Source organism: Cohnella thailandensis (genome assembly GCF_014212135.1).
Lineage (GTDB): Bacteria > Bacillota > Bacilli > Paenibacillales > Paenibacillaceae > Cohnella > Cohnella thailandensis.
Map to the genome: position 1 here is coordinate 57,672 of NZ_JACJVQ010000020.1, position 107,993 is coordinate 165,664.

At 55.6% G+C, this 107,993-nt stretch carries 90 protein-coding genes (1 of these 90 only partly in view); 68 read left to right on the forward strand and 22 right to left on the reverse strand.

Going from position 1 to position 107,993, the window contains the following annotated elements; translation table 11 throughout:
• The 13 genes from H7B67_RS23745 to H7B67_RS23805 all read left to right on the forward strand — a co-directional run.
• Positions 1 to 1,259, forward strand: partial view of a glycoside hydrolase family 1 protein gene (locus H7B67_RS23745; protein ID WP_185122364.1) — the 3' portion only. It extends 16 nt beyond the left edge of the window; 1,259 of the gene's 1,275 nt are visible here — the last part of the coding sequence; the start codon falls outside the window, past its left edge; its stop codon occupies positions 1,257 to 1,259.
• A gap of 173 nt (positions 1,260 to 1,432) precedes the next feature.
• Complete coding sequence (locus H7B67_RS23750) at positions 1,433 to 2,395, forward strand: ABC transporter permease (RefSeq protein WP_185122365.1); 963 nt, start codon at positions 1,433 to 1,435, stop codon at positions 2,393 to 2,395.
• Between the two features lie 15 nt (positions 2,396 to 2,410).
• Positions 2,411 to 3,295, forward strand: a complete 885-nt coding sequence (locus H7B67_RS23755) for a carbohydrate ABC transporter permease (protein WP_185122366.1) — start codon at positions 2,411 to 2,413, stop codon at positions 3,293 to 3,295.
• A 107-nt stretch (positions 3,296 to 3,402) separates the two neighbouring features.
• Positions 3,403 to 5,166, forward strand: a complete 1,764-nt coding sequence (locus H7B67_RS23760) for a sensor histidine kinase (RefSeq protein WP_185122367.1) — start codon at positions 3,403 to 3,405, stop codon at positions 5,164 to 5,166.
• Positions 5,163 to 6,776 carry a response regulator transcription factor gene (locus H7B67_RS23765; protein WP_185122368.1) on the forward strand — a complete coding sequence of 538 codons (1,614 nt, stop codon included), beginning with the start codon at positions 5,163 to 5,165 and terminating at the stop codon, positions 6,774 to 6,776. The genes H7B67_RS23760 and H7B67_RS23765 overlap by 4 nt, the downstream gene beginning before the upstream one ends.
• Positions 6,777 to 6,950: 174 nt before the next feature.
• Entirely contained in the window at positions 6,951 to 9,263 is a 2,313-nt protein-coding gene (locus H7B67_RS23770; RefSeq protein ID WP_185122369.1) for a glycoside hydrolase family 2 protein, read from the forward strand.
• 174 nt (positions 9,264 to 9,437) lie between these two features.
• Positions 9,438 to 9,653, forward strand: a complete 216-nt coding sequence (locus H7B67_RS23775) for a hypothetical protein (RefSeq protein WP_185122370.1) — start codon at positions 9,438 to 9,440, stop codon at positions 9,651 to 9,653.
• Positions 9,654 to 9,879: 226 nt separating this feature from the next.
• A complete protein-coding gene (locus H7B67_RS23780; RefSeq protein ID WP_185122371.1) occupies positions 9,880 to 11,718 on the forward strand; it encodes a cache domain-containing sensor histidine kinase in 1,839 nt (612 codons plus the stop codon).
• Positions 11,715 to 12,956: a helix-turn-helix domain-containing protein gene (locus tag H7B67_RS23785; RefSeq protein ID WP_185122372.1), complete on the forward strand. Its 1,242-nt coding sequence runs from the start codon at positions 11,715 to 11,717 to the stop codon at positions 12,954 to 12,956. Before H7B67_RS23780 ends, H7B67_RS23785 begins: the two co-directional genes overlap by 4 nt.
• 142 nt (positions 12,957 to 13,098) lie before the next feature.
• Positions 13,099 to 14,004, forward strand: coding sequence for an ABC transporter permease subunit (locus H7B67_RS23790; RefSeq protein WP_185122373.1), 906 nt, complete (start codon positions 13,099 to 13,101; stop codon positions 14,002 to 14,004).
• Between the two features lie 2 nt (positions 14,005 to 14,006).
• Positions 14,007 to 14,882 carry a carbohydrate ABC transporter permease gene (locus H7B67_RS23795; RefSeq protein WP_245364069.1) on the forward strand — a complete coding sequence of 292 codons (876 nt, stop codon included), beginning with the start codon at positions 14,007 to 14,009 and terminating at the stop codon, positions 14,880 to 14,882.
• A 78-nt stretch (positions 14,883 to 14,960) separates the two neighbouring features.
• Positions 14,961 to 16,550: a type 2 periplasmic-binding domain-containing protein gene (locus H7B67_RS23800; protein WP_185122375.1), complete on the forward strand. Its 1,590-nt coding sequence runs from the start codon at positions 14,961 to 14,963 to the stop codon at positions 16,548 to 16,550.
• A gap of 75 nt (positions 16,551 to 16,625) precedes the next feature.
• Complete coding sequence (locus H7B67_RS23805) at positions 16,626 to 19,325, forward strand: glycosylhydrolase-like jelly roll fold domain-containing protein (protein WP_185122376.1); 2,700 nt, start codon at positions 16,626 to 16,628, stop codon at positions 19,323 to 19,325.
• Here H7B67_RS23805 and H7B67_RS23810 read toward each other — a convergent pair.
• Positions 19,310 to 19,945, reverse strand: coding sequence for a TetR/AcrR family transcriptional regulator (locus tag H7B67_RS23810; RefSeq protein WP_185122377.1), 636 nt, complete (start codon positions 19,943 to 19,945; stop codon positions 19,310 to 19,312). The genes H7B67_RS23805 and H7B67_RS23810 overlap by 16 nt on opposite strands.
• Positions 19,946 to 20,132: 187 nt before the next feature.
• Between H7B67_RS23810 and H7B67_RS23815 the strand changes: the two genes are divergently transcribed.
• From H7B67_RS23815 to H7B67_RS23840, 7 genes are all read left to right on the forward strand, one after another.
• Positions 20,133 to 21,725 carry a GH35 family beta-galactosidase gene (locus tag H7B67_RS23815; protein ID WP_209649229.1) on the forward strand — a complete coding sequence of 531 codons (1,593 nt, stop codon included), beginning with the start codon at positions 20,133 to 20,135 and terminating at the stop codon, positions 21,723 to 21,725.
• A 32-nt stretch (positions 21,726 to 21,757) separates the two neighbouring features.
• The gene (locus H7B67_RS23820) at positions 21,758 to 23,527 is read left to right on the forward strand and encodes a family 43 glycosylhydrolase (protein ID WP_185122378.1); all 1,770 of its coding nucleotides are present in this window, start codon (positions 21,758 to 21,760) and stop codon (positions 23,525 to 23,527) included.
• Positions 23,528 to 23,549: 22 nt separating this feature from the next.
• Positions 23,550 to 24,458, forward strand: coding sequence for a nucleoside hydrolase (locus H7B67_RS23825; RefSeq protein ID WP_185122379.1), 909 nt, complete (start codon positions 23,550 to 23,552; stop codon positions 24,456 to 24,458).
• A gap of 158 nt (positions 24,459 to 24,616) precedes the next feature.
• A complete protein-coding gene (locus tag H7B67_RS30685) occupies positions 24,617 to 25,096 on the forward strand; it encodes a hypothetical protein (RefSeq protein ID WP_209649228.1) in 480 nt (159 codons plus the stop codon).
• A 47-nt stretch (positions 25,097 to 25,143) separates the two neighbouring features.
• Positions 25,144 to 26,199: a hypothetical protein gene (locus H7B67_RS23830; protein WP_209649227.1), complete on the forward strand. Its 1,056-nt coding sequence runs from the start codon at positions 25,144 to 25,146 to the stop codon at positions 26,197 to 26,199.
• 114 nt (positions 26,200 to 26,313) lie between these two features.
• Positions 26,314 to 27,045, forward strand: a complete 732-nt coding sequence (locus H7B67_RS23835) for an AzlC family ABC transporter permease (RefSeq protein WP_185122380.1) — start codon at positions 26,314 to 26,316, stop codon at positions 27,043 to 27,045.
• On the forward strand, positions 27,036 to 27,362 hold the full coding sequence (locus H7B67_RS23840; protein ID WP_185122381.1) for an AzlD domain-containing protein: 327 nt from the start codon (positions 27,036 to 27,038) through the stop codon (positions 27,360 to 27,362). Before H7B67_RS23835 ends, H7B67_RS23840 begins: the two co-directional genes overlap by 10 nt.
• Before the next feature lie 6 nt (positions 27,363 to 27,368).
• Here H7B67_RS23840 and H7B67_RS31350 read toward each other — a convergent pair whose 3' ends face one another.
• Together H7B67_RS31350 and H7B67_RS23850 are read right to left on the reverse strand one after the other, a co-directional pair.
• Positions 27,369 to 28,931: a response regulator gene (locus H7B67_RS31350; RefSeq protein ID WP_185122382.1), complete on the reverse strand. Its 1,563-nt coding sequence runs from the start codon at positions 28,929 to 28,931 to the stop codon at positions 27,369 to 27,371.
• Positions 28,931 to 30,718, reverse strand: a complete 1,788-nt coding sequence (locus H7B67_RS23850; RefSeq protein WP_185122383.1) for a sensor histidine kinase — start codon at positions 30,716 to 30,718, stop codon at positions 28,931 to 28,933. The genes H7B67_RS31350 and H7B67_RS23850 overlap by 1 nt, the downstream gene beginning before the upstream one ends.
• A gap of 164 nt (positions 30,719 to 30,882) precedes the next feature.
• Between H7B67_RS23850 and H7B67_RS23855 the strand changes: the two genes are divergently transcribed.
• The 4 genes from H7B67_RS23855 to H7B67_RS23870 all read left to right on the forward strand — a co-directional run bounded on the left by H7B67_RS23855 (position 30,883) and on the right by H7B67_RS23870 (position 36,092).
• Positions 30,883 to 32,199, forward strand: coding sequence for an ABC transporter substrate-binding protein (locus tag H7B67_RS23855; RefSeq protein ID WP_185122384.1), 1,317 nt, complete (start codon positions 30,883 to 30,885; stop codon positions 32,197 to 32,199).
• Positions 32,200 to 32,259: 60 nt separating this feature from the next.
• Entirely contained in the window at positions 32,260 to 33,129 is an 870-nt protein-coding gene (locus H7B67_RS23860) for a carbohydrate ABC transporter permease (RefSeq protein ID WP_185122385.1), read from the forward strand.
• Positions 33,126 to 33,944 (forward strand): carbohydrate ABC transporter permease, encoded by an 819-nt coding sequence (locus tag H7B67_RS23865; protein WP_185122386.1) that lies wholly within the window; start codon positions 33,126 to 33,128, stop codon positions 33,942 to 33,944. Before H7B67_RS23860 ends, H7B67_RS23865 begins: the two co-directional genes overlap by 4 nt.
• A gap of 108 nt (positions 33,945 to 34,052) precedes the next feature.
• Positions 34,053 to 36,092 (forward strand): alpha-L-rhamnosidase-related protein, encoded by a 2,040-nt coding sequence (locus tag H7B67_RS23870; protein WP_185122387.1) that lies wholly within the window; start codon positions 34,053 to 34,055, stop codon positions 36,090 to 36,092.
• Positions 36,093 to 36,152: 60 nt separating this feature from the next.
• Here the strand turns inward: H7B67_RS23870 and H7B67_RS23875 are convergent, their stop codons facing one another.
• Entirely contained in the window at positions 36,153 to 37,580 is a 1,428-nt protein-coding gene (locus H7B67_RS23875) for a DHA2 family efflux MFS transporter permease subunit (protein ID WP_185122444.1), read from the reverse strand.
• Positions 37,581 to 37,868: 288 nt separating this feature from the next.
• Here H7B67_RS23875 and H7B67_RS23880 point away from each other — a divergent pair, with 288 nt between their 5' ends.
• Positions 37,869 to 38,519, forward strand: a complete 651-nt coding sequence (locus H7B67_RS23880) for a TetR/AcrR family transcriptional regulator (RefSeq protein ID WP_342592628.1) — start codon at positions 37,869 to 37,871, stop codon at positions 38,517 to 38,519.
• Positions 38,516 to 38,710 carry a DNA-directed RNA polymerase subunit alpha C-terminal domain-containing protein gene (locus H7B67_RS23885; RefSeq protein ID WP_185122388.1) on the forward strand — a complete coding sequence of 65 codons (195 nt, stop codon included), beginning with the start codon at positions 38,516 to 38,518 and terminating at the stop codon, positions 38,708 to 38,710. Before H7B67_RS23880 ends, H7B67_RS23885 begins: the two co-directional genes overlap by 4 nt.
• 46 nt (positions 38,711 to 38,756) lie before the next feature.
• Here the strand turns inward: H7B67_RS23885 and H7B67_RS23890 are convergent, their stop codons facing one another.
• From H7B67_RS23890 to H7B67_RS31515, 3 genes are all read right to left on the reverse strand, one after another.
• Entirely contained in the window at positions 38,757 to 39,776 is a 1,020-nt protein-coding gene (locus H7B67_RS23890; RefSeq protein WP_185122389.1) for a bifunctional glycosyltransferase family 2/GtrA family protein, read from the reverse strand.
• A gap of 13 nt (positions 39,777 to 39,789) precedes the next feature.
• On the reverse strand, positions 39,790 to 40,755 hold the full coding sequence (locus H7B67_RS23895; protein WP_185122390.1) for a phosphodiester glycosidase family protein: 966 nt from the start codon (positions 40,753 to 40,755) through the stop codon (positions 39,790 to 39,792).
• Between the two features lie 295 nt (positions 40,756 to 41,050).
• Positions 41,051 to 41,515 (reverse strand): CBO0543 family protein, encoded by a 465-nt coding sequence (locus H7B67_RS31515; protein ID WP_425489472.1) that lies wholly within the window; start codon positions 41,513 to 41,515, stop codon positions 41,051 to 41,053.
• 328 nt (positions 41,516 to 41,843) lie between these two features.
• On the opposite strand from H7B67_RS31515, the gene H7B67_RS23900 reads away from it, so the two are divergent.
• From H7B67_RS23900 to H7B67_RS23930, 7 genes are all read left to right on the forward strand, one after another.
• Positions 41,844 to 43,118, forward strand: coding sequence for a prolyl oligopeptidase family serine peptidase (locus H7B67_RS23900; RefSeq protein ID WP_185122391.1), 1,275 nt, complete (start codon positions 41,844 to 41,846; stop codon positions 43,116 to 43,118).
• A 232-nt stretch (positions 43,119 to 43,350) separates the two neighbouring features.
• Positions 43,351 to 44,520, forward strand: a complete 1,170-nt coding sequence (locus H7B67_RS23905) for a serine hydrolase domain-containing protein (protein ID WP_185122392.1) — start codon at positions 43,351 to 43,353, stop codon at positions 44,518 to 44,520.
• A 19-nt stretch (positions 44,521 to 44,539) separates the two neighbouring features.
• Positions 44,540 to 47,098: a glycoside hydrolase family 3 protein gene (locus H7B67_RS23910; RefSeq protein WP_209649226.1), complete on the forward strand. Its 2,559-nt coding sequence runs from the start codon at positions 44,540 to 44,542 to the stop codon at positions 47,096 to 47,098.
• 117 nt (positions 47,099 to 47,215) lie between these two features.
• Entirely contained in the window at positions 47,216 to 48,961 is a 1,746-nt protein-coding gene (locus tag H7B67_RS23915) for a sensor histidine kinase (protein ID WP_185122393.1), read from the forward strand.
• Between the two features lie 4 nt (positions 48,962 to 48,965).
• Positions 48,966 to 50,603 carry a response regulator gene (locus H7B67_RS23920; protein ID WP_185122394.1) on the forward strand — a complete coding sequence of 546 codons (1,638 nt, stop codon included), beginning with the start codon at positions 48,966 to 48,968 and terminating at the stop codon, positions 50,601 to 50,603.
• A gap of 113 nt (positions 50,604 to 50,716) precedes the next feature.
• Entirely contained in the window at positions 50,717 to 52,450 is a 1,734-nt protein-coding gene (locus tag H7B67_RS23925; protein WP_185122395.1) for an extracellular solute-binding protein, read from the forward strand.
• Positions 52,451 to 52,546: 96 nt separating this feature from the next.
• Entirely contained in the window at positions 52,547 to 53,437 is an 891-nt protein-coding gene (locus tag H7B67_RS23930; RefSeq protein ID WP_185122396.1) for an ABC transporter permease, read from the forward strand.
• Here the strand turns inward: H7B67_RS23930 and H7B67_RS31355 are convergent.
• Positions 53,434 to 53,664, reverse strand: coding sequence for a hypothetical protein (locus H7B67_RS31355; protein WP_342592627.1), 231 nt, complete (start codon positions 53,662 to 53,664; stop codon positions 53,434 to 53,436). The genes H7B67_RS23930 and H7B67_RS31355 overlap by 4 nt on opposite strands.
• Positions 53,665 to 53,712: 48 nt before the next feature.
• On the opposite strand from H7B67_RS31355, the gene H7B67_RS23935 reads away from it, so the two are divergent.
• The 9 genes from H7B67_RS23935 to H7B67_RS23975 all read left to right on the forward strand — a co-directional run bounded on the left by H7B67_RS23935 (position 53,713) and on the right by H7B67_RS23975 (position 66,433).
• Positions 53,713 to 54,327 carry a carbohydrate ABC transporter permease gene (locus tag H7B67_RS23935; RefSeq protein WP_342592626.1) on the forward strand — a complete coding sequence of 205 codons (615 nt, stop codon included), beginning with the start codon at positions 53,713 to 53,715 and terminating at the stop codon, positions 54,325 to 54,327.
• A gap of 30 nt (positions 54,328 to 54,357) precedes the next feature.
• Positions 54,358 to 57,057, forward strand: coding sequence for a family 78 glycoside hydrolase catalytic domain (locus tag H7B67_RS23940; RefSeq protein WP_185122398.1), 2,700 nt, complete (start codon positions 54,358 to 54,360; stop codon positions 57,055 to 57,057).
• A gap of 15 nt (positions 57,058 to 57,072) precedes the next feature.
• Complete coding sequence (locus H7B67_RS23945; protein WP_185122399.1) at positions 57,073 to 58,428, forward strand: alpha/beta hydrolase family protein; 1,356 nt, start codon at positions 57,073 to 57,075, stop codon at positions 58,426 to 58,428.
• Between the two features lies 1 nt (position 58,429).
• On the forward strand, positions 58,430 to 59,425 hold the full coding sequence (locus tag H7B67_RS23950; RefSeq protein ID WP_185122400.1) for an alpha/beta hydrolase: 996 nt from the start codon (positions 58,430 to 58,432) through the stop codon (positions 59,423 to 59,425).
• A 76-nt stretch (positions 59,426 to 59,501) separates the two neighbouring features.
• Positions 59,502 to 60,326 (forward strand): MBL fold metallo-hydrolase, encoded by an 825-nt coding sequence (locus H7B67_RS23955; protein ID WP_185122401.1) that lies wholly within the window; start codon positions 59,502 to 59,504, stop codon positions 60,324 to 60,326.
• Positions 60,327 to 60,356: 30 nt separating this feature from the next.
• Entirely contained in the window at positions 60,357 to 61,409 is a 1,053-nt protein-coding gene (locus tag H7B67_RS23960) for an alpha/beta hydrolase (protein WP_185122402.1), read from the forward strand.
• A 145-nt stretch (positions 61,410 to 61,554) separates the two neighbouring features.
• Complete coding sequence (locus H7B67_RS23965) at positions 61,555 to 63,285, forward strand: extracellular solute-binding protein (RefSeq protein ID WP_185122403.1); 1,731 nt, start codon at positions 61,555 to 61,557, stop codon at positions 63,283 to 63,285.
• Positions 63,286 to 63,364: 79 nt separating this feature from the next.
• The gene (locus H7B67_RS23970) at positions 63,365 to 66,010 is read left to right on the forward strand and encodes a glycosylhydrolase-like jelly roll fold domain-containing protein (protein ID WP_185122404.1); all 2,646 of its coding nucleotides are present in this window, start codon (positions 63,365 to 63,367) and stop codon (positions 66,008 to 66,010) included.
• Between the two features lie 132 nt (positions 66,011 to 66,142).
• Entirely contained in the window at positions 66,143 to 66,433 is a 291-nt protein-coding gene (locus tag H7B67_RS23975; RefSeq protein ID WP_185122405.1) for a hypothetical protein, read from the forward strand.
• Positions 66,434 to 66,500: 67 nt separating this feature from the next.
• On the opposite strand, the gene H7B67_RS23980 is transcribed toward H7B67_RS23975, so the two are convergent.
• Both H7B67_RS23980 and H7B67_RS23985 read right to left on the reverse strand, forming a co-directional pair.
• The gene (locus tag H7B67_RS23980) at positions 66,501 to 66,899 is read right to left on the reverse strand and encodes an SRPBCC family protein (RefSeq protein ID WP_185122406.1); all 399 of its coding nucleotides are present in this window, start codon (positions 66,897 to 66,899) and stop codon (positions 66,501 to 66,503) included.
• Positions 66,896 to 67,225 carry a metalloregulator ArsR/SmtB family transcription factor gene (locus tag H7B67_RS23985; RefSeq protein ID WP_185122407.1) on the reverse strand — a complete coding sequence of 110 codons (330 nt, stop codon included), beginning with the start codon at positions 67,223 to 67,225 and terminating at the stop codon, positions 66,896 to 66,898. The genes H7B67_RS23980 and H7B67_RS23985 overlap by 4 nt, the downstream gene beginning before the upstream one ends.
• Before the next feature lie 271 nt (positions 67,226 to 67,496).
• Between H7B67_RS23985 and H7B67_RS23990 the strand changes: the two genes are divergently transcribed.
• The 5 genes from H7B67_RS23990 (at position 67,497) to H7B67_RS24010 (ending at position 74,097) form a co-directional block, all read left to right on the forward strand.
• Positions 67,497 to 70,574, forward strand: a complete 3,078-nt coding sequence (locus tag H7B67_RS23990; protein ID WP_185122408.1) for a CBM35 domain-containing protein — start codon at positions 67,497 to 67,499, stop codon at positions 70,572 to 70,574.
• Between the two features lie 185 nt (positions 70,575 to 70,759).
• Complete coding sequence (locus H7B67_RS23995) at positions 70,760 to 71,449, forward strand: response regulator transcription factor (RefSeq protein ID WP_185122409.1); 690 nt, start codon at positions 70,760 to 70,762, stop codon at positions 71,447 to 71,449.
• Positions 71,442 to 72,542: a sensor histidine kinase gene (locus H7B67_RS24000; RefSeq protein WP_185122410.1), complete on the forward strand. Its 1,101-nt coding sequence runs from the start codon at positions 71,442 to 71,444 to the stop codon at positions 72,540 to 72,542. The genes H7B67_RS23995 and H7B67_RS24000 overlap by 8 nt, the downstream gene beginning before the upstream one ends.
• A gap of 83 nt (positions 72,543 to 72,625) precedes the next feature.
• Positions 72,626 to 73,558 carry a M15 family metallopeptidase gene (locus tag H7B67_RS24005; RefSeq protein ID WP_245364068.1) on the forward strand — a complete coding sequence of 311 codons (933 nt, stop codon included), beginning with the start codon at positions 72,626 to 72,628 and terminating at the stop codon, positions 73,556 to 73,558.
• A gap of 2 nt (positions 73,559 to 73,560) precedes the next feature.
• Positions 73,561 to 74,097 (forward strand): VanZ family protein, encoded by a 537-nt coding sequence (locus H7B67_RS24010; protein ID WP_185122411.1) that lies wholly within the window; start codon positions 73,561 to 73,563, stop codon positions 74,095 to 74,097.
• 47 nt (positions 74,098 to 74,144) lie between these two features.
• Here the strand turns inward: H7B67_RS24010 and H7B67_RS24015 are convergent, their stop codons facing one another.
• Complete coding sequence (locus H7B67_RS24015) at positions 74,145 to 76,139, reverse strand: glycoside hydrolase family 127 protein (protein ID WP_185122412.1); 1,995 nt, start codon at positions 76,137 to 76,139, stop codon at positions 74,145 to 74,147.
• 153 nt (positions 76,140 to 76,292) lie between these two features.
• Here H7B67_RS24015 and H7B67_RS24020 point away from each other — a divergent pair, with 153 nt between their 5' ends.
• From H7B67_RS24020 to H7B67_RS24030, 3 genes are all read left to right on the forward strand, one after another.
• Positions 76,293 to 77,111: a helix-turn-helix transcriptional regulator gene (locus H7B67_RS24020; RefSeq protein ID WP_185122413.1), complete on the forward strand. Its 819-nt coding sequence runs from the start codon at positions 76,293 to 76,295 to the stop codon at positions 77,109 to 77,111.
• 35 nt (positions 77,112 to 77,146) lie between these two features.
• Entirely contained in the window at positions 77,147 to 78,235 is a 1,089-nt protein-coding gene (locus H7B67_RS24025; protein WP_185122414.1) for a threonine aldolase family protein, read from the forward strand.
• Between the two features lie 253 nt (positions 78,236 to 78,488).
• The gene (locus tag H7B67_RS24030; protein ID WP_185122415.1) at positions 78,489 to 79,520 is read left to right on the forward strand and encodes an EamA family transporter; all 1,032 of its coding nucleotides are present in this window, start codon (positions 78,489 to 78,491) and stop codon (positions 79,518 to 79,520) included.
• Positions 79,521 to 79,541: 21 nt separating this feature from the next.
• Here the strand turns inward: H7B67_RS24030 and H7B67_RS24035 are convergent, their stop codons facing one another.
• Entirely contained in the window at positions 79,542 to 80,474 is a 933-nt protein-coding gene (locus H7B67_RS24035) for a VanW family protein (protein WP_245364066.1), read from the reverse strand.
• 91 nt (positions 80,475 to 80,565) lie between these two features.
• On the opposite strand from H7B67_RS24035, the gene H7B67_RS24040 reads away from it, so the two are divergent.
• On the forward strand, positions 80,566 to 81,696 hold the full coding sequence (locus H7B67_RS24040; RefSeq protein WP_185122416.1) for a hypothetical protein: 1,131 nt from the start codon (positions 80,566 to 80,568) through the stop codon (positions 81,694 to 81,696).
• Positions 81,697 to 81,775: 79 nt separating this feature from the next.
• Here the strand turns inward: H7B67_RS24040 and H7B67_RS24045 are convergent, their stop codons facing one another.
• Positions 81,776 to 82,252: a hypothetical protein gene (locus H7B67_RS24045; protein ID WP_185122417.1), complete on the reverse strand. Its 477-nt coding sequence runs from the start codon at positions 82,250 to 82,252 to the stop codon at positions 81,776 to 81,778.
• A 191-nt stretch (positions 82,253 to 82,443) separates the two neighbouring features.
• On the opposite strand from H7B67_RS24045, the gene H7B67_RS24050 reads away from it, so the two are divergent.
• On the forward strand, positions 82,444 to 83,343 hold the full coding sequence (locus tag H7B67_RS24050) for a stalk domain-containing protein (RefSeq protein ID WP_185122418.1): 900 nt from the start codon (positions 82,444 to 82,446) through the stop codon (positions 83,341 to 83,343).
• A gap of 82 nt (positions 83,344 to 83,425) precedes the next feature.
• Here the strand turns inward: H7B67_RS24050 and H7B67_RS24055 are convergent, their stop codons facing one another.
• Positions 83,426 to 84,499, reverse strand: coding sequence for a CapA family protein (locus H7B67_RS24055; protein ID WP_342592625.1), 1,074 nt, complete (start codon positions 84,497 to 84,499; stop codon positions 83,426 to 83,428).
• Positions 84,500 to 84,503: 4 nt separating this feature from the next.
• On the reverse strand, positions 84,504 to 85,070 hold the full coding sequence (gene yyaC / locus H7B67_RS24060; RefSeq protein ID WP_185122420.1) for a spore protease YyaC: 567 nt from the start codon (positions 85,068 to 85,070) through the stop codon (positions 84,504 to 84,506).
• A gap of 236 nt (positions 85,071 to 85,306) precedes the next feature.
• Here yyaC and H7B67_RS24065 point away from each other — a divergent pair, with 236 nt between their 5' ends.
• Together H7B67_RS24065 and H7B67_RS24070 are read left to right on the forward strand one after the other, a co-directional pair.
• Positions 85,307 to 86,251 (forward strand): acetylxylan esterase, encoded by a 945-nt coding sequence (locus H7B67_RS24065; RefSeq protein ID WP_185122421.1) that lies wholly within the window; start codon positions 85,307 to 85,309, stop codon positions 86,249 to 86,251.
• 169 nt (positions 86,252 to 86,420) lie between these two features.
• On the forward strand, positions 86,421 to 86,882 hold the full coding sequence (locus H7B67_RS24070; RefSeq protein ID WP_185122422.1) for a GNAT family N-acetyltransferase: 462 nt from the start codon (positions 86,421 to 86,423) through the stop codon (positions 86,880 to 86,882).
• Positions 86,883 to 86,959: 77 nt separating this feature from the next.
• On the opposite strand, the gene H7B67_RS24075 is transcribed toward H7B67_RS24070, so the two are convergent.
• Genes H7B67_RS24075 through H7B67_RS24090 form a run of 4 tightly spaced genes read right to left on the reverse strand, consistent with a single transcriptional unit; the run spans position 86,960 to position 91,235 of the window.
• Entirely contained in the window at positions 86,960 to 87,718 is a 759-nt protein-coding gene (locus tag H7B67_RS24075) for a PHP-associated domain-containing protein (protein ID WP_245364064.1), read from the reverse strand.
• A gap of 24 nt (positions 87,719 to 87,742) precedes the next feature.
• On the reverse strand, positions 87,743 to 88,570 hold the full coding sequence (locus H7B67_RS24080) for an energy-coupling factor transporter transmembrane component T family protein (RefSeq protein WP_245364062.1): 828 nt from the start codon (positions 88,568 to 88,570) through the stop codon (positions 87,743 to 87,745).
• Positions 88,534 to 90,363 carry an ABC transporter ATP-binding protein gene (locus tag H7B67_RS24085; RefSeq protein WP_342592624.1) on the reverse strand — a complete coding sequence of 610 codons (1,830 nt, stop codon included), beginning with the start codon at positions 90,361 to 90,363 and terminating at the stop codon, positions 88,534 to 88,536. The genes H7B67_RS24080 and H7B67_RS24085 overlap by 37 nt, the downstream gene beginning before the upstream one ends.
• The gene (locus H7B67_RS24090) at positions 90,360 to 91,235 is read right to left on the reverse strand and encodes a DUF8171 family membrane protein (RefSeq protein ID WP_185122423.1); all 876 of its coding nucleotides are present in this window, start codon (positions 91,233 to 91,235) and stop codon (positions 90,360 to 90,362) included. Before H7B67_RS24090 ends, H7B67_RS24085 begins: the two co-directional genes overlap by 4 nt.
• Before the next feature lie 195 nt (positions 91,236 to 91,430).
• On the opposite strand from H7B67_RS24090, the gene H7B67_RS24095 reads away from it, so the two are divergent.
• The 3 genes from H7B67_RS24095 (at position 91,431) to H7B67_RS24105 (ending at position 93,718) form a co-directional block, all read left to right on the forward strand.
• Positions 91,431 to 92,276 (forward strand): SIS domain-containing protein, encoded by an 846-nt coding sequence (locus H7B67_RS24095; protein ID WP_185122424.1) that lies wholly within the window; start codon positions 91,431 to 91,433, stop codon positions 92,274 to 92,276.
• Positions 92,277 to 92,365: 89 nt separating this feature from the next.
• Entirely contained in the window at positions 92,366 to 93,160 is a 795-nt protein-coding gene (locus tag H7B67_RS24100) for an alpha/beta hydrolase (RefSeq protein ID WP_185122425.1), read from the forward strand.
• A gap of 189 nt (positions 93,161 to 93,349) precedes the next feature.
• Positions 93,350 to 93,718 carry an IDEAL domain-containing protein gene (locus H7B67_RS24105; RefSeq protein ID WP_185122426.1) on the forward strand — a complete coding sequence of 123 codons (369 nt, stop codon included), beginning with the start codon at positions 93,350 to 93,352 and terminating at the stop codon, positions 93,716 to 93,718.
• 61 nt (positions 93,719 to 93,779) lie between these two features.
• Here the strand turns inward: H7B67_RS24105 and H7B67_RS24110 are convergent, their stop codons facing one another.
• Positions 93,780 to 94,667, reverse strand: a complete 888-nt coding sequence (locus H7B67_RS24110) for a metallophosphoesterase (protein WP_245364061.1) — start codon at positions 94,665 to 94,667, stop codon at positions 93,780 to 93,782.
• Between the two features lie 207 nt (positions 94,668 to 94,874).
• Between H7B67_RS24110 and H7B67_RS24115 the strand changes: the two genes are divergently transcribed.
• Positions 94,875 to 95,099 (forward strand): DUF1450 domain-containing protein, encoded by a 225-nt coding sequence (locus H7B67_RS24115; protein ID WP_185122428.1) that lies wholly within the window; start codon positions 94,875 to 94,877, stop codon positions 95,097 to 95,099.
• Between the two features lie 159 nt (positions 95,100 to 95,258).
• Complete coding sequence (locus H7B67_RS24120) at positions 95,259 to 96,053, forward strand: hypothetical protein (RefSeq protein WP_245364071.1); 795 nt, start codon at positions 95,259 to 95,261, stop codon at positions 96,051 to 96,053.
• A gap of 202 nt (positions 96,054 to 96,255) precedes the next feature.
• Here H7B67_RS24120 and H7B67_RS24125 read toward each other — a convergent pair whose 3' ends face one another.
• Positions 96,256 to 97,185: an AEC family transporter gene (locus tag H7B67_RS24125; RefSeq protein ID WP_185122430.1), complete on the reverse strand. Its 930-nt coding sequence runs from the start codon at positions 97,183 to 97,185 to the stop codon at positions 96,256 to 96,258.
• 197 nt (positions 97,186 to 97,382) lie between these two features.
• Here H7B67_RS24125 and rnhA point away from each other — a divergent pair, with 197 nt between their 5' ends.
• The 3 genes from rnhA to H7B67_RS24140 all read left to right on the forward strand — a co-directional run bounded on the left by rnhA (position 97,383) and on the right by H7B67_RS24140 (position 100,124).
• Positions 97,383 to 98,054 carry a ribonuclease H gene (gene rnhA / locus H7B67_RS24130; RefSeq protein ID WP_185122431.1) on the forward strand — a complete coding sequence of 224 codons (672 nt, stop codon included), beginning with the start codon at positions 97,383 to 97,385 and terminating at the stop codon, positions 98,052 to 98,054.
• Positions 98,055 to 98,118: 64 nt separating this feature from the next.
• Complete coding sequence (locus H7B67_RS24135) at positions 98,119 to 99,396, forward strand: M48 family metallopeptidase (protein WP_185122432.1); 1,278 nt, start codon at positions 98,119 to 98,121, stop codon at positions 99,394 to 99,396.
• Entirely contained in the window at positions 99,393 to 100,124 is a 732-nt protein-coding gene (locus H7B67_RS24140; protein WP_185122433.1) for a hypothetical protein, read from the forward strand. Before H7B67_RS24135 ends, H7B67_RS24140 begins: the two co-directional genes overlap by 4 nt.
• Here H7B67_RS24140 and H7B67_RS24145 read toward each other — a convergent pair.
• Positions 100,121 to 100,393 (reverse strand): YkgJ family cysteine cluster protein, encoded by a 273-nt coding sequence (locus H7B67_RS24145; RefSeq protein ID WP_185122434.1) that lies wholly within the window; start codon positions 100,391 to 100,393, stop codon positions 100,121 to 100,123. The two genes, H7B67_RS24140 and H7B67_RS24145, sit on opposite strands and share 4 nt — an antisense overlap.
• A gap of 432 nt (positions 100,394 to 100,825) precedes the next feature.
• Here H7B67_RS24145 and H7B67_RS24150 point away from each other — a divergent pair, with 432 nt between their 5' ends.
• The 6 genes from H7B67_RS24150 to H7B67_RS24175 all read left to right on the forward strand — a co-directional run bounded on the left by H7B67_RS24150 (position 100,826) and on the right by H7B67_RS24175 (position 107,188).
• Positions 100,826 to 101,191 (forward strand): hypothetical protein, encoded by a 366-nt coding sequence (locus tag H7B67_RS24150; protein WP_185122435.1) that lies wholly within the window; start codon positions 100,826 to 100,828, stop codon positions 101,189 to 101,191.
• 162 nt (positions 101,192 to 101,353) lie between these two features.
• Positions 101,354 to 102,130 carry an enoyl-ACP reductase FabI gene (gene fabI, locus H7B67_RS24155; RefSeq protein ID WP_185122436.1) on the forward strand — a complete coding sequence of 259 codons (777 nt, stop codon included), beginning with the start codon at positions 101,354 to 101,356 and terminating at the stop codon, positions 102,128 to 102,130.
• A gap of 181 nt (positions 102,131 to 102,311) precedes the next feature.
• Positions 102,312 to 103,325, forward strand: coding sequence for a substrate-binding domain-containing protein (locus H7B67_RS24160; protein ID WP_185122437.1), 1,014 nt, complete (start codon positions 102,312 to 102,314; stop codon positions 103,323 to 103,325).
• Between the two features lie 189 nt (positions 103,326 to 103,514).
• Entirely contained in the window at positions 103,515 to 104,960 is a 1,446-nt protein-coding gene (locus H7B67_RS24165) for an ABC transporter substrate-binding protein (RefSeq protein WP_245364060.1), read from the forward strand.
• Positions 104,961 to 106,073, forward strand: coding sequence for a carbohydrate ABC transporter permease (locus H7B67_RS24170; protein WP_185122438.1), 1,113 nt, complete (start codon positions 104,961 to 104,963; stop codon positions 106,071 to 106,073).
• Positions 106,073 to 107,188: a carbohydrate ABC transporter permease gene (locus H7B67_RS24175; protein ID WP_185122453.1), complete on the forward strand. Its 1,116-nt coding sequence runs from the start codon at positions 106,073 to 106,075 to the stop codon at positions 107,186 to 107,188. Before H7B67_RS24170 ends, H7B67_RS24175 begins: the two co-directional genes overlap by 1 nt.
• The last annotated feature ends 805 nt before the right edge of the window (positions 107,189 to 107,993 follow it).

Consider the following 107,993-nt stretch of genomic DNA (forward strand, 5'->3'; position numbering starts at 1 on the left):
CCGACGGATTCTACTGGGGGGCTTCTACGGCCGCCCATCAGGTGGAAGGAAACAATGTCCATTCGGATTTCTGGCTGATGGAGAATCTGGAGGGGTCTATTTACCGAGAACCATCGGGCATCGCCGTCGACCATTATCGGCTCTTTAAGGAAGATATCGGGCTGCTCGCCTCGTTCGGGCTGAACTCCTATCGGTTCTCTATCGAATGGGCAAGAATCGAGCCGGAGGAAGGGAAGTTCGATCAAGCGGCTATCGACCACTACCGGGAAGTCTTGCTTGCGTGCCTGAGCATGAACGTAACCCCGATCGTCACCCTGCACCACTTCTCTTCCCCGCAATGGCTGATCCGCGCCGGCGGATGGGAGTCGGAAGACACGCCCGAGCGTTTCGCCAGATACTGTGCTTATGTCATGAGGGAGCTGGGCGAGCTCATTCCTTATGTTTGCACGATCAATGAGGCGAATATCTCCATCGGAATCGCCAAGATCATCAAGAGGCATCAAGCGGGAGGGGACGGCCAGGCGCAAGTCGGGATCAATACGACGGACAAGAGCCGGATGGTTGCTTATTTCATGGAAGTAGGCAAAGCCTTCGGACTTCCTCCCCAAGAGGTTCATTCCTTCCATGGCGCGCGCACGGAGAAGGGCCTGGAGGTTATTTTCCGTTCGCATACGCGCGCGAGGGAAGCCATTCGCGTGATTAGTCCGAATACCCGGATCGGTCTGTCGTTGTCTCTCTATGACATCCAGTCCATCCCGGGCGGAGAAGAGCATGCTTCGCACGCCTGGAACGAGGAATTCCTTCAATTCCTTCCCTACTTGGAGGCGGACGATTATTTAGGCGTTCAGAATTATACGCGCATGGTTTACGGACCGGACGGCGCGCTGCCCGTTCCCAAGGATGCGGAGACAACGCAGATGGGGAACGAGTACTATCCGGAGGCATTGGGGGCCGTCGTCCGCTTCGTCTCCAAGCATCTGGCCAAGCCGCTCTTCATCACCGAGAACGGGATCGCGACCGATGACGATACCCGTCGCATCGAATTCATCGACCGTGCCCTTAGAGGGGTGCACGCCTGCATCGCGGACGGTATTCCGGTTATCGGGTACATGCACTGGTCGCTGCTCGACAACTTCGAATGGCAGCTAGGCTTCTCGAAGACGTTCGGGCTGATCGCGGTGGATCGGGCTACGCAGGAGCGCAAGCCGAAGCCGAGCGCCTATCATCTCGGCCGGATCGCAAGCTCCGATTCCTTATAACTATGTTGAAGCAGCCAGGTCCGATTAGGGGCTTGGCTGCTTCTTTTTTTGCCGTTGGAAAAGGTCGTCAAAGCGATATCCAAAAAGTCGTCATTCCGTTAGTTGGCGCAGAAACCATCGCTTATGATAAGGCTAGTTAAACCAGCTAAACGACAAGAGGAAGGGGAAAGACTATGGCACAAGCCGCCGCAACAGACGCCCAGCAGGCCGTAGGCAAAGAACCAAGGACGAACCGTTATCGGAAATACGCTCCGCTTCTGATCATGATGATTCCGGGCCTTCTTTACCTGCTGATCAACAATTATCTCCCGATGCTCGGGCTCATCATCGCGTTCAAGGACGTGAATTTCTCCAAAGGCATCCTGGACAGCGATTGGGTAGGGTTCGCGAACTTCGAATACTTGTTCAAGACGTCCGATGCTTACATCATTACTCGGAACACGATTCTCTACAATCTGGTGTTCATCCTTCTCGGAACCGTTCTGTCGCTCGCCTGCGCGATCCTGCTCAACGAGATCAAGAACAGAACCTTGCTCAAAGCTTATCAGAGCATTATCACGCTGCCGCACCTGATCTCCATGGTCATCGTCAGCTATCTTGTCTTCGCTTTATTGAGTCCGGAGACGGGGTTTCTTAATAAAACGGTCCTTCCTTGGTTCGGCATCGACGAAGGCATCATGTGGTACAGCGAGACGAAGTATTGGCCTTGGATCCTGACGATCGTCAACTTCTGGAAGACGGTCGGGTATTCCAGCATCGTGTACTTCGCGGCGCTGCTCGGAATCGACGAGGAGTATTACGAAGCTGCCCGATTGGACGGAGCCAGCCGCCTGCAGCAGATATTGCGGATTACGATCCCGATCCTGACGCCGGTCATCATCATGCTGACGCTGCTCAACGTAGGACGGATCTTCTATTCCGACTTCGGCTTGTTCTACCAGGTTCCGCTCAATTCCGGCGCACTGTTCGAGACGACGGCAACGATCGATACCTACGTGTTCCGCGGGCTGATGGGAACCAGCGATATCGGAATGTCCACCGCGGCCGGCTTCTATCAGTCGATCGTCGGCTTCATTCTCGTCATGCTGGCGAACTACATCGTAAGACTAAAAAATAAAGACAATGCACTGTTCTAAGGGGGGGCGACCGATATGAAAAGCGAAAGCAGAGGATTAACCTGGTTCAGCCATATCTCCTTGTTCCTGTTCGCCGCGTTCTGCCTGATTCCGTTCGTGCTGCTCATCTCGGCATCGTTGACCGACCAGAATGCGATCGTCGCTCAAGGCTATTCGTTTATTCCGCATAAGTTCAGCACGGACGCCTATGACTATTTGATCAATCGAGGTTCCGACATCGCTCGGGCTTACGGAGTGACGATATTCGTAACGGTATTCGGTACGGTGGCCGGACTTGCCTTGACGACGCTGCTCGCCTACCCGCTCTCCAGAAAAGAAACGCCCCATCGGTTCCTGATCATGTTCATCGTGTTCTTCACGATGCTCTTTCACGGGGGCTTGATCCCTTCCTATCTGGTTTATACGCAGCTATTCGAGATCAAAAACACGATCTGGGCTCTTATCATCCCGGGATTGCTGACGAACGGCTTCTACGTGATGATGATGCGAACGTTCTTCCAGACGACCGTGCCCCCGGCGTTGATCGAATCGGCGCATCTGGACGGGGCGAGCGAATACCGGACGCTGTGGTCCGTCGTGCTGCCCTTGTCGACGCCCGTCCTAGCTACCGTCGGCTTGTTTACGTGCATCATGTACTGGAACGACTGGCAGAACGGGATGATCTATATCACGAACCCCGATTATTTCAGCGTACAAAATCTGCTAAACCGGATTATGCAGGATATCCAGTATATCAACTCGAATATGGCAGGCAACGCAGGCGAAGCGTTGTCGCAGATGCCGACCGACTCCGTCAAGATGGCCATCGCGGTCATCGGAGTATTGCCTATTCTGGTCGCCTATCCGTTCTTCCAGAAATACTTCATTAAAGGGATCATGATCGGCGCCGTCAAAGGCTGACGATTCCGGCAAGAGACTAGCGCCTCAGCCAACACATATTGGTTGTGGCGCTTGATCTTTATATGCGTTTATTATGGTAGAAACGAATCGATGAAGGAGCCGACAGCATGCATAACCTAAAGTCGAGATGGTGGCGAGGTTCCTTAAGATTCAAATTGATCTTGAGCGTGCTGCTGATGACGGGGCCGCTGGTCGCCATGCTCTTGTACAACAATCTTTATGCCATCGATGTCGTGCGGGGGCAGGTCGCAGATTCTTATAAAAAAATGCTTACCCTATACATGAATCAAATCGACGGCGGCTTGAACGATATCGATGCGTATATGAACTCCATGTCGGGAATAGCCGGCTTTGACCTGGTCGCTCTGGAAAGCGCCGAATCGGATTCGGAGTATTACAGCTCCAAGACCTATTTATACAATAAGCTTAACCGGGATATCACTTTATACGGCTCTCTAAGCTCGTTCTTCGTCTACCAGGAGCGCAGGCAAGACTATATGGAGGTCTATAAGTCGCAGAACCTAACGATCGAGGAGAGGGACCGTATCCAGCTTTATCTTATCGATCTGATCGAATCCGGCTCTATTCCCAAAGACGGCTCCATGCAGAGATGGCATTATGCCCGAATCGGAAACAATCATTACTTGTTCGATATTATTCAGACAGGCGGCGTTTATTTAGGCGCGCTGGTGAGCACGGATCAGCTATTGGAGCCGCTGAATTCCCTTCAGATCGGCGAGGGAGGGGCTGTCCTGCTGGCGGACGACCAAGGGGAAACGATTACCGAAAGCAAGCTCGTCAGCGCGAGCGGCATCCGATTGCACCGGAGCGAAGAGAGCTATTACTTGTCCGGTTCGGACCGGAAATACTTGATCGTCGAGTCCCCTTCCGTCCGGGGGAGCTTCAGGCTCGTGGCTGCCATCGAGGACCATCATATCCTCGACAGGCTTCCGTACCTTCAAGGACTGATCTGGTTCATAACCGCGGGCTGCGTGCTTTTTATTCCGGTCGGTCTTTATTACATGAGGCAGGCGATCCTAGCTCCTCTGTACCGGGTCCTCGTCTCGATGAAGAAGGTTCGCAGCGGGGATTGGAGCATTCGCGTGAACATGCGCAAGGGCGCTTCGGACGAATTCCGAATTCTCGGGGATTCGTTCAACTCCATGATGACGGAGATCGAGACGCTTCGGGTCAATGTCTACGAGGAGCAAATCAACAAGCAAAGGGAAGAGCTGCAGCGGCTGCAGCTTCAGGTAAACCCCCATTTCTTCCTGAACTCGTTAAACATCGTCTATAATTTGGCCAAAGTCAAAAACTTCGATTTGACGATGGAGCTGACGCGGTCCTTGATCCATTACTTCCGCTACATGTTCAGAAGCAACACCGCATTCGTTCGCATGAAGGACGAGCTGGAGCACACCCGCAACTACTTGCGCATTCAGACGCTGCGTTTTCCGGGCAAGCTGACTTGGAGCCTGGAGGTTCCGGATTATTTGGAGAGCATGCCGATACCGCCGCTGGTCATTCAATCGTTCGTCGAGAATTCGATCAAACACGCGGTCACGATGGATAAGCCCGTCCATCTCTCCGTGGGGATGGATTTCTTGGACGAGAACAGCGGCTCCAGGGTGAAGATCGCCATACAGGATACCGGCGTCGGGTTTGACGAGATTATTCTTCGCGAATTGCAAGCGGGCCGAAGCGTAGAGAACGATAAGGGGGAACATATCGGGATCTGGAACGTCCAGCGTCGCTTAAAGCTTCTATACGGAGAAGAGATGTCCATCGAGTTCGACAACGATCCGAGCACCGGCGGCGCGGTCGTCACGATCGTCCTTCCGGTGAATCCCGAGACGGAGGAAGCGCCATGAACTACCGCTTGTTGATCGTCGACGACGAGATTCATGCCATCGAAGGCCTTAAAGCGGATCTCGATCCGCAGAAGCTCGGAATATCGGAGCTTTACACCGCCAATAACATTAGACAGGCCAAAGAGTGGTTCGAGAGCGAGAGAATCGATATCATGCTGTGCGATATCGAGATGCCCCAGGGGAGCGGCCTGGAGCTGCTGGACTGGGTTCGGGAGCATTCTCCGGATACGGCAACGATCTTCATTACGAGCCATGCCGACTTCAAATACGCCAAACAAGCGCTTCAGCTCGGAAGCCTTGACTACCTGCTTAAGCCGGTCCTCTCGGAAGAATTGGAGAGCGCCATCCGTAAAGCCCGGAGCGTCATCGAACAGAACAGCGAGAATAACCGGAACAGCAAGATCCATCAACTGTGGCAGAAGCATCAATTATTCCTCATCGAACGCTTCTGGCTGGACCTGATCAACCATTCGACGCCCAGTTCTCCGGCCGCGGTCCGGGAGCAGGTAGAACGGAACCATCTTCCGATCGCGGAGGGCTCGGCGTTCTATCCGATCCTGATCTCCGTCAACAGGTGGAATAAAGAGTTGAAGCGCAGGGACGAGAAGATATTGGAATACGCGATCAAGAACAGCGCCGAGGAAATGATTGTCGGGAGCCGCGCGAGCGGAATATGCTTCTCGTTGGACCGCGGGCTGCTGCTCGTTATTTTGATGGCGGAACGGAATACGGATTGGGACGAAGAGAGCCTGAGGCTGGCTTGCCAAGGCTTCGTGGAGTCTTGCCATCGTTACTTCTACTGCCATTTGTCCTGTTACTTGGGCCAATCGGCCGAAGCGCACGAGGTGGCCGGATTGGTCGCTTCCCTGCGGGAGCGGGACCGCAACAACGTCGCTTTCTTTAATCGGGTCTTCCTTATGGATGATTCGGGCGATTCCGATCTTCCTGCTCGCCTGCCGGAATTGGACTCGCTCCCGTCCTTGCTCAAGACCGGGACGAAGGAGGCCGTCAAGCAAGAAGTCGAGAGATATCTGGAGGATCTCGTCCGCAATCTGGGGATGGATGCCGAGACTCTTCATCGATTCGGCCAAGATTTTATGCAGGCGTTGTATTCGTTCCTGAACGCCAAGGGAATTCAAGCGCATCGGCTGTTCGGGGACGAGCAATCCAGAAGCCTCTCGGAAGCGTCGGGGCGCTCCGTCCCGCATATGCTGACCTGGGTTCATCATGCGCTGGGCAAAGCCATGTTTCAAGCCGAGGCCGCCAAAGAGAACGACACCGTCGTCGACACGGTTAAACGCTATATTGCCCAGAATATGGATCAGGACTTGTCGCGCGAATTCATCGCCGAGCAGGTGTTTCTGAATCCGGATTACTTGTCCCGAATATTCAAGAAAGAAACGGGGTATTCGATCTCGGACTACGTTCTGTTGGCGCGAATAAACAAAGCGAAGGAGCTGCTGCTCCAAACGAATATCCCCATAAGCGCCATCGCGCTGTCCGTCGGCTACTCCAACTTCTCCCACTTCGCCAAGATGTTCAAGAAGTATGCCGGGATCGGGCCGACGGAGCTTCGCAACCAGGCTCATTCGGGGATTTCGCAATCTTAAGGCTCCGCCGTACGTCGGCGAGCCTTTTTTTACGTCGGTCCTTTGCTCCATTAGTCGTCAAACCGTTAGTCGAGAAGTCGTCAGAGTGTTAGCGAGGGATATCGTTGCGCCCTATCATAGAGGATAGGGATCTTGAATAGAGAGAAGCTTGCAGACCGGGGAGCGTGAAGATGAATGAGAAAACGAATTCTAATCAACGAGGGATGGAGATTTATCCGTCAAGACGTCGATAAAGCCGAACTCGAGACGTGCCAAGACGAGCATTGGAACGAGGTGAATCTTCCCCATACCTGGAACGCGGCGGACGGAGCGAACGGGTACGAATATTATCAAGGCGCCTGTTGGTATCGAAGGACGGTCGCCTTGGACTCTTCCGATCAGGGGAAAAAAGTGTACATCGAATTCGCCGGCGCGAATAGCATTGCCGATGTTTACGTGAACGGTCGGCATGCGGGCCGGCACAAAGGAGGTTATTCCGCCTTCCGATTCGACATAACCGAGGACGTCGTATTCGGAGCCAAGAACGCGATCGCCGTCAAAGTCGATAATACCGTCGTGGACGATGTCTATCCTCAGAAGGCGGACTTTACGTTCTACGGTGGCATCTATCGGGAGGTTAGCCTGCTGATCGCGAATCCCGTCCACTTCGACGCGATGGACGACGGTTCGAACGGCATTTATATCGTTCAGCAAGAGGTTTCGCGGGAGAAGGCTTCGCTGTCGATAAAGGCCAGACTCGTCAATGATAGCGATGAAGCCCGAAAGGTTCGGCTCTGGGCGGAGATTGCCGATGCCGACCGGAATCCCGTTACGTATGCCGCCAAGGAGGTCGTTCTGGCCGCGGGCGAGCTAAGAACCGAAACGCTGTCTTGCGTGATCGACCGTCCGAATTTGTGGCACGGCAGACGGAATCCTTATCTGTACCAGGCAAACGTTAGCCTGACGAGCTTCAACGATACGGTCGACGAACTCGCGATTCCGTTCGGCGTCCGATACTTCCATGTCGACCCCGAGAAGGGGTTCTTCCTGAACGGCGAGCATCTGCCGCTTCGCGGCGTGTCGAGGCACCAGGACAGGAAGGACAAGGGCTGGGCCATCTCGGAGCAAGACCAGGTCGAAGACATGGAGCTGATCAAGGAGATCGGCGCGACCTCCATTCGCCTCGCCCATTACCAGCACAGCCAATTTTTCTACGATTTATGCGACCGAGAGGGCATGGTGGTATGGGCGGAGATTCCCTTTATCTCCATCATGTCTCAGAACGAACTGGAAGGGGTAAACGCCAAGCAGCAGATGCTCGAGCTTATCAAACAGAATTTCAATCATCCTTCGATTATCTTCTGGGGGATTCAGAACGAGATCCAAATCGGCGGGGAGCGGCCCGAGGTCAGAAGGCTCGTCAAGGAGCTTAACGAGTTAACGAAGCAAGAAGATCCGACTCGGCTCACGACGATGGCCAACGTCCTGTTCGTCGACGAGAAGGACGAATTCAACCGGATGACGGACGCGGTCGCGTACAACAAGTATTACGGCTGGTACCACGGCAAGACGGAGGACTTCGATCCTTGGCTGGACAAGTTCCACGCGATCAATCCGGACCGGCCGCTGTGCATCTCCGAATACGGAGTGGAAGGAATCGTGCAATACCACAGCTCCGCGCCGAAGGTGAAGGATTACTCGGAAGAATACCATGCGCTGTACCATGAAGTCGCTTGGCGGATTTTCGAGAAGAAGCCGTTCCTCTGGGCCACGTACGTGTGGAACATGTTCGACTTCGGAGCCAATATCCGCGATGAAGGCGGAGTGAAGGGAAGGAACAACAAAGGGCTCGTCACCTACGACCGGAGAATCAAGAAGGACGCTTTCTATATGTATAAGGCGCATTGGTCCGAAGAGAAGTTCGTCCACCTGACAAGCAAACGCTTCGTGGACCGGGCGGAAGAGAGCATTCGGGTAAAGGCTTATTCGAATTGCGAAGAAGTGACGCTTTACGTTAACGGCGAGAGGCTTCAAACGATCTCCGGCGGGGAGAGGATATTCGTCTTCGAGGATGTCATGCTCGCGGAAGGGCTGAATGAGATCCGTGCCGAGGCTCGCGATAACGGTGCCATATACCAGGATATCGCCAGATTTAATAAAGCGGAAGAACCGAATCCAAGCTATGAAGCTCCTGTAGTCGACAAAGGAGAAGAAGCGAGCAACTGGTTCGAGCTTCCCGACATGGGCGCGGAAGAGCCGGAAGAGCTGGTAATAACGGACGAAGTTTTTTCCACCCGGTGTACGTTTAAGGAGCTCTATGAAAATAAAGAGGCGGAGGCTATCCTGACCACTTACTTCGGAGCGGACTTCAGGGACAGGCCGACTTACGCCATGACGCAAGGCTTCACGATCGATATGCTGGCGACGATGGCTCCCGAGCACTTCACCGATAAACTGATCTACGCCCTCAACAGAGAGCTCACCCGAATCCATAGAAACCGGCTTTAACGGGAAGGGGCTTCCGGACGAAGGAGGATCGGCAAGAAGTGAAGACAACCAACTTCTTCCGGGACGTTCTGTACCAGATGGAAGCGATCTTCCTGTCCTTCTTGACTACTTGGATAGCGCTGCATTGCTGGATGTGGAACCGGCTCGTCAAGATGAAGAGAGGAGGTGACGGACATGGGCTTCGACCAACATTCCAAGCTGGGAGACCTGCTGGCGAGCGAGGGCGCGAAGGAGGTACTCGAGAAGCATCTCCCGGGGTTCGCGACGAATCCGATGACGGGGATGGCGAGCGGATTCACGCTTAGCCAATTGGCCGCGTTCCCCCAGGCGAATATCTCTTCCGACGTTCTGGAGGCGATCGTATCGGATCTCGCCTCTCTTACGGAATAATAATGACGGTCTTCTTCCGGTTTACCAGGAGGAAGACCGTTTCGTTGTCTAAGCCCCCAAGCTTCTCCACAAGAAGAACCTATAAAATAACCTGGTAAAAACGATAAAATGTTCCTTTGACGAACCTAAGGTTCCTCTAGTATAGTGCGGGTAATCGTGTAACCGCATACATGGCGGAAGCTTAACAACAACGGGGACAAGCAATTCATAGAGGGATGGGCTAAGCATGAAAAGCGGCACAGAGTGGATGCGAAGAGCGGTCTTAAGAATACGCAATTTAAAGTTTCAGAACAAGCTAATGGCCAGCTACCTGCTGGCGTGCGTCATTCCGCTCGCCTTGGTCAGCGCCATCCTCTTCCGACAATCGGCGGCGGGACTGGAGGAGTCCTCCCAGGAATTCGCCGCATTATATACCTCTCAGATCAAATCTTCCTTGAACGAATTTCTCAAGGAATACGACAAGGTCACCAAGTCGGTTCTGGTCGACAATGAGCTGATCTACCGTCTCGGCGACAGCTCAAGCCTGCCCATCGACGAGCAGATCAACCGGCAGGTGGCCGTACAGCGCATGCTGATGCGCGTGGCCCTGCTCAAGCCGGAGATCGGCACCGTCATGCTGATCAGCCGGAATAACGGCGTCTATCAATATACGAATACGACTAGCAAGGTCAACGAGAATCTCCTGCTCTCGCGGGACTGGTACGAGCCGCTAAGCCGATCGGAGGATACCTTTGTTATCACCGGGCTGCACGACCGTTCCTATTACGAAGATAAAGGAGCGGGAGCCATGGTGACGGTAGGAAGGCTTCTGTACAGCTCGGACGGGGCCTACGCGGGCCTCCTTCTGATCGATTTGGATCCCTTCTCGTTGCTGCCGCTGGATAACGACTTCGTCCAAGCCCGTAATAAATACGGGATGAACGTCATCATCCGGAATAAGCACGATCAAGTCGTCTATGATTCCGACGCGGCCAGCGGCCGGCTCGCTTGGGAGCAAGTGCTCGAATTTTCCGGAACGAGAGAGGGCGGTCCGGGCGACCGGGCTCAAGACCGGATACGGCTGACGGGAAGCACTTCGCAAGGGGAACTGACCATTCAGACCGAGATCCCGCGCGCGAAGCTGCTTCAGAAAATCAACCGAATCAAAGGGACGACGCTGATCCTGATCCTGACGAGCTGCGTGATCGTCGCCCTTCTCTCGCTGGGGTTAAGCTATACGATCACGAAGCCCATCAAGGCGCTCCGGAGAAGCATGAAGCAGGCGGAGGTCGGCCAATACCTCCCGATCGAGAAGAAGCAGGCGAACGACGAGATCGGAAGCTTGGTGAACAGCTATAACAAGATGATCGTCACGATTCGCACGTTGATCAACGACGTCTACTTGGGGGAGATCAAGCAGCGTCAAGCCAAGCTCGTCGCACTACAGAATCAGATCAACCCCCACATGCTGTACAACACGCTGGAATCCATCCGCATGAACGCTCTCGTCAAGGACGACGACGAGACCGCCGATATGATCAAGATTCTGGCCCGGATGTTCCGGATCGCGCTCGGCAAGGACGGCAGGCGGCATTCGATCAGGTCCGAGCTGGAGTACACGGCCTATTACCTGAAGCTTCAGAACATCCGGTTCGACAACATGTTCAACCTGGAGGCGGCGGTTCCCGACGAGATGATGGATAACGGCATCGTTCCTCTCATCTTCCAGCCTATCGTCGAGAACACCGTCAATCACGGCTTCGAAGGCTACGACCGGATGATCGATATCGTGATCGAAGGCGCCTGGACGGAGGAGGGGGATATCCGGATCCGGATATCCGATAACGGGGCCGGCATTCCCCCGGACAAGCTGGCGAAGCTGCGAACGCGCTTGGACGGCGCGGGGACGGACAAGTCGAAGCTGGAGCAGGCGGAGGAGGACGCGAGCAAGGGCCTGGGGCTGACCAATATCGCGGAACGGATCAAGCTCCATTACGGCGATCTCTATTATTTGACGATCCTTCACTCGGACAAGGACGGCACGACAATCGAGATGTTGATTCCAAAGGGAGGAATTTCCGAATGAGACTGGTATTGGTGGACGACGAGAAGGGCATCGTGGCGGGGTTAAGGAAGCTGATCCATCGCCATCTTCCCGAATGCGAAGTGGTCGACTCGGCTTACAACGGCGTCGATGGATTTCGGCTCATCGAGCGGCACCGCCCCGACATGGTCATTACCGATATCCGGATGCCTCAAGCCGACGGGCTGGAGATGATCGGCAAGGCGATGGAAGCGGGAATTCCGTCCCAATTCATCCTTCTGAGCGGCTATGCGGATTTCGAGTACGCGCGCGCGGCCATGCAGATGGGGGTAAGGTTCTATCTGAACAAGCCCGTCGAGGAGGAAGAGCTGCAGGAATGCGTGAACCGGGTCATGGACACGATCCGCGAGGACCGGGCCAAGCGGCAGGAAGTGGACGAGCTGAAGCGGACGGTTCGCAGCCGCGATCAAGCGGAAACGCTGCGTATTATCCTTGCAAAGGGAGGGGAGCGGGAGGGCCTTGCGGAAGAGCTGCTCCGGCCGGACGGACTCTCCCCGGAGGACTGCCGCTTCGCTTGCGTACTGATCGAAGCGGACGGAGAAGGGGAGGTCCTAAGGGAGACAGTCCTTCAGCCGATATTCCGCCATATCGATGCGGCATTCGGAGCATTCCGCCGCGTCTACCGCTTGCGATACTCGAACGACCGAATCGCCGCGCTGGTCGCCCATGACGGTTCCATCGACGAGAAGGACCTGCTTCTCGCGGTTCGCCGTCTTCTCGAGCAAGTAAAAACGGAACTCAATCGATCTTTGTCCGCCGGTATCGGAAGGGTTCGCAGCGGGGCGGAGGGGATCGGCGAGAGCTTCGAGGAAGCCCGGGAAGCCCTTAGCCTCAAGGCTAGCGGAGAGCAGGGCGACATACGTCCGTTCTCCGGTCTCCATCCCTACCCGAAGAAGAGAGACCCGATCGCCGAGATCAAAGAGTACGTCGCCGCCCATTGCCGGGAGCCGCTCAGCCTGGCGGACCTGTCCGCCCGCTTCTTCCTCAGCCCCATCTACTTAAGCCAGCTCTTCAAGCAGAAGACGGGGGAGACCTACATGAGCTATCTGGCGCGGGTCCGTATCGATAAAGCCAAGCAGCTGCTGGAGAAGACCGATTGGAAGGTGTACGAGATCTGCCGGCAGGTCGGCTATTCGGATACGCAGTATTTCACGCGGCTGTTCGAGAAGCAAACCGGGTGGAAGCCGAGCGAATACCGCAGGAGGCATACCGAAGGGTAAGGTGCCGTGCCGCTCCGAAGGAGCGGTTTTCTCCTTGAAAATGACCTTGTTCAATCTAAATTCCGTCACATTGAGCGAATTCGCGCCCCCCGCTATGATTGATTTGTAAGCGAATTCAGACTAACGCAAATGGGGGAACAAGGTGAGAGCAGTCGCATTCCATCGATTGAAGGTATATTGGCCGCTATATGCGATGGCGATTCCGGGAATCATTTTCCTGATCGTCTTCAAGTACATTCCGCTAGCCGGGGCGGTCATCGCCTTCCAAGACTTTTCGGTGTTCAAGGGGTTCACCGACAGCCCTTGGGTCGGCTTCAAGCACTTCGAGACGCTGATCGAGCATCCCGACTTCGCCCGCGTGTTCGGCAACACGCTCATGCTCGGGTTCCTGAAGCTCGTTCTGGTCTTCCCTGTGCCGGTGCTTCTCGCGCTGATGATCAACGAGATTCGCAAATCCGCCTTGAAGAAAGGCATTCAAACCGCGCTGTACATTCCCCACTTCCTCTCCTGGGTTATCGTATCCGGCATCGTGTTCGACTTCTTCTCTTTAAGCGGATTGTTCAACATCGTCATCGGATGGTTCGGTTACGACCCAACGCTGGTGATGCAAGAAAGCGGTTACTTCCGAATCGTGTACGTGATCACCGCGATCTGGAGAGATGCCGGCTGGGGAACGGTCGTCTACATGGCCGCCATCAGCGCCATCGACCCGCAGCTGTACGAATCGGCCATGATCGACGGCGCCTCCAAGACGAGGCAGATTCGCCATATCACGTTCCCGCTGTTATTGCCGACGGTGCTGGTGCTGTTCCTGCTCGAGATCGGCAACTTCCTGGATCTGGGCTTCGACCAAGTGTTTAACCTGCTCACGCCGATGACCTACAGCGTAGGCGACATCCTGGACACGTACGTATTCCGGACGGGCATTCAGCAAGCGCAGTACAGCTTCGCGACGGCGGTCGGGCTGTTCCAATCCGTAATCGGATTCATCCTCGTGTTCATCTTCAACAAGCTGTCGAAGAAAGTATCGGATGGGGGGTTATGGTAACCATGTTCGAAACCCGCAGCGAGAAAGCGTTCGTGACGACCATAACCATTATCCTAATTCTTTTGTCGGCCGTGGCGCTGATTCCGCTCCTATCCGTTATCGCGACCTCGCTCAGCTCCAAGAGCGCCGTGGACATGAACCTGGTCACCCTGTGGCCGAAGCAGTTCACTTTGGATTCCTGGGGCTATATCGTGGACCGGCCCGACCTCTGGAGGTCCTTCGCGCTTACCCTCGTCACGACGGTGGTCGGAACCTTGCTGGCTTTGCTTCTGACGGCCCTGCTGGCTTACCCGCTGTCCAAGTCCAAGAACGAGTTCCGCTGGGGGGCGGTTCTCATGATCGGCGTCGTCATCGCGATGATCTTCAAGGCGCCTATCGTGCCTTACTTCCTGACCGTTCGCGAGATCGGCCTCTACGACAATCCGCTCGTGCTGATCGTCCCGCATCTGCTGAATCCGTTCAACCTGATCATCATGAGAACCTTCTTCAAGCAATTCTCGAAGGAACTCGAGGAAGCGGCGTTTCTCGAAGGCTGCGGATACTTCCGGATGCTGTTCCAGTTCGTGCTTCCGCTGTCCAAGGCGGTGCTCGCGACGCTCGCGCTCTTCTACGGCGTGGTGCTGTGGAACCAGTTCCAGCATCCGCTCCTGTTCCTGCAGAATCCGGACTGGTTCCCGCTGCAGATCAAGATCCGCCAGTTCATCACCGACGATAACGTCATCATGTCGGGCGCCGTCTCCACCGCCGACCTGAATTACAACGAGCGGACCTTGAGAGCGACCACCGTGCTCTTCGCCATCATCCCGATTATCGCGGTTTATCCGTTCCTTCAGAAGTACTTCGTCAAGGGAGCGATGATCGGTTCGGTCAAGGGGTAACGGGACGAATTCCATTCGGTTTAGCGGCTAACGCCTTTAAACAACATACAATACTCATTCACTAAGGGGGAGCAACGCATGGATTGGAAAAGAATAGGGCTGGTATCGGCGGCGTTGGTGCTGGCGACGACCGCGGCAACCGCATGCGGCAACAACAATAACGCTTCGGAGGAAGCTTCTTCTTCGCCGGCGCAGAGCTCGTCCGCCGGCAGCGGCGGCGACGAGATCGTCGACGTGGAAGTATGGGGGACCAACATCGGGTATAAGCCGGTCGAGAAGGGAAGCAAGCTGTACGAGTTCTACAAGGAAAAGCTGGGCGTCGGCGTCATCAATCCGTACGTGGAATGGAACGGCGGCACGAACTACCTAAACCAATTGAACCTGAAGATCGCCGCCAACGAGATGCCGGACATGTTCACTCCCCAGCAGGGCATCGAAGACAGCCTGGCCAAGAACGGCGCGATCGCCGACCTGACCGAGCTTCTTCCCAAATACGCTCCTAACGTGATGAAGGTGATTCCCGAGGAGATGTGGGATATCGTCAAGGCCAACGACCCGACCGGCCAAGGGCGGATCTATTACATCCCGGGATCGGTGGATTACGGAAGGTACGCGGGCATGATTCGCCAGGATTGGCTCGATAAGCTGAACCTGTCCATGCCGCAAACTCAGGACGAATACGTGAAGGTGCTGGAAGCGTTCCGCGATCAGGATCCTAACGGTAACGGGCAGAAGGACGAAATTCCGACGGGAGGCCGTCAAGAGGCTCGTTGGATGGATCATCTGTTCGCGATGTACGGCGTGGCCATGTTCGAAGGGTACCCGGATTGGGATCTGTATAACGGAGAATTGACGTACTCCGCTGTTACTCCCAACATGAAGGCCGCCCTGGAATTCGCCGCCAAGCTGTACAAGGAAGGCTTGCTGGATCCGGAGACGCTTCTGAACGACAAGGCGAAGTGGGACGGCAAAGTCAACTCCGACAAGGCCGGCAACTACTTCCACTGGGTGGAGCAGAATAACCTGTACCTGGAAAATCTGCAGAAGAACACCGGCGTCAAAGGTCAATTCACCGTACTGCCGGTGCAGAAGGTCGACGGCTATGAAGGCTTCTACACGTGGAAGAGAGTCGGCCCGCCGCAATGGGTCGTCAAGAACACCAAGGACGAGAAGAAGCTGCAAGCCGTCCTGAAGCTGCTGAACAACATGTACGACAAGAACAATTGGAAGGACCTCTACCTCGGCGTAGAAGGAATGCATTACGAGATGAAGGACGGCAAGGCCGTCAAGCTTCCGGACGACAAGAGCACCCAAGAGAATCAAATCCTGAATCCCTATTCGAGCTCCGCGACTCTCGACTTCACGGTCGATCTGTTCAACAGCACGGCATCGGCAGACAACAAGTGGATCTACGACCAAGTCACCGCCAACATGGAAGAAGCGCAGAAGTATGCCAAGGTTATCGCCGGAGACGGGTTGCCGGCGAGCATCTACGAAGGCTATGCCGATATCAACAACCGCACCTTGTACATCGAATACGCGAGCAAGATCATCATGGGCAAGTATCCGATCGACAAGTTCGACGAGTTCGTCGACAAGTGGAACAAGTCGGGCGGGGAAGATGTCACGAAGAGAGCTCGAGAGTGGTATAGCAAGGTGAAGAAGTAAATCTATCGAACCGAGGTATCCGTCCGTCATCGAATCGATTTCGGGCGGATATCTTCTTTATAAGAGGAGGCTATCATGGGGAATCGTCTTAGGGAAGTTCTCGAAGGCAAGGAGCGGAATTACATTCTTCCGTTTCTCTGGCAGCATGGAGAAGAGGAGAAGGTCATTCGGGAGGAGATAGCCCGCGTACACGAAGCCGGAATCGGAGCGGTGTGCGTCGAGGCAAGGCCTCACCCCGATTTTCTCGGGCCGAAGTGGTGGACGGACTTGGATATCATCATGGAGGAAGCCCGGCGCCGCGGGATGAAGGTGTGGCTGCTCGACGACGATCACTTTCCGACCGGACACGCGGCGGGCAAGGTAAAGGAAGCGCCGGAGGAGCTTCATCGCGTATTCTTGGGAGAAAGGCACATTGACACGCTGGGACCGGCTCGGGGAGCTTCGCTTTTATTGGAGCCCTTGCTGATGTCCGGGCTGCGTCCGACCTACTCGCTGAGCTCTTACGCGACAGGGGCCAACAAGCTGATCGCCGTCGTCGCGGTTCGCCGGGATTCTTCGACGGGAGCCTTGCTTGGCGATGCGATCGACTTAACGGATCGGGTCCGGGACGGGATCCTATATTGGGACATTCCCGAAGGTCATTGGCGGGTGTTTATCGTGTCGGAGAATCGGGACGGGGGCAGCAAAGCGCAGGAGGATTACTTGAACCCGCTCGACAAGGATTCCGTGAGCATTCTGATCGATACGGTCTATGAGCCCGTCTATGAACGCTACAAGGCGGATTTCGGCGCAACGTTCGCCGGATTCTTCTCCGACGAGCCCGGCTTCTACAACGACAAGACGACGTTCGACTTCGACTCCAGACCCGGCAAGCCGGGAGTGTCGCTGCCTTGGAGCCGGGAGCTGCCGTCCTTGCTCGAGCAGGCGCTCGGCAAGGATTATCGCAAGGAGCTTCACCTGTTGTGGCATGAAGAGGGCAAGCGTAGCAGCGAAGTCCGGTACGCTTATATGAATATCGTAAGCCGGCTCTACGGGGAGAACTTCTGCAATCAAATCGGAGAATGGTGCAGAGACCGAGGAGTCGAATATATCGGCCATGTCCTGGAGGACAACAACGTTCATGCAAGACTCGGCTCCGGGGCCGGACACTTCTTCCGCTCGCTCCGGGGACAGGACATGTCGGGCCTGGACGTGGTGTTGTGGCAGATCGTTCCCGGCTTCGACGAAGTTCCGTTTCGGTGGCCCGCGGGAGAGACGGACAGCGAGTTTTTCCACTATGGGCTTGCCAAGCTTGGCTCCTCTCTCGGGCATATCGACCCGAAGAAGCAAGGCCGCACGATGTGCGAGGTGTACGGGGCATACGGCTGGGCGGAAGGCTTGAAGCTCATGAAGTGGCTTACCGACCATATGCTCGTTCGCGGCGTCAATTATTTCGTCCCGCACGCCTTCACCCAGAAGGCGTTCCCGGATCCAGATTGCCCTCCGCACCTGTACGCGAACGGCAAGAATCCTCAGTATCGGCATTACAAGCACCTGAACCGCTACATGAATCGGATCAGCCATCTGCTGTCGGGGGGGAGGCACGTGGCATCGGCGGCCGTTCTTTACCATGCCGAAGCCGAGTGGTCCGGCGAATCGATGTACTTCCATAAGCCCGTGAAGAAGCTGATGCAGCATCAGATCGACTGCGATGTCGTTCCTATCGATGTTCTTATCGAGGGGGCCGTCGTCACAGAAAGCAAGCTGCTGATTCATCTTGAGAGCTACGCGTGCCTGATCGTTCCGTATGCGGAAGCTCTCCCGGCGGAGCTGCTTCGCCGTCTAACCGAGTTCGCCGACCAAGGGCTGGCCGTACGGTTCGTGGACGGGCTTCCGAAGCGTTCGAGCGAGGGAGGGGTCGTCGACGGGGAGTTGACCCGGCTAGCCTCGCACCGTCACGTCAAAGCGGTCGGGCTGGATAAGTTGGCGTCGGAGCTCATTGGCGATGGACATTACGAGATCATGGCGGACCATTACGAACCGTATCTTCGAAGCTATCATTATGTTCATGATGATTTCGACGTCTACATGTTCTTTAACGAACACCCGAACCGAAGCCTCGGCACGAAGGTGAAGCTGTCTGCCAAGGGGGATATATACGCTTATGACGCCTTCTTGAATCGATTGGAGGATGTCGCAGCCGAGAGGCGGGGCTCGGGGATGGCGGTGCCGATTAAGCTGGAACCGTATGAATCCGTCCTTCTGTTGCATGGATCCGGCTTGGAAGGCGTAGCCTCTTTAACCGATATTGACGACGTGAATGCCTTGAAGGCCTTGAACTCCGTTAAGCGTCCATCGTACGTTGCAGAGGTCGAGTTGACGGGGGAATGGAAGATAGCCATCGCCGAATCGGAAGCCTACCCGCGGTTCGAGACTTGGGGGAGCCTCACGGCTTTAACGAACATGAGCTCGCCGGACGCGCTGCCGAGGTTCTCGGGAACTTTCCGATACGAGACGGATTTCGAATGGGACGGATCCGTCGAAGCTCCTGCCTTGCTCGATTTGGGCGACGTCTTCGAGACGGCGGAAGCGTGGCTGAACGGAGTACCCGTCGGGGTGCGTCTCTGCCCGCCGTACCGGATGGAGCTCGCCGGGGCGCTGAGGAAGGGAATCAATAATCTAGTCGTCGAAGTGACGAATACGCTGGTCAAAGACCAGCGCGACTACTTGTCGGCTTTCGCGCAGCAGGAGCCGAGCGGCCTTCTCGGACCCGTTCGGATTCATTCGGACTTGTAAATAAGCGAGGTCAGATAAGTTTGCGCCTTGGCGGCATCGCCCGCTTCGTGGATCCCGATGCCGTAGAGCATGGCATGGATATAGGCTTCCATGACCGACTCGCTGATCGATGCTCCGGCGGTTGGCAGGTTATCCGTGTAATATTCCACCACGGCCGTTACCATGTTGGCGTAGATTCGGGATTCCAAATCGACATGGGGAGATTCCCGGAAGCGTTCCTTGTAGTGATCGATAAAGTACTGTTTGATCAATCGGAAGTAATCGACCGTCTCGGTGCGGATTTTTTTGATGGCTTGGATTTTGGCGTAGTGGGCTTTAGCGAATTGGATCGCCAGGTTGTCGATTAACCGATGATGGTCCTCGGGCGGCTTATCCTGGACATACAATTCGGGAATTTTCTTGCGCATGAATGTCAGAAATTCCTGATAAAGCTCCTCTTGCAACCGTTCGGCAACCTCGTACTTGTCCCGGAAGTGCGCGTAGAACGTGTACCGGCTGATCAACGCTTCATCCAAGATATGCTGAACGGTGATTTTCTCGAACGGAATCTCGGAGACGAGCTGAATCAAGGCGTTCAAGATCGCTTTGTCGACTCGGCGGTAAGGCTTGCTGGCGGTCATTGGGAATCGATCCTTCGCGTTAAGGTAGAGAGCGTTATTCGAGTTGGAGCGGCTAATTTGTAATCCACTGTTAGAATACCAAACACTGTGTATGGAAATCAAACATTGGATTCATTACTGTCAGTTGAAGACCGGTTCGAATCGGCACATGATGAGATCAGATCTAACGAACGAGGAGGGAATTCCTTTGGAGACCGTTACGCCAAGAAACCATCTTTTGCTGCAAGCGGACGGAAGTCCGTTCATTATGCTAGCGGGAGAAGTACACAACTCGAGCTCATCCTCCGCCGAATACATGGAGCCGATCTGGAAGAAGGCGGCAGAACTCGGGATGAACAGCCTGCTGCTGCCGGTGACCTGGGAGATGGTAGAGCCCGAGGAGGGGACGTTCGACTTCCGGATCGTCGACGAGCTGATCGATCAGGCGAGAAGGTACGGGATGAAGATCGGCTTCCTTTGGTTTGGCGCTTGGAAGAACGCCCAGTGTTATTACGCGCCGGCTTGGGTCAAGACGGATACCGTACGCTTCCGGAGGGCGGAAGTCGAGAAGGGCAAGAAGAAGATTCATCTGCAAGAATTCCATGGAATGCCGTACACGACGCTTTCCTATCTATGCGAAGCGACCAACGAGGCGGATGCCAACGCGTTCCGGGAATTGATGCTGCATATCAGAAGCGTGGACGAGCAAGAGCGAACGGTTATCGTAGTTCAGGTCGAGAACGAGCCGGGCTTGCAAGGAGCGGCAAGAGAGCATTCCGCGGCGGCCGACGCCGCGTTCGAGAGCGCGGTTCCGCAGCCGTTCGTCGAGTATATGAGAGGTCATACCTCAACGATGGCCGCGGACGTTCGCCAAGCCGTCGAGAGCGGCGCGGGCAGCGGGAACTGGATGGAAGCATTCGGAGAAGCGGCGGAGGAAATATTCAGCGCGTATCACGTTGCAAGCTATATCGAAAAGGTGGCCGCGGCCGGCAAAGAAGTCTATTCCCTTCCGCTGATGGTAAACTGCTGGCTGGACAAAGGAGACAAGCCCGGGATATACCCGAGCGGCGGGCCGGTATCCCGGATGATGGAGGTTTGGAAGCATTGCGCCCCAAGCATCGATGTGATCGCGCCGGATATCTATGTTCAGAATTTCTGCGAGGTATGCGACGATTACGTCAAGATGGACAATCCTCTCTTTATTCCCGAGACGGCGACGCATGGCTATGCGGGGCCGAGGCTGGTTTACGTGATAGGGCATTATCATGCGATAGGCTATTCTCCGTTCGGATTCGAGGACATGGGGAAGCCCTTCACGGCCATTGAGAGCTATCTGTTCGGCGTGGATGTCGGAGACCCTATGCTGGGAACGCCGCAGAGCATGGAAGAATACGCATGGTATAACCGCACGCTGGGCAGCATGATGCCGTTATTGACGTCAAAATACGGCACGACGGATCTGCAGGCGACGATCGTCGAGCGTCCGGAACGGGATACGATGGTATTCGGAGAATATGGATTCCAAACATGGATGAAGCTGCCCATCTTGTCTCGCAAGGATGGAGTTTGCCTCGTACTGAAGAAGGCGAAAGACGAATTTTACATCCTGGCCAACGGCTGCGCGATCACCCCGTTCTCCGCGAATCCGCAGAAGCCCCATGTCGATACCCTATCCCTGGAAGAAGGGCTTTTCCAACAAGGAGAATGGAGAATGGCCCGACGGCTAAACGGGGACGATGTCGCGCGAATGCGATTCGAGTCCCCGACGCTGCTTAAGATCAAACTATTCGGCTACCAATAAGAAGAGAATTCGGGATTCGGGAGAGTGAGAAAATGACCTATCTTTGCAATCCGATCAATATGGAATACAAATACCAATATACCCATGTGATGGGCGCTGCCGTTCGATACCGGGAAGCGGCCGATCCGACGCTGGTTCGGTTTAAAGGCAAGTACTTCTTGTTTCCTTCGATGACGGCGGGGTTTCTGGCGAGCGACGATCTGACGGACTGGACGTTCCATCCCCTCAAGGATTTGCCGATCTACGATTATGCGCCGGATGCGCGCGTCATCGGAGATTATCTTTATTTCTCCGCATCGAGTAAATCGAAGAACTGTTCCTTCTACAGAACCAAAGATCCGATAGAGGGGATCTTCGAAGAAATCGAAGGCACCTTTCCCTTCTGGGATCCGAATTTGTTCGCCGATGACGACGGACGGGTTTATCTGTATTGGGGATGCTCCAATCTAACGCCTATTTACGGAGTCGAACTCAACCCGGAGGACATGAAGCCCCTTGGAGAGCCGATTCCCCTCATCTATGGCAACAATACGGTAATCGGTTACGAGAGATCCGGAGAGAATCACGTTCCCAAGTCGCCGGAAGAAATCGAGGAGATCGTTCGCAACGTGGCAAGCGGCAATCCCCATCTTCCCGAAGAGCAATTGGCCGCGATCCGTAAAGCCCTCGGCAACGATCCCTACATCGAAGGAGCTTGGATGGACAAGCATAACGGCCAATACTACCTCCAATATGCGAGTCCCGGCACGCAGTACAACATTTACGCGGACGGGGTCTATGTCGGGGATCATCCTCTGGGACCGTTCCGGCCGGCGAAGAACAATCCGTTCTCGTATAAACCGGGAGGCTTCCTTCCCGGGGCCGGACACGGATCGAACTGCGAAGACGAGCATGGCAACCTCTGGCATGCTTCGACCATGAGAGTAAGCGTAAATCATATCTTCGAACGAAGAATAGGACTTTGGCCCGCGGGGTTCGATCAAGACGGAGAGCTATTCTGCAACCAGCGGTATGGCGATTGGCCCTTTAAGGTCGAGAGGGCAAGAATGGATCCATGGAGCGATCCGGAATGGATGCTGCTGTCGTACGGCAAGCCGGCCAAAGCTTCTTCCTTCGAAGAAGGGAGGGATCCTTCCAAAGCGACGGACGAGAACGTTCAAACCTGGTGGAGAGCGGCGTCCGACTCTCCCGGCGAATGGTTGGAAGTCGATCTGGAGCAGGAATGCGACGTATATGCCGTCCAGATTAATTTTGCGGACGATCGCGCGAACGTCGTAATTCCGGAGGGAGCCGCCTTGCAGGAAGGAAGATTCATTGACGATAGCCGGCACTACACCAGATGGATTCTGGAAGGCTCGTTGGACGGCAAGGAGTACTTCGTCATTGAAAATAAATCGGAGGCCGCCACGGATTTGCCGCATGATCTCGTTATAAGGGAGGCGGGATTAAAGGTTCGCTATTTGCGATGCGCGGTTAAGGAAGTCCCCTTCGGCGAGCCTGCCTGCCTCTCCGGACTTCGGGCGTTCGGCATTGGCGTCGGCGAACGCCCGAAGCAGGTTAGCGGGGTTCGCACGGAGCTCTTAAGCGAGCTTGATCTCGCCGTAGAATGGGACAAGGACGAAGCCGTCGGTTACAACGTGCTGTGGGGGCATGCGCCGGATAAGCTGTATCACAGCCATATGGTATTCGGAAGCCGGCGACTGACGATTAAAGCCTTGATCCAAGGTCAGCCGCTCTATGTAAGGGTAGATGCGTTTAATGAAGTCGGGATTGCGGAGGGAGAAGTCCGGCAAGCGATCTAGTCCGTTAAAGGAGGTGCGACAAATGAAACTAGGATTCGATGTGCCCGATAGCAAAAAGATCCGTTTAATCGTGAACAGCGATGCCAAGAACGAAGCGGACGACCAATACGCCATCGTTCATGCGCTGTTAACGCCCCAGTTTATCGTGAAAGGGTTGATCGGCGCGCACTTCGGCGAATTGAGAAGCCGGACCTCGATGCTGGATAGCGTAAAGGAAATCGAGCTTCTGCTGAAGCTCATGGGAATGTCGGAATGCTATTCGGTCATGCGCGGGGCGGAACGAGCCCTGCAAGACGAACTTACTCCGGCGATATCCGAAGGCGCTGAGCTCATCGTGCAAGAAGCCATGTCCGACGATCAGAGGCCATTGTTCGTGATATTCCTCGGGGCCATTACGGATCTGGCAACGGCTTATCTGATGAATCCGGCGATAGCCGATCGTTTGACGGCGGTATGGATCGGAGGGGGAGCATGGCCGGATGGCGGAGCGGAATTTAACCTGGGGAACGATGTTCACGCGGCGAACGTCGTGCTAGGCTCCCCGATTCCGCTGTGGCAGATTCCGAGAAACGTATACAGCAAGATGCGGGTCAGCCTTGCGGAATTGAAGCGAAGAGTGGAGCCCTGCGGCGCCATAGGTCGCTATTTATATCAACAATTAATAGAAACCAATCAAGAGTGGGCGGATCATCCCTATTGGCCGAGAGGCGAGATGTGGACGCTGGGAGATTCCCCGGCAGTCGGCTTGTTGATGCACGACCAACCTTTTGATTACGATTGGAAGCCGGCTCCCCGCATCGCCCCGGACCTGTCTTATGTCCATCGCCAAACGGAGAGACAAATCAGGGTTTACCGTGATATCGATGCTAGATTTATACTGGAAGACATGTATGCCAAGTTGGAGCTGTTCAGCGCGATACGGGGAATTTGACCGACATCGGCGAGTTGCTTCCCGCCATGGAACATAGAAGTCGTCAAAACATTATCGATCTAGTCGTCAATCCGTTAGTTCGACCAATCGAATCTCTTTATCATTAGTGTAGATAGACGATTTGGTCCATTATGGCTGACTTTCAAGGAGGATTGACGATGCGGACAGACAACGGAACGACTCATCCGGAGATTGGTAGAGTAGAGGTCGCCACGGTACCTACTCCGGAGAACATCATGTTGCTTAGCGGAACTTACACGTATTCGGGCAAAGTATTGATCTCTTATCGAACGGAGCAGGATATCGACATTCCCGATTTCTACAACCTGGCCGTTCAGAACGACGACGGGACCGATTTCCGGGTCATTTTCTCCGGGGTCATCCCGACCCTGCCTAAAGCCAACGGAATTCGGTATATGCCCTACCAAGACAATAAGAGAATCCTGTTAGGGGACTATGTGCTCGAATGCAGCCCGTATATCGATTCCTGCACGAACGCGACCTTGGTGCCCGTCCATTATCCTTCGCGTATCGTCGAAGATCCGAAAACCACGCACCATTGGTCCGAAATCATCATCGCCCCGGATAACGAGCATATGAACGGACGATTCTTCGTTCCGACGTCGGGGCTGCCGTAGCGATCGGCGTCCTTAAACGGAATGCTCATACCTATGTTCTCGAGAACGTGCAGTTCATTCATACGATATCTAATTTCGCCGAGGACCCGAACAACCCGGGGTATCTCCTTCCGAATCCGATCCGAGGGGGAGAGGTCAAGCAGTTCATCCGGGGAGGCAATGCGATATCCGTCGTCGGCGGAGGGGGGAACAGCACTCCCGATTCCGTCATGCAGGAATTGACTTCCGAACGTCTGACTCCGATCACTCGCACGCCGGGCTATGATGAAACGACCATTTTCTCCCCGGATGAAAGGCTCGGAATGGTCATGAGCACAAGGTTCTCGAAGCTTACCGATCCGGCCGTCTTCGGCCTCCTGCCTCGTCCTCATGCCACCCATACGACCATGGGGATGGCTTGGGCCTTGTACACCTATGCGGTAACGGGCGTGAGGGAATTCCGATCGGGCAACATCGGTCCGGTCCTGATCGACATCGAACGATCCATGAACGAAGAAGGCTACGTCGGCATCCCGCTTACGACGGACGAGAACTGGGTGTATTGCTCCCCGATGTCCTGGCATCCCGATAGCAAACGCGCCATGTGGCCGGAGATCGAGCGTGGAAGCGGCGGTTCCCGAATGCGGCTGCAGAGAGTGAGCTTGCCGGATTATGAGCCGGGGCTTACGCCTCCGATAGCAAGGACGACGGATGATATCCCTTACGGAATCAAGGATTTGACGGTGTTGGAAGCCGCAAGTCCGAACGCGCATGGGAAAATAAAAGGGAAGCACTCCGGATTCATCTCCTATTCCCGGAAGTCATCCGGTACCATAGGAGTCACGGAAGCGCAATATCGCGAGTACAGCGATGACGGAGTAAACTTCTACGATGGATTCGAGAAGACCGTCTCGAACCTATTCGGAGACAATCGTTACGAGGCCGACGTCCGTTTAACCGGTCCGAATCCGGGCGAAATGAAGCTGCGGGCGACCTTCTCGGCCGTCTTCGGTTCGGAGCCTTTGAAGCTGCTGTTCGACCCGGACTCGGACGGCAAGCCGAAGAGCCATGGGTATTCTTCTTACAATGGAGTCACATTAGATATTGCGGATTTGATTGAATAGTCAACGTCGAGGCAGTCCTTAAGTCTATTGAATGACTTATGGGAGGGCCTCTTTTTGTTATAATAAACATGCTTTAATAACATCGCTTCAAGCAAGACAGAGAGGAACCGAACCATGCAAGAGAAAATAGACTTGCGAGGACTCGAAGCGGCAAGGCAGCAAGAGAGTTTCCTCCAAGGCGTCAAGGATTGCGTCCCCACGCTGCTGGGCTACCTGAGCATCGGGTTCGCCGCGGGCGTGGTCGGAACGACGTCGGGACTCAGCGTAGCCGAGATCGGCTTGATGAGCATTCTAATCTACGCGGGATCCGCCCAATTCATCTTCGCCGGGATGGTGGCCTCGGACGGATCGGCGGCGGCCATTATTTCTACGATTTTCTTCGTCAACTTGCGTCACCTTCTGCTCAGCGCGGCGTTGTCGCCGTATTTTCGCCAATTGGCTCCTCTTAAGAACGCGCTAATCGGCTCCCTGCTTACGGACGAGACGTTCGGCGTCGCCATTAACCGTGCGACGCAGACCGGCTCGATCGGCGAGAAGTGGATGCACGGGCTTAACGCGGCCGCTTATTTGAACTGGATCGCGGCCACGATCGCCGGGGCGTTCCTTGGCCAATGGATTCCCGATCCGCAGCGATTCGGGCTGGACTTCGCCTTGCCGGCCATGTTTATCGGACTGCTGGTTCTGCTGATGGCGAGCCGGGCTAGAATAGGCGTGGATATCGTCGTGGCTGTCAGCGCCGTCGTCATCGTGATAGGAGTGACGTTGGTATCCACCGCGAGCGTAGGGGTCATTGCCGCTGCCGTATTGGCTCCGGTTATCGGAATGGCGGTGTCCAAATGGAAGTAAGAGGCTTTATTCTTTTGATCATTATCGGAGCAACCGTCGTTACGCTTATTCCAAGGGTGCTTCCGCTTATTTTCCTGAGTCGAGTCCAATTGCCGGAATGGGGACTGCGTTGGCTGAATTACGTTCCGATCGCCGTCATGGCCGCGCTGGTCGGGCAGGAATTGTTCGTAGAGGACGGTAAGCTGGCTTCCCTATCGAACAACGTCGAGCTGCTGGCCGCCTTGCCTACGTTAGGTATGGCCATATGGAAGCGCAGCCTGCTCGGGACCGTGGCGGTGGGAATCGTGTCGATCATGGCGCTCAGGTATTTGACTTGAGGAGATTCACCCATTGCTATTCTTGTAATCGCTGGGACTAAATCCCGTATGCTGCTTGAACACCTTGCTGAAGTAGAAGGGATCCGAATAGCCGACTCTCTCGGCGATCTCCTTGATCAGCACGAAAGGATGCTCCCTTATGAAACGGCTGGCTTCCTCCATGCGCAGATTCAGCAGATAGTCGGGGATCGAGGTCCCGCAGGCGCGCTTAAAAACCCGGTTCAAGTATGCCGGATGGAGCTGGAACGCATCTGCGATACTGGGCAGAGAGATGTTCTCGTGATAATGGGCATGCAGGTACTTGCGGGCTTCCTCGGCCCAATTCCGTTGGGCGGCCTGCTCCCGGTCTTGTTCCGACCGGAAGAAATAAGCGCCCCAGATTTCCTTCGCTTGTTGCTGAAGCTCAACCAGGCTTCTCGCCCTCCACACCTCGTCGACCAGCTCCGACTCCATCGCTTGCTTGCCCTCGAAGGTGCTTCCCGGGGAATCTTGCGTCGAGCCGTGCATCGACATTGACACATACAAGAGCAGCTTCTCCCAGCCCCTTCGGGTCAACGGGACACGGCGCCCCGCTTCGCCCGCGAATAGCAGCTCGAGCTCGCGCATGAACGACTGCTTCTGCTGCTTGTTCGCGAATTGGGACATTCTGGCGAGCAAAGGCTGAATCGTCTCATACAAGGATTGAATCTCCTCCGCGCCGGCTTCCGACGTCCATAGGCAGCAGGAACGGAAGCGGCTCACGGCAGGGGCCAGCTTGCGGCATTCCGCGAGCAAGGCGGGAATCGGCTGCAAGCCCCTGGTCGATTGTTCGAGCAGAACCGTGACCCCTTCCGTTTCGCCTAAGCGGGCTTCCATCCTTTCTTGCCACTCGCGCTTGCGGTCCTCGGACCAGGAATGGATGCCGAACAAGACGATCTCTTCGTTCGCGGCGATGGAAGGGAGCGGGGAGATTTTCTCTCCCTCGCGCAGAAGTCCCTCCATGTCGGCCAATAGAGCTTCCGGTATATTCCCATGCGGGGACCAAGCGTAAGCCAAGACATAATTGCCATGATAGAACAGCTCATGCATGAGCTCCGTCCACTTCGCGCCGGACGCTTCCGACTCTTCCGGCGAGGAAGCGTGGGTAGAGGAGGCCGCGGAAGCTGATGCATCTACGATTCTCTTAGCCGCCTCCCTCTCGAGAAGAGCTTGGTTCACGAGCAGCTTCTCCTTGAGCCGCGCAAGCAGCTCGGCCATCTCCTCGTCGGGAGCGGGCTTCAGAATATAATCCGAGATGCCCAGCTGAATCGCTTCGCGCAGATACATATAGTCGTCGTGTCCGCTGACGATCGCGCATTGGATGTCGGGCAGCTTCTCCTTAACCCGGGAGATGAGCTCCAGCCCGTTCATGACCGGCATGCGAATATCGGTGATCAGGACGTGCGGCTGCGTCCAGTTCAATTCGATGAGCGCGTCCTCTCCGTTGTTATACAATCCGACCACCTTGAAGTCGGTGCTAAGCGACGTGATTTTATCCTTGAGGTACCGGAGAATGCGGGGCTCGTCCTCGACGATGATTATGCGGAACACTAGCTCGTCCTCCTTATCTCGATCGTGAATTCCATCCCTTTGGGCAGGTTGCTCAGCTTAAAACGAACCTTCTCGTTCCAGAACAAGCGGCATCGGGTGAGAGTGTTGACGATGCCGAGATGGCCGATTCCCTTGGCCGACAGGCTCTCGAGCTGACGGATGCGCCCGGCGTTCAGCTCTTCGATGAGCGCTTGCGTCTCGGCTAGCGCCTCTTCGCGGAAGCCCGATCCGTTATCGCGAATCCGAATGCGCCAAGCTTCCTTTTCCGCAACCTCTGCCGTCACTTCGATGAGCCACGGCGGTCTCGCCTGCTGGAAGCCGTGAGAAAACGAATTTTCCGCAAGGGGCTGCAGAAGAAACTTCGGAACCGCTTCCGCTTCAAGATCGGGATCGATCTGAACGGAATAGGCGAACTGCCCCTCGTAACGAAACTTCATCAGCTCCATGTATTGCACGGTATATTGAATCTCTTGCTTCAACGTAACGGTGTCGGAGAGAGAATTCGTCGAATAACGAAGCATTCCGCTTAGCTGTTGGGAGATTCGGGCGAATTCGGAGAACCCCGATTCCTCCGCATAGGAAGCCATAGCCGTCAGCGAGTTGAATAGAAAATGCGGATTCATCTGGGCATACATCGCTTGCAGATGAGCCAGATTCTCGCGCTTCTGGGATTGGAGCACTTCGTTAAGCGATTGGTTTAACCTCGCTCTCATCTCCTCGAAGGTTGAGTAGAGAACCGCGAGTTCTTTGGTGTTGCGCAGCTTCTGCACGGGCATCGTGCTTACGTTGTCGATATCCAGCTTCTCCAACCGTCTCTGCAGGTAACGGATCGGAGAGGAGAGAGTAGCCGACAGAACGTAAGCGATAGCTAGCGAAACCAGCTCGCCCAGAAGGGCTAAGATCCAAGTAAGTCTCTGCAGATGCGCGATAGGCTGCATGACCTCCGTTTTGGGCTGTTGAATGAGAACGGTAAGCCCGGTGTAGTCGGAACGAAGCTGGCTCCAGATATCCGCCGCGCGGCTATCGGGCCTCTCGATCTCCTTCGTGCCGCCCGTCCACTTCGGAACCGCGGGCGGCTCGGAGCCCGCCGATGCATAGGGATAGAACACTTGACCGTTATCGTCGACGACATAGACTCGCTCCCCGGAGGATTCGTCCCGGCCGACCTCCATCGTCTCCTCCAGAAGCTCGTAGGTCTGTTGGACCTCTACCACGGCAGGCGTCTGAGTCTTCGGGAACCGGAAGCTTCGCACGAGGGCAAAATGGAAGGGCCGATTGTCCTGCCATTCGCTGATATGAGGCGGCACGAGCAGCTTCTCCCCGTCCAAATCGAGGGCGTCTTGAATCCAATTAGCTTCTTGGATATGCTGTTTGAGATCGGGAGACGTATTCATATTTTGCCCGTAGGTCAGGAAGAAGCCGTTTGTCTTGATCAGGCTGATCTGCGGGGAGATAAACCAAGGGCCGTTCAAGGAAGCGAGCAGATCCTCGTATTTCTTGCGTTTGGCGAAGCCGAGATAGGAAGAAGGATCTTCTTCGCTTTGCTCCAGCAAGTAGTTCTTGATTTCGGAGCTATAGATGACCTGCGCGGAGATGCGATCAAGGTCCTCGACGACGTTGTCGAGGGCTTCCTGGTAGCGATAGAGCTGCTGCCGGTTCGTTTCTTCGCCGCGCTCGAGCAGGTCTTTGGAGGTTTGGTTGTAAAATAAGAAACCGCTGCTGGCCACGAGAATGGAACTAAGAAGCGTAAAGCCGATAAAAAGGCGCGTTTGAATGCTAAGCTGCAAGGTCGTTCCCTCCTGCGTTTCATTGTACCACGGGACGCATTCGGCTTAGCGGCCAGGTTCGTATTTTACAGGGGGCAGGTTCAGTATTTCCATTCCGCGAAACGGACGAAAGCACTAAGATGGGAAATGCAACGAAGGACAATCGATTCGATGGAGGGGTTCGAATGAACGGGACAAAGAAAACGGCAGCCTTGCTGATGGCAAGCTCCATGCTGCTGCTCGCGGCATGCGGCAATAACAATAACGCGGGCTCGGAATCCGGCGCGTCTCCGAGCGGAAGCGCGGCTTCCGGCGAGAAGAAACCGGTCACGCTGAAGGTGCTGGTCGCCAGCGACTGGCTCAAGGAGAAGAAGTGGCAGACGGTGTTCGACGATTACGAAGCGGCGACGGGCAACAAACTCGACATTCAGAGCGCCCCCGTCAACAACTACATGGATCTCGTGAACACTCGCCTCGCAACGCAAGACGCTCCGGATCTTCTGTTCTACTGGGGCCAAGAAGCCAAGATAAAGCAGCTTCAACCGGAGAAGAACTTGGTCGATCTCACGAACGAGGAATTCGCGTCCCGCATCAATCCGGCGGTCAGCAAGTACTTCCTGAAGTCGGAGGGCAAGCTGTACGGCATTCCGGTTACCGGCCTTAGCGTAGGCGGCGTCCTGTACAACAAGAAAGTGTTCGCGGACCTGGGCATCGAGATTCCTCGGACGTACGATGAGCTCTTGGCTGCCAGCGAGAAAATCAAAGCGGCAGGCATTACGCCGATTTATGAAGCGGGCAAGGAAGGATGGCCGCTGCAGATATTCACGTTCAATGCCATGGCTAACGTTCTGCAGACCCAGCCGGATCTGATGGACAAGCTCAATACGCGCCAGACGACCTACGACCAGGTGCCGGAGTACGTCGACGCGCTTCAGCGGCAAGCCGACTTGCAGAAGAGCGGTTATCTGAACAAGGACTTGTTCTCCGGTACGTACGACATGTCCCTCGAGCAATTGGCGACGGGCAAAGCCGCGATGGTCGTTCAGGCCGACTGGGCGGTTAGCCCGCTGCTCGAGAAGTTCCCGGACGCCGAGATCGGCATGTTCCCGATGCCTTGGAATGGCGACAACCTTGCGGCCATCTCCGATCCGAACGGCTTATACGTGCTTAAGAATTCCAAGAACGTCGATGCGGCGATGGACTTCGTACGGTTCTTCGGCGAGCAGGAACAGCTGACCAAGTACTTCAACTCCGTCAAGTCGATTCCGACCTGGACCGGCCTTACCGTGGATCTGAACCCGGGCACGGCGGACATGAATTCGTTCGTGGAAAGCGGCAAAGCCGTTCCGTTCTTCAACTCGCTGTCCGTCGTCGAGATCGGGGACTATCAGAGCCTGCTTCAGCAATTGTACGGCGGGCAGATGTCGGCCAAGGAAGTCGCCGCCGGCCTGCAATCCAACGTGGATAAAGGCGCGAAAGCGGCCGGAATCGCCGGATTCTAAGCCCGCAAACGGTTAAGCATTAAGAGGTTTCGCCCGTTGGAAGGAGTGTGGGGAGAAAAAATGCTGCATAGAAAAATGTACCCCGTCTGGTTGATCGTTCCCGCTCTCGCGATATATGTCATTATGTACATTTTCCCGACGGCGTCCGGTTTTTATTATTCGCTGACGGACTGGTCCCCTTACAAGGATTCGATCGGGTTCGTCGGGTTCGAGCAATTCGCCGAGCTGTTCAAGACCAAAGCGATGTACACCGCCATGAAGCACACGGTCATCTATGCCGTTATCGTAACGATCCTGCAGAACGGGCTGGGAGTTCTGCTGGCCCTTCTTCTGAATTCGAAGCTGGCCGGCCGGAATTTCTTCCGCAGCGTCTACTTTCTGCCGTGTATCCTAAGCGCGCTTGTCGTCGGCTATACGTTTACGATCGTCTTGCATCCGGACGGCATATTTAATCAATTCCTGTCGGCCATCGGCTTGTCGGAGCTCTCCAAGGATTGGCTGGGAGATCCGAAGCTGGCGTTGTATACGGTAACCCTCGTGAACGTGTGGCAATGGGCCGGTTCTTCGATGGCTCTCTATCTTGCGGGCTTGCAAGGTATCTCGAAGGATATGCTGGAGGCGGCGGTCATCGATGGGACGACCTATCTGCAGCGCTTGCGTTATGTCATGCTCCCGATCCTGGCGCCGGTCGTGACCATAAGCGTGCTGCTCAGCATGATAGGCTCGATGAAGACGTTCGAGCTCATCTACGTCACGACCGGAGGCGGTCCCGGCGGGGCGACCGAGGTCATGAACACCTTTATTGTCAAGCAATTCGGCGCTGGCTTGTATGCGTATGGAACGGCAGCGAACGTGGTCTTGTTCCTGTCCGTGGCCATCGTGTCGATCTTCCTCGTGAAGCTGATGCGGAAGGGGGAGACGGCAGAATGAAGACATCCTATGGCCAATGGCTGCGAACCGCGGTCGCGATCGTCGGAAGCTTGGTCATTCTGATTCCGTTGGCGCTCGTCTTCCTCGGTTCCTTGAAGAACTCGGCGGAAGCGTCCAAGCTGGATCTAAGCCTGCCCGGCGAATGGCTCTGGTCCAACTACAAGACCGTATTCGTCGAGGGCCGGCTCCTGAACGGCTTCAAGAACAGCGCGATCGTGACGGTCGCGACCGTCGCCCTTACGATCGCGGCGGGATCGATGAGCGCCTACTTCTTATCGCGAAGGCCGGGTAGGTGGGTGCAAGCGCTGTTCGTCTTCTTCTTCGCGGGCATGATCGCTCCGCCGTCGATGATTCCGGCGATCAAGCTGCTTCAATCGCTTCATCTCTCGGGGGAATTTATCGGTCTCATTCTGTTCCTGTCGGCGCTCTATCTGCCGCTGACGATCTTTATCATGAGCGGGTTCGTGAGATCGTTGCCGCGGGAGCTGGACGAAGCGGCGACGATCGACGGCGCCAGCAGCTTCTACACGTTCCGGAGAATTATTTTCCCGTTGCTCAAGCCTTCCATCGCGACCGTGACCGTGTTCGTGGCGCTGTATACGTGGAACGACTTCTCCAACACGCTTTACATCATCAGCGACAGCAGCAAGTGGACCCTGCCGTTCTCGGTGTACAACTTCGTCTCCATATACGGAACGCAGTGGCAGTACGTCTTCGCCGATCTCCTGTCGGTCATGCTGCCGATGCTGATCGTCTACTTGTTCCTGCAGCGTTATATCATTGAAGGAATGACGGCGGGCTCGGTCAAAGGATAAATCGCGCCGGGCGCCGAACTTCTACAATCGAATACAGGGAATCGAATCGAAGGAGTGCCATAGGAGAACCGTCTCTTGTGGCGCTTTTTCATAAAGGAGAGATCTTCATTGGGACAAAAGAAATCGTCGGAGCAAGCCTGCTGGATCTGGTATCCGGGAGACTGGGAGATCTGGCTTCACGAGCAAATCTCGGTTCGCCGCGAATCCCGCGGCGCCGTATACCCGGCTTATTGGAGGCTCGATCGGGCGTACAGCTCGGTTCTGTTCTCGCACGAATACGAGCTGGAGGAGCCGGAGGAAGTGACGATAACGGCGGACGGCAGGTTCGCCTTGTACCTGGATGGGAAGGACAACGTCCGGTTCCATCAGGAACGGCTGACGCTGCCGGCTGGAAAGCACGAGCTTCGGGTATCCGTGCATAACGGAGTCGGAGTTCCCGCTCTGCGTGTGGAAGGACCGACGATTCGAACGAACTCCTCCTGGCAGGTTACCTGCTACGACCGCCGCTGGCATCCGGCCGGAAGCTGGCCTGAAGCGTTGAGCGACGCAGCTGTTTCTCCGTCCGAATACCGGCTCGCGACCCGCCCGATGGATCCGGTAAGCCTGGAGCGGACGCAGGACGGCTGGTTTGCGGACTTCGGCAAGGAGACGTTCGGATATTTGAGAATGGCCGGGGCATCGGCCGACAGCGAGTGGACTATCTATTACGGGGAGTCGCGGGAAGAAGCCGAAGACCGGGAGCAATGCGTCCTGCTGGACCAAGTAAAGGTGCCGATGGAGGGAGAGGGCGTCCTTACACTGCCTCAAGCGCGCGCCTTCCGTTACGTTCAACTTGTGCCGACGGATCCGGGAGCTACGCTTGCGGGCGTTTCCATGCTGTACGAGTATCTTCCGGTCGAATACCGCGGCCGCTTCCGAAGCTCAAGCGAGCGTTTGAACGAAATCTGGGATACGTCCGTCTACACGTTCCATCTCAATACGCGCGAGTTCTTCTTCGATGGCATCAAGCGCGATCGCTGGGTGTGGTCGGGAGATGCGTACCAGTCGTTCCTGATGAATTATTACAGCTTCTTCGACCAAGAGGTCGCCAAGCGAACGCTCGTCGCCTTAAGAGGCAAGGACCCGGTCGTCATGCATATGAACACGATCCTTGATTACAGCCTGTACTGGTTCACCGGAATTTACGACTACTATCAGTACACCGGAGACCTTGAGTTCGTGCGATCGCAATACGACCGAATGGTGACGCTCATGGACTTCTGCCTGGGCCGCCGCAACGAGAACGGCATGATGGAAGGGATCGGGGAGGATTGGGTGTTCGTGGACTGGGCCGACCTTGACAACAAGGGCGAGGTCAGCACGATTCAGCTTCTGCTCAGCCGAAGCCTGGAGACGATGGCTCTTGTCGCGGAGCTGGTCGGCGACGGCGATAGAGGACCGGTGTATCGAGAGCTGTCCGAGGCGCTGCTCGCCAAGACCATGAACATCTTCTGGGACGAGAAGCAGGGGGGACTCGTGCACAACCGTAAGGACGGCGTCGTTGGCAAGAAGGTGACCAAATACCCGAACATGTTCGCGCTCATGTTCGGCTATCTGGACGAGAAGCGAACCGAGAGCGTCAAACGCAACGTTCTGCTGAATCCGGAAGTCCAGGGAATCAAGACGCCTTATATGCGGTTCTACGAGTTGGCGGCGCTATGCGAGATCGGCGAGCATGAATTCGTGCTGAAGGAGATGCTGGATTACTGGGGCGGCATGCTCGATCTCGGAGCGACGAGCTTCTGGGAGGAGTACGATCCGAATCAGAAGGGGAGAGAGCACCTGGCCATGTACGGCATGCCGTACGGGCGAAGTCTCTGCCACGCTTGGGGAGCCAGCCCGATCTTCCTTCTAGGCAGGTATTTCCTCGGCGTCAGACCGACAAGCCCCGGCTACGGGACGTTCGTCGTCGAGCCGCGGCGCGGAGGCTTGGAGTGGATCGAAGGAGCGGTCCCGATCGGGCCGGGCGAGGTGGAGCTCCGTTCGGACGGAGAGAAGATTCGCGTTCGCGCAACGCACGGGCGGGGTGTGCTACGATATCGCTGCGGGGAAGAAATGCGCGAGGCTTCGATTCCGGAAGACGGAAGCTGGCTGGAGGTTCGGTATTAACCAAGCAAGATAAGCAAACAAGCCCCGAGTCCGCCGGACTCGGGGCTTGCGTTTGGGGCATTAAGCCTGCTCTTGAACCTTAGCCTTCGAGAGCTCGGCCGCCTTCTCGGAAGCCGGTCTGCCCGTCTTCTTAATGAAGAACGACAGAACCAACCCGACGATCCCGATCCCCACGATTACGAAGTAAGCGTCGTTGATGCCTTGGATCGTGGCGTCCAGCTTCAGTTGATCCGTCAGGGCAGAGCCGGAAGCCATCATGTCCTTGATGTGGCTTGTCGTCTGCGTCGTCATGACCGTAACGAGCAGGGACGTTCCGATAGCGCCCGCGACCTGGCGGACGGTGTTGGAGATCGCCGTGCCGTGCGCGTTCAGCTTGGACGGAAGCTGATTGAGGCCGGCGGTTTGAATCGGCATCATGAACAGGGCCATGCCGATCCGGCGCGCGGTGGACATGAGCAGCAGATACGTGTAGCTGGTCGAATCCGACAGGTTCACGAAGCCCAAGGTCGTGCCGATCGTGATGAGCAATCCGATGACGGCCAGCCACTTGGCGCCGAAGCGGTCGAACAGCTTGCCGGTTACCGGCATCAGGAAGCCCATGATGAGCGCTCCCGGCAGCATCAGCAGCCCCGATTCGATGGCGGTATAGCCGCGGGCGTTCTGGAGGTACAGAGGCAGAAGCATCATGTCCGCGTACATGACCATCGTTACCGCAATGTTGATAACGGTCGTGAGCGAGAACATATTATACTTGAACGCCCTCAGGTCCAGCAGCGGCTCTTTGGAAGCGAGCTGTCGCCAGACGAACAGCGCAAGAGCGACGACGCCCGCGGCGATCATCCAGAGGACCTCGGCGCTATCCCATCCGAGGCTGCCCGCGCGGCTGAAGCCGTACAGAAGAGCGCCGAAGCCGATCGTGGAGACGGCGACGCTGAACACGTCCAGCTTCGCATGCTCGGGCTCCGATACATTCTTTAAGTAGATGAACGCGCAGACGATGACGATCAGAGCGAACGGAATCATTCCGTAGAACATCGTCTCCCAAGCGAAATTCTCGAGAATGTAGCCGGCAAGCGTCGGACCGATGGCCGGGGCGAAAATGATGGCGAAGCCGACCATGCCCATGGCGGCGCCGCGTTTCTCCGGCGGGAAGAGCACCAGGATCACGGTCATGAGAAGAGGCATGATAATGCCGGCGCCGGCCGCTTGGATCATGCGTCCGACGAGCAGAACGTCGAAGCTCGACGCCAGAGCCGATACGATCGTTCCGGCCAGAAAGATGAACATGGCGGATTGGAAAAGCTGACGAGTCGAGAAACGCTGCATGAGATAAGCCGTAATCGGGACGAGAACTCCGTTCACCAGCATGTAGCCGGTCGTCAGCCATTGGGCCGTCGTGGCGGAGATGTCGAAATCCCCCATCAATTCCGGCACGGCGACGGTCATGACCGTCTGATTCAGGGTGGCCAGGAAAGCGCCCAGAATCATGATAAACAGGATAGGACCTTTCTTAATCGCACCTTGCGGCGCTGCGGGTCTGGTACTCAACTTCCTTCATCCTTCCTCTTTTCCTTGAGACTAGTTTACACAGTGTTGTATAATCAACGAGAATGATATCGATTATATACCGATCCGGACGTTTTACAAGCGACGATTCCGGCGAAAGTGTCGATTAGTTTACATGTAACGGCTTGCACGTCATGCAAAGGGAACAAGTTCGACGGATTCGAGCACATTGTCGTTCACGGAACGGAACGGAAGGGATGGATAGGAATAGTGGGCAACACGACGCAGCGAATCGATCCTCGCATCCTTCGAACCCGGCAATTGATCAAGGATGCCTTTATCGATCTGCTATGGGAGATGGACATCGAGAAAATATCCGTCAACAAGATCGCGGAACGGGCGACGATCAACCGGGTAACGTTCTATCTGCATTATAAGGACATTCCCGACATGCTCGAGAAGATGGCGGACGAGATGATGGAGAACATCTACCGCATTCTGAGAACGTCCGCGCCGCAGTCAAGCGAGAAACAGGTTCTTCAAGAGCAGGAGAAATGGCCGATGCTGGTCGCCTTGCTGGAGCATATCGCGGAGAACTCGAAGTTCTATACCGTCACCTTGGCCTTTAAGCGCTCGCCTATCTTCACGGATAGGCTGCTTAAGCCGTTAGTGGGAATCATTAAGGACAAGGTCGACAATGCGGGGCAAGACTCCTTCCTGGCCAAGGCGGGCATTCCAAGAGATATCGCGGTTTGGTTCGGCTCTTCGGCCATGATCGGCATGATCAATGCGTGGCTGCGCAACGACATGCCGTATACGCCGCGCTATCTCGCTCAACAGATGCTGCTTTTGCTGCCTCATTATTTCGGCGGAGCTTCAACCGGCGAGAACCATCCAACGACAAGGGAGGAGATCAAATGAGCAAATCGGCCGATTGGCCCAAACTCTCTCAGCCCGCGCTGCGCGCATTAGCGAACGCCGGGTATACCCATCTGGAGCAGCTGGCCGGAACGACCGAGGCCGAGCTTCTCGCCTTGCACGGCATGGGGCCGAAGTCGATGGAGCCGCTTCGCCGGGCGCTGGCCGAACGCGGCCTCTCCTTTCGAACATAATGAAAGAAGACCCCTCATTGCAACGGAATGAAGGGTCTTCTTCCTATTAATAAACAAACTTCTTCTGGGCCCAGAAGCTGAACGCGAACAGGATCGCTTCCGTCATGAGCTTCGCGGCGAGAAGAGGGATGCCGATGCTCACATGGAACGTATGAAGCAGGCCGTAGTTGCATAAAAGAACGATGGCGACAAGAGCATAATAGCGAGGCATGGAACGTTTCATGGACTTGGCGGAGCGTTTGTCCTTGCCTTCGAACACGAACGTGCGGTTCATCGCGAAGTTGAACAGAGAACTCCCGATTCGGGCCCCGACGACCGATAGGAACAGATTCATGCCAATGGCTTGAAGCAGGAAGAGCAGCAGAATGTCCAGCAGCGCCGAAAGACCGGAGGAAGCGGCGAACTTGAGGAACGGAAAATAAATTCTCGCGGAATCGGCCAACGGACGGAAATGAGACGATTTGTTCTCGTCCAGATAAACGGTATCGATCGGAACCTCTATCAGATCGTAGCCCGCGTTCTTGGATTCGAGCAGCATGTTCATCTCGTACTCGAAGCGATCGCCGGGGATTCGGCACAGCCAGTCCAGCATATCGGGAGAGTAGCCTCTAAGCCCGGTCTGGGTATCGTGAATCGGGGTTCCGGTCGCATAGGAATAGACCATTCGCGTAGCGGTGTTGCCGAAGCGGCTGCGCGCCGGAACCTTGCCCGTGAACCTTCGGCTGCCGAGGACGATATGCCGCGGATGCTCGCGCACGGCATCCGCCACTGTCATGATATCCTTGGGCAGATGCTGACCGTCGCTGTCGGCGCACACGACCCCGTCCGAATGCCCGCTCCGCCGGATATAATCGAACCCGGTTTTGAGGGCGCGGCCCTTGCCGAGATTGGTCGGATGCGTCACGACCGTGCAGCCAGCGTCCCGCGCCGAGTCGAAGATCTCACGGTAGTCTTCGCCGCTGCCGTCGTCGACGACAAGGATGGAAGGATTGCCGTTCTCCTTCAGCGATCGAATGAGTCCGAGGAGCCGTTCGTCCGGCTCGTAAGAAGGAATTAGAATCGTCATATCGGCTGCCTCCTTATTCGGTCAAGTAGATAATGTCGCTGACGCCGCGCTCGTCGCCTTTGCCCAGGGGATCGTTGACGACCCGGCCCATGAAGTACATCGTGGACGAGCCTCCCCCGTCAAGGTTATAGGCTTCGGTAGCGCCCAGATTGACGAACAGTTGGGCGAATTCGTCGAGCGTCATTCCCCGGCTGTAGCCGCTGCTTCGGCCGTCGACGACGATGAATACATAATGGTTAGGGGAGATCATGCCGATGCCCGTGCGGGGATTGGCGTTCTGGATCGAGCGGTTGCCGAAGTTCGTATCGATTTTGACGCTGGAGAAGTCGCCGACGATCTCTCCGTCCTTCACGAGAGCCGGACCGAAGGAGAACGTGTTCGTCACGCCTTGAGCCAGCAGCTCGGAGGAGGAGACTTCCTCTTCGTCATACGACATCATCGTACCGTCCGACAGGGTAGCGAATCCTTCCCGAGCGGGCTCGTCCCGATAGAGCTCGCCGTTGCGGATGACGACGCCGGTATCCCGGAAGCCGTAGTAATCGCCGTTGATGGCGAAGATGGCGTCGTGATTCTCCGCGATCGTGGACGTGTTCTGGACGATGTTCGTGCCGAACGAATCCTTCGCGAAAGCGGTGAGCAGGCTCGACGCGTCCTGCAGGACGACGTCCGCCACGTAATAGGTGACCGTATCGTCCCCGGAGCCCGTCTGCACCTTCTTGATGCTGACCGACTGGGTGTCGCTCTTGTAATTCCAATCGTCGGATTCGACTTGGCCGGACGGCGTTTGATCTTGGGTTTGCGTTTGAGTTTGCGAGGAGTCGGCGTCGGCTCCCGAATCCGAGCTGTGGGTATCCTGGACGACGACCTCGACATGTTCGATTAAGTAACGGTCGGCCAGTTTATAGGCAACGCCGCCTAAGATGGCGAGTAGGATCGCGATAATAAGGATGACTTTCGTTCGTTTGCGCATTCTTTTCATGGGGAATCTCTCCTTGACTTCATCTATGGGCATCTTGCGATAGAGTCATTATGGAGAAGGTTCCTGAAACCCTTGTGAGGGAAAGCTGAACGCGGGCTGAAAAGGGAGAGGAAAGCAGAGGAAGTTTTTACCGGCTTGAAGAAATGAGCTAACGACGCCACGCCGAACAGGTGCAGGCGCTCCTGCCGTTCCCAAATAAAAAGGAGAACCTCATACTAGCATGGGTTCTCCTATCTTGCTTAAGGATATTCGACGAGTTTGCTCAGGTTAGGATAAACCTTAACCGAGAATGGCATCAATCTGCCGATAACGATTTTTTAATTACCCATCTAGTGAATTTAAGATTGTACCATAAAATCAAGAAAATAAGCGGGTATACGATGGCCGAATACCACCATCTCCAACCGTTGTAATAAAGAACGTCGGTCGCTCTCGATATGCACTCGTAAGCAACCGAGAATATAGTCCAGGCCAACAAATACACAATGATTCGAGTAATATTCTTATCTCTAGGATAAAAGTTCAGAACGAGATAACTTAAGGCGGGATACATTCCAAAGTGAGGAATTAACCCGGCCCAGTCCACGCCTTTGTTGAATACGCCGTACAGGTCGTATTTCAAATCCAAATATACGTTTACCAATGCTTCAAAATAGAGACCAAACAATGTAGTCACAAGGATTTCAATCCAGCTAAGCCGCCTGGGGACTAAGAAGCAAATCATATTTAGTACAAGGATCGAAAAAAATAAAAATAACATTTAATCTTCCTGCAGACGTCTCTTGTCATGACAAGTGTGCCCTTCGGGTTTTACTTTAAACGTAAACAGAGCCGATGAACGCTAGATGAATGGTACAGCGGCATTCCAGGGCATTTATGTCCCAGGATGCCGCCGTTTCCGGTAACGGTAAAAATAGATCATAAATGTAAAATATGGTTAGTGGAAGGGTTCGATTTCGCATTTTATATTAGTTGTGTACCAACAAGAAGCACAGAAATTTACATTTTGAAAAGGAAGGGGTTGGTAAGCCAAACCTTGTTTGTCATGAAGTCGTAGTCAAATTTATTAGAAGTGAGGTCTTGATAGGATGAAGAAGGCATTGGCCGTCATGCTATTGCTTGTACTAGCGGTAGTTCCTTTCGGACAAATTGTAAACGCTTCCGAATCAACGCCTGCAACTGCATCAACGACAGCTGTCGCTGGACCGATTACGGACTTGACCTATTTCTCGAGAAGCGAGACGGATATGACCCTCCGTTGGACTCCGGCGCAAGGAGCCTTGATGATCTATTTCGAACAGAGACAGGTCGGCAGTTCGGTTTGGGTAAGATCGACTACGAAAGACTGGTTATGGCCGAATGCTGCCTATGCAATTATCACAGGCTTAACCGCAAATACGCTATACGAGTTTAGGATGGTTGTGCTAGGCGGACCGAATGCAGGGGTATCCAACGCCGTAACGCTTAAGACAGATATGAATTTAATTCTAAAATCCATAACGGCGGGTAATTTCTATGATTGGAATCCGGGCGACGGGACAATCTATTCCGATCTGACCTACGGCCCGAAAGCAAGCAATAAGTACGATTTATACATCCCAACCAATGCGTCACAAACGGATGATATTGGCGTCATCTTAAATCTCCATGGAGGAAGCTGGACCAGCGGAGATAAAGCCGATGATGCGCCTCATATGAAGTGGTATGCGCATAATGATTATATTGCGGCAAGCATGAACTATACGTTGGTCGGCGGTACGGATGGCGGAACAGTAGCAACGATAATGGATGAGATTGAAGCTTGTATCGAGGCGCTTAAGCAAGAATTGCTTAATCGTGGTTATAACGTAACTCGGCTAGCGATAACGGGGTATTCCGCGGGTGGACACCTTGCTTCGTTATTTGGCTATTCAAGAGCGGAGGATTCAGCACTGCCAATAGAATTGGTTATCAATAGCGCAGGACCTGCCGATTTTAATATCGATTCCTGGTATCCTTTGATGCCTGATTTCGTTGTTGCCGGCTACGTAAGTTTGTTAACGGGTCAGACGGTAACGGTTGATCAGATGCTTAATGGAGAAGCCGACGAATTAATCAGATCCATATCGCCTGCTCAGCAAGTAAGCAGCGATGCGCCGGCTACCGTTCTAGCTTATGGTGCCTATGATCAATTAGTCGGACAAGGAAACAATCAAAAGCTTGTCGCAGCGCTGCAGCAAGCAGGCGTCGACTTCGAGTATATTCTTTATCCGTATTCCGACCATGTTCTTGGTAATGATCCCGATAAAGTTTTAGAACGTCAAAATACGGTTTTGTCTTACTTGAATACGTATTTAGCTCCGATACCCGTTGCTCAAACCTAAGGCGGATCGAAGCGTTTGCTCCCGAGTCTCCGTGTTGAGACTCGGGAGTTTTTATCGTCGGAATGGACGTACCTTGTACAATTGGTGTCAATATCGGCAGGTAATAAGGAAATCTAGGTAAAGAAAAAGCAGGAAAGTAAAAATCGATAAGTAGAGCCGGCACGAATTCCGACTTATGATAGAATGGCGCAGTCCGTGAACGGTCTGAAAAAAACAGAAACGGGGTACGAAGATGAGCCATGATCGAATCGACGAACAGATGCTGGAGTATTTGGCTAACAACGATATTGCCGGAGCTTCGCTTCTTGTTCGGAACGATACCGGGGTCCTTTATCGGAATAAATGGGGGTATGCCAATCTTGAAGCCGCGGCGCCCGTTGAATACGATACGATCTTCAGGCTTGCTTCCTTGACGAAACCGATTACCGCGGCAGCCGTTCTGATTCTAGTCGATCAGGGTAAGATCGGTCTCGACGATGAGATTGTCAATTTTATACCCGAATTCAACGATTTAATGGTTTGCCGAACCGAATTCGACCTGGCCAGCTTAAACGACTTGGCCAAAGTCGATTTAGAGAACATAAAGCTCGAACGCGCCAAGAGAAACGTGACGATCCGAGACCTGTTGAGCCATTCAAGCGGGTTGGGAATGGGGGTGGCCGGGCACCTGCTCGCGATGAAGCTTAGCGAACCCGGCGATACGCTGGAAACGCGGTTTCGCAAATTCCAAGCGTTGCCGGCGGATTTCGAACCGGGGGAGAGCACGGGGTATTCTGCCGTGGTCGGGTTCGATGCGCTAGGCAGAGCGATCGAGGTCGCGAGCGGCATGAGCTTGGAGCGATTTTTGCGGGAAAATCTGTTCGAGCCGCTGGAAATGAACGATACGGCTTTTCATATAAACGATCATCAACAGAAGCGCCTCGCCGTGCTATATAAGTCGGAGAACGGGGACATCTTCAAAGCGCCCGATAGCGAGGACATCGACGCCATGGTTATCGGCGGACCTCGCTATTATTCGGGAGCCGGCGGTTTATACAGTACCTTAAGCGACTACGATCGTTTCGCGCAAATGCTGCTCCATGAAGGCGAATACAAGGAGAGACGCATTCTAAAGGCGGAAACCGTTAGGCGGATCCATCGGGAAGGCGCGTATAAGCATCTCGATTTCGCTCCCGGCATGGTTTGGGGATTGGGAATGATCGTCCGGAAGGAGCCGGAACTCGCCCATTCTTCTCTTACCAAAGGCTCTTATGGCTGGAGTGGAGCCTTCGGTACCCACTTCTTCGTCGACCCCGTGAAGAAAGTGTCTGTCGTCCTCATGCTCAATCGTTCCAATATCGGCGGGGCCGGTTCTTATGTATCCAAGCGCATAGAGGAATTGGTAGCCGCAGCTTATTTATAAATAGAAGGAGATGACCTTCTTGGCTAAGTATTATGCATCCACGACAGCTGAAGTCAGCGAGAGAGAAAGAGAGCATATGGAGGCCGTTCGCGAGCTTGCCGCGGAGTGCATGGTCTTGTTGGAAAATGACGGCGCATTGCCTCTTCGGTCCAAACCGGGTAATATCGCTCTGTACGGTAACGGAGCCAGACATACGGTTAAAGGCGGCACGGGCTCCGGCGAAGTCAATTCAAGAGTGCTCGTCACCATTGAACAAGGATTGGAAGCGGCCGGCATCCAGGTAACGACGAAGAGCTGGTTGGACGAATACGAGCGGCGTTTAAGGAATGCCAAGCAAGCCTACGCGGATAAGCTGGAGGCCATAACCAAGGAACGCGGACAGTCTGCCGCCGTCCTTTATTACTTGGGCAATCCGTTCAAGGATCCGCGCGTACAAGCCATAACCCCGGAAGACGTACGGAACTCCGATGCCGATGTCGCGATCTACGTTCTTGCTCGAAATTCGGGCGAAGGCAAAGACCGGACGCTCGAGGAAGGGGACTACCGCTTAGCCGAAGAAGAGTTGGAGGCCATCCGGGTTCTTGCCCGGTCCTATGACACCTTCATCGTGCTGTTGAATATCGGAGGCATCGTAGACACGACGGAACTGAGACGGATTCAGGGCATCAATGCCGTGATGTTAATCGGACAATTGGGCAATGTAACGGGATATTCGGTAGCGGATGCCTTGCTGGGGCTGACGATTCCATCCGGCAAATTGACGGACACTTGGGCGGCGAGCTATTCGGATTATCCCTCTAGCGATACCTTCAGCCATGTGAACGGCGAGCTGGACGATGAATATTACAAGGAAGGGATTTACGTCGGATATCGCTATTTCGATACGTTCGATATCTCGCCGAACTACTGCTTCGGTTATGGGCGATCGTATACCGACTTTTCTCTTCATACGCTTGACGTGACCGCAGACGAGAAGCAGGTCGCCGTCACGGTCGAAGTAACGAATGCGGGCAAGCTATATTTCGGAAGGGAAGTCGTGCAGGTTTATTATTCCGCGCCGGCAGGAGAGGTAGAGAAGCCTTATCAAGAATTGGCCGCTTTCGCCAAGACGAAGCGGCTTGCGCCGGGAGAATCGGAGGTTCTAACGGTAAGCTTCGCTACGAATGCCATGGCTTCTTATCGGGAACGGGATGCGGCATGGGTTCTGGAATCCGGGACCTATTACGTTCGAGTGGGGAACCATTCGAGAAATACGAAAGTAGCAGCGGGAATCCATCTTCCCGCAACCGTAAAAACCGTCCAGTTAAAAAATTTATTCCACGATGAAGATGAGGTAAGAGAGATCCGTTCCGAAGGAAGGAAACCCTACTCCTATGCCTCGGAACCTATGGAGAAACAAAACGCCAAGATAATCCCGTTAGACCCGTCCGGAATCGATTGCGAGACCGCCGCCTACCAATCGGATAGGCCTGTTTACCAAGATAACCGACCGGATGTACGAATTACGATGGACGAGGTAAGAAGCGGGTCGGCGACGCCGGAAGAATTGGTCGCGCAGCTGTCCGTTCAAGAGATGGCGGAGCTTTGCGTCGGGACGGCGAGAGAGGGGTCATCGATTATCGGCGCTTCGGCGGGCTCCGTGCCGGGAGCCGGCGGGCAAACGTTCCCTTTGGCGGAGAGGGGAATAAGCAGTCTCGTCATGGCGGACGGTCCGGCCGGTCTTCGGCTGCAGCCACATTTTCGAGTAAGCAAGGACGGCGAATTGTTGCCCGGAGGAGAGATGTTCGGGGACAATATCAATCCTCTACCCGAAGAAGCGCCGGAAGGGGCCGTCGATTATTATCAATATTGCACGGCGATTCCGATCGCAACCTCGCTGGCTCAATCGTGGGATATGGACATGATCGAGAGGGTCGGACAGATCGTCGGGAGGGAAATGCGGCAGTTTCATGTGCATCTCTGGTTGGCGCCCGGCATGAACATTCACCGGAATCCGTTGTGCGGACGGAACTTCGAATATTATTCGGAGGATCCGCTGTTAACGGGGAAGTGCGCGGCGGCCGAGACTAGAGGCGTGCAGGCTTATCCGGGTCAAGGCACCACGCTGAAGCATTTTGCCGCCAATAACCAGGAAGATAACCGCATGTTCACGAATGCCCATGTCGGCGAACGAGCCTTGCGCGAAATTTACCTGAAGGGATTCGAGATCGCGGTGAAGGAATCGAATCCTCTAGCGATCATGACTTCTTATAATCTGCTGAACGGTATGCATGCCGCGAATCATTACGAACTCATTCAATCCGTTGCAAGGGACGAATGGGGCTTCGAAGGCATCGTCGTTTCGGACTGGTATACCTCGATGAAGCTGTTCGCGGGCGAGAGGAAGTACCCGATCTCGTCCAGCCCGCTCTGCATCAAGGCCGGCAATGACGTGCAAATGCCGGGTTGCCGGCAGAACATCGACGATATAATCGCCGCCGTCGACGCTAAGGAGGGCGAAGCCGAATATCCGATTACGCTCGGCGATCTCCAATTTTGCGCTTTGAATATGATAAAGGTCATTGCTCGAATTCCATGATAGTCCATTGGTAAAACCTGCATACAGGTGGTCTCCTCCGAGACCGCCTGTTTCGCTTATCAAGCGCATAGCTGCCATCACGAGCGCATGATTTCTCTAAGAGGGGTTCGATCGACCATGAAAGTCTTGTCCAAACTGAAAGCGATGAAATTATACCCCAAGCTGGTGATCTTTTTCCTGGTAGCCATCCTTCCTCTCTACGTTGTCGGTTGGTACACGAATTCCCTCGGTTCCAACACGATGGAGCAAGAAATCAGGGATTCCGCGACGACCCGAACGCATTACTATCTGGAATCGTTCAAATCGGACATGACTCGGATCCTTCAGATCATTAACAATTACGGCGAAGACGACGACATTGAGAAGCTGTCCACGATGGCCCCTTATATGACGCAGTTCGAACGGTTTCAAGCCATCAACCGGATTCAGGGCAAATTGCTGGCCCTCAAAAACTCGAGCGCCTATATCAAATCAGCAAGGGTATACGTCCCGATTCTCGAACGAACGATCGACGTGACGGGTTATTATGCCGAGACCATGGACAAAGGAGATATCGACGCTTTAGCGAGAACCTACGAGAATGGAGGGCCGTTCGTCTATCGGAACGGGCGGCTGCTGTTCGGACTTGTTTTTCCCGGCCTTACGGCCTCCGATCAGCCGCCGACGTTCGTCGTCGAGGTGGAACTGGATAGGGCCGCCATTCGGAGTTCTTTGCTGCGGATTAATAATAATTCCAGCACGACGATCGATTTGGTCCATGATAGCAAAGAATGGGCGATCAGCACGAAAGAAGGCACCCCCATGTCCGACATGGTGGATCACGAGCAATTAAGTTCATTCGGCGCGGCCGCGGGCAATACTTTTCTTACCGTAAACGGCAATCGTTATCTGATGACCTATGAAGGAGATTCCCTCATCGGCGTCTCCATCTACATGTTCATTCCGGAGAAGGAGATCTTCGGGGCGTTCCAAGCTTACCAGAAGCTTATAATCGTACTGGCCGTGCTGATGGTTACGCTGATCCTGCTGATAACCTTCGGCGTTCACCGGTTCATTCACCGCCCGCTGGTTACTTTGGTCCAGGCCTTGCGCAAAGTGGAACGGGGAGACTTCGACGTTGCTATTCGTTCGCGGCGCAGCCAGGACGAGTTCAGCTACGTTTATTGGCAATTCAACTCCATGGTCGCGAGATTGAAGCAGCTGATCCAGGAAAACTACGAACAGCAAATATGGGCCCAGCGCTCGGAATTAAAGCAGCTGCAAGCGCAAATAAACCCCCACTTCTTGTACAACAGCTTTTTTACCTTATATCAGATGATAAATGAAGGGGATCGCGAGAACAGCTTGTCCTTGATTAAGCATTTACGAATCTACTTCCAGTTCATCACCAGGAACGCGCAAGACGAGGTGCCCCTTCATGAGGAGGTAAACCATGCGTTATCCTTCTTGCATATTCAAAAAATGCGGTTCGAGGATCGAATCCTGATTGTCGTAGAGGATCTTCCGGAGAGCGTCCGCCAAGTGAAAGTCCCTCGATTGATCCTGCAGCCGTTAATCGAGAACGCTTTCCAACACGGGTTAGAGGATAAAACGGATAACGGGCTGATACGGGTCCAGTTCAGGGAAGACGATCTCTCGGTCAGCATCATCGTCGAGGATAACGGAGACTCCCTGCGGGAGGAAGACCTCGCGGAGCTGCGGCAGCGTCTGCAATCGGACGATAAGTTCGCGGAGACGACTGGACTGATCAATATTCATCGTCGTCTGCAAGCGTTCTATTCCGAAGGAGCGGGACTTCTGGTCGACCGAGGCGAAATCGGCGGATTGCGCGCGGAGATCCTAATTAAGAAGAAAGAGGGATAGCCGAATGATATCTATCTTGATTATCGATGACGAGCCTAAGATCGTGAATAGCATGGAAAAACTGATGCGCCAGCTTCCTTACGCGCCTCTGCAAGTTTATAAAGCCTACTCGGCAGCCGAAGCGATCGAATGCTTGCAAGCGGAGAAAATCCACGTGGTTTTATCCGATATCAAGATGCCCGGGATCAGCGGAATCGAGCTGCAGCGGGAGATCGTAAAGCGTTGGCCGCTGTGCAAAGTCGTCTTTCTGACCGGGTACAGCGACTTCGACTATGTTCAATCCGCCCTGCGGAACGGAGCGGTCGATTTCTTGACGAAGACGGAGGATAACGAGACGATTCTAGCCGCCGTCATGAAGGCCGTAGAATCGGTCACCTTGAACGATCGTAAAGAGGCTATCATCAAGAAAGGCCAAGACGATCTCCGGAAAGCTCAACCGATCCTGCAAAAAGAATGGTTGGGAGCTGTTCTGAACAATGAAATCCGAATATCGGATCTGAGTCAGGCTCAATTGGACGAGGTCCAAATTCCGCTTAGCTTGAGCGCGCCTGTCATTCCTTGCTTCTGCAAAGTCGACGAGTGGCAGGATTCCTACACGCTGCGGGACAAGCTGCTCATGAACTTCGCTATCACCAACATAGCGGAAGAAATTCTCGGACGCGAGGTTCATATGGTTTCTTACTCCGAGGAGCCCGGTAAACGGCTATGGATCCTGCAGCCTCGGCTTGAAGCAAGGGAGCAGTTCTTGACGGACACCATCCAGCCTGCGCTGGAAGCGATCCAAGAAGCCTGCAGGCAAATGCTTCACTTGAAAATATCTCTTGTGATCGCTCTGGAATGGGTGAACTGGGAAGACCTGTCTTCGAGAGCGGAGCGCTTGAAGATGGCTTTGTCAAGCGGGTTCCGAATCGATGAGAACCTGCTCATCCAATTGCCGTCGACTTCCGAGTTCAATATACGCGAGCAGGAAGAGCAGTTCCTCCATAGCGTTCGCAAGCTGTCGATTCTGACGACCAGTTTAGAAGAAGGCAACCGGCAGCCGTTCTTTGACCTTTATTCTACTTTACGTGCGCAGATCCTTTCGCTTCCCCCCCATCTCAGCCACTATAAAATCGAAATCTATTACTCCTTGGGGCTGTTGTTTCTCTCCTACTTAAACAAGTGGAATATGAGAGGGAAAATCGAAGGCCGCGTCGATCTCACCCGTTTATACTCGATCGGTTTCGGGGGAACCGACAAGGAAACGCTCGATTATTTCAGCGAATTGGCGCAGGTCATCTTCGATACGAACGACCAGGGCCAGCAGGAACGCAACAATATCATCGTCGAGCAGGTCAACCGGTATATCCATATACATCTCATGAACGATTTATCCTTGCATATCATCGGCGATGCGGTCGGCTACAATCCTTCCTATTTATCCAGGGTGTATAAACATTTAACAGGGGTCGGCATCGCCGAATATATCTTGACCCAGAGATTGACGTTAGCCAAGTCCCTGCTTAAGGAATCCAAGCTGAGAGTGGGCGAAATCGCCGCGAAATCGGGGTTTATGTCGGAAGCCCATTTCTTTCGGATATTCAAAAAAACAACCGGAATGACGCCGGCGGAATACAGGGACCTTCACGTGATCGAGCCTTGAAACTCGCAAGAATGAAAGAGGTAAAGATCGATCATGAAAGTAAAAAACGAGAAGTAGAAGAGCGATTTCATGCGCCTTATGATTAAGTTACGACAACACAAGGGGGATAAAACATGAACCAGAAGCTGCACTCCAAAGCCGTCTTGGCCCTGCTTGCCAGCATTATCATCGTGAGCGGCTGCAGCAATTCGGACAACAACGACAACGCGGGGAATTCAGGCAATACGGGCACCGCTACGGAGAATGCGAGCCCGGAGGCGAGCGGTAGCGTTGACGCAGAGAATGCGTCTCCCTTAGGAAAGTACGAGACGCCGATCTCGTTGACCGTGGGGCGAGACGTGGGAGCGAACGATAAATTCCCGGAAGGCGACTCGGTAGCGAGCAACGTGTGGACCCGAATCTATAAAGAAGAGTTGGGCATCGACGTCAAAGTGGCATGGTCGGCGCTTACAGGCGAGCAATACGATCAGAAAATGAAGCTCAATATCGCCTCCGGAGATCTTCCGGACCTTATGGCGGTAACGACGCAGCAATTGGCTCAACTGGTGGAGAACGATCAGATTGCCGATCTCACGGATGTCTTCAATAAATATTCGAGCGAATTGAACAAGAAAGTGTATCAGGACGATGGCGGCATCGCGCTTAAGTCCGCTACCTTTAACGGCAAGCTCATGGCGCTTCCGCAGCAAGGCTCCGCGCTCGACACGTCGAACGTCTTGTGGATTCGCCAGGATTGGCTGGATAAGCTCGGGCTGCAGCCTCCGCAGACGATGGAGGATGTCAAGAAGATCGCGGAAGCCTTTACGAAGCAGGATCCGGACGGCAACGGCAAGGCCGACACCTTCGGGTTGGGAATTACGAAAACGATGTGGAACGGCTCGCCGTCTCTGGAAGGGTTCTTTAACGGTTACCATTCCTACCCGACCATTTGGGTTAAAGACGCAACGGGCAACTTGGGTTACGGAGCGGTTCAACCGCAAAGCAAGCAGGCTCTTGCCGATTTGCAGGCGATGTACCAGGCAGGATGGATCGATGTGGAATTCGGCGTGAAGGACGCCAACCAAGTCAATCAAGACATCAACGCGAACAAGATCGGCATGTACTACGGCAAGATGTACAGCCCGTTCACGTTCATGGATACGGCCAGCAAGAATCCGGACATTCAGTGGCAATCTTACCCGCTGCCATCCGTCGATTCGACGCCGGCGTCGACGCAGCAGGATTTCCCGGTTCAGTACTACTATGTGGTCAAGAAGGGGTATGCGAATCCGGAGGCCCTTATCAAGATCTTTAATTTGCAGCTCGAAGTCAGTTACGGATCGAATGCGGATCTTATCAAGCGTATCCAGGATCAGCTATACTCGCATGCGGACGATCAACAAATCACGTCGACTCAGGTCGTCTCCGCGCCCATCGTCAAAGGCGGCCTCCCTACGCAGAATTTGAATCAATATTTGAACATTAACAAAGCGATCGCCGACAAAGACGAATCCGTCCTTTCCAATGAAGTGGAGAAGACGAATTACAAATACGTCTTGGATTACGAGCAAACGAAGAATCCGTCAAGCTACGGGACGTGGGCGGTTGTCGGACCGAAGGGACCGTTCAAAGTCCTGAACGATTATTTGAACAACAAGCAATTCGTCCTGACGGAATTCGTCGGAGCCGCGACGCCGACCATGGTGACCAAAAAATCGACGCTGGATAAGCTGGTTCTCGAGGAGTTCACCAAGATCATTACCGGCGCCAAATCGGCGGACGAGTTCGATAAGTTCGTCCAGAACTGGAACAAGCTCGGCGGCGAGCAGATCACCAAAGAAGTGAACGAGGCGAACGCCTCCAGATAATTCGCACGATTGCATTGCCAGGGATCGGGGATGGCAGGTGATGTCCATCCCCTTCGGTTTTATCCGCAAGATTTCAATCAGGAGGCTTGCTCCCGCATGAAAAGATTAAATCAACTGCCTCTACATCTTATGTTGCTGCCAGGAGTCATTCTCGTTTTTATTTTTGCCTATATCCCGATGTCGGGAGCGGTTATCGCTTTTAAGCATTTCGTGCCGTCCAAAGGAATTTGGGGTTCCGAATGGGTGGGGTTCGAGAATTTCCGTTACGTCTTTAATTTGCCGGGGACGATGCAGGTCATATGGAATACGATCTCCATCGCCGGGATGAAAATCATAGCGGGCTTGATCGTTCCGATCGTCGTCACGCTGCTCTTGAACGAAGTGCGCTTGGTATTCTTCAAGCGAACGGTCCAAACGTTGGTTTATCTGCCTCACTTCCTCTCCTGGGTCATCCTCAGTTCCATCCTGATCGATATATTGTCGCCATCGGAAGGGATCGTCAATAAATTGATCGTCGCTTTGGGCGGCGACCCGATCTACTTCCTAGGCAGCAACGCATGGTTTCCGTTCACGCTGGTCGTGTCCGATGTCTGGAAAGAGTTCGGTTATGGCACTATCGTGTATCTGGCCGCGGTTACCGCGATAAATCCGGCGCTTTACGAAGCCGCCAAGGTCGACGGCGCCAGCCGCTGGCGGCAGATCTGGCATATCACGCTGCCCGGCATGCTTCCCGTCATCGTCTTGATGGGCGTACTCAGTCTGGGCAACGTGCTGAACGCCGGGTTCGAACAAGTGTTCATCCTTTACAGCCCCAGCGTTTACGAGAGCGGGGATATTCTGGATACGTTGGTTTACCGGATCGGATTCGTCGATACGCAGTACGATGTCTCCACGGCGGTCGGTTTGTTTAAATCGGGCGTATCGTTCGTTCTGATCTGCGTCTCCTATTGGCTGGCCGCAAGATTCGCAAACTACAGGATTTTTTAGGTGGTGCTCGCATGATACGCCTGAGTATGGGCAGAAGAGTTTTCGTTGTCGCGAATTACGCATTTCTCAGCATTCTGGCAATACTGTGCATTTTCCCGGTCGTGCATGAATTGGCCATCTCCTTCAGCAGCGCGGATGCGATCTCGGCCGGAAAGGTCAATTTCTGGCCGATCGGATTCACCACTTCCGCGTATGAATTTACGTTGCAAAAGGACGAATTTATCCATGCGACTGGCATTTCCTTGCTGCGCGTATTGTTGGGATGCTCCCTTAACATGCTTCTTACCTTGCTGATCGCGTTTCCGTTAAGCAAAGAGTCCGTCTTGAAGTTCCGAACGGGCTACGTCTGGTATTTCGTGTTCACGATGCTATTCAGCGGCGGTATGATTCCCGGCTACCTGATCGTGAAGAACCTGGGACTGATCGATTCGATTTGGGCACTCGTGCTTCCGGGCGCCGTTCCGATCTTCAACGTGGTTCTGATGCTGAACTTCTTCCGCGGGCTTCCCAAGGAACTCGAAGAAGCAGCCTTTATGGACGGGGCCGGATACCTAACGTCGTTATTCCGCATCTATGCTCCCTTATCTCTGCCCGTGCTTGCCACGACAGGGTTGTTTACGATCGTTACCCATTGGAACACTTGGTTCGACGGATTGATCTTCATGAACTCGATGCAGCACTATCCGTTGTCCACCTACCTGCAGACGGTTGTCGTCAATATGAACCTGGGCTCCATGTCGCTCGAACAATTGCAGCAATTCCAGGTCGTAAATCAACAAAACGCAAAGGCCGCGCAAGTATTCCTTTCCATAGTACCGATCATGGCGATCTACCCGTTCTTGCAGAAGTATCTGGTTCAGGGCATGGTCATAGGCGGAGTGAAGGAATGACCGGCTGCGGGGCGGGAGGATGGAAATCGTATGAGCGATAGGGATTGCCAATTGAACGTCGTGGATTTGCGTTGCGACCATCTTCTAAATCCAATGGGAATCGCTTGCTCGAACCCCTATGTAAGCTGGAAGCTTCATGGCGAAACCAGAGGTTTAAAGCAAACGGCTTATGAGATTCAAGCAGCCATTCACCAACCGGATTTCGAGAAGGGGCTTGTCTCCGAACAGGGGAACCAAAGCGACGATTCCTATGCCATCGAGCTCGACATCGGCGAGCTGCGCGAGAAAACGACGTATTATTGGCGCGTAAGGGTGTGCGTGGATACGGAAGAGGAGCAAGGCTTATGGCTTCCGTGGAGCGAGACCGCAAGCTTCGAAACGGGATTGAAGGACGAACGTTCATGGTCCGCCAAGTGGATCGAAGCCGACGAAGAGTTCTATGCCATCGCGGATGAGGAATGCAAACAGTACTGGAAGCTCGATCCTTACGGGGACGCGGAGAACTTGAATCGCAGGGATCAGGGGTTAAGAAAGGTCCCCTATTTAAGTAAACGGGTCGAGTTGAAGACGGGAATCATAAAGGCGAGAGTCTATATTACCGCACGAGGGCTGTACGAGCTTCGCGTCAACGGACGCAAAGTCGGCCCATGCGTCCTGGCGCCGGATTTCACGGCATACGACAAGTGCATCTACTACCAGACGTTCGATATCGCCGCGGAGCTGCAGGAAGGAAGCAATCTCTTCGAGATCCAGCTGGGCGACGGATGGTATGCGGGGCATGCGCAGGGAATCCCCGGAAACAATCATCTCTATGGCGTACGTCCTTCCTTGCTTATGCAAGCGGAAATTCAATATGAAGACGGGATGACGGAGACCATTGCCAGCGATGATAGCTTTAAAGCTTCCATGGGGCCTCTTCAATATGCGGACCTTTTTATGGGAGAGTATTATGATCTGCAGGTTAAAGATGATCGAATATTCGGAACAGTCGAAAATGATTATAGCATGTCGGTGGTGACGCCTCAGCGGGGAGAGATGATCGTTGCGACCGAGGTGATCGACGCCAGGCGGGTATTCCGGGATGCCGAAGGAAGTCTGATCGTGGACTTCGGACAAGTCATTGCGGGGAGAGAGAGACTTGTGTTGACCGGGAGAGCCGGCAGCACGGTTACGATCGAGCATAGCGAAGAAATCGATCGGGAAGGCGTCTTTTACGACGTGATGCCTACGTTTCCGTTCCACGACCAGAAGAATACGATTCGATTCGCGGAAGAGAAGACGATCGCGTACGAGCCCCAATTCTCGTTTCAAGGATTTCGGTATCTCCGGATTAGAGGCTTAAATTACGAGATTAAGCCGGAGGATTGCAAAGCGGTCGTCATCGGAACGGGAATGCCCGTGGTCGGGAAGTTCGAGTGCTCGAATCCGGATCTGAATCAATTCATGAAGAATGTCTTATGGAGCCAGAGGGGCAACATGCTGTCTATCCCGACGGATTGCCCTCAGCGGGAACGCGCGGGGTTTACCGGGGATGCGCAGGTGTTCGGCAAGGCGGCGGCTTTGAACATGGACGTGTCCGGATTCTTCGCCCGGTGGCTGGAACAGTGCCGGTACGAGCAGCTGGAGAGAGGACAGATCCCGATCGTGGTGCCATATACCAAAGCCTATAGCGAGATAGAGCCCAATCCGGGCTGGACGTCCGCGGGCTGGGGAGACGCGATCGTGTTCCTGCCTTGGGAGATGTACCAAGCTTACGGGGATATCCGTTTCCTGAGCGAGAATTACCAAGCGATGCTGAGATGGATGGATTATGTCGAGACGTGCGCGAAAGAAACGATGCCCGAATCGTATTACATGGATTTCAAGAATCGCCACCGCCATAAGCATCTGTGGAACACGGGACATCACTGGGGCGATTGGCAGGTGCCCGGAGTAGACGCTTTTAAAGGCGTCGAGTTGACCAAAGAAGTGACCGCCTCCTTGTTCTATTACCGCCAAGCAAGCATGATGATGCGGATCTCACAGGAGCTTGGGGAATCGGAGAAGCACGAATACTTCAAGGAATTGAGCGCCAATATTCATCGCTCCTTCCATCAGGAATACGTGGCCGACGGGAAGCTGTCGGGTTACGAATGGCAAGGAGCCTATGTCATGGCTATCGCGTTCGGGATGGTCGAGGGAGAGCTGAAGGGTCGATTCGCCGCTCGCCTGAACGAATTGGTCGCCGAGCAGGGCTTCCGCTTGCAAACGGGTTTTCTCTCTACTCCGTTCCTGTTGAACGCGTTATGGGACTGCGGCTATCGGGATACGGCTCTCAAGCTGCTCTACCAGGACACCGCTCCTTCCTGGCTCTATCAAGTGAAGCAAGGCGCGACGACCGTGTGGGAAGAGTGGGAAGGCAAGGATCGGGATGGGGTTCTGAGAGGAAGCAGCTTTAACCATTATGCGTTCGGCTGCGTATGCGACTTTATTTACGAGAAGATAGGCGGAATCGGCAAGCTGGAGAAAGGGTTCAAACGAATTCGGATTCAGCCGGAGGCTACGGAAGGACTGGAGTTCGCGGAGACGACCATCGATACGATATACGGCGAACTTGGCGTGAAGTGGAACAAAGTCGATGGCGGATACCGATATCGGATCAAGATTCCTCCCAATACGACGGCGGTAGTCGTCGGCGGGAGCTCGCAACTCGAATTGGGCAGCGGAGTTCACGAATTCGAACTAGCTTAAGAGGGAGGAAGTTTCATGAAAAGAGATTTTCGCCAACTTCTGGCGATGTTAACGCAGGCGAAAGAAAGTCGGCTGGACCTGCCCTTCTACGTTGAAAAGAGGGATATTGAAATTCCCTTCATCGCTAAAGACGGCAGCGTAAGCCGGCGTTCCATCCGAATCTATCTGCCGGAAATCGCTCCGAGACCGATGCCGATCGTGTTTATCGCTCATTACGAGATGACCGAAGCCGACTCCTTGCTATCGATGTATTTAAAGAAGGGCTGGGCGGTGTCGACGCCGATCAACTATATAACGGAATATAACGGGACCTTGATCGACGACGATCTGATCTTCAACAACGCGGCGTTATCCGTCGTTAAGAAGCAGCCGGATATCGACCGGACGCGGATCGTCGTCAGCGGAGGAAGCGCCGGCGGTTATATGGCCCAGATGCTCTCCGTGCTGCATCTGGGTATCTGCTGTACCGTATCCTTCTCCGGCATCGCCAATATCCCGTTCAACATGCATTACATGATCGCCGCGAATGGATATAACCTGGCGGCGATGGCAGAGCTGACGGAGGAGGAACGGCAAGATCTCGTCCGCTGCATGGAAGCGATGCCCGTGCCTATCCTGGGTGCCGGCGCGAACCAGTTCGTCCCCATTCAGGAGAAGCTTCGAAGAGACCCGAACGGCAAGGTATGGAAGGCGCTCTCGCCTTCTTGCAGGACGGACTGCTTAACGAATCCGATTACGTACACTCACTTTACCTCCGACGTTCTGGTCCCTATCGATCAGTTGACCAAACGCTATACTTATTCCGCGCCCGGCCATTCCCTTCCCGAGGGAATTCGCCTTCGCTTATCGGAATTCCCTCTCGAGGAAGAACTGCAGCGTTCTTTGGCGGAAGCGCTGCCTGCGGATGAATTGTCGGAGAAGCTCTATCCGGCGCCGCGGGAAGCGGGAGAGAACTTCGCGATTCCGTTCGACATAACGAAGCGATTCAATATCGTCGTCTTCGACGAAGGCTGCGTCGAAGGCGATGCCGGTCATCAGAAGAACCTCGATATCGGTACGTATGACGCGACTGCCTACATGGAGGCACAGCTCGTGCGATCGTCCCGGGACACGAACTGGCTGACCGCCGGCAAGCTGGCGTTGATGGCCGAACGGTACGCGGGAATCGGCCTTCTGATTCCGGGACAGACGGGCATTGACGTTACGGCATTCGGTTCGGTAGCGATGGACCGCGCGATAGTATTGGAAGATCTGTCGGCGTTCTCCGAGGACCGGCCAGAGGAATATGAGGAGGCATTCCGCGCCGCGAGGAAGGCAAGGCCGGATTTGGCGGATGTACTCGATGAAATCAAGAGTCACGGGAGGCGTTAACATGTCGATTAATTCGATTGCCAGCGACATGACTTTCGAGGAATTGGAGCGGCTTCCGGAGTTCGAGAGGTATAAGAAGTTTTTCATCTACAGTCCCGGAGCCAAGGGGCTTACCGAATCTCATTATAAAGGCGTTAGGATCGGCGAAATCTCTTCCGTCGTCCCTACTTGGAACGGCGATTCCGTCTTGGCCGGACTGAATCATTTGCTGCGCGCTCATCAGTCTGGAAGACAGGTGCTATATGGGATCTGGAATGAGAGCGAAGAGCGGAACGAAGCGAATAAGGAGGACTCGGTGCTCTTTCATTTCTCCGGCGAAGCGGGCAAGCCGTTCGTTATCGTCTGCGCGGGCGGCGCCTATATGGCCGTCGCGTCGATGGTCGAGGCGTTCCCGGTCGCCAAGCGGTTGAATGAACTGGGGTACACCGCCTTTGTCTTGAATTATCGCGTCGGCAAGGAAGGCATTCTTCCGGAACCGATGGAGGATCTTGCCGAAGCCATTAAGTTCATCCTATCTAGAGCGGATGAATTCCAGGTAGCCAGCGATAACTACGCGGTTGCCGGATTCTCCGCAGGGGGACATTTGGCCGCGTCGCTTGGAACGACCAATTATGGCTATTCACGATATGGGGTGCCCAAGCCGTCTGCGTTATTCCTCTCTTATCCGCTCATCTCGACGGATGAATTGTTCGAGAACGACACCAAAGGGTTATTGTCTGTCATTCTGGCCGGAAGGAACTATCATCCTGATCTCCTGGATTCTTATTGCATCAATAAGAACATGAACGAGGATTACCCGCCGACTTATATCTGGATGTGTATGGACGATGAGACGATACCGTACCGGAATAGCGTCGTCATGGCGGATAAATTGAAGGAATCGGGTATCCCTCATGTCCACAGGCTCTTCGAACGCGGCGGCCATGGAATCGGCATGGGGGTTGGAACGGAAGCCGAGGGATGGCTGGACGAGGCGGTACGATTTTGGTCGCGGTGATTCGCGGCAAGCGAATAGCGGTCCTCAGTGCATACTGGGGACTTTTTAATTCCGGAACCAAGAAGGGGGAGTAACGGTGAAACCAGAAGAGCAGCCAAGGTATTTTGCGGTAGAAGTGACGACGGACACCTACTTGATCGGATGCGAAAGCGGAGATCATAGCGGCGACTGGGGGCGCAGTCTGGATTATGGCAGCCCGACTGGGAATTCTTGGTTGATCAAGGGTAGGGATAAGGCCATCCTCATCGATTCGGCCGCGCCGACGGAGGGGGTTCGCGCCTTCGCCGAGCGAGTCGCGAACCTGCCGGTTATGTTGGTGCTTTCGCATGCGCATCCCGACCATATTTATCGCTTAAAGGAATTTGACGAATTCTGGATCCATCCGGCCGATGAAGGTCTGCTCAGGGGGCAATATGGGTTTCCGGCCTATCCGGACATTCCCAAGACCGTTCATTACTTGGAAGAAGGCGACGTTCTGGACATCGGGAACGGGCACAAGCTTGAAGTTCACCACGTTCCGGGACATACCGACGGAAGCATCCTGCTCTTGGACCCGATGAAGAAGTCGTTGTTCTCCAGCGATACGATCGCAAGACGACTGTTGTACGGTCTCGGCGAATGGGTTCCGTTGGACCGGTTCATCCAAGATCTAAGGAGAATCAGGCTGTTGGATTTCGATTACCTATACTCTTGCCACGACCGACCCGCGATCTCGAAGAAATTCATCGATTATATGATCGAGAGCTTAAAAGAGCTTCCGAACGTCGACAAGACCGTGTCCATTCTCGGAATGGAATTTCTGCACCTGGTCAGGGGCAACGAGCTGGAGGAGGCTTACTTCGACTTCGTTGTCCCGCTGCGCAAAAGAGAGGAATGCATCGATTCGCTCGCAAAAGTGTAGCGGCTGAACGAGCTGGGAATGGAGGTCCGCATGAATACGTGGTTTATCATCTTAGTCGCGATCGTATCGATGATCGGGGCGTTCGCGGCGATTGCAGCAGGCGTGCTGCTCTACCTGACGCGTCGCTCCGATATCGCGTGTCTTTGGCTGCAGAAGAAGTGGTTTAAGGGCATGCCCGCCAACTCTTATCATAGCGTAGCGGAGCAGGTCGATACGGTGCTCGATAACGGCGTGCGCTATCGGAATGAAATCCAATATTCCGCTGAGTATCCCAATAGCTACCTCGACATTTATTATGCCGCCGAAGATCTATCGATCAAGAGGCCGACGATGCTGTTCCTTCATGGCGGCGGCTGGATCTTCGGCGGCCGCGCCTCCGGCGATCCTCTTGCGGGAACGAACGGCGATATCGGCTCGTTGCTCCGCGAAATCGCAAGCCATGGGTTTAACGTCGTCAGCATCGACTACTGTCTTGCCCCGGAGTGGCGTTACCCCAAGCAGTATTTCCAGCTTAACGACGCTATCGCTTTCTTGGTCGAACGCAGCAGGGAATACCATCTGGATATGGACAATGTCGTCCTGATGGGCGGCAGCGCCGGCGCGGTCATGACGGCTCAATATGGTCTGATGGTCTCCAACCCCGACTATGCGGCGATGATGGGCATTCGGCCTGCGATTCGCCGGGAGGCCGTCAAAGCGCTTCTGATAGACGGAGCGCCGATGAATACGGCGTTGATGAAGACAGCGCCTATGGATCAATTCGGCAAGCTGCTGTTAAGAACGTGGTTCGGCACGAACGACCTGACAACCAGCGAGCCGTCAAAGCAAATCCACGCCGCGAGATGGGTCGACGAACGATATCCGCCTTGCTTCCTGACGGCCGGCAATTCCTTTTGCTTCCCGAAGCACGCCGAAGAGCTGGAGAAGGTACTGGACGCGAAAGGCATAGAGCACGATTCCTACTATGTGGATAGCCGAGAGGCCAGAGCCATGCACGGGTATATCGTCCATTTCGCGACGGATTCTAATGCGGGGAAAGGGCTTGAGCGCATGCTAGCCTTTGCGCAAAGAATGACGGCTTGATTAACGCGAAGGAGAATGCGAGGGTGACCGACCTGGCGGGAATCAATCAATCAAGTAAAGAGCGATCATGAAAGTAAAAAACGATGAGTATAAGAGCGCTTTCAGGAAATATATGATGATGGTATTCCGAATAAGGGGGATACCTATGAGACGTAAGCTGCAGATCAAATTCGTAATCGCTTTGACATTAAGCATTGCCATTACAATGAGCGGGTGCAGCAATAACGGCAACGATGGAAATCCGGACCGTGCCGGCAATCATAACGCGCCTTCGGAGAGTATGAGTCCGGCGGCAAGCGAAACCAATCATTCGGCTGATCGATCGCCGTTTGGAAAGTATGAAACGCCGATCGCCATTCAAGTCGGGAAATCGGCAGGACCGACCGACAAATACCCGGAAGGCGATTCGATTGAAAATAATATATGGACCCGTTTTTATAAAGATGAATTAGGCATCGACGTAAAAATAGCGTGGACTGCTCTCATGGGCGAGCAATACGATCAAAAAACGAAGCTGGCTATCGCTTCCGGCAATATGCCGGATTTGATGACGGTCAATGCGCAACAGTTAGCGCAGTTGGTTGAAAATGATCAGATAGCCGATCTTACGGATGCCGTTGAACAATATGCCAGCGAGTTCACCAACGTACTGTTGAATGCCGATGGCGGCATGGCTATGAAAGCCGTCACGTATAACGGAAAAATCATGGCTATTCCTAGCACGGGTTCCATGATCGATTCTTCGAATGTCCTCTGGATCAGGCAGGACTGGCTGGACAAGCTTGGGCTGCAACCTCCGAAAACGATCGCAGACCTTAAAGATATAGCGGAGGCATTCACCACTCGCGATCCGAACGGCAACGACAAATCCGACACCTTCGGATTAGGCATCACCAAGGATCTATGGTCCATTACCGGAACGGCGGGACTTGAAGGATTCTTTAATAGCTATCATGCCTACCCGACCATATGGGTGAAGGACGATTCGGGCAATTTGGCCTATGGCGCGGTGCAACCAGCAAACAAACAAGCGCTCGCCGACCTCCAAGAGATGTACAAAGCAGGATGGATCGATCCGGAGTTCGGCGTGAAAGACGGAGGACGGGTAAGCGAGGACATCGGCGCGAACAAGATTGGCATGCTATTCGGCAAGATGTCTACCCCGTTCTATTTCTTGGCGACGATCATGGCGGATCCCAGCATCGATTGGAGGCCTTATCCTTTGCCGTCCATCGATGCGACTCCCGCTTCTACCCAACAGGATTTCCCGGTCCAGAACTACTATGTGGTGAGGAAGGGATACGAGCATCCCGAGGCGGCGGTAAAAATGTTGAATTTGGCCGAAGAAGTGACGAGAACCTCGGATTCCGAGATTCATAAACGGCTTAAACCGAAGTTCGATGCGGCGTTGGAAAAGACGGAAGGGTTCGCGGCGTTCCCGATAATTTACGGCGACCTGCCGACGAAAAATATTACTGCCTATCTGAATATCAAAAAAGCGATGGAAACGAAAGACGAGTCCGTGCTAACGACGAAAGAAGAAAAAACGAGTTACGAAGGATTGTTGGATTATATCAACACGAAAAACCCTGCAAACGTTACGTATTGGCTGGTTTTCGGTCCGTCTGGATCTCAGAGCGTATTGAATGAATACTATAGCAATAAAAGGTACGTCGGAACCGAATTTTACGGCGCCGCTACGCCGGCCATGACAACCAAGCAATCCACGCTCAATAAGTTGATCGTACAGGAATTTACCAAGATTATCGTAGGAAATTCATCGATCGACGAGTTTGACCGGCTCGTAAAGGACTGGAATAAAATCGGCGGAGAGCAAATCACCAAAGAAGTGAACGATTGGAAAGCCTCAAGATAAGGATACGTAGAGGAGGGGGGCCAATGTCCCCCCTTCTGCATTCCCTAAAGGTCAATTATAGAATACGAGGGTGATCGAATTGGACAAGTTGATTCAGGAAGCGGTGACGGGCAAGCACCTTCACTATCAACAACCGTTCTTCCGCGTCAGCGAGAAGGATACGGAGGAAAGCCTCCGCAGGAGGATCAAGCAGTTTAACGAGCATGGCTACTACTCGATCGTCCTGGAATATAATCGAACGGACGGCTCCATCTCCAAGACAACGAAATTCGACGACGATTGGTGGGAACGGTTAGGGTACATCTCCGAAGCATGCAAGGAGCTCGGCATGACGTTCTGGATGCAGGACGCGGCGCCGTTCCCGACAGGTTCGGCCAACGGTTCGTTCGAGGAAGAGGAGCACCGGTCCAAAAGCAAAAAGTTTATCGTCGAGAAACACTTGGATATTCACGGTCCCATTCATGAGGCCTGCATCCCCATCGACAAGTTGGCGAGTTCCATCCGCGGAAACCTGAAGGAGATCTTGCAAAATCGAAGCGACATCCCGGATAAGTTGTTGTATGTAACGGCGGTTAGGAAGTCAGTAGACGCCGCCGGTTATGACAGCGAATCCAGAATCGACCTCACCTCGCGAGTAAAAGACGGCGTATTGAGATTCGACTTCGGACCAGGCATCTGGCGCGTATTCGCGATTCTGGAAACTTATGGCGGCGGAAGAAAACATTTCATGAATCTATTGGACGAAGAATCGGTCCGAGTTCAGATCGATTCGGTTCACGCGCCGCATTATGAACGGTTAAAGGAGCAATTGGGAGTCACCTGGATGGGCTTTTTCTATGACGAGCCCGAAATCGGGAATCTTGGCGGCTACGTGTTCGATAACCTGCCCGGCAGAAGCCATAATGCCATGAGCGTCCCGCTTCCATGGAACAAGGATATGCCGCAATTACTCGAACAACGATTCGGGCCGGACTTTCCAACTTTGCTTCCAAGCCTTTGGTGCGACTTCGAGGGGACGAGTCCGTTCGTCAGACACGCTTACATGGATACCATCACGCGGTTAATCGCCAAAAACTATAACGGGCAAGTCTTCCAATGGTGCGAAGAAAGAGGCATTGCGTATATCGGGCACGTCATCGAAGACGAGAATGCGCATTCCCGGCTGGGCAGCGGACCGGGACACTTCTTCCGGGTGGAAGAAGGGCAGCATATAGCGGGAATCGACGTGGTAGGCGGGCAAATATGGCCGGGAATGGACTTCGAGGGGATGAGCTGGTACGGCGCGCTGGAAGGCGACGGAGAATTCTATCATTACGGATTAGCCAAGCTGGGGTCTTCGGCCGGTCACCTCGACCCCAAGAAGCAGGGACGCAGTCTCTGCGAATTCATCGGTCTATACGGGACGCTTGCGGGGACGCGAATCCGCAAGTTCGTGATCGACCATTTGTTGGTCAACGGGATCAATAACTTTATTCCTGCGGAGGATGGCATTGATTTGGATCCGGTATTTTCTCGTAAGCTTAATGCTTATACCGACCGGATGTGCCATGTGTTGCGGGATGGCGAGCATGTCGCTCCGGTTGCGGTGCTTTACCACGCGGAGGCGGAATGGAGCGGGGAATTCCAGTATTTCCACAAACCCGGCAAGGCGCTTGCCACGAATCAAATCGATTACGATGTCGTTCCCACAGACGTGTTCGCCCGGAGGGAAGAATTCGGAACCCGTCTCCAAGGCGGCCGATTGCTTATCCATAAGGAGTCTTACCAGGCACTTATTATCCCGTACAGCCAAAGAATTCCTAAAGAAGTCGCATCGTTCATTCAAGAGGCCGAATCCGCCGGATTCCCCGTATATTTCGTCGATCGGCATCCGGAGGGGTTTTGCGAGACCGCCAATGAAGCTATGCCTGCGCAGGTTTACTCGTGCAAGGCGGTCCCTTTGGATAGCTTGGCCGCAACGCTTCGCGAAGACGGCATCTATGAGATCAGCGTCTCGAATCCGCAGCCTTATTTAAGATATTTGCATTACAGGCGAGATGACGTCGATCTGATCTTGTTCCACAACGAGGAACCGGTTAAAGAGATCGAGACGGTGGTCACGATTCCGACGACGAAGCCCGTCAGGGTGTATGACGTCATGGAGAACCGTATCTACGCTCCGAAAGCTGCCGAAGCGGGAGGGAATACTCAGATTCCGTTAAAACTCGGGCAATATGAAGCGATTTTGTTCATGGTCGGGGAGAACATCGAAACCATAACCGCGCCCGACATGGATGATGCGAAGGAATTGTCCGGGCGATGGGAAGTTTCGTTCGAGTCGTTGGACAGTTCGCCGGCTCCGGAGATATGGATATCGGATGAGTTAGACGATATCGGCTCTTCCGATCGGTATCCGGACTTCTACGGGAAAGCGACTTACCGAACGACTTTTACCAGCGACAGCAAGCTTCCGAAATACCTGAGTCTTGGTAAAGTTTCCGAATGCGCGGAAGTTTACGTTAACGATCAATACCTAGGTGCCGCGGTAGCGGAGCCTTATCGCTTTTCCCTTGGAGATTCCGTGCAAGAAGGGACGAACCGGTTAGAAATCGTGGTAACGAACAACCGAACCCGATCCAAGGATGCCGGCAAGGGAAACCACCCTTTATTAGGTTCGTTAAGCGCCGTCACCTACAATTGGCTTGAACCTTGCGGGCTGCTGGGGCCTGTGAAGCTGATGATGTAGGATGGTGAATAAATAAAAATAAGAAAAAGATGCAGTCCGGCTGTTTCAACTTTTTCCTTCGCGGTTAATAAGAGGGTAAGCACGACCATTCTGACCCCGCTTGGCGGGGAAACCAAAGGAGGACATTCCGTTATGCTTAGAGCGGTGGATGTCAACTTGGACGCCACAGAAATGGTGCTCACGCTGGAGAAGGAGAACTCGCCGAGGAAAATCGAGTATATGAAGATCGATCGGTTGGAGAAGGTAAAGGAGCCGGTAAGGAAGTTGCTGCGGACGGTCGAAGTGGATGGAATCAAAGTGACCGTGAGAGGGATGGAGGAGCCGATCGTCATCACCAGCGATAAGCTCGGTGATTACGACCACGTAGAGAACTATCTTCTTCGCACGGTCGCCGAGAAATACGACGTAGCCGTTCTACAATAACTAGCCTAAACGATACAAGATATATAAATAGGAAGGCGGCATGCGGGAGCGTGCCGCCTTTACTTCATTATGCTTCCAACGCCTTCTCAAATTCCCCGAACCATTCCCCCCAGCCATATCTCGCGCCTTCAAGTCCTTGAGTATCGGAGAATCCGGTTTGTTCGAGATAAAGGTTCACCTTGCCGTCGCCCAATTCCTGCAGCGTCCAGGTGACCGTTTGCTCCTCTCCTCCGCTAGCCCAAATATAGGACAACCGGTTCGGTTCGTCCACGGCAAGCACCTCGCCGTCGACGATTCCGTCCCACCATTCGGACGGCTGATGGCGGAACCGGAAACGATGTCCAACGACGGGCTTAAAATCATTCTCCGCAATCCATTTGGCCAGCTTGCCGGAATCGGTTAGGGCAGACCAAGCCTTCTCGATCGATGTCGCGAACGGGAAATCCATGGATAAGGTCAAACTCATTCTTCTTCCTCCTCGAATAGTTGATTCAAACGAGACATATTCGTATCCCAGAACTTGCTGTAGAAAGCCGCCCAAGCTAGAATTTCCCGGAGCGGGGCGGCGTTTAGCCGATATCGCGTTTCTCTGCCGGCTTTGCGGTCAAGGACCAGTCCGGCCTCTTTAAGGATGTTCAAATGCTTCGATACCGCCGTACGGCCCATTGAAAACCGTTCCGTTAAGTCATGAAGCGGTATCTCTTCCGCCTCGGATAACAGACGAATCAGTCGGCGACGGGTCGGATCCGCAATCGCGTCGAACACATCTCGCAACGGGTTGTTTTCGCTCACGACACCCCCTCCAAAAATAAATAGAATCCCAAAAATAACCAAATGGTCACCATATGGTGTCGAATTGATTATACGACACCATATGGTGTCGTGTCAAACTCTCTTATGGTTCAACTTGGAAGCCATACTTTGCGCTCGCTGCCGCTTCGGTCATTCTTCTTCTACTCCAAGTCACAATCGTGGTAGTTTTCGCCGTTGGCTTGCGCTTACATTTGGAGGGCAACGACCTTCGAATGAATTCGCAGGACTATAGGGCAAAGGAGAGGATCGAATGAGGAGAAGGACTAGAGGCACTAAATTATTGGTATGGATACTCTCGGCGTTATTGGCGCTTGGATTTTGGCCGTTCGATGCGGATAAGGCCTCCGCTGCGCAGACCTACGAGGCGGAATCGGCGTCCCTGTCGGGCGGAGCCGCGGTCGCCTCGGATCATTCGGGCTATTCGGGGACCGGCTTCGTCGGCGGGTACACGGACGGCAACAAAGGGAGCGCCTCCGCCACGTTCAATGTAAGCGCTTCGCAATCGGGGAGCTACACGGCGGAACTGAGATACGCGAACGGCACCGGATCCGCCAAGACCTTGAGCTTGTACGTGAACGGAACGAAGCAGAAGCAACTCTCGCTGCCGGCGTCGGCGAACTGGGACGCTTGGGCCACCGCGACCGAAACCGTCAGCTTGAACGCGGGCGCCAACACGATCGCTTTCAAGTACGATGCCAGCGACACCGGGAACGTGAATCTCGACCGGGTCGTCCTGGATGAGATTGCTTCAGGCGGGACGGGGACGAACCTGGCGCTGAACAAGCCGATTTCCGCCAATAATTCCTATCCGGGTTATGCGGCGACTAATGCGGTTGACGGCAATGCTTCGACCTATTACGAGGGGGCGGCGAATTCCTATCCGAATGAGCTGACCGTGGATTTGGGAAGCGCGCGGAGCGTATCTTCCGTCGTCCTCAAGCTTCCTCCCTCCTGGGGGACGAGAACGCAGACCCTCTCGATATCGGGCAGCGGCGACAATTCGGCTTACTCTTCTCTCGCGGCGAGCGCCAGCTATGTCTTTAACCCTTCCTCGGGCAATTCGGTCGCGATTTCTGTCGCATCCGCATCCGTTCGTTACATCCGGGTTACGTTCACCGCGAATACCGGAGCGACGGGCGGCCAAGCGGCCGAAGTCGAGGCGTACGGTTTAGGATCGACAAATCCGAGCAACCCGACGTATCCGGCGTCTCCGCAATCCGCCTATGAAGCCGAATCAGCAGCTCTGACGGGCGGCGCGACGATTGCGACGGACCATACGGGGTATAGCGGCACCGGCTTCGTCGGCGGATTCACCGATTCGAACAAAGGCTCCGCAGCCGCAATCTTCTACGTCAACGTGGCGTCTGCGGGCAATTATCAAGTGAACCTGAGATACGCGAACGGCTCGTCGACCGCCCAGACGCTCAGCCTGTACGCGAACGGGACAAAGAGCGGTCAAACCTCGCTTATCGCGACCTCCGGTTGGGATACGTGGACGACGAGGGTCGATACGATCGAGCTGAACGCGGGCAACAACACGATCATGTACAAGTACGATACGACGGACAGCGGCAACGTGAATCTGGACCGGATCGACCTGACGGCGGCAACCGGCCCGAATCCACCGACTACTCCGCCTGCGGGAACTTATGGAGCGACGATGCCTTACGACAGCTACGAGGCGGAGAATGCGACCTATACGGGAACCTTGATCGAACCGCAGACGACGTTCGGGACGTTGGCTTCGGAGGCCTCGGGCAGAAAAGCGGTTCAACTGACGGCGGCGGGACAGTACGTGCAGATCACGCTGGCTAAAGCGGCCAAGGGATTGACGATTCGGTATTCGATTCCAGATAATGCGGCGGGAACGGGAATCGAATCGGCGATCAGCCTGTACGCGAACGGCGTCTACAAGCAAGAGGTGCCGTTAACCTCCAAGTACAGCTGGATCTACGGATCTTGGGGAACGGAAGGAGGGGAGAAGAGGTGGTCCAACAATCCGAACGCGACTCCGACGACCCCGCATCATCTCTTCGACGAGGTCGCGGTCGTCTTGGATCAGACGTACGCCGCCGGAACGGTGCTAAAGCTCCAGCGGAGCAGCTCGAACCTGAACTTCGCCCAGACGGCGAACGTGACCGTCGACTTGCTGGAAGCGGAGCCGGTACCCGCGGCCCTGACCATGCCGTCGAACTACGTCTCCATCGCGGCATACGGCGCGTTCGGGAACGACGGAGCCGACGATACCGTCGCCATCAACAATGCGATCAACGCGGTGAAGAATTCCGGCGGGGCTTACGCGGGCGTCTGGATTCCTGCCGGAACGTTCACCCTGAACAACGGAACGGCCGGCGCCGGTTATAACAACACGGGAACACGGATCTACCTCGACAGCGGCATTTCGATCAAAGGGGCCGGCGTTTGGTATTCGAAGCTGGAGGGCGATTACGCGGGCATCTATCTGCGAGGGGGCAACGTGACGCTGTCCGACTTCAAGATAAGCCCGAACGACAGGTTGCGGGACGACTACAACGGCGTATCGGGGGTCGAAGGGAACGGGACGAATTCGACGCTGACGAACCTGTGGATCGAGCACGCGAAGGTTGGCTTCTGGCTGACGAACCAGACGAATGCGGCGACGATCTCGGATTCCCGAGTACGCTCGGTATGGGCCGACGGTATCAACCTTCATTACGGCACCTCGAACACGACGGTCACGAACAACTCGATCCGCGGCAGCGGGGACGACGGGATGGCGATGTGGTCGGACACGTACCTGGATACGAACAACACGTTCAGCTACAACACCGTTCAGATCCCGACGCTCGCCAACAACGTCGCGATCTACGGGGGACAAAACAATTCGGTTGTCGGCAATCTGCTCACGGACACGGTGGTCAACGGCTCCGGCATCTCCTTCGGCACGAACTTCAATCCGCCTTCCATGACGGGAACGCTGACGATTCGGAACAACGTGCTGATCCGAACCGGCTCCGCCCACAAGGATTACGGGTACCAGATCGGCGCCATCTGGGCGTACTGGCTGAACAACGACGGCAAGGCTAACAACTTGACGATTACCGTGTCCGGCAATTCGATTCTGGATAGCGTCTACTCGGGCATCTTCATCGAGGAGCCGGCGCCGAACATCTCGGTCGCTTACTCAGCGAATACGATCGCGAATTCGGGAACCTATGGCGTCTATATTCGAGGCTCCGCGACGGGCAGCTCGGCGTTTACCGATAATACGGTGAACGGAGCGCCATCGGGCAAGTTCCTGAACGCTTCCTCGAACTTTACGGTATCCGGTTCGGGAAACAACTGGTAGTCGGCTATTCGCACGGACGCGGTGGCGGGGTATACATCTCTATAAATCGAATCATAGATAAGAAGGAGCAGGGCACATCCTTGCTCTTTCTTCGCATTTAGAGGAGAGAGCTTGCGCCCCTGCGTGCACATTCCGGCCAAACAAGCTACAATGGGAGGTAATTGGAAATAGGAGTGGACGACACGATGAAGCAGATTACCATCCTGATCGCGGACGACGACGAGGAGATCGCGGACCTGGTGGCGATGCACCTGGAGAAGGAAGGCTACCGGATCATCAAGGCGGCCGACGGGAGAGCCGCGGTTCAGGCGGTGCAATCCCATTCGATCGACCTGGCGATCCTTGACGTCATGATGCCGAAGCTCGACGGGCTGGAAGCGACCCGCCTCATTCGCGAGCAGGCTAGGATGCCGATCATTTTCTTAAGCGCGAAGACGTCCGACATGGACAAGATAACGGGCCTCGTCATCGGGGCCGACGATTACATGACCAAGCCGTTCAACCCGATGGAGCTCGTCGCCCGGGTCAAAGCTCAGCTTAGGCGCTCCATGCAGCTTAGCCAGCCGGCAGCCGAAGCCTCCTCGGTGATCGAGCTCGCGGGGCTCACCATCGATCCCGACAAGCGATCCGTCGCGCGCTACGGACAACCGATCGAGCTCACCCCGAAGGAATTCGACATACTGTACCTGCTCGCCAGCCATCCGAACAAGGTGTTCAGCGCGGATCATCTTTTTCGCCAATTGTGGGGGGAAGCGTACTACGAAGGCGGCAATACGGTCATGGTCCACATCCGCACGCTGCGCAAGAAGCTCGGAGAGGACAAGGACAAATGGATCAAGACGATATGGGGAGTAGGGTACACGTTCAATGCATAGGGAGAGAAGAAGCTTCCGCACGAACATCCTCGGCATCTTCGGGCTCAGCATGCTTGCGTCAGCCGCCCTGACGTACCTGCTCTATCGGCTCTTGCAAAATTATTACCGGAAGAACGCCCGAATGGGCGACACGATGGATCTTCTGCGCTCGATTCTCAACAAGGTAGGCGACCTGAACTTTTTCCTGCTTATTTTCCTTCCGCTCGCGATCTTGTTTTTCTACCTGTTCACGAAGCCTTACGTCCGTTACTTCCGGCAGATATCCGAAGGGATTCACCGTCTGGCAAGCGGAGATTTCTCGGCGCGGATACAGATCGACACGAACGACGAGTTCGAGATTATCGCGGAGGACATCAACAAGGCCGGGGCGAAGCTCAAAACGGCGGTGGAGAGAGGGGACTTCGCGGAGAACAGCAAGGACCAGTTGGTGCTGAATTTGGCGCACGATATCCGGACGCCTCTTACCTCCGTGATCGGCTACCTGGATTTTATACTTCATAACAACAACCTTACGGAAGAGCAAACGAAGCATTACATGAACGTCGCCTATACGAAATCCCGGCGTTTGGAAGGGCTCGTCGAGGAGCTGTTCGAGATTACGCGGATGAATTACGGCAAGGTCGAGATCGAGAAGAATCCCCTGGATCTCAGCGAGCTTCTCGTTCAATTAAGCGAAGAGCTCTATCCGGTGTTCGAGAAGAACGGCTTGACGTCAAGGCTGGACATCCCTCCGAACGTACAGGTGATCGGACAGGGGGATCTGCTCGCCCGCGTCTTCGAGAACCTGCTCATGAACGCCGCGCAATACGGCAAGGACGGCCAGTTCGTCGACATCGAATGCAAGCGGGAGGAGAACGATGTCGTCGTGAGGGTCATCAACTACGGGCACTGGATTCCGGAGGAGGAGCTTCCTTATCTGTTCGACATGTTCTTCAAGGGCGATCGCTCGCGTTCCCATAACGGCGGCAGCACGGGGCTTGGGCTGTTCATAGCCAGGAACATCGCCGAGCAGCACGGTGGAACGATATCGGCGCAGAGCGACATAACGAGAACGGTGTTCGAGGTGCGGCTTCCTCAGGCGGGCGACGTTTAAGAAAAAATTAAAATTTTCCCCACTTCCGCATTAAACAATTTCTCTTACTCTTAAGGAACATTGTTTAAGGGAGCTGCTGTCGAATGAAGAAGTGGTTGTTCGCGTCTGCGTTTATTGTGTTGTCGGGCTGCGGTTTTGGCGGTCTGGATTCGGATATGTCGGTCAACGTGGGGACGCCTTCGCCGACGTTAACGCAGACGCCTGCGAAGGTACCTGCGAAAACACCTGCGACTACGCCTACGCCGACTCCGGGCGCGAACCCGGAAGCCGAGCAGTGGACGACGATTACGCTGACGAAGGATCAGGTTTATTCGGGGCCGCTCGTGCTGGTCAACCGGGAGCATAAGATCCGGCCGGAGGCGCTGCCGGAGGATATCGTGGACCTGTCCGAACAGGATGATCTGACCGAAGGATATTCGCTTCTCGATCCTTCCATCGAGCTGTCCGAGGCCGTCGCGCTGCGGTTTCGTGAGCTGGTAGAGGGAGCGGCCCGCGACGGGGTTCGGAATTTGCGGATCAGCAGCGGGTACCGCAACAACTCCGAGCAGGAGGAGCTGTACGAGGAGAAGGGCTCGGATTACGCGCTTCCGGCCGGGCATAGCGAGCACAATCTGGGGCTGTCGCTCGACCTGGGGTCGACGACGGGGGCGATCGATCAATCCGCGGAAGGCAAGTGGCTGAAGAAGCACGCCTGGGATTACGGCTTTATCCTGAGGTACCCGAAGGACAAGGTCGATCTCACCGGCATTCAGTACGAGCCCTGGCATTTCCGGTACGTCGGCCTTCCTCACAGCCGGATCATGAAGGAGAAAAATTTCGTCCTCGAGGAATACCTGGCTTACCTGAAGGAGAAGGAATCGATCGTCGCGGAAGAGGATGGAGTCCGCTACCGAATCTCCTACGTGCCGGTAACGAAGCGTACGGAATTCAAAGTGCCGGTTGACGGCAGCTACGAGATATCGGGAGACAACTCGGACGGCGTTATCGTGACGGTTGCCTTGAAGGAGGCGGCTTAACGATGAAGGCGAACAAACCGTCCGTCCAATTGATCGTTCTGTTGGTGTCGATCCTTTATTTCTATCTGCTCGTCAAAATCATCCTGTTCAAGTTCGGTTCGCCGGATCCCTCCTTTCTTTTAGGGCAGCTGCGGCGGTTGGCGGAGAATCCGGGAAGGCTCTTGCGCGGCTTGGAACTCGGCAATCTCGTTCCGGGGTATACGATTCGCCAGAATATCGATCACCTCTCCAACGGGACCGATAAGCTGAATTTCTTCGGCAACATCGCGCTATTCGTGCCGGCCGGCATTCTGATCCGGATCGGCCTGGGGCGCCGATTGCTGCTGGCGGTCCTGATCAGCTTCGCGGTCAGCCTCGGGCTGGAGATTTCTCAACTGGTGCTGATGATCGGAACGTTCGACGTGGACGACCTGATTCTGAATACGTCCGGCGGGTTGATCGGCTACTTGCTGATCCGGATGGCCGAAGCGCTGGATGCGCCGTTCCATCGCAAAGCGAAAGAAGAAAAGCAGGCTTCCTCGGCTCCCCGCCTATTATAGGCGGGAAGCGGGCGGAAGCCTGCTTTTTGTCTGCGCTTGCCTGCGCGTTATCGGGACTCGCGAATCCAGACGGTCATCTCGCCCGGCTTGCGGTTGCCCCACAGCGTATAAGGGACGGCGACGAGCTTCTGCTTCGTCTCCTCCGGAGGGGCGACGCCATAGAGGGCGCCGGATTGCCCGGAAGGCTCGCTTAGGCGGATACCTTCCATCTCCAGCAGGACGACGTCGCTTCTCCATTCGCTCGGGACGGCACGGATCTCGGAGCCGCGGGATAGGGAGAGCGCGGCAAGCGGCGCTCCGTTGTCCGTCTCCTCGAAAGCGTACACGAGAGGGCCTCGTTGAAGCGCGACCCGGCCGGCGTTCGCCCGAAGCTCGGAATGGCTGTAGAGACGCTGCGGCGTCATATCCAGTTCGATGGAGAAGGAGTCGCCCGCCTGCCATTGCCGCGTCAAGTAGGCGTAACCATCGTTGATGACCGGCTGCACCGGTTGACCGTTCAAAGCGAAGCGCGTCGATCTGCTCCAGGACGGAACGCGCAGAGCGAGAGTAAAGGTTCCGGAGGAGGAGGCTTGCTCGCTTGCCGGTTCGATCGCTTCGATGGTAAGGCTCGCCTCCCCGCCCCAGGGCAGGCTGCTCTTCTGCGACAGCGTCACTTGGCGGCCGTTCAGCGGCAGCTTCGCTTCGCTTCCAATGTACAGATGCGCGTAGAGCGTATCCTCGTTCGCCGTGTAAATGTAATGCCCGAGCGACGAGAGAAGGCGGGCGACGTTCGGCGGGCAGCAGGCGCAGCCGTACCATTTCTGCCGGACGGCCTTCACGTGATGCTTGCCCGGGTTGCCTGCGCTGGCGGTCGGCCAAACCTCCATCGGATTGACGTAGAAGTAGTGCTTGCCGTCGCCCGCGATGCCCGCGGTCACCGTATTGTAGAGCGCCCGCTCCAGGACGTCGCCGTATTCGCCTTTCGGCTCGAGCTGCAGCATACGGCGCGCGAAGAAAATCAGGCCGATCGAAGCGCAAGTCTCCGAATAGTTCGTATCGTTCGGCAGGTCGTAGTCGAAGGTGAACGCTTCGCCGTGATGGGTGGAGCCGATGCTCCCGTTGACGTACATTTGCTTGTTCGTCACGTTGCTCCACAGGCGCTTGCAGGCGGCGAGCAAGCTGTCGTCGCCTTTGTGCAGGGCGAGGTCCGCCATCGCCGTATACATATAGACCGCCCGGACGGCATGGCCGGTCGCGGCGTCTTGCTCCCGAACCGGTTTGTGCGCCTGATGGTAAGCCATATGAGGCGGCGATTTCTGAACGACTCCCGGCGCCCAGGCGGAGGTACGGCCGCGCTTCTCCCATTCCGCGACCAGGTAATTCGGCTCCCGACCGCGTTCTTCGATCTGGAACGACGCGAGCTCGAGATAACGAGGCTCGTTCGTCGCCTCGTAGAGCTTCACGAGCGCGAGCTCCAGCTCCTGATGCCCGTCGTAGCCTCGAAGCTGGCCGGGGTTCGGGCCGAAGAGCTCGTCGATATGGTCGGCGAACCGTCTCGCGACGTCCAGGAATCGCGTCTTGCCGGTGCCATAGTAATAGGCGACCGCGCCTTCGATCAGATGGCCGGCGGAATACAGCTCGTGGCAATCGAGCAGGTTCGTCCACCGCTGGCCCGGCTTGGCGACGGTGAAGTACGTGTTCACGTAGCCGTCTTCCCGCTGAGCGGCGGCGATCAGCTCGATCGCTTCGTCCGCGACCTTTTCCAAGTCGGGATCCGGATGGGTGGCGAGAGAATAGCCGACGGCCTCCAGCCATTTGTACAGGTCGGTGTCCTGGAAGAAGTAGCCGGCGAATTCGCCTTCCTCCAAGCCGGCCGCGATTCGAAAATTCTTGATGGCATGGCTCGGTTCCGCGTCCGGCACCCGATCGTTTAACGCTTCCCATTGGTAGGGAATGACGGTGTCCCGGATAAGGTCGACGTACGAGCCCCAGTAGCTGTCTTGGATGCGGACGGAGCGCAGGTCGAGCGGATGCGGTATTCGGGCGGCAAGTTGATTCGTCATCGTTTTCACTCTCCGTATAGGGGTAGGGTCAACGCGTATCTGTGCTCTATCATAACGGGAAGGGAAGTGGTTTGTCGGTAGCTTATCCGGTATAATAGGTGTCAAAAAATGACCATGTTCAAGGTGGGCTAGAGAAAGGAGAAGCTAAGCGGAATGCTGCCGTTATTGCTGAAGGAGCCGTATCGCCTGCATATGGGGGGACATTTCCTGTCCGACGAGAGCTGGTCGCACATGGAACGCACGCTCACGGACTGCGAGCTGATCATCGGCGTTTCGGGGATCGTTTTTTTGGAAGCGGACGGCCTTATGTACGAGGTGCGGGAAGGCGACATCCTGTTCCTGATGCCCGGCGAGCACCAACGGGGCTATAAGCTGTCTTCGCCCGGGGTGAGCTTCTATTGGTTCCACTTCGCGGAGCCGGACTCGGCTGCCTCCGCCGAATGGTCGGTCGGCCGGATTCCCCGCCATGCGAGCTGTCCGAACCCGAACCGCGTCCACATTCTCGCCCGCCAGCTGCTTCACGCGGCCAACGGGGGTTATCGCATTCCTCAGGCCGGGGACTATTTTCTGACCTGTCTGCTTATCGAATTGGCCGAGCAGCTTCAGGACTCCGAAGGCTTGGACGCGATGAGCCCCGAGCTGGCCGAGCTCCTGGAATGGACGCGTCTGCATGCGCTGGACCGGGACATCTCCGTGGAGAAGGTGGCCGGCCACATGGGCTACAACAAGGATTATTTATCCCGCATGTTCAAACGGAGGTTCGGCTCCGGCTTGCTGAGCTACATTCACAAGATCAAGCTCGATGCGGCCAAGGAGCTGCTGTCCGGCACGCGCCTGCACGTGAAGGAGGTCGCCGCCCGGATCGGCATCGACGACGACAAGCAATTCGCCAAGTGGTTCAAGCGGCTGTCCGGAGTCACCCCGACGGAATATCGGCAGGCGTTCTCCCGAACCCGGTTAAACAATGTATAATAGGGAGTCTAGGATAAAGGAAGGAAGCATGGCATATGACAAACGAGAAAATGACGCTGGCAGAAGCGTACAATAGGTGCGACTATCCAGTTCCCGGCAATGGCAAGAGAACCGTTCGGATGCTGAAGGAAGCGCTGGAGCGCGTCGAAGGAGAGACGGCGAGCGATTTTTACGGCACCGGTCCGCTTATCGAGAACTTTCAGGCGAAGCTCGCCGACTATCTCGGCAAGCCGGCAGCCGTGTTTTTCCCGAGCGGAACGATGGCCCAGCAGATCGCGCTCCGGATCTGGTGCGACCGTCGCGGCCTCATGAAGGTGGCCTACCATCCGCTCTGCCATTTGGAGATCCACGAGGAAGACGGGTTAAAGGAGCTCCATCGGATCGAGCCCGTTCTGCTTGCGGATAAGGATCGTTTGATTGCTTTGGAGGACGTGCGGGGGCTAGGGGAGGACATCGCCTGTCTGCTGCTCGAGCTGCCGCAGCGGGAGATCGGCGGGCAGCTGCCCTCGTTCGAGGAGCTGGAAGCCATCTCGGCGTATTGCCGCGGGAGGGGAATCGCTCTGCACCTGGACGGGGCGCGCCTGTTCGAGACGCTTCCGTATTACGGGAAGACGGCGGCCGAGGTCTGCGCGTTGTTCGACAGCGTGTACGTGAGCTTCTACAAGGGAATCGGAGGCATCGCCGGAGCGATCCTGGCCGGGGACGCAGCGCTGACGGAGCGATCGAAGGTTTGGAAAAGAAGGCACGGAGGAGATCTGATCGCCCTCTACCCTTACATTCTGAGCTCCGACCACTACTTCGAGAAGAGGCTCCCGAAGATGGAGCAATACTACCGCGGAGCCGTGGAGCTCGCCGAGCTGTACAACGGCTGCCGCGCCTTGTCGACGCGCCCGGCCGTGCCGGTCACGAACATGTTCCACGTTCATGCGTCGGTGCCAAAGGAGCGGTTGGAAACCGCGCTCGTCGCGGTTTACGGCGAAACCGGAATCGGCTTGACCGCCAACGTCAGACCGATCGAGGAGCATTCTTGCTCTTTCGAGATCAGCATCGGCGACTTGTACGAGACGGTGCCCAAGGATCTCCTTCACCGGGCGTTCGAACGGCTAAACGAGCTTTTGAGCTAAGGGGATGGCCGAAAAACCGGCATGCGGCGGGTTGGCGAGTTAGCTGACAGGAGATATACGGATTTTCCGTGCAACGGAGCCCGAAAGTAGGCATTTGGCAGGGAGATGCACGGATTTTCCGTATAACGGAGCCCGTATGCGGCCATCTGGCGGGGAGATATACGGATTTTCCGTGTAACGAAGGCCGTAAGCGGCCATCTGGCAGGAGTTATACGGATTTGCGGAAGTGACCATCTTTTGGAGGTACGGAACCATGTGGTTCGTCTTCGGCCTGGCGGCCGCGATATGCTTCGGAATAAGAGGAATCCTCTATCAGTGGACGTCCCAGAGGAGAGTGAACCGCAGCGCTCTCTTATTCGGCGTTTATCTTAGCGGAATGCTCGTAGCGACGCTGATGAACATGGCCATGGGACAAAAATGGACCGACGGAGCCTGGTGGGGAGTGCTGATGGGCGGCTTTTCTTTTGTCGCGAATGCGTCCATGTACAAAGGCTATGCCGTCGGCAAGGCTTCGCTGATCGCGCTTCTGACCGGCTTGCCCCCATTGGTGGTCGCTCTTGGCGCCTTCGCTTTGTGGGGGGAAACTTTGGGGCTTGGCCAGTTGGCGGGCTTCGCCATCGTCCTGGCGGGACTTATCGCGATTCGTTACTCCAGCGATCTCCGGATCGGACAGCTGCACGGCTTGATCTGGGGCTTGCTGACGCTGTTTTTCTTCGGATTCACCGACCTGACGTCCAAGCAATCCACGATAAGCGGAGCCGAGACGCTGCCGACCTTGATTCTTATGTACGCCACCGGGACGCTGCTTTTTGCCGGGCAATGGCTGTTAGGCTCGCTTAGCAGTTCGCGAACAAGAAGGGAGATCGCCGCAGCCGCAACGGAAACCGCAGTCTCAACAGAAACCGCAGCCACAACCAAAACCGCATCACCAACAGAAACCGCAGTCTCAATAACCGCAGCCTTAACAACCCCATCCGCCACAGAACCCGCATCCGAAGCACATAAGCAAGCATCTGCCAACCTGCCGGCTGCCGCCGCATGGACCACGAAACGGACCGTCGTTTGGGGAATGACGGTGGGGCTTACGAATATCGCCGGTATGATGTTCCTCATTCCCGCCTTTCAGGAAGGATCGACGGGGATCGTCTCCGCGCTCGGCGCGATGAACGCGGCGATCGTCCTTGCTTATGCCAAGTTCTATCTCAAGGAAGAGATGCGAAGGGCGGAAGCGATCGGAATGGCGCTTGCGCTCGGAGGCATAGTGGTCATGAGATTAGCCTCCTAAGCGCAACGTTAACGCAACGATTTACTCCGGCTTGCCGACCGCGATCTCCTCCGGAATACGCCGCGACATCCGCGGAACATGCCTAGGCGAATGCTCCAGTTGTTCGGACGAGTAGATGGAGACGTAGAGGGAGCCGGGACCGGCGAAGGCCCGAATCAGAATCGGCTGGTTGTACGGGTTCGAGAAAGCGAAATCCGGTCCTCCCCAGCTCACGGTCGCATCGCGTCCGGGCAATACGTAAGGCACGTTCCGGCTGTGCGAATACCTCTCCAATATTTTCATCCCTGCCCGGTCGGCCGCATTGAACAGGGTCGAAGACACCTGGCAGATGCCGCCGCCGATCCCCTCCGACAGTTCCCCTCTTACGATGATAGGCGCGCGTACATACCCTTTCGAGCTGTCCCGCCTTCCCACCGTCTGGTTAAAAGAGAACCGTTCTCCCGGAAAAACGACGCGATTGTTGATCGACTTGGCAGCTAGGGCGATATTTTTCGCTCTATTTTTGTTATGCGCATTGAAATAAGTCGCGTATTGGCCGATGGCTTTCTCTCGAATGACGGAGAGCAGCTCGCTGTCCACCTTCGCGTAAATCGGCTTTAACGGAACCTCGAATGAAACCTGTCCTCCGCCGTAATAAAACTGCTGGAAACGATCCTCGAATTTTCTTCGGTCCAGTTTGGCTCCCGCTTTCTCGGGTACGATATGGCCGTCCTCCCCGATAATCGCGTTCTGTGCGGGAATTCGGATTTGCCGTTCCATCTTGTCCGACAGCTCGTCCAATCGATTCGGATTAACGAGCGGGAACGAGGGCAATTTATAGGCGGAGCGTTCCACCCGGGCAATAGGGTTACCGTTATGCAGCATCGATACGGTATCGGACGAGCTGTCCGGCGGCGGCTGTTGATTCCACATCAATAAGTTTGTCAGGCTCAGAGCCCAAAGCCAATTGTTCATGGTTCACCTCGTTCATACCCGTTCAAGTGCATACCTTCCCCTAACGAGGAGCGAATTATTACGGTTTAGTTTCGATGGAGGCGAGTGTCTCATGGCAAAACGATTTTACGGCCGTTGTTTGGCGGCGGCGATTATGGGGGTAACGCTGTTGCTCGATTTGTCGTTGCAGCCCGCGTCCGCGGATTCGAGCGATACGGCCGTTCAAATCTCCATTCGCTCGAGTCCGACCGCGACCTATCTCTTGAAGGAGAAGTGGAACGATCCGTCGCTTGCGGAGGCGCTCCGGGCGGAAACTCCTCTCGAATCCGACGAGGCACCGGAGTTAAGCGACATATATGTCGAGTGGACGGAGAAAGGCCGACGGCGAACCTACCGAATGGGGTTATCCGGTAATTTGTATAGCGAGGAGGAGGGGACCGTCATCTCCGTCCCGGCTTCTTCCTCCGCACGGCTCCTTAAGGAAGCCTCCCGTTTGAGTCACGCCTATTACGGGGAGCTGATCGGCTGGCAAGAGGCAAGCCGGCTGGTACCGAGGCTGAAGGTGTTCACCGTCGTCGACCTCGAGACCGGCTTGTCCTTCCGGGTCCAGAGAAGAGCCGGGAGGGACCACGCCGACGTTCAGCCGGTGTCCAAGGAGGACACGAGAATCATGAAACGGATTTACGAGGATCGATGGAGCTGGCGCCGCAAGGCGGTGTTGGTCCGCGCGGAAGGCCGGCAGCTGGCCGCATCCATGAACGGAATGCCGCACGGCGGGGACGGAATCCCCGACAACGACTTCAAGGGCCACTTCTGCATTCACTTCCTGGACAGCTCGACTCATAAATCCGAGGTGCCGGATCCCGCTCACCGCCTGATGGTATATAAGGCGTCAGGCCGGCCGCGCGCCTTATTGCAGCGCTTGTCTCCTCCCGAGCAAGCGGAGAGCTTGGCCGAAGCGATCAACCAGCGGGATCGGGAATGGGTTCGCCTTTTCCTGGAGAGAACGGGGCGCAAGCAGTCGAATAGGGTGTTGGACCGATTGCCTCAAGTGCAATCCGCCCGGATCAAGACGCCCGAGAGGTTGAGTGCCGGGGAGGAATTTCTGACCTTCCAAGAGGAGATGGCGATCCAGATCGAGCTATCGGGCGGAGGGAAGAAACGGAAGCCGCTGCGATTCGAGTTCGCCCGCCTGTCGCCCGCCGAGCCGTGGAGAATCGTTCTCCTATCGGGGGAAATCTAGGGAGTCGCCGGTCCGCAGAAGAGAAAGATGGCTCGGCTTGCTTCTCTTCTGCGTTCGGACCGAACGACGATGGGGGGGCTTACACTTTCAGAGCGTTCAATAAAGGAATAATCGACTTTACGACACCCATCCCCATCTTGATCATAGGCATCGCTTTCTCCATGAAGCCCATCCATTCCTTTAAGCCCGCCAGCCCGAATCCTCCTCCGAAACCGCCTCCGAAACCGCCTCCGAAACCGCCTGCCACGCCGGCGGCTTGTTCCGCCAGAGGCGCGGCCGCCGCTTCTTCCGCTCCGTTCTGGAGCTCGGGGGACAGGAAAGCGGAGGTGCGTACTCGGCGCCTGGAGGGAGACTTGGATTTGCTGGCGGAGGGACGGCGACCGTTCTTCGTCTTGCCGTGAACTTGGATTCCCGTCAGGTAAAGCTGTCCGTTCGAGATCCTTGCTACCTTGCCGACGTATTGCCGGCCGTCCGTCAGAGTGACGATGACCGGTTGGCCGGCATAACGGGCTGTTTGCTCGCGAACGTCCGCTCTGCCGCGGTTAGGTTGAACCATTCCGTTCACCTCCCTCTAGCCTGCTCCTTCATTGTATTCCTGTTCCCTATTGGCGCTTGTACGTTCGTTTAGTTCGTTCCGGAAGGACAAGGCGGGAGGAAAAATGATGCGATACCTGCAACCTTATGAAATCGAGGTGCGTTTATAGGGATGCTGCACCAAGATTAGAGTTACGAGAGGAGTTGCGGAAGATGAACAAGAAGAAATGGGTTGTCGTTGCGACGTTGGTAGGTTTGCTAGGAACGACTGCCGCAGCGCAGGCAACGGGAGTTTTCGGGAAGGTATCCGGTCTCATACGCTCCGATATCAAGATTTCCGTGGACGGACAAGCAACCGGCATGCAGCCGGTCTATATTAACGGACAAGCTTACCTCCCGGTTCGCGACGAAGCTGCCGCTCTGGGCTACGAGGTAACCTACAACGCCGGCAACAAAACGATCGAGCTGAACAAAGTGCCATCCTCCGGTTCTCTGTCTAACGGTACCAAATCGGAGGAAGAGAGCCAGTACGCGCACATCTCCGGCATCGTCAAGTCCGTGAAGGAGACGGAGGACGGCCAATACCGCTTGGAAGTGTTGGGCCGAGGGAACGCGAACTGGATTATTCTGTATGCCGATAAAGAAACCGTCATTCAAGATTCGGAAGGCAAAACGGTTGCCGCCGCGGACCTCAAGGAAGGCACCGAGATCAACGCGGACTACGGTCCGGTCGTGGCGATGAGCTACCCGGGGCAATCGCACGCCGCTTCGATTACCGTCGGTCTCTCCCGTCTTGTGACGGACGATACGATCCAATCGATCGAGAAGTCGGACGAGGGCTACCGGGTGAGCCTCGGCAAGACGGAGAACGGAACGAAGACGATCGATCTGGTGCTGAATACCGGCAAGGAAACGTTCCTCATGAACGAAGAAGGGCAGCCGGTCGAATGGAAGGATTTGAAGGAAGGCGCGAAGGTTCGCGCTTACTACGGACCGATCACGACGAGAAGCCTGCCTCCTCAGAGCCCGGTGTTCTATCTGGTCGTTCTAAATGAGAACGGCGCGGCTCCTTCCGACGAGGGCTCCGGCGCTACCGTGCAGCCTCTCAACTAACGAAAACCCGTTACGCCCGAAGGGCCGAGGACGCGTCGAACGACGCGTTTCTCGGCCCTTTTCCCGTACTCTCGTTCCCCGATCATTTCTCCGCGACGGTTCCGTCCTCCAGCACTTTGGCATTGTAAGAAATCTTGTTCAGCTTGGCGTAAGCGGCTTGATTGTACTTGTCGTCCATCAGTCTAGGCTGCGTCGAGATGATCTTGGCGGGGATAACCTTGGCTTCAACGGCGGATTCCGATAAGCTCAAGGTCAAGATCATCGAATCGCTGCTCTTCTCCGTTCTCGACGTAAAAACGAAGTTGCCCAGCGAATAAAACACCGGCTTGCCCCGGTACCATTCGATTCCCTGCAGGACGTGGCTGTGGGCGCCGACGACGGCGTCCGCGCCGGCATCGATGAACGCTTTGGCATATTGCCTCGCGTAGTCTTCCGGATAGTCCTCCCGTTCCTTGTTCCAATGAATGAAGACGATGGCGTAATCCGACTGCGCCACGGCTTGCTTGATGTACGACATCATCGGCTCCATGGAGTATCCGTGAGCGATCCCCGGCTTGTTTTTCCCCGAATACCAGCTTCCTTCCGGCAGCACCCGGCTGATGCCGATAATGGCCACTTTCTTGCCTCGGACTTCCTTAACATACGGGGCGAACGCTTCGTCGTTATTCCGGCCGGCCCCCGTATGGCCAAGCTTGTAACGGCGCAGATTCGCGATCGTATCCTCCAGTGCCTGGAATCCGTAATCGAGGGAGTGGTTATTGGCCAGGCTGACCCCGTCGAAGCCGGCGTTCACGAGCGATTGAAGCGTCTCGGGGCGCGAACGAAACGTGAACTGCTTATCCGCCGGCTTGCCCCGCTCGGAGACGGACGTCTCCAGGTTGCCGAACGTAATGTCCGCATCGGCAAGGATGTCCGCCGTACGCTTAAAAGGAAAATCGATGCCGTACTTGCGAATGTACGTGTCGATCGGATCGTCGAGCAGAATATCCCCGACTAAGTTAATCGTAATCGGGGATTCGGGCTCGGGCTCCTCGGAGACGTCGGCGGCCGCAAGGCTCGATATGCCGGCTCCCCCGGGATTCGCCAAGACAGAGGATGCAGCCGAACTATGCAACGTTAGCCACAGCGAGAAGAGGAGCAGGCTGAACGCTTTCACCGGCTCACCTCGCGAGCGAGCCATGCACGGCATCCATCAGGCTTGCGGCGATAAGCTCCGCCATGCTGACGACGACATGCAGCCGGGTGCTCTGGAGAACGTGGTATTCCATGAACCCGCCGACGTTGACCACGGCCGACAGATGGACGTCGCCCACGGGCGTAAGCTGCTTATTCACCCCGGCGCCGGGATGGATGGGACCCTCTCCGAGCAGAATGCAGCCGACGCTGGCGGACTTGCCCAGGCAAGCGTCGATTCCGACGATGTACGGCCGCTCGATTTCGCGGTGCAGCCGCGAGAGCGTCTCGTCCAGATTGCGGGCGTGAACCGGTTCCGCCAGCGTGCCGTACAGATCGAAGTGGCGGGAGGAGAACTTGCTGAGCGCGGTTCCGGCAAGCGGACCGAGTGAATCGCCCGTGGAACGGTCGGTACCGAGACAGACGATCGCCAGTCTCCTTCCGTCGCGGAGCTGATGGAAATAACGGATTAGCCTGGCGGAGATTTGCATGGAAGCGGTAGGGTCCGTATAGGATACTTTAAGCGGCGGCGTATTGGTCGGGGAGCTAAGCATGAATCGATCGGATCTCCTTTCGGACCTCGGGAAGACGATTTTTCTAAATGATACGTAATGTATCACAAGAAGTCTGTCAAATGATGAGGAATGGCTCTAGTTCCCAAGTCGCTATTTGCTCGTTCGGCGCCATAAAGTTTGTCGAAACCGCATTTCGTCTTCCGAAATTTCCGAAATCAAGTAAGATAGAAGGAGCGAAATCGTACAACGAGACTGTGAGAGAGGAAGAAGCGGCAATGAATTACGTGGAGAAAAGAATATCGGATTTGAAGCAATACCTTCCCGACCGGACGGCTCCGGCCGATCTGGAGGAATTCTGGGACCGGACGCTCCGCGAGGCGTCCAAGCGCGAGCTTAAGGACACGAGAGAATCCGTCCAAGGCCTATCGTCCTACATAAATTATCAGAGAGTCACCTACGAGGGCTTCGACCAAACTCCGATCCATGGCTGGTTCCTGACCCCCGCGTTCGCGGTAGAAGGGCCGCTGCCCTGCGTCGTTCTCTATCATGGCTATACGGGAAGCAAGGGGTTGCCGGAACATCATGCGAATTGGCTGTTGGCCGGCTACGCGGTATTCGCGATCGACGTTCGCGGCCAAGGCGGGGAGACGGGCAATCTGCTTCCGCAAACCTACGGAATGACCCGAGGCTGGATCACCCAAGGCCTTCTCGATCCGGAGCGGCACTATTACCGCGCCATCGCCGTCGATGCGCTTAAAGCGGTCGAATGGGCGTCCCGCCAGCCGGAAGTGGACGCGTCCCGGATCGCCGTTGCGGGGGCAAGCCAAGGGGGAGGGCTCGCCCTTATCGTCTCGGCGCTGAGCGACATTCCGTACAAGACGGTGGCGGACGTCCCGAATATGTGCCACATGGATTACGGAATCGCCCTGTCGACCAGCTCGCTCGTCGAAGCCGCGGACTTCGTCTCCCGGTTTCCCGAGCATCTGGACACGGTGCTTCGTACGCTGAGCTACTTCGATATGCTTAACCTGTACGACAGGCTGAAGGCGCCGGTTCTGGTCTCGGTCAGCCTGAAGGACACGGTCTGCATGCCGGAGACGATCTTCTCGGTCTACAACCGGATCGAAGCTCCCAAGGAGCTCATCGTTTACCCGTTTAACGGGCATTTTACGAGCGGGGATCATTTCGGGAAGCAAGTGGAGTTTTTGCGTAGAGGTTGAGGAAGATCGGAAAGGGAGGCTGCGGCCTCTCTTTTTTCATTAGGGGAGCAGACGGACTGTCGGTTTAGTGCAAAAAGTAGGAGCATAGTGAATGTACCCGCCCCAAGGGCTTTGATAATCTAGAAGAGACAGGAGAGATTTCCATCCCTAACCTAAAGGAATGATAGACATGACATCCGCAATCGTCAATCAAGCCACGATCGCCGAGCTGGAAGACGTCGCCGCGCTCTTTAACGAGTACAGGATTTTTTACGGGCAGGAGTCCGATCCGGACGGTGCGAAGAAGTTCTTGTTCGATCGGTTCGAGCATGGGGAGTCGGTTATTTTTATCGCTAGGGACGAAGAGGGAGGTCAAGCCATCGGGTTTACGCAGCTGTATCCTTCCTTCTCGTCGGTCTCGATGAAGCGGATCTGGATCCTGAACGATCTGTTCGTTACCGAGAAGCGCCGCAAGCGCGGAGCGGCGCAATCGCTGCTCCAAGCAGCCGAAGAATACGCCGTGCGGACCAAGTCCAAAGGACTCGAGCTGGCCACCGCTCCCGATAACGAGAGAGCGCAGAGACTTTACGTCAACAACGGCTACAAGAAAGACGAGGAGTTCTATCACTACTATTTGCATGTTTTAGCCTAATAGCGGCGTTAATGCGTTAAGCAACTCCAAGGCAACCCTCCCGTACCGGGCAAGGTTGCCTTTGTCTTTTCCAGTCCTTATCCTGCCGCCATGGATTGCTTAAGCAGCTCCTTCATCATTTGGGCGCCTTTGACCTTGACCGGCAGGCAGGGGGAGATCTCCACCTCGTGCGTCCCCGGCAGCAGCCGGCTCCGAAGCTCCTCCGCCGTCTCGCAGCTCTCGGCTAAACGGTTCCATACGCTTCCGAATTGAAGGGGCTGATGCGAATCGCTTCCGGCGAAGACGGGAAGCCCGATCTCCCGCGCGAACGCATTCACTTTCTCCGCCATGCCGCTTCCTTCCTCGTAGAGATCCTTGGCGTTCAGATCGAATCCGTCGAGCCGCTTCAGCAGTTCGGCCGGGTGGTGGGCGAGCGGCGTGCTCCTCCGAAGCGGATGGGCCCCGATCCGGAGAAGGGGCAGCGCGTCCGTCCGGTCCAGCAGCCGCCCGAAGGGGATAAAGCTCCCTTTTTCCTTATAAGGCTCCAGCTCGTCGTTCAGCTCCCTAATGATCGCGCGATTGCCGATGAGAAGGATGTGGCCCGTCTCCATGACGTCGACTTCCATTCCGGTAAACACCTTCAGCCCTTCTACCGAATAATAGTCGCCTATATACTCGAAGGTTTGATCCAGCCGATCCAGAAGATCCGAGAACCGGCGGGTGTTGAAATGCTCGGTGAGCGCGATCGCGTCCAGGCCGTTCTCCGAAGCTTCTCTGACCATGGATAAGAAGTAGCCGAGCGAAAAATCCGTTTTTTTGGAGAGCTTGCCGTGCGTATGCAGATCGATATTCATCATCGTAGAGGTACTCCAATCTTGTCGTTAGAATGAAACCCAATGCCCGCCGACGCAGAGGGCGATGAGGTAGAGCAGGCTGATTCCGAGAAAAGCGATATCGGCAGCGCCGACGCGCAAATAAGCGAGCTTGAGCTTGCGGGCTTCCGGGCTGGCCAGCGCGTAGGTGAAGCCTTTGACCTCGAGCGCTTCGACCGTGGTGCGCGTCCGCTTGGCGGTATTGAGCATGAGCGGGTAGAAGGTGCAGACGGCCGTTCGGACGAGATAGACGAGAGAGCGCCAGCCGAGCAGGCCTCGGTTGCCCGGAGCCTTGCCCCGCAAGCGGAACGAGTAGAACAGGTTGTGATATTCCTCGATCAGAATCGGAAGCATCCGGTAGCCGTACGACACGCCGAAGCTGAACTGGCCGGGAACGCCCAGGCTGAGCAGCGCGTCGCTGAACCGCTCCGGGTCCATGCTGTTGAAGACGGCTATGCTGGCGAGCGAGATGATCAGAAGCTTAAGGGTAAGCGTCATGAGCGGCCAGACGGCATCCAGGCTGCCCCCGAACAGCAGAGACCCGATCAGGATATAGCTGATCTCGCTGACGAGCCCGAGCCCGAGAATGAACAGGACCAGCGGGCTCACCTTGGAGGAGAACGTCAGAACCAGGACGGGTACGAGAAGGCCGAGCAGAACGAACTTGTTCGAGAGAAACCACGGCAGAATAGCCAGTACCGTGTACCAGCCGAGCAGCACCCGAGGGTCGAACCGCGAGAGCAGAGTGGACCTTCGGCCGAAGGCCGTCCGCATGAGCTCGACCTTGATCTGCTCGACGCTTAGCTTGTCGATGAGGCTTTGTTTGATGGCTTCCAAGCGGGCACCTCCTCCTTAAGCGCGCTTTGGACGCGGCGAACGAATTCGTCGACGGACAAGCAGGGCGGATACAGGTTCAGCGCGTCTCCGAGCTGCGTAATTTGAGGCGGGGTCAACCCGGCTTGGCGCAAAAGCTCGCTATTGGAGAAAAGAGTCCGTTTATCCGTATCGAGAGCGACTTCCCCGTTATGCATCACGATGACGCGGTTCGCCCACTCCGCGACCAGCTGCATGTCGTGCGTCGCGATAACGGCCGTCTTGACGCTGCCGAGCTCGCCGGAGAGCATCGCGGCGACCTCTCGGCGGCTTAACGCGTCGAGGCTGGCCGTCGGCTCGTCCAGGAGCATGACGGTCGGACGCATCGCGAGCCCGATCGCTAGCGTCGCCCGCCTCTGCTGGCCGCCGCTGAGCAAGCGGCCGTCGCGGTCGGCCAAGCCGGCCAGGCGAAGCCGCTCCATGAGGCCGTCGACCAGCTCGGCGTACCCGGGATGCTTCCGGGCCTTAAGGAAATAAGAGATGTCCTTGCGGATGTTGTCTTCGATAAACATCTCCTCGGGCTGCTGATAGATGTAGGAGACATAATCGGCCAGCCGTTCCGGCGAGACGTCTTTCGTGCGGAAGCCGCAGACGGTCACGCTGCCTTCGCTCGGCCGCCGAATGCCGGAGATCAACTTCAACAAGGTGGATTTGCCGGCGCCGTTGCTGCCCACGAGCGCGATCCGGTCGCCTTCGCGCAGCTCCAGGCTGACGTTCTTAAGGACGCGATGCGGGGTTCGGTCGATCGTCTTGTATCCGGCGGTGACATTATCGAAGCGAACGACCGGTTCTTGAGCGCCCGATTTTGCCGTCCCGCGGAGAATGGCTTGAGCTCCCGAACCGCCGTCGACGGCGTTCAACCTCGAGCCGACGTCCCGCTGCCGATAGAATTCGGCCGCTTCGCCCAGCGTGACCGGGTACGGCAGGGCCGATTCGCCTTCTTGCCGCTCCTCCTCCAGCGTTCGCTTGGCCGCGAGCGTGACTTGCGGCGGCAGGATGTGCAGCTCGGCCAATTCCTCCACGCGGGATAACGCTTCCCGTACCGGCTTGATCCAGCGAATGGCGCCCTTGTCCATCAGGATGACCCGGTCGCAATAATCGGCGATAAACTCGGTATGGTGCTCGATGACAAGGATCGTCTTGCCATGCTGCTCGCGAAGAAGCTTGAGCTTGTCATAAACGAGCCTCGCCCGCTGCGGATCGAGCTGGGCGACGGGCTCGTCGACGATGATAAGGTCGGGGTCCAGCGACAGCGCCGCGGCGAGCGCGGTCATGTGCTTCTGCCCGCCGCTCAGCTGCCAGATCCAGCGATCGCGCAGGTGGCTAAGCCCTAGCAAGGCGAGGGCTCGCTCTCCGCGCTCTTTATAATCGGGGTAACCGAAGTTAAGCGGCGCGAAGATAACCTCTTCGTAGACGGTCGGCCGGACCAGTTGGTTCTCGAAGTCCTGGAACACGTAAGCCACTTTCTTCGATAGAGAAGAGACCGTTTCCTCGGCGGCCGTCAGCCCGGCCACGCGGATGTCGCCCGTCAGATCCCCGACGTAATAATTGGGGATCAGGCCGTTCAGCGTTTTGCATAGGGTGGATTTGCCGCTGCCGTTCGTGCCGGCGACGGCGACGAATGCGCCTCGTTCGATCGTCAGGTCGATGCCTTGCAGCGCATCGGAGGATGCGCCGGGGTAACGGAAGCCGACGTTCGACAAGGCGACGAGGGGCTCGGTCGTCTGCGGAATTCTCGCTGCGCTTGCGGTGCTCACAGCTTGCTCTCCTTCGGCTTGGCGGCGCCTTTGGCGCGGAACATCGTATACAGCGTTGCCGCCAGAACCAAAGCGGCCGCTCCGACGCTAACCCACATGAAGCCGGAGCCGTATTGCTCCAGGAACTCGGGCTCCCACACGGCGAAGTTGATGTCGGCTTCCGAGAGGAATTCGGCCGCTCCGCCTACGAACACGAACAGGATGGACACGAGAAGCAAGCGGGGAGTCACCATCTGGCCGAGCGATAGCGGAACTCGGCTGTCTCGCGGCTTCATGCCGAGAAGAGGCTCGATTTTGCCATACAAACGAGGCACCAGGAACAGCGTAGGCAGCAAGGAGAAAAGGATGCCCGTGATCGCCATGGCGTTCAGGAAGCTTAATCCTTCGATAAGCACGATGCTCTCCGGAATGCCGGGCACGGCCTCCAGGTCTTCGACTCCCGCCCATACCTTGGCGATATCCACGATAGCGCTGAGCATCTGGTCGATCCCGACCGCAACGAAGGAGGCGACGGCAAGCTGCTTGCGGTTTCGCGGATTTGTGACGAGCATGCCGGCTATGTACATGGCCAGCGTGAATTCGATGAACTTCTCCAATTCGCCGAGACCGCCGAACTGCCCGAGCAGCAGCTCGCCGAAGATGACTTCCCCGAAGGAAGCGCCGACGGCGGCATACAAAGGATGGAACAGGATGCAGAGCGTGAGAGGGATGAAGGCGAAATACTCGACCTTCAATTCGATCGGCCCGAGCTTCAGCTCGGGGACTAGCTCGGAGAACATGTTGGAGATTCCGTACAGAGACATGGCCAGAATAAAAACCATCAGCTTCTGGGATTGCGTGAGCTCGTAACGGCGCATCGGCGCGGAAACCATGTTTTCAACTCCTCTGGGATTTGGGTTACCCCAACTATAGGGAGCGAATATTAGCGCTTTATCATCGGAATGCGCGTAAAGTGTAAAATATTTTTCAAATATTAAATTATGAAATAAAACTTACAAAATTAATCATTTCCGAGTTATACTGAAGGAGGAAAATAAACCGGGGCTCGCCCGAAGGAGAGGACAGAAGTGACATTCAACCTGAAAGAGATCGATCTATCGAAGCTGTCCAAAAGCCAGCAGAAGATCGCGAATTATATCGCGGGCGCCTTCGGGCAAATCCCCTATTGCACGGAAGAAGACATCGCCGCGGCGACCGGGGTGAGCACGGCGACCGTGTCGCGATTCTGGGGAGCGATCGGTTACGGCAACCTAAAAGCGTTCAAGAAGCATCTGCTGCAGCAAGAGCACGCCACCCCGGCTCATAAGATGGAGAGGATCCTTAGCCGGGTCGAGCGGGAAGAAGCGGATATCTACCGGGAGATCGCGGAGATCGCCGCGAACAATCTGGACGTATCCGCCGAGCGGCTGGACCGGAATCAATTCGCCGCCGCGGCCCGGGCCATTGGGGATGCCCGCGCCTTGTATCTCTTCGGCTCGGGCGCCTCCTCGTTTCTGACGGAGCTTCTAAGCTTCCGGCTGACGCGGATCGGGATTCGCGTGGTCACGATGGCGGGGAGCGGAAGCGAGCTGCTCGAGCAGCTCGCTCATGCGGAAGAAGGCGACGTCGTGCTCATGTTCGGGTTCGTAAGAAAGTCTCCGGAGCTGGCCGTTCTGCTGGAGCAAGCCGCATTTTCCCGATATGCCACCATCTTGGTCACCGATCTTCTCGTCTCGGACATGCTGGCGAAGAGCGACTTGGTGCTGCAATTGGACAGGGGAGAGCTGGAAGGATTTCATTCCATGGCGTCGCCCGTCGCGCTCATCGAGGCGTTGACCGTCGCGGTCACCAAACTCAAAGGGCAAAGCGCCATGGAGAGGCTGGATAAGCTGCACAAGCTTCGCAAGACGTACTCTTCCTTGTTGCCTAAGTAGCAGGATCGTCATCTTGACATCGTTCACCGTCGAATCTACGATAAAACCAGCGATATGCAATTATCCCCTTTATTCTGGAGGAATTCGAAATGGCTCTCATTAAATGCGATTATTATTCGGAGACGCTCGGCATCAGCACGAGCATGACGGTCATTCTTCCGCAGCGGACGTTCAGTCAGATCGGAATGGAAGGGGCGGCGGGAAGCGCCAAGCATCCTACTCTCTATCTGCTTCACGGATTTTCGGACGACGATACGATCTGGGCCCGGCGCACGTCCATTGAAAGGTATGTCTCTTCGCTGGGGATCGCCGTCGTCATGCCGAACTTACATAAGAGCTTCTATACGAACATGGAGAACGGAGACGCGTATTGGACCTTCCTGACGGAGGAGCTGCCGCGGCTCGCCCGCTCGTTCTTCCCGTTATCGGACGATCCGAAGCTGAATTTCGTCGCCGGCCTGTCGATGGGGGGATACGGGGCGTTCAAGTGGGCGCTCGCTTACCCGGAACGGTTCGCCGCCGCGGCCAGCCTGTCGGGAGTGCTCGATCTCGCGAGCGAGAGGGCGAAGCCGGCATACGATTCCATCAAACGCTCGTTCGACCTGATCTTCGGAGACCGGGCCGTCGAGGGCTCCCCGGACGATCTGTTCGAGCTACTGCGCAGGCTTCCGATGGATGCGGAGCTGCCAGAATTGTATCAAGTGTGCGGAACGGAGGATTTCCTGTACGAGGGCAACGTGCGGTTCCGCGATGCGATTAGGCAATCCGGGTATCCGAAGTACCGCTACGAGGAAGAACCGGGAGAGCATACGTGGGAGTTCTGGGACAAGCATATTCAAAGCGCGTTGGCTTTGTTCTCCCGCAAGCTTCAGGAACGAGGTTAATTTCATTGCATGAAGGCAGTGGCCGATCCAGCGTCTTCGGACAGTCGGGGTCGGCCTCTCTTTCTTTGTCGCGCCTATTGACTTTCGTTACTGTAACAATTATTATTACAGTACGGCAACCGAATGGAGTTGCTTTCTTCGATACAAAATCGAAATTTTCGAAAAAATGAGAAAAGGCGGTGGACGATCATGAATTATGAAGTAGGAGATTGGGTGTCGGGACATTCCAGCGAGGGCGAGCTGGTCCGCGGCTTTATCGATGCGGTTCATGCCAGCCAAGGCACAGTCGATATCTTCGTGACGGATTCGGATCGGGAAGCCGCGATCGGCGGGGTTATCTCCTTGAGAAACCAATCGGTGCGCAAGCTCCCCGGCTATTCCGGCAACGACGAGAGCGGACTGCTCAATTATATCGATATGGCCCTCATGACCAAGGACGAGGAATGGTTCAAGGAGCTTTCGGCGAGCTTGGCCGCGGTGCGCTCCCGCAAGAGCCGCCAAGAGGCCGGATCCAGAAGCGCCGCCAAGAGCCGCAATCGCATTCTGTTTCGCTCGTAACGGCAAACCGAGAAGAAAGGCTGCCCTTCGCCAAGTCCGTACCGGACTCGAAGGGCAGCCTTTATTTTACGTTCAGGAGCCTGGAGGCGTTCCCTCTGCGAAGGGTGAACAGGCTGATCTCCGGAACGCTTCCGAAACGGATCGGCAGCGTGGTCGTTCCGACTCCCCGGTTCACGTACAAATGATAAGGCCTGTCGCCTCGTAGGGCAGCCCGGATCGAATAGATTCCGCCGACGTACACTTTGCCGAGGGCCGTCCGGTGGATCGCGCCGACGATCGGAAGGCTGATCTGCCCGTTGTGGCTATGGCCGGACAACTGAAGGTCGACGGGATACTTCGCGAGTCCGTCCGAGGGATCTCCTTCGTGCAGCAGCAGCAGATTAAACGAATCCTCCTCGAGCTTGGAGAGCGTGCCTTTCGCGTCCGGTCGGCCCCTTACGTAGTCGTCCAAACCGGAGATCGTAATCGATTCTCCGTTCGGAAGGGCGATCCGTCTCGTCTCGTTGATCAGCATATCGAAGCCGCCGTTCGTCAATAGAGGACCGGAACAACGCTTGGTCCGGGAATAGCCGAAGTCATGATTGCCGTAGACGCAGAACTTGCCGAGCGGGGCGCGGATCTCCCCCAGAATCGGGGAGGCGGCGGGATCGCTCTCCGTCTTCAGGGTTCTGGCGTCGAACAGGTCGCCCGTAAAGACGACGATATCCGGCTTCAGCTCGTTGATGGCGGAAGCCAAGCGTTTCAATCGCTTCAAGGAGAAAAAGTGGCCGACGTGAACGTCGCTGAATTGCAGGATCGTCTTGCCGTCGAAGCCGGGCGGAATGCGAGGCGACTGGATCTCGAGCCGCGTGACCTTGAGCCTCCGGGGCTCGACGGCGACGGCGTACAGGGCAACGAGCAGGGCGATCACCAGGATGATAAGCAAAGCGATGAAGACCGGATCGTTCAACGTGAGGCTCCTCTCTCCGCATGGGCTAAATTGCGGTGTGCATGTCGTCGAAGCCAGTGTATGTACTAGATTACCAGAAAAAAACCTCGAGCTCAAAAACAAAGAATCGCGAACAAGTTGAGAACAATTTTCATTGACAGCAATGCTGAGAACGATTATCATCTGGAGGTGAGCATCGAGAAAATCAGTTCGGGGAGCGGATCGGGCATGCCCAAAATCAAGTATTGCTGCAGAAACTTCAAGCTTGGCTCCAAAGTCGTCTATAAGGCGCTGAAGAGCGAGTTCCCCGACATGAAGCATAAGAAGAAGGATTGCATCGGCAGCTGCGGGGCGTGCTCCAAGGTGTGCATGGCGCTTATCGGCAAGACGGAGCTCGTTCGGGCGAAGACGCCGGAATTGTTGTACGAGAAGCTCAAGCAGCGAATCGGATAAGGAAGATAGACGAATTAAGGAAAATAGACGAATACGCTTCGCGAAGACGGGCATCCGAGGAGGCTCGTTTTTGTATTTTAGAGGAAAATTCAGGAGCCGGGGCGAACCTATATAACATAAGTTAGGCCCATGATTCGGAGAAGGAGACAGGTGACATCGATGCCGGAGATCTCGTTGAAAGCGTTTAATCCGAAGATAGAAAGCTCATTGGTCGGGACTATCGTCGGCGTGTCGGACTCTTGGAGATTGCTTTACGCGAACCTTGCGAGCCGTTGGAACCCAAACTGGACATGGATGACGGAACCTTCTCCGGAGAACTATTCGTCTAACGACTGCTCATCTGACGACTGCGCGTTCTGCCATAGCGGAGTCGCGGGAAGCGATATCGACCCCGAACGGATGATCGCGCCGGAGCTGTCGCTTAGGAAAGGCGCCGTGCTGCTGTGGGCGGGGACGGATTGCGGCCCTGTTAAGATGATCAGGCAGCTAGCCGGGTTGATCGGGATAGACGAAGAGAAGCCTCTCGCCGAGCAGGATCGACGATTCGTCGATATTTTGCTATACGGGTACGGGGAAGAACCCATCCTGTACGTTCATAATGGGAAGCAAAAGATAGGCTGCTACCGCGGATGCGTCAACGATCTGAAATTCATGAGGGAGGCGGGTACGACAAGCAAAGGGAACCTGAGAGCGATACGCTACTTCTCGGGCCCGGTCGTTTGCAAGGAGTGCAACGGAAGCCGACTCCGGCTTGAGAGCAGGCATATCCGAATCCATGGATTATCCATCGTAGAAGCGCTGCAGCTGCCGGTTCCGGAAATGCTGTCGTTCCTTCGCGATGTATCCCGTTCAGTCGGCCGAGAAGAAGGGTCGGATGGCATGCCGCTCATTGAAGCGATCCAGGCTCGATTGGAGCATTTGCAGAGAATCGGCCTTCAGTCGCTGCGATTGTAGACGGGGAGGAGACGCTTGCGCAAAATGAAAATTGCCTTTGTATCCGTTGGAATAAACAGGGTAGCTCCTTGTTCCATTAGGATCGAAAACAAGTTCCTTAAGAAGCCGTATCCCGAAATATCCGGGAACAGGACAATGCAACCAAGCAGCTGTAACCCGAAATATTCGGGTTACAGCGAAGAACATTTTCCTACAACACGTATCAGCTCACGATGCTTATAAGAATCGGCAGCCAGACGAACGAAGAGAGCGTCGTCCAGAGAATGCACCGCGAGAGAAGCTTAGGAGCGGCGTCGAAGCGCTCGGCGAGCACGACGGCGTTGACCGCGACCGGCATGGACGCGAGGATGAAGAAGACGTCGGCGGCAACGCCGTCGATTCCCAGAATCCGGAGAACCAACGCGGCGATAAGAGGCGCGGCCGCGATCCGTACCGCCATCCCGGCCCAGAAGGTGCGGGTCTCGACCTTCGAGCGGCTTTTGGCTTCCAAGCCGACGCTCACCATCTGCGCGCCGAGAATGGTGAGCACGACGGGCGAATAGGCGCCGCTGGCGAGAGCGATGCCGCTCTGCAAGCCGTCCGGCAGCGTCCAATCGAACGCCCTTAGCAGGAAAGCGAAAACCGCGGCATAAATAGAAGGAAGCTTGAAGATCGATTTTACCGCGTCGCCGATCGAGAACTGCGAACGCGCGGCGAAGAAGACCCCGATCGTGTTCGTTAGCACGATCTGCACGACGACATAAAGAGAGGCTTTATCCAGCCCGAGCTGCCCGAAGGCGAGCAGGACAAGCGGGAGGCCGTAATTAACGCTGTTGGTCAGCGTGGAGATCAAGGTGAGCCCGGCCTGTTCGGGCGCGGGCAGCTTCAGGAGCCGTCCGAGTCCCGCGGCGGCGAGCCAAAGCAAGGCCAGGTTGAGGAGACAGAAGACGACCGTCCGAACCGCGTCGTCCGCGGTAATGGAGGCGGTCGTCAGCGTCTCCAGCAGGATGGCGGGGCTTAAGAAATACAAGTAAAGCACGGACAGCGGCTTCGTGTCCAGATTTTTGAACCGGCGAAGCAGCGCCCCTACGATGACGGGAATGGACAGCGGAACGATGACTTCGAGCAGCGTGGAAACGATGGAATGCAGCATAAACAACCCTTCTTTTTTGAGCAATATCGCGGTCTTTTGCGTGCTTATACTATAAACGGTTCTAACGTAGGGGTCTAAGATTAAGATTGTATCATTTTATAGTTTGCGCCTATAGACAGAGCGCAACCGAAAGCCGCACATGGTAGAATAGGGAAGTCGGGATGCGATAAGCATCTAACTGAAGGAGAGAGAGAAGAGTGGCCAATAAATATTATGTCGTCTGGGAAGGGCATCAGCCCGGAATTTATGCGAGCTGGCCCGCCTGCCAAGCGCAGGTGAACGGGTACGCGGATGCGAAGTACAAGTCCTACCCGTCCCAAGCGGAAGCGGAGAGAGCTTACCGGGAGGGCTGGAAGAAGAACTGGGGACAGGGCAAAGCCTCTTCCGGCAAATCCGCATCGACCGCATCTGCCAAGTTCGCATCGTCGAAGGCTGCCGCGCCCAAGTCCAAGCCCGCGGGCGAGATCGACTACGACAGCGTGTCCGTCGACGTGGGGACGAGAGGGAACCCGGGACCGGTGGAGTACAAGGGAGTGGATACCCGGACCGGCGACGTCATTTTCTCCTGCGGGCCGATTCCGAACGGAACCAACAATCTGGGAGAATTTCTCGCCATCGTGCACGCTCTGGCCCACTTGAAGAAAGAAGGCAGTACGAAAACTGTATATAGCGATTCCCGAACCGCCCTTAAATGGGTGAAGCAGAAGGAAGTGATGACGACTCTCCCCCGAAACGAGTCCACGGCGGAGATCTGGACCCTCGTCGACCGCGCCTTGATGTGGCTGAAATCCAACTCTTACCCGAACAAGGTGCTGAAGTGGGAGACCGAAGAATGGGGAGAGATCAAGGCGGACTACGGCCGCAAATAAAGGGAGATGCTGAAGCTATTGTCTTCGGCATGAGAAAGCCGATCGGGAACGAGGGAGACAGAGGATGCGCGCACGATCCAGAATCGGGATTTATGCTTTGGCGGTGATCGCCTATGCCATCGTCATGGCGATCTATGTTCGTTACACAGCTCCTAATAATGTGCCTGTCGCTTATCAGGGAACCGCGGCGGACCCGGCAACGTTCTTCACTTCGGCCGAACTGAGCGACAGCCAGTCGATCAATGCGGCGCGCAATTGGATCTTCTTCGTCAGCGGCCCGTGGGAATGGCTGATCTACGGCCTTCTCCTGTTCACCGGACTCGGGAGTGGGATCAAGCGGGCGCTCGAACGAAGAGGCTGGGCGATCTACGTTCGGTTCCCGCTCTACGTACTCGCGATCAGCGCGATTTCGTACCTGCTTTATCTGCCGCTGCGGGTTTTCAGCTTCGCGATATCCAGCCATTACGGCATCACGACGCAGCCCGTCCTTAGCTGGCTGAGAGACAAGGCCGTCCAATTCTCGATCGGTTACTTGACGACGTTGGCGGTCAGCGCCGTAGCCTTCTGGATCCTGTCCCGCGGCGGACGCTGGTGGTTGAAGCTATGGCTGCTGTCTATCCCTTTCAGCTTGTTCATGCTGTTCATTCAGCCGGTCGTGATCGACCCGCTCTATAACGATTTTACGAGACTATCGAACCCGGAGCTGGAAAAGCATATTCTAGCCCTCGCCGATAAGGCCGACATTCCGGCCGATCGCGTCTACGAGGTCCGAATGTCGGACAAGACGAACTCGATGAACGCTTACGTGAACGGGATCGGATCGTCCCTGCGGATCGTGCTGTGGGATACGACCTTGAACAACCTGGACGAGAAAGCCATTCTGCTCATCATGGCTCACGAGATGGGACACTACGTGATGCATCACCTGGAATGGAGCGTTCTGGGAACGATCGTTTCTTCCTTCTTCGTTCTCTGGATCGGAGGGCGCCTCTATACGTGGATCGTCCGCAAGCGGGGGGAGAGCTTCGGCATCTCCAAGCTTTCGGACATGAACGCCCTCCCTCTCGTTCTGCTGCTCCTGTCCGTGCTAAGCTTCGTGTCTCTGCCGATCAGCAACGCGATCTCAAGGAACGCGGAAGCGTCGGCGGACGATTACGCTTACGAGCTGATCGGCAGCTCCGAGGGAGCGGTGAAGATGTACCAGCAGATGGCGGTCGCCTCCTTAAGCGACGTGAATCCGCCGCTGCTCGTGCGCCTGTTCCGGGACGATCATCCGACGGACATGGATCGCATCCTGAAGGCCGAACGGTTCGCCGCTTCGCAAGGAAGTGCTGGGTCGTGAACCTATACTTGCTGGCGGGAGTGAAGACCGCTCCTCTCTTCATGGAACGCTTCCGCCTTGCCCTTCACCGCCAATTGACGGAAGCGGGACATTCGGTTCATTCCCGGCTGCTGTATCCTTACGGAGATTGGAGCCGAAGCGCTATCGTCCAGGTCCGGGAGATCGCTCACGACATGCGCCTGGGCTACTCGCGGATGGCCAAGTCGATCGGAGGGACGAGAGCGAGGAAGGAGATCGATAGCGAACGGCGGGAGAGCGCGGCCGGCTCGTCGCTCGAGCCTCTTCTGCTGGTCGGGCATAGCGGAGGGGGAACGGCGGCCGTTCACGCGGCCGTCGGGCTCAAGGAGGAATGGAAGGGACCGATCTGCATCGTCTTGATCGGCTCGCCGAAGTCTCGCATCCCTCCGGAGCTGGCGGCCGATACGTTCTATCTTTACGCGGAAGGGACTCTGCGAGGGAGGAGAAGGCTCGATCCGATAACCCGGCTCGGGACGTTCGGCGGCTGGGGCTTGGCGGAGACGTCCGCTTGGCCTAGGTGGGACCGAAGCCGGCATGGGCCCGGCCAGGCGGACTCGGTGCCTATCATCGGCGGGCATGCGGATTATTTCCGGGAGAGCGAGGCCTACGTGAACGAGGCGGGACTTACGAACCTTCAGTTGACGATGGGCAAAGTATGGGCGTGGCTGCAGACGAGGCTGCCCGGTTCCGGCAGCTTCGCGGCGGATTAGCGATCATGCCCGGATTCGGGAGCGGTAGCTTTCTCGAGCTCGCCAAGAATCCGGAACGCATCCTCGTCGGCGGATCCGCACATCTCGATCGAGGCGGCCAAGCTGCCGCACACCGCGGGACGTTCCGGCTTGCCGAACAAGCGGCAGCGATTGTCGTCGGTCAGCTGAACGCACCTGACGCCGGCGGGCTTGCCTTCGGGCATTCCGGGTATAGGGGAAGAAATGGAGATAACGATGCAGCAAGCGGCGCAGCCCGTTCGGCATTCCATGAGATCGGCCTCCTTTAGCAGTCCGAGCATCCTTTCGTTGACGTCTATTATCCCGCTAGAACTTCTTGGCGTCAACGCGTCGCAAGCGGCGGAGGCAATGCGGAATAGAATCGAAAAAGCGACTATTTTGTTGAACGATGGCGAAAATCCGATTATAATTTATAAAATGCAAGGTGAGAAATACCTACGTTCATCCTATGATTTTGGAGCTACCCATAGAGGGGACCCCATAGGGCGTCACTCCCCCGTCCATAGGAATTCGTGACTTGGAAAGCATGCCTCGACGGATAAAAGCAACTATTTTGGAGGAGCTAAACCATGCGTAATGAGAAGAGCAAAACTGCTGTTTCTGTACTAAGGCAACTCGGCAGCGCCCTTCCGAAAGAGCAGGGAGCTTGCTTCGCTTCCAATAAAGGGCAGGGAGACACGGGATTGCCTATTCGCGCAAAGAAGAAAACCATGAACAAACGGGGAGAAGGTCCTATACCGGGTAAGGGCGTTCTTCCTTTCGCTATTCGGAGCCTGTACCGGGTCGTTATCCGTTTCTCGGATGTGGACACGCTGCTCGTCGCCATCTGCATGGATTTGCTGTTGAACGTTCATTCGGACGAGGAGTCCCTGAGGTATTTTCCCGATTTAACGGATGAAGAGACGAGCGAACAGATCATTCTGAAGCAAGGGCTGACGGTCTTTATCGCGACTTCCTGCACGGTCGAGCAGCTTCGGGAACGCTTTACTCCGTTTCATTACGTGGCGGGAGTCGATATTCTTCCGCTCGATCAGCTCGGCCCGAGGTGAACGGATAAAGCGGCGGATTAAGCATGGTGGTATGCCGGAAGGGTTAGTAGTATAATAAAAGCTATTGTGCAAGGAGAAGAGTCAAGCACCTCTATCCGGAGGTGCTTTCCTTGCGTTCGGCGCAGCATCGCGCAATACGGAAAGCTGGAGGAACGAAGAACAATGTCTAATTTGCTTGCTGGCAAAAAAATCGTCGTCATGGGAGTCGCGAACGAGAGGAGCATCGGCTGGGGGATCGCGAAGTCGCTCCACGCGCATGGCGCGGAGCTGATCTTCACCTATCGCAAGGAGAGATCCCTCGACCGGCTGAACAAGCTTCTGGAGGAGAACGGGATCAAGCCGCTGATGGTAGCGGCCTGCGACGTGTCCGAGGACGAGAGCGTCGTTAACGCCTATGCCCAGATAGGGGAGAAGGCCGGAACGATTCACGGAGTGGTTCATTCCTTGGCGTATGCAGGCAAAGAGGAGCTCCAAGGCGAGTTCGTCGACACGACCCGCGAAGGCTATATGCTTGCACAGGATTCCAGCGCCTATTCGCTGGTCGTCGTAGCCAGGGAAGCAAGGAAGCTGATGACCGAGGGCGGCGCGATCGTCACCCAGTCCTATATCGGAGCCGAGCGCGTCGTTCGCAACTACAACGTGATGGGCGTGGCCAAGGCGGCGCTGGAAGCATGCGTGCGCTATCTGGCGGAAGACCTCGGCAAGGACGGCATTCGCGTGAACGCCATCTCGGCTGGACCGATCCGCACTCTGTCGGCGAAGGGAGTGTCCGGCTTCAACGAGATCTCGTCCGTCGTCGTCGAGCGCGCGCCGCTGCGCCGCAACGTGGACCAGAGCGAAGTCGGCGACGCGACGATGTTCCTCGTAAGCGACCTGTCGAGAGGAATTACCGGCGAAGTCATCCACGTCGATTCCGGCTACCACATCATGGGGCTGTAAGCAATACTGACGGGCCGATACCGGCCAACCGCAGAGGGGTTCTGTTAAAGAAGCCTCTCTTTTTTTACGGCAACAAGCCCAAACTTCCCGATCGGCGTTTTTCCTCTTGACATCCAGAATTGGAAGCGATACCATAAGGCCACGACGATCTGAAAAGCTTTTCACGAAAAGAGGGTGTCCCGTGACGAAGCCGACCATTCGCGACGTAGCCCGACTGGCCAATGTCTCCATCAGCACCGTCTCCCGGGTGATGAACGCTCCGAACACCGTTATCCGCAGCAAGCAGGAGCGGGTGCTAAACGCGATCGACGAGCTGAAATACAAGCCGAACGCTCTGGCGAGGGGGCTCATCTACAAGAAGACGAACACGCTCGGAGTGGTCATTCCGGACATTCGCAACTCCTATTACGCCGATATCATCCGCGGGATGGAGGACGCGTCGAAGAAACTCGGCTACAACCTCATCATCTGCAATACCGATCATGACCGCAACCGGCTATTCTCCTACTTAAGCAATTTCGACGAGCGGCAGGTAGACGGCATTCTTTTTACAAGCGAACCGATCACCCCCGACTACCACAAGGAATTGAAACGGCTGCGCAAGCCGGTCGTGCTCGTCTCCACCCACTCCTTGGACTACGAATTGCCTTCCGTGCGCATCAACGACGAAGAAGCCGCATACGACGCGGCGAAGCATTTGATCGAATCCGGCCATCGCTCCATCGGATGGATCGGCTTCGATTTAAGCGACAGTATCGCGGGCTTGCCGCGTTACCAAGGCTACATCCGCGCCCATCGGGATTTCGGACTCTCCATTCGCCAGGAGAACATCCACCTCGTCAGCCTCTGGTCCGACGATTCGCTGGATGCGGCGCACCGGCTTTTCCTTCAGAATCCCGATCTGACGGCCGTCTTCACCGCTTCCGACGAGCTGGCCATCGGCCTTCTCTGCTACCTGAACGAAAGGGGAATTCCGGTTCCCGAGCAGGTTTCGGTCATCGGGTTCGATAACATCCGCATGTCCCGGTTCACCATTCCCAAGCTGACCACGGTTGCCCAACCGATGTACGAGATCGGGTATCGTTCGGTCGAGAAGCTTCATGCCCGAATCGAAGGAGCGGAAGATCCGATTCTTCGCGAATACCTGCCCCATGAGCTGGTCCTTCGTTCCTCTACCCGGGCTTTAGTCGAATGAGATTCGGTTTTTGGCGGATTTTGAAAAGCTTTTCAGAGTGTTGTCAAAAAACTTCGGGCGATTTGAGGAGGTGAGGCGGCTTAAGGAAGCCATTCGAGGACTGCAACCTGAGAGCGTATACAACCAGTGGAGATCAGAAGGTTCGTTAGCATCGCAACAACCCATTATCATGACGAGGGGCTGAGTCGATTGTTGAAGAACAAAGGATGGACCATCGGTACCGCACTCTTGCTCGTTTTCGTACTGCTGCTGTCCGCTTGCGGCGGCAACAACAACAATGGCAACCAAGCATCCAGCTCGCCATCGCCGAGCGCGGAGTCCGCGTCGCCTTCCGCATCGCCATCGGCGTCTCCCGAGGCGTCTCCGAGCGAGGAACCGTCCTCCAGCCCGATCGCGGGAGGATCGGCGCTTGACGAGGCCTACGCCGGCAAGTACAAAGGGACGAAGGTGACGATGTTCGGACCGTTCGTCGACGTGGACCAGAAAAAGTTCGAGGACGCGATCAAGGAGTTCGAGGAGAAAACGGGCATCGACATCCAATACGAGGGCTCGAAGGAGTTCGAAGCGACGATCTCCATCCGGGTCGACGGCGGCAACGCTCCCGATATCGCCGACTTCCCGCAGCCGGGCCTTCTCGCCAACTTCGCCAAGTCGGGCAAGGTGATCGACGTCGGAACGTTCATGGATAAGAACAAGCTTGCGGCCAACTACAACCAGAGCTGGCTCGACATGGCCACGATGGCCGGACCGAGCGGGGATATCATGGCGGGCATCTGGAACCGCAGCAGCGTCAAGAGCCTGGTCTGGTACCCGAAGAAGGCGTTCGAAGAGGCAGGATACACGATTCCGAAGACTTGGGAGGAGCTGCTGGCCTTGACCGAACAGATCGCCAAGGACGGCGATCCCGCCTGGGCGATCGGCATCGAGAGCGGAGCGGCGACGGGCTGGCCGGCGACCGACTGGATCGAGGACATCATGCTGCGCACGACTACGCCGGAGAATTACGACAAGTGGGTCAAAGGCGAGCTTCCGTTTACGGACGACATCGTCAAGAACGCGGTCCGGAAGATGGCCGAGATCTGGCTCAATGACGATTACGTTTACGGCGGGAAGAAGTCGATCGTGACGACCGCGTTCGGCGACGCGCCGAAGGTCATGTTCGACAACCCGCCGAAGGCATGGCTGCATCGCCAGGCGAGCTTCATCACCAGCTTCTTCCCGACCACGCTCAAGTCCGGCGAGGACTACGATTGGTTCTACCTTCCGCCGATCGATCCGGCGTACGGCAATCCCGTGCTCGTCGCGGGCGATATCTACGCGATGTTCAACGACCGTCCGGAAGTGCGCGCCGTCATGGAGTTCTTCACGACGGGCGAATCGATCAAGACGTGGATTCAATCGGGCGGTGTCATCGCGCCGATGAACGACGCCAAGGCGGAATGGTACACGAGCGACGTCGAACGCCGCATGGCGGAATTGGCGCAATCGGCGACGACGCTGCGGTTCGACGGTTCCGACCTCATGCCGGGTGCGGTCGGAGCGGGCACGTTCTGGAAGGGCATGACCGACTATATCAGCGGCACCGTCGACCTGGACGGCGCGATGCAGGAAATCCAGGCGGGCTGGCCTAAATAAATGCCGGAGCTCAAGACGACGGCGAACGGGACGAAAGGGGCGGCAGGCGGAGCAAGAGGGGCCGTCGCCCTCTGGTCCGTCCTCATTCCGGCGCTGAACGCGGCAGGGCATACCGGCATCTTCCTGTTCCTGCGCGATACCGAGCTGAACCCGGTTTTGTACGCGATTGTCGCGATCCTATGGGGAGTCGTCGGCGTTTACGTCTTGTACGCATCCCTGAATTGGGTCGTCGAACAGTACGGCGAAACATGGAAAAGAAGAATTCAGCCCTATCTGTTCGTCGGTCCCGCCTTTGCTTTACTCACTTGGCTGCTGCTCATCCCGACGATCCGCACCTTGATCATGAGCCTGCAGGACGCGACCTCGTCCAAGTTCGTCGGGCTGGCCAACTATGCGGCGGTGTTCACGAACCGTCTGCTGCTGACCGCGCTGCGGAACAACCTGCTCTGGGTGCTGTTCGGGGCGACGGCTTGCATCGTTCTGGGCCTGCTGATCGCGGTGCTCGCGGACCGAAGCAGCTTCGAGAGGCTGGCCAAGGCGATCGTCTTCATGCCGATGGCGATCTCCTTCGTGGCGGCGGGCGTCATCTGGAAGTTTATCTACTATTATCAGCCCGGCGACGAGCAGGTCGGCCTGCTGAACGCCATCGTCGTCAGCCTCGGCGGAGAGCCTCAAGCCTGGACGAGTATGACGCAGCCGTGGAACAACCTGTTCCTCATCGTCATTCTGATCTGGATGCAGACGGGCTTCGCCATGGTCATCTTCTCCGCGGCCCTCAAGGCGGTGCCGGAGGATATGCTGGAAGCGGCGAGAGTGGACGGAGCGGGCGAGATCCGCATTTTCTTCAAGATCATCGTTCCGTTCATCTCCGCCACGATTCTCTCCGTCACGACGACGATCATCGTCTTTACGCTCAAGATTTTCGACGTCGTCATGGTGATGACGGGGGGCCAATACGATACCGAAGTGGTGGCTACGCAGTTCTACCGGCAGTTCTTCATGTACCGCAACTTCGGCTACGGCTCGACTCTGGCGATCGTGCTGCTCATCGCGGTGATTCCCGTGATCTGGTTCAACCTGAGGCAGCTTCGCAAGCAGGGAGGGTTCGCATGATGCGCAAGAGCAAGGGCAGGGATGGACGCAGGCGCGGGCGCAAAGGCTCGAAGACGGTCGTCAACCTCGTGCTCGGGATCATCTGCTTGCTGTGGCTCATTCCGACGCTGGGCTTGTTCGTCTCCTCCTTCCGTCCGGCGACGGAGATTCTGAAGACGGGCTGGTGGACGGTTCTCCCGCATCGGGAGTACGTCGCGAAGGAGCAGCTTCAGCTGCCGAAGGATACGGATCTTAGGCAGCCGATCGAAGTGAACGGGACGACTTACACGGACGATCAGCTTCGCGAAGGCGTGAAGACGGACGAAGGCACCGAGCTGATTTGGGAGAACCGCCGGGCCCGCACGATCGATGTCCGGGAGCTCGGGTGGCGGATGAGCACCGAATTTACGCTGGATAACTACGCGGGAGTTCTGACGGGCAAGGAATACGACATCCCGAAGCCGGACGGCACCGTATCCAAGGAGAAAGGGAGCAACCTGAACCAGGCGTTTCTCAACACGCTGACGGTCGCGATCCCGTCGACGATCATCCCCATTCTGATCGCGACGTTCGCCGCTTACGCTTTCGCTTGGATGAAGTTCCCGCTGCGCAAAACGCTGTTCGTCATCGTCATCATGCTGCTGGTCGTCCCTTTGCAAGTAGCGTTGATTCCGATCCTGAAGGACTACACCTCGCTTGGGCTTAACGGTACTTTCCTGGGCGTCTGGATCGCGCATGCCGGCTTCGGCCTGCCTCTCGCCACTTACTTCATGTATTCGTACATCAGTCAGCTTCCGAAGGATCTGTTCGAATCGGCGTTCATGGACGGGGCGTCGAACTTCACGATTTTCACGAAGCTGATTTTGCCCCTCGCCGTCCCGTCCATCGCATCGATCAGCATTTTCCAATTCCTGTGGGTGTGGAACGACTACCTCGTATCCCTCGTGTTTATCGGCAGCCAGCCGGACGTTCAGGTGCTGTCCATGCGGATCGCCAACCTGGTCGGCTCGAGGGGGAACGACTGGCACCTGCTGACGGCTTCCGCTTTCGTCTCGATGCTTATGCCTCTGGCGGTGTTCTTCGGATTGCAGCGCTACTTCGTGCGAGGATTGCTTGGCGGGTCGGTGAAGGGGTAGGAGCTAATAGGAGGGGAGCGGGGATGCTTCCCTCCTGAGGCTTTATTCCGAAGTTCACGCCAGTCTCAGCCGAATGTCCATCCGAGGGAGCTAATCCTCTCGATTTATCGGTTAACGGACATCCAAGGCCTTTATATCCGATTTTCCAATTAAGAAGCGGGGGTCTACGTTTCACGGGTTCTAACGTCCGTTAGAATTTTTAAAGAGCATTTAGAGTTAGCTATGCGTCGTTGATGTCCGTTCGCTACGGGGACATTCATTGAGCTTAACCGATCTGTCATGTCTAACGGGTGGGCCTTAGAAGACTGTCCCGGATAAGCTTTAACGGAACTGACAGACGTTATTTGGGCTCCAAACGGCTCCTTTTGATTCTAACGGATCTAGGAGCCCTTATTTTGGTGAAAAATCCTGTTTTATATCCATTTTCTCGAAATAAGGTCGCTCAGTTCCGTTAGAATTCCTTCCCTCTGTTTATGGGCAAAATAGCGTCTCTCAGTTCCGTTACAAGTCGGTTCAACTAAGGAGCTGCAACCGACATAGTCAGTATCGCGACCGTAAACAATAAGAATCACATTGCAAGTGCTTTTTTTGAAATTACCCCCTTGCACTTTTGCGAGATCGGGTGTATATTTATCTCAATTTAAAGATAATTAAATTCAAAACAACGACGAAAGCGAGGTGACGAAGCATGAAGGAGAAGAGTCGGACGCAAGAGCAAATGCTGAAGCGAGAGCAGACGCAATCGCGTACGCTTCAGCAGAAGCCAACGCAAGAGCGCGACGTCTCCCTGAAGCTGTTCGTCGTC

Bases quoted from the DNA above. Each gene is read 5' to 3' on its own strand.
- H7B67_RS23810 (WP_185122377.1), bottom strand. From the start codon at position 19,945: ATGACCGCCAGCAAGCCTTACCGCCGAGTCGACAAAGCGATCTTGAAC.
- H7B67_RS24030 (WP_185122415.1), top strand. From the start codon at position 78,489: ATGTGGTTCGTCTTCGGCCTGGCGGCCGCGATATGCTTCGGAATAAGA.
- H7B67_RS24100 (WP_185122425.1), top strand. From the start codon at position 92,366: ATGGCTCTCATTAAATGCGATTATTATTCGGAGACGCTCGGCATCAGC.
- H7B67_RS23945 (WP_185122399.1), top strand. From the start codon at position 57,073: ATGAAAAGAGATTTTCGCCAACTTCTGGCGATGTTAACGCAGGCGAAA.
- H7B67_RS24120 (WP_245364071.1), top strand. From the start codon at position 95,259: ATGCCGGAGATCTCGTTGAAAGCGTTTAATCCGAAGATAGAAAGCTCA.
- H7B67_RS23785 (WP_185122372.1), top strand. From the start codon at position 11,715: ATGAGACTGGTATTGGTGGACGACGAGAAGGGCATCGTGGCGGGGTTA.
- H7B67_RS23965 (WP_185122403.1), top strand. From the start codon at position 61,555: ATGAGACGTAAGCTGCAGATCAAATTCGTAATCGCTTTGACATTAAGC.
- H7B67_RS23755 (WP_185122366.1), top strand. From the start codon at position 2,411: ATGAAAAGCGAAAGCAGAGGATTAACCTGGTTCAGCCATATCTCCTTG.
- H7B67_RS23960 (WP_185122402.1), top strand. From the start codon at position 60,357: ATGAATACGTGGTTTATCATCTTAGTCGCGATCGTATCGATGATCGGG.
- H7B67_RS24125 (WP_185122430.1), bottom strand. From the start codon at position 97,185: ATGCTGCATTCCATCGTTTCCACGCTGCTCGAAGTCATCGTTCCGCTG.
- H7B67_RS24000 (WP_185122410.1), top strand. From the start codon at position 71,442: ATGCATAGGGAGAGAAGAAGCTTCCGCACGAACATCCTCGGCATCTTC.
- H7B67_RS23905 (WP_185122392.1), top strand. From the start codon at position 43,351: ATGAGCCATGATCGAATCGACGAACAGATGCTGGAGTATTTGGCTAAC.
- H7B67_RS24115 (WP_185122428.1), top strand. From the start codon at position 94,875: ATGCCCAAAATCAAGTATTGCTGCAGAAACTTCAAGCTTGGCTCCAAA.
- H7B67_RS24075 (WP_245364064.1), bottom strand. From the start codon at position 87,718: ATGATGAATATCGATCTGCATACGCACGGCAAGCTCTCCAAAAAAACG.
- H7B67_RS24005 (WP_245364068.1), top strand. From the start codon at position 72,626: ATGAAGAAGTGGTTGTTCGCGTCTGCGTTTATTGTGTTGTCGGGCTGC.
- H7B67_RS24045 (WP_185122417.1), bottom strand. From the start codon at position 82,252: ATGGTTCAACCTAACCGCGGCAGAGCGGACGTTCGCGAGCAAACAGCC.
- fabI (WP_185122436.1), top strand. From the start codon at position 101,354: ATGTCTAATTTGCTTGCTGGCAAAAAAATCGTCGTCATGGGAGTCGCG.
- H7B67_RS24145 (WP_185122434.1), bottom strand. From the start codon at position 100,393: ATGGAATGCCGAACGGGCTGCGCCGCTTGCTGCATCGTTATCTCCATT.
- H7B67_RS24010 (WP_185122411.1), top strand. From the start codon at position 73,561: ATGAAGGCGAACAAACCGTCCGTCCAATTGATCGTTCTGTTGGTGTCG.
- H7B67_RS23860 (WP_185122385.1), top strand. From the start codon at position 32,260: ATGCTGCATAGAAAAATGTACCCCGTCTGGTTGATCGTTCCCGCTCTC.
- H7B67_RS24175 (WP_185122453.1), top strand. From the start codon at position 106,073: ATGCGCAAGAGCAAGGGCAGGGATGGACGCAGGCGCGGGCGCAAAGGC.
- H7B67_RS31515 (WP_425489472.1), bottom strand. From the start codon at position 41,515: ATGTTATTTTTATTTTTTTCGATCCTTGTACTAAATATGATTTGCTTC.
- H7B67_RS23975 (WP_185122405.1), top strand. From the start codon at position 66,143: ATGCTTAGAGCGGTGGATGTCAACTTGGACGCCACAGAAATGGTGCTC.
- H7B67_RS23840 (WP_185122381.1), top strand. From the start codon at position 27,036: ATGGAAGTAAGAGGCTTTATTCTTTTGATCATTATCGGAGCAACCGTC.
- H7B67_RS24135 (WP_185122432.1), top strand. From the start codon at position 98,119: ATGCGCGCACGATCCAGAATCGGGATTTATGCTTTGGCGGTGATCGCC.
- H7B67_RS24015 (WP_185122412.1), bottom strand. From the start codon at position 76,139: ATGACGAATCAACTTGCCGCCCGAATACCGCATCCGCTCGACCTGCGC.
- yyaC (WP_185122420.1), bottom strand. From the start codon at position 85,070: ATGCTTAGCTCCCCGACCAATACGCCGCCGCTTAAAGTATCCTATACG.
- H7B67_RS23935 (WP_342592626.1), top strand. From the start codon at position 53,713: ATGCTTCTTACCTTGCTGATCGCGTTTCCGTTAAGCAAAGAGTCCGTC.
- H7B67_RS23770 (WP_185122369.1), top strand. From the start codon at position 6,951: ATGAGAAAACGAATTCTAATCAACGAGGGATGGAGATTTATCCGTCAA.
- H7B67_RS24035 (WP_245364066.1), bottom strand. From the start codon at position 80,474: ATGAACAATTGGCTTTGGGCTCTGAGCCTGACAAACTTATTGATGTGG.
- H7B67_RS24090 (WP_185122423.1), bottom strand. From the start codon at position 91,235: ATGGTTTCCGCGCCGATGCGCCGTTACGAGCTCACGCAATCCCAGAAG.
- H7B67_RS23995 (WP_185122409.1), top strand. From the start codon at position 70,760: ATGAAGCAGATTACCATCCTGATCGCGGACGACGACGAGGAGATCGCG.
- H7B67_RS24050 (WP_185122418.1), top strand. From the start codon at position 82,444: ATGAACAAGAAGAAATGGGTTGTCGTTGCGACGTTGGTAGGTTTGCTA.
- H7B67_RS23820 (WP_185122378.1), top strand. From the start codon at position 21,758: ATGACCTATCTTTGCAATCCGATCAATATGGAATACAAATACCAATAT.
- H7B67_RS23780 (WP_185122371.1), top strand. From the start codon at position 9,880: ATGAAAAGCGGCACAGAGTGGATGCGAAGAGCGGTCTTAAGAATACGC.
- H7B67_RS23890 (WP_185122389.1), bottom strand. From the start codon at position 39,776: ATGACGATTCTAATTCCTTCTTACGAGCCGGACGAACGGCTCCTCGGA.
- H7B67_RS24020 (WP_185122413.1), top strand. From the start codon at position 76,293: ATGCTGCCGTTATTGCTGAAGGAGCCGTATCGCCTGCATATGGGGGGA.
- H7B67_RS23915 (WP_185122393.1), top strand. From the start codon at position 47,216: ATGAAAGTCTTGTCCAAACTGAAAGCGATGAAATTATACCCCAAGCTG.
- H7B67_RS23775 (WP_185122370.1), top strand. From the start codon at position 9,438: ATGGGCTTCGACCAACATTCCAAGCTGGGAGACCTGCTGGCGAGCGAG.
- H7B67_RS23865 (WP_185122386.1), top strand. From the start codon at position 33,126: ATGAAGACATCCTATGGCCAATGGCTGCGAACCGCGGTCGCGATCGTC.
- H7B67_RS23750 (WP_185122365.1), top strand. From the start codon at position 1,433: ATGGCACAAGCCGCCGCAACAGACGCCCAGCAGGCCGTAGGCAAAGAA.
- H7B67_RS23980 (WP_185122406.1), bottom strand. From the start codon at position 66,899: ATGAGTTTGACCTTATCCATGGATTTCCCGTTCGCGACATCGATCGAG.
- H7B67_RS23835 (WP_185122380.1), top strand. From the start codon at position 26,314: ATGCAAGAGAAAATAGACTTGCGAGGACTCGAAGCGGCAAGGCAGCAA.
- H7B67_RS30685 (WP_209649228.1), top strand. From the start codon at position 24,617: ATGCGGACAGACAACGGAACGACTCATCCGGAGATTGGTAGAGTAGAG.
- H7B67_RS23760 (WP_185122367.1), top strand. From the start codon at position 3,403: ATGCATAACCTAAAGTCGAGATGGTGGCGAGGTTCCTTAAGATTCAAA.
- H7B67_RS23925 (WP_185122395.1), top strand. From the start codon at position 50,717: ATGAACCAGAAGCTGCACTCCAAAGCCGTCTTGGCCCTGCTTGCCAGC.
- H7B67_RS23805 (WP_185122376.1), top strand. From the start codon at position 16,626: ATGGGGAATCGTCTTAGGGAAGTTCTCGAAGGCAAGGAGCGGAATTAC.
- H7B67_RS23940 (WP_185122398.1), top strand. From the start codon at position 54,358: ATGAGCGATAGGGATTGCCAATTGAACGTCGTGGATTTGCGTTGCGAC.
- H7B67_RS24105 (WP_185122426.1), top strand. From the start codon at position 93,350: ATGAATTATGAAGTAGGAGATTGGGTGTCGGGACATTCCAGCGAGGGC.
- H7B67_RS23885 (WP_185122388.1), top strand. From the start codon at position 38,516: ATGAGCAAATCGGCCGATTGGCCCAAACTCTCTCAGCCCGCGCTGCGC.
- H7B67_RS23855 (WP_185122384.1), top strand. From the start codon at position 30,883: ATGAACGGGACAAAGAAAACGGCAGCCTTGCTGATGGCAAGCTCCATG.
- H7B67_RS24040 (WP_185122416.1), top strand. From the start codon at position 80,566: ATGGCAAAACGATTTTACGGCCGTTGTTTGGCGGCGGCGATTATGGGG.
- H7B67_RS23875 (WP_185122444.1), bottom strand. From the start codon at position 37,580: ATGATTCTGGGCGCTTTCCTGGCCACCCTGAATCAGACGGTCATGACC.
- H7B67_RS31355 (WP_342592627.1), bottom strand. From the start codon at position 53,664: ATGGATAAATTCGTCCTTTTGCAACGTAAATTCATACGCGGAAGTGGT.
- H7B67_RS23990 (WP_185122408.1), top strand. From the start codon at position 67,497: ATGAGGAGAAGGACTAGAGGCACTAAATTATTGGTATGGATACTCTCG.
- H7B67_RS23765 (WP_185122368.1), top strand. From the start codon at position 5,163: ATGAACTACCGCTTGTTGATCGTCGACGACGAGATTCATGCCATCGAA.
- H7B67_RS24070 (WP_185122422.1), top strand. From the start codon at position 86,421: ATGACATCCGCAATCGTCAATCAAGCCACGATCGCCGAGCTGGAAGAC.
- H7B67_RS23950 (WP_185122400.1), top strand. From the start codon at position 58,430: ATGTCGATTAATTCGATTGCCAGCGACATGACTTTCGAGGAATTGGAG.
- H7B67_RS23795 (WP_245364069.1), top strand. From the start codon at position 14,007: ATGTTCGAAACCCGCAGCGAGAAAGCGTTCGTGACGACCATAACCATT.
- H7B67_RS24170 (WP_185122438.1), top strand. From the start codon at position 104,961: ATGCCGGAGCTCAAGACGACGGCGAACGGGACGAAAGGGGCGGCAGGC.
- H7B67_RS23825 (WP_185122379.1), top strand. From the start codon at position 23,550: ATGAAACTAGGATTCGATGTGCCCGATAGCAAAAAGATCCGTTTAATC.
- H7B67_RS24025 (WP_185122414.1), top strand. From the start codon at position 77,147: ATGACAAACGAGAAAATGACGCTGGCAGAAGCGTACAATAGGTGCGAC.
- H7B67_RS23930 (WP_185122396.1), top strand. From the start codon at position 52,547: ATGAAAAGATTAAATCAACTGCCTCTACATCTTATGTTGCTGCCAGGA.
- H7B67_RS23900 (WP_185122391.1), top strand. From the start codon at position 41,844: ATGAAGAAGGCATTGGCCGTCATGCTATTGCTTGTACTAGCGGTAGTT.
- H7B67_RS23800 (WP_185122375.1), top strand. From the start codon at position 14,961: ATGGATTGGAAAAGAATAGGGCTGGTATCGGCGGCGTTGGTGCTGGCG.
- H7B67_RS23920 (WP_185122394.1), top strand. From the start codon at position 48,966: ATGATATCTATCTTGATTATCGATGACGAGCCTAAGATCGTGAATAGC.
- H7B67_RS23895 (WP_185122390.1), bottom strand. From the start codon at position 40,755: ATGAAAAGAATGCGCAAACGAACGAAAGTCATCCTTATTATCGCGATC.
- H7B67_RS24065 (WP_185122421.1), top strand. From the start codon at position 85,307: ATGAATTACGTGGAGAAAAGAATATCGGATTTGAAGCAATACCTTCCC.